Consider the following 115,343-nt stretch of genomic DNA (forward strand, 5'->3'; position numbering starts at 1 on the left):
TTTGCCGGACATCACGGGCACCGCCTCGATCATGGTGCGGCCGATGCTCGACCGCCGCCGCCGTTTGGGAGTTTTGCCATTGCCGTAGGCCGGGGTTGACGGTGCGGCTGCCGCAGACTTCTGCGCCAGCACCTTGAACCCGTTGCCCGGCGCCGGCGCGGCGGCCTCGATCATTTGAAACACGAAATCAAATTTTCCGGCAAAGGTAATGACGTGCAAGCGCCCCAGCTTCTCCCGGCTGGTCACCCGCCGGCCATCGAGCTGGGTGCCGTTGCGGCTGCCCAGGTCTTCCAGCATGTAACAATGCTGCGTCTCCTCCCAAAAAATGCGCGCATGCCGGTCGGAAATCACCGGTGGCTCCAGCACGATGTGATTGTCACCGCTTTTGCCAATCACCGCCTGCTTGCCGATCGTGAAACTGGCGCCGGCGAGCATGCCGGTGGTGCAGAACAGTCTGGCTTTCATGGCTGATCTTCCACTGCCGTATGGCACCCACCCCTCACTCCCGCAGGGCAACCCTCGAATGCCAACGCGCGTGCAGCGCCCTGGCCGGTGCCGCGACGCGCTCACAGTTTCCGGGAGGCATGCCTTGTTATCCTGCAGAGCACTTCCGCCAACGGGGTCATCCTGCAGTGATCATTTGCAGACTTTGTGCCGGTGTTTCACCCGATTCGTCTGCTTGGCGGTGCAGGAGCTGATTGCAGTGAATCCGGCTGACAGGCCCTGTCTCAATCCACATACAACAGCATGCTGGCGCGATTGCTTTTGTTCGGATGATAATCGTGGCACGTGATGCAGCGATTCGAGGTCTCCACCGCATTGTGGCAGCCGCGGCAATTGTCGATGCCGGGCACATTTTGAATCGCGGCGTGATCGGCCGGCGGCGCGGCGGCTGCTGCCGGCTCCAACATCGGGATGGCGGTGTGGCATTCCAGGCAGCGCCGCTGCAGAATGTGGGCACGATGATCGAATTCGGCACGCCACAAGATCCGCTGGTCCTTTTGCACGCGCTGAATGGCGGCATTGGCCACCACGTGACAGCGCTGGCATCTGCGGGTGAGATTGTCGACCAGGCCGAGAATGGCCTCTGCCTGCGCCGGCGACACCCGGGGATCGGCTTTCGCAGCAGCCTGGAACAGCCTGGCGTCCTGCACGGCGAAATCCTGGCGGCGTATTTTGTTTTGTGCGACCCGCAGCAGCGAATCCACGCGCGCCAGTTCCCTCTGCATCTCCGGCTCGGGGCGGGCGCGCAGGGCCTCGGCCTGGCGGCGCAGTGTCTGCAATGCCTCTTCATAAACCGGCTGCAACGCCGGTGCGGAAGCGGTTGCCGGGCTGCCGGCCCTGAGCAAATCGGTCAAACCGTTTTCGGGATAGAGCATGCGCCGCAGCGTGCGCAGATTCTCCAGAATCCATGGGTCGGCATGGCGCAGCGGTGATTTCACCACCCGGTTGCCGGGTTTGATTTGAAACTCGGCCGGACTGATATTTTGCAGTGCCGCCCGGGCCGGCCCGCCACGCCGGCGCAGGTCTTCGAGCAACTCGACACCCGGTGCGGTGTCGCCCGGCATGCGAATGGGCAGCGCCGCACTCTCACTGTTGGGCTTGAGATGACAGGCACTGCAATGGGTGTCGAACGCGATCGGCTCGAAGTGCCGGCCGTCCGGCCGGGGATTGTGGCAGTACAAACAGGCGCGCTCACGATCGGTCAACTGTTCCCGTTTCGCCACTTCCGCCACGTGCCGGAGGTGGGTGAAGCGCAGCGTCGAATCATCCGGTGTCTGCTGCGTAATGAAATCGAATTGCGGGTGATGGCGATTGAGCGAGCCGAAGGCGTGGCAGGGCAGGCAACGGGCATCGGACACTTCCGTGAGCCGGGCGGCGCGGCCGTCATGTTCCTGGTGGCAGAGTGCGCATTCCTGGTCCCGTGTCTCCGCGGTGAGGCGGCGCGCATCCGCGGAACGATAGAGAACGTGTGCCGCGAAGGAGTAGACCCCGAGGGTGTCGCCGGTTTTCTCATGGCAGACCGAGCATTTGGCATTGCGGGCGGATTGAAACGGCTCGTGGCAGGCGCGGCAGTCGGTCTCGAATTTGGCATGGCCGGAGGAGACCGGGCCGCTGGCGATGAACTGGTTTTGCAGCAGCAACGCGTCGACTGCGTAGCAGACCAGCACGCCCAAGCCGCCCAGGCCGCCGAGCCCCACCAGCAGGCGGCGCGCCTGCGGCAGGATATAGCGCTGCGCCAGTGAAAGTTTGACCGTGCCGAAAAATCCCTTGTTGCCTTCTGCCTTTGCCACGGTAATCCGCTTTGTCCTTCGCCAGCGAGCCGCGTTCAATAATACCAAACGGCGAATACATGCAGCGCCACCAGCACCAGCAACACCAGCGAGGCCGGGACGTGCAGATAAAGCCACCCGCGCAGCGCCCGCTGCAGGGTGACATGCGCATCAATTTCGAGTTTGGCGCGGTAGCAGGATTCCAGCTCGCGCAGTTTCTGCTGTTCCTCCGCCGGCAACAGGCGGCGGACATACTCGAACTTTTTCACGCGTGCCTGGATGCCGCCGGTGATGTCCAGCCAGTAAATCCAGCGCGGCTGCGGCGCGGCCAGCGTCAGCGCGATTTGTTCGCGATAAAAATCTTTCACCGGCTCGCTGCAGGTTTGCACCAGGGCCGCGGCCCGGGCGCTGATTTCCGCGATCAGTTCGGGGATGCGCTCATACACCACCTCCAGCGCCAGACCCGAGCTGAGCAGGCGCGGCAGCCATTTTTGCAGCAGCACGCCGGCGGCGCCGCTCACCGTCACCCAAAGGCTCAAACCCCACAGCCACCACGCCAGCCGGCCATGCGGCAATTGCAAGCCGGTGTGCATGAACAGCAACACCAGAAACAGCGTTCCGCCATAGAGATGAAATTGCAGCCAGGTCTGCGCCCGGCCCCAGCTTTGCCGCAGCGCCGCGCGGGCAAACCGCCGCCGCATGCTGTACCAAGCTGCGCCCAGCATCAACAGTGCGGCGGCGGTGCCATACGCCATTCCCCAAAGACTCTGCGGTTGAATGTCGCCCGCCACTGCATTCACACCGTAAACCAGCACACAACCGGCAAGCGCCAGCAGAAACAGCCGCGCTTCCTTCGAGCACGCACGCCAGCTCCGCGCCAGCCAGCGACGGGCGGACAATTTCCTGCGGTTCGGTGTGAAAGATGATTCCTCCGGCATCGTTCAGCGGATTGTATTGTGTGACGACAAAAACCTTGTCACGCAGGCTTCCCGCCTGCTTCGTTTGTAGAGAAGAGGGCGGTGTTGGGAGCAGATCCCCAAAACCCTCTCACGAAAATGCAGTCCCACGGCAGAAAGCTTTTTTGTGGGAGGGTATTTTCGTGGGAGCAGAAAGGCGGTGGTTTCTCTGCAATTGGCACGAAAATGTCTGCGCAATGTTGTCATCGTGTTGCATGCGAAAACGCGCATGGCAATTATTTCCCCTCGTGCTTTTGTAGTAGACCCCTCAGGATCAGTGCCTGAAGGCACGACTACAAAAGTTCATTCTGATCGCTGCCGCATGCGGACTCGCTTCCAATACCGCACTCGCCGCGTCCGGACAGCGAAAAATTCCCTCCCGGCGCCGCGTCGGTCTCATTCACGGCTGTAACTGGCCGTTTCGTAATTGAGTTTGTTGCCGGCGGTATGCGAGTCTAACTCATTGAATAACTCGAACGCCTGCTCCTGCAGCGAGCTGATTTTCGCAAAACAGGTGCCAGCAGGAGAGGAAGCCGGCGGCAGGGGTGGCATGTGAAGCGGCAGGCGCATGGCCTGGTATTTGACATGATTGCCCGGCGTGTTGCCCAACGTGGATTTCGCTGGTGGAAAACCGTGAATCGTATATCGCCGGGCATGAGGGAAAAGCAAACAGCCCCGCGGGCAGCGGGGCTGTTGTGCAGCAATCGGTTGTGATGATCCTCGGGTGTTTGCCTGAAATCGCAGACGATTGCAAAATCGTTACCAGCACGGCTGGACGGGTGCGTCAAAAGTCCCGGGGTTCCCACCCTGCGCGCAGGTTGTGGAAACCCCGGCGCAGCCGAAGACGGGGACCGTTTCAAACTGGCTCTGGTCTATCTCACGATGACCAGCTTCTGCGTTGCACGAAAACTGCCTGCCCTCATGTGCAGCAGATAAACACCGGCAGACAACAGCCGGCCGCTGTCATCGCGGCCATCCCAGAAAACTTGATGCCGGCCGGCCGGCTGCTCCGCCTGCAGCAAATGGCGCACGCGCCGGCCCATCACATCATAAATTACCAGTTCCACCACACTGCGGTGCGCGGTGTGAAACATGATGCGACGCGACGAAGCGGCAGCGCGCATGGGATTGGGAAAGACGCGGGCAAGCTGAAACTGCACCGGTGGCGGGTCCTGCGTCTCCGCCACCGTGGTAAGCACCAGGTCGATTTGCCATTCTACCGCAATGCTGTTCACGCCATCACTCACCTCCAGGCGCACCGTGTGCCGGCCCGCGCTGTAGAAAAAAGCCACCCAGGCAAAATTTTGAGCGAAGGAGATGGGGAAATTGTCCGCAAACCAGCTGTAACTCAACGGATCGTTGTCGGGATCGAGGGCGCTGGCGGAGAAGTGCAGCGTGTCCCGGCGGCTGGCGGTCAGTGGCGTTGCGGGCGACGGCGAGACATTCACCCACACCGGCGGATTGTTGCCCGCCAGCGGCACCGTGCGCCGGGGCTCGAGCACAAAACCCTCCAGCGGAAAAACCTCCCGCTCGGTGGGCGCCGTGCTGCCGAGATAATTGTGACTGGCAATGATTTTGGGCGTGTTGCCGGTGCGCTGCAACTGGCTGCCGTTGCCGCTGCCCGTGTTGTCAAAAATATCATTGCCAAAACCGGCCTCACCGCCAATCACCGGCAGAGAGGTGCCGGTGCAGAAAATCGCGCCGCCCTGGAACGCACCCTGTGAGTGGTTGCGCGTAATGCGGCAGCCGCCGAGCCGGACGGCGGCATTTTGCAAATACAACGCCGCGCCCGCTCCCGGCGAGAGATTGTCGCTGAAGGTGCACCCCAGAATTTCGCCGTCGCAGTTTTGCAGGTAAAGCGCCGCGCCGGTGCCGCGATTGTGCGTGAAACGGCACTGGCTGAGATAAAGCGACGTGACCGCTTCACCGGCCAGGCCCGCACCAAAGGCCGGCGTGGTGTGGTCGCGAAAATGCACGCCAATCACACGAATGGCACGGCAGTTTTGCAGCCGCAAACCGGCGCCGTTCTGCAGCCCTTCTGTGGCGCCCGCCGCCAGCGTGAGCTGCCGAATTTCGACACTGTCCGCCTCCACCACTTCCAGCAGACGGCTGGCCGCTCCGCCGTGGATGATCACGCTGTCGGCATGGCTGCCGGCCAGCACCACACGGCCGGGCAGGCGCACCGGCAGGATCTCGCCGGTTGTCTGGCGCGAATAGGTGCCGTTGGCCAGGCTGAGGGTGAAGCGATCACCGGGCAGCGCCACGAACAGCCGCAGCGCGCGGCCGAGCGTGCGCAGCGGATTTTTCGCCGAGGGCGCAGTGTTGTCATCATTGCCGCGGGGCGAAAGATACAGTGTGCGCTCGGCGTTTGGCAGAAGGATGCTGGTGCGGCGAAACTCGGAGACATTGAAGCTGGCGAGGCTGCTCACCTGCGCTTCGTCCGGCCGGGCGCCGAAGAAATTGAACCGCGCCTCATTGGGTGTGCTGCGGCTTGGGCCGGCCAGCGCCCTGCCGTTGCCGGCCGCCTGGTTGCCATAAAGATCGTTGCCGTTTTCCGGCGTGCCGCCGATCACCGCGTTGGCCTCGGCTGCGATGAAGAGAGCACCGCCGCTCAGCGTCGCGCGGTTGTCGATGATGGTATTGCGGAAAAACTGCGCCCTCCCGCTCGCCAGCATCACCGCACCCCCCCGTTCGGCTTGATTGCCGGTCATCGTGTTGGCGTAAACGGAGGCAAGTTTCACCTTGCTGAAATGAACGGCGCCGCCCTCGAGGATTGCCTGGTTGCCGGTCAGCTCGCAATTGCGCAGGGCAATGCTGTCGCCCTCCACGTGCAGCCCGCCACCGCGCAATTGGGCCTGATTGCCGGCAAACTGCGTGAATTGAATCGTCGCCGGGTTGCAGCCGCGCAGCGCCAAACCGCCACCCTGCATTGCTTCATTGCCCTGAAAGTGGCAGCTATCGATCAACACGGTGGCCACCGAATCGAGCCACACGCCGCCGCCGCGCTGCCCGCTTTTGCCGTGGCGCAGCGTCATGTGCCGCAAGACCACCTGCCTCAATTGGCGGCCTTCAAAGAGGCGGTGAATGCCATCGCCGGTGATCACCGTTTGTTCGCGCCCGGCGCCGGTGAGGGTGAGATGGCTTTCCAGCGCTATGGGGAACGTTTCGCTGTTGCTCGCGGGCGCATATTCGCCGGGCAGGAGCTGCAGCGTCATGGGCGCCTCTGCCGTGCCGAAGAAGAGTTTCATCGCCTCGGTGAGGGTGCGCAGCGCCGCCGCCGGTGTGGCGCCATTCGCCTCGTCGTTGCCGGCGGGCGAGACGTAGAGCGTGCGCGTGCCGCGCGGCACGCGAATCGCGAGCGTGCGGTATTCCTGCAGTGAGAATTCGTTTGCGGGAACGGCGGTCGTGGCTCCCGGCACTTCGCCCCAGAAGTTGTATCGGGCATCGACCGTCAAGCCCGGCGAGGTGCGCCACAATTGCGTACCCTGGCCGGCAGTGGTGTTGTCATAGATGTCATTGCCGCGGCTGCGGCTGCCGCCGATCACCGGCTGCGACGCGCCCTCGAGCGCGAGCGCGCCGCCGCCGGCGGTGGCGTGATTCTGCCGGATGCGATTGCCGCTCACCTGCGGCCGCGCTTGCGCAAAATAAAGCGCGCCGCCGCGATCCGCGCGGTTGCCGGTGAAGTCGTTCTGCTCGAATACCGCCGTGCTGCCGGAATCCGCCGCCACCGCGCCACCCCGTGCCGCGCTGTTGTTGAGAAAAACATTCTGTACGACTTCGGTATCCTCTCCCAACAGCGCCAGCGCGCCGCCGTTGCCCGTGCTGTGATTTCCCCGAAACAGACAGTTGGCCACGCGGTTGCCGGAACCGCCGATGATGGTGACACCCGCGCCGCGACTGCCCTGATTGTTCTCCACCAGCAGCGAATCCAGCAACAAACGCTCACACCCGCGCGCCACCAGTGCGCCGCGGCCGGCCTGGCGCAGCGTCACCGCCGTGAGGCGCGCGCCCGCGATATTCACCGCCGAAAACAATTCCGACTGCGGCCAGTTCCCGCCCTCGATGATGGTGGACTCCCGGCCGGCACCCAGCAGGCTGGTGCGGGATTTCAAACGGATCGGGAAATTTTCGCCGGTGCCGGCGGTGCTGTAAATCCCCGGACGCAGGTACAGGCGCATGGTGTCAAGTTCAGTGGCGAAGAACTGGCTCAGCGCGTAGTTGATGGTGCGCCACGGCTGGCCGGCGCTGCCGTTGTTCTCGTCCGAACCGGTGGGCGCGACAAAGAACGTTCTCGTGCCGAACGCCACGTTGATCGCAACGTTGCGGGCATTGCCCAGATTAATCTGGGAGGTGGGGGCCGCCACTTTCTTGTCCGGCAGCACACCCCAGAAATTGAAACGGGCGTCGGCCGTGCTTTGCTTGTCGAGCAAAAAAAGTTGCGAGCCCTGCACCCCGCCGGTGTTTTCGTGAATGTCATTGCCCAGCTCGAAGGCGCCGCCGATCACCGCACCCATGGCATTGCTGAGCACGATGCCGCCGCCACCCTGCTGCTGGCCCGGCTCGGCGACATTCCAGCGAATGCGGCATTTTTGGATGGTGGGTGCGGTGGCGGCAATGTACAGGGCGCCGCCCAGGTTGCCGGCCCGATTGTGCTGCAGCGTCGAGGAGGTGATGAGGGTGGCAGTGGAGCTGTCATGATACATCGCGCCGCCGTTCAACGCGCGATTGTTCTCCAGCAGGCAGTTCTGCACCGTCAAGCCCGAGCCTTTGGAAATGAACAAACCGCCGCCGGCATTGGCCGCGTGGTTGTCGCGAATCAGACAATCGCGCAGGGTGAAGCCGGTAAAATCCTTGAGCCACACCCCGCCGCCCTGCCCGGCGGCAGCCGTGCCCGTGGCCCGGCCATTTTGCAAACACAGCCCCGCCAATGCCGCCTGCTGAATTTGTCGGCCGCTGAACACGTGCAGCGCCTGCCCGGCATCGAGAAAGGTGGCGCTCCGGCCCGCGCCCAGGATGGTCACCCAGCTTTTCAGCACCAGCGGGAAAACTTCGCCGGTGGTCACCGCGCTGAAGGTGCCGCCGGACAGTTTGATGACTTTGGGATTGGCGGCGTTGCCCGCTGTTTTCTGCAGCGCCACCGTCAGGCTGCGATAAGGTTTGGCGGCGGAACCGTCGCCTTGCGCATCGCTGCCGGCGACGGATACATAAACCGTGTCGACGGCGGCGAAGGCACGCGGCACACCGACCGGCACCAGTATACCGGCAAGCAACAAAGCAAGGGCAGGCAGGAACGAATGACGAAAGGAGAGGGTGTGGGCCATGGATGAAATTCCTGAAGATTGTCAAAATCCTTTTTGAAACACCCACCGCGAGAAAGACACGGCCTGAGAGCAACCGGAAACAAAGCGCTCGTGGTGAGAGGGGCTGTGGTCTAATATACCGACTAGGGGGGAGAGTGAGGACGATAACATGTCGGCGGAGCCGGCCTGTCAACTGGAAATGACAAGCGCTGCCGCCTTTTGCCCGGGCGCCCGGTGGGGCCATGCCGGAGACCTGCGAGGCGTGCCCGGCAGCCGGCTCGCGCACGCCAAATGATCAGATTGAAGCACCGGCAGGCCTCTCGTTCGGGCAGTCAAAATCCGCCACCGGTCAAACTCGGCCTTGACTTTCCTGCCCTCGCTGTGTACGTTTGCGCCGGCGTACCTGCTCAAATCTCCAACCTGCAAGACCGATCACGGAGGCGACATGGACATCAACTACATTGCCCTGGCGATTCCGTTTTTTCTGCTGCTCATCGGCGTGGAAGTCTGGTTTGTCCGCCATGAACGCAAAGAATACTACCGCTTCAATGATGCCATCAATGACCTGAGCTGCGGAGTGTTGCAACAGGTGGTGGGGGTGTTCAGCAAAGTCATCATCGTGGGCGGCTATGTCTGGCTCTATGAAAACTTCCGCCTGCTGGAGATTTCCCCCCGCTCGGCGGTGGCCTGGGTGGTGTTGCTGTTCGGCGTGGATTTCTGCTATTACTGGTTTCATCGCGTCAGTCATCGCATGAATGCGCCCTGGGCCGCGCACATCGTGCATCACCAAAGCGAGGAATTCAACCTGGCGGTGGCGCTGCGGCAGGGCACGTTTCAAAGCTGGTTTTCGTGGCTCTTCTACCTGCCGCTCGCGCTCATCGGCTTTCCCCCACTGATGTTTCTCACCATGTCGGCTGTCGACACGCTCTATCAATTTTGGATTCACACCCGCGCCCTCGGCAAACTCGGCCCGCTGGAATGGGTGCTCAACACGCCCTCGCATCACCGCGTGCATCACGGCCGCAATCCCAAATATCTCGACAAAAACTACGCCGGCATCTTCATTATTTGGGATCGTCTGTTCGGCACCTTCGAGCCGGAAACCGAGCCGGTGGTGTATGGCGTCACCGAGCCGCTCAACAGTTGGAATCCGGTTTGGGCCAATCTGCACTATTGGGCGAAACTCAAGAACCTCGCCGGCCAGTTTCCGCGCTGGATTGACCGCATCAAACTCTTCTTCATGCCACCGGAGTGGCGGCCCGCCGGTCTGCCGCCGCTGCCGCCCCATCCCGAAGTCACGCCTGAAACCTATGTCAAGTATGATACCAAATTGCCGTTGGGCCTGAATCTCTATGTCTTGCTGCATTTCAGTCCGGTGGTGGCCGCCACGTTTTTCATGCTGCAAAAAGAAAACACCTGGCCGCTGCATTGGCATCTCCTCGCCGGCAGCATGATTGTGGTGACGCTCTTGACGCTCGGCGGCATTTTGGACAAGCGCGGCTGGGCCTTTCGGCTGGAGCTGGTGCGGCTGGTGTTGCTGGCCCTCCTCACCATGCTGGCTTTTGCAGGCGGTGACTGGTTCAGCCTCCCCCTGGTGCTGGCGGTGCCACTTTTTGCAGGCTTTGCGTTTTGGCTGGCAAGCTACCGCGCGGTGTTCCTGACGCCTGCACTCTCGCCGGCTGCCTGACCTTCTTTTAATTGCAATCCGTCACCGGCACATACCGTTAATCGTGCAGGTCATGAATCGCACCGATCGCCTGATTGCCACCATCTTGCTGCTGCAAAGCAGGCGCGTGGTTCGCGTGCGCGACATTGCCGCCCATTTCGCCATCAGCACGCGCACGGTCTACCGTGATTTGGCCGCGCTGCAGGAGGCCGGTGTGCCGCTGGCCGCGGAAGCCGGCGAAGGCTACAGCCTGGTGGCGGGCTATCACCTGCCGCCGGTGATGTTCACCCATGCCGAAGCCAGCGCCCTGTTCGTCGGCGGTGAATTCGTGCAGCACCTGACCGACGAATCGTTGAAAAAACACATGGCCTCTGCGCTGCTCAAGATCCGCGCCGTGCTTCCCGAAGAGAAACAGGACTATCTTGAACGCCTGCAGCAGGCAACCGCAGTGTTCGCGCGGCCGCTGCACCCGCTGCACGGCTTCCGCGACGATGTGCTGGCGCTCATGCAGGAGGCCGTGGTCAAGCGCCAGGTGTTGAAGATCGAATATGTCGCGACCTCCAATAATGAGATCACCTGCCGCAGCCTCGAGCCGCTCTGCTTGATTTATTACAGCGACCACTGGCACCTCATCGCCTATTGCCGGCTGCGCCAGGATTATCGCGATTTCCGCGCTGATCGCATCAAGAACATTCATCCCACCGGCGAGGTGTTCGCCCCGCATCGCGATTTTTCACCCGCGGTCTATTTCGAAAGGAAAAAGCAGAGCGCAAACCTGCAGGAAGTGCGGGTGAAGTTCCCGCCCAACGTGGCACCGCGCGTGCGTTATCATCACTACCACTGCGTTGCCGAAGAACCTGCCCGCGACGGCGGCCTGATTGTCACGTTTCTGGTTCCCTACCTGCCTTCCCTGGCAGACTGGCTCATGACATTCGGCGACGACCTGGAGATTTTGCATCCACCCGAGCTGCGCCGCCTGCTGCTGGAACGCGCGCAAAAGGCCGTGGCGCATTACAGCAAACCATGTTGAGCGGAACGGCCGCGCACATCCGGCAGCCCGTGCTTCCCTGCCTGCCCGCCGGCAGATACCGTGGCAACTGCCGTGTGCCTGGCAGCCACGCAACCTGCTGCTTCCATGTCATGCAGCAAGACTGCCGGACAAATTTGCGCACCACGGCTGTTTCCCGAATTTTGCAAGCGGGCCCGCCGTTCCCCGGAAGAGATGGTGTGTTCCCAAAACGCCGTCAGGAGTGAACTGTTTATAGACATGGGAAGCTTGCGTGTCTTTAAAGTCCGTCAGGAGGGCAAAGCAGGTCACTCCTGACGGCGTTTCGGGAAATGCGATATGCCGTTTCACTACAAACCGTTCACTCCCACCGGAGTGGACAGCACATTTGCCCGCAAAATTTTTTATGCACCATCCCTTGGGTGGTTGGGCGTCGCAATCAAATCGGCGTTCCCCGCTGATGGGATCAACCGGGGTGCAAAATTCAGGTACAGTGCACTAGCATTATCCCAAGCACTCAAAAAGGGCCCGAGCTCGCGCACTATCTGGAGTGCCGCCTGCATGAAGACTCCTGAGATCAAACTCGCTCTCATTGCCATTTTTCTCTGCTTTTCACTGCAAACGCCAGTCACGGCGCAGAAGCCGCCCGCCGGTTTGGTCAAAAATCTCACCGTCCTCGGCAGGCATTTCAACGGCGCACGTGCACTGGCAACCGTCGCCCTGCTGCAAAACTATTGGCGTCACGCCGGCAACCGTGATTTCAATCGTTGCATGGATTCGCTCGCCGCGGCCTTGCGCGCCGGCGGATATGCGGAGTCGGATGCCCGCTACAAACTGATCGTGCGCGACACATTGCTGGCACAGGAGCGCTCCTGGCAGCCCGACTTTGCCGAGCTGCGGCTGCTCACCCCGCGGGACACCGTGCTACACTCGCTGGCGCAGGCCAAAATGATGCTCTGCCCCAATTCACACGCCACTCCACCGGCGGGTGTGCAAGCGGAACTGGTTGCCATCGACAGTCTGGCAATTGTGCGCGGCAGCCTGCGCGGCAAAGTGGCCTATACGCGCCGGCCCCTGCATGAAGTTTTTCACAAAGCCGTGCGGCAGGGGGCGGCCGCCGGCATCATCTCCTCCCACCTGCCGGACTACAACCGGCCCGCCGAGCATCCCGCTTCCATCGGCATGGAGGCGATTCCTTATGTCGACTCGCTGGCGGTTTTCGCATTCAAAATTTCCCACACCAGCCGGCGCCTGCTCGATTCGCTGCTGCGCCGCGGCCCGGTGCAGGTGCAGGCAAAAGTCCGGGCGCAGTTTGCACCGAAAGTCGTGCGCGAGGTCACCGCCGAAATCATTGGCAGCCGCAATCCCGGCGAAAGGGTGGCATTACTCGCGCATCTCGACGAGCCGGGGGCGAATGACAACGCCTCCGGTTGTGCCACGTTGTTGGAGATGGCGCTGGCGTTGCGGCAGGCGCTGACCGCCGGCGAGCTGGCTGCGCCGGCGCGTACCCTCACACTGCGCTGGGTCGAAGAAATCGCCACGGTGCAGCGCTGGCAGCAGCATGATCCGCAAACCTTTCAGCGCGTATTTGCGGCCCTGGTGCTGGACATGGTGGGGCAGGACATCGCCAAAACCGGCGGCAATTTTCTGGTGGAACGGGCGCCTGATCCTGCCGCGCTTTGGACACGGCCGCCGGATCACCACACGGAGTGGGGCAGCCGTGAAATTGCGGAAGCAGAGCTGCGGGGAACTTACTTGAATGACTTGTTCATCGCCGCCTGCGAAACGCGCAGCCGGCTGCGGCGCAACCAGTGGCGCGTGCACAGCCATCCCTTCGAGGGCGGCAGCGATCATGTGCCGTTTGTGCAGCACGGCGTGCCCGCAGTGCTGGCCTGGCATTTCACCGACGTTTTTTACCACACCAGCGGCGATGACCTCGACAAAGTTTCGCCGCAGGAGATGGCCAACGTCGGCGTGAGCGCCGCTGCGACGGCGCTTTTCCTCGCGCAGGGTGCGCCTGCAGACGCCGGCGCCCTGGTGCCACTGCTGCTGCGGCGTGCGAGACAGCGCCTGGAAAACGAGGCGGCCAACAGCCGCGCGGCACTGCGCCACAGCCTGGAGGCCGATGTCATTGAGGAGGAAAAAATGCTGCGGGTCTGGCAAAGGTGGTATGCCGAAGCGCTGGCGAGCGTGGGCAAAATACCGGTGGCGCCCGACAGCACGGCTCTGGCCGCGGCAATTGCACAGGCGCAACGCCGGCTCGAACGGCTGACGGAGGAGAAGATCAACAGCCTGCGGCGGTGAAATCTATTTTTCCTGCCTCGGTTGTTCCCGCCATCGCATCATCAACTCCACCACTTCCCCGTAATTCTGCCTGCCGCCACGAACGCGGTTCGCGCGCAAATAGGCATCATAAGTGCGCTGCGTGACATGGGAGACCACGCCATGATAGGGCTGCCAGCGCTGCTGCACGGCAAGCAGATCGGCGCGCACCTCCGGCCGCACGCGCTGCCGCAGGGAGTCGGCATCCTTAAACAGCGCCGCGCGCGCCAGAAAATGCTGCAGCAGCGCAAGGTGCCCGGAATATTGCACCGCAGAGTCGGTGCTCGCCAGAGAGGCGAGCACGCCGAGGAAACTGGCTTCGGATTCGCGTGCATAGCCCAGTTGGTGCGCCTTCTCATGCGCCAGCACGAACGGCAACTCCACCGGCAGCAGGCCGGCGTTGAGATGAATTTCGTGCAAAAAGGGGCTGAAAAAGCCGGAGGTCAGGGTGTAGTCGAGCACCGCGGACATGAGCAGGTGTTTCGGCCGGCGGCTGCCCGGCGCGAGCGGCAGTGACAACTCGGGCAAAAGCCGGCGCAGGCTGCACTCGATCAAACTGTCGAGCCCCGTCAAGTTCCAGGCCGGCACCGGCCGCCAGGCGTTGTTGGTGGCGACGATGCTCTCTTCCAGATGGCGCCGATACGCGAGGCTGTCGGGAGCAGTCCCGCCGGCCAATCCCAATTGCTCGTCGATTGGCGCGCGAAAATAATTGCAGCCCCAGGCGAGATAGAACCATGACACGAACAGCGCCGCGCCCAACAGCATGTTGCGCAAGCCGCGTTGCCACTGGCGCCGACGCCAGAGCCGCCCTGCCAACGCAAGCATCGTCAACACGCCGAGGTAAAAACAAATCTCGGAGAGGGAAAAAGGCACAGCGGAGGTGAGGGGCGAAAGCAGGCCGGTGAGTGCGAAATAAAAGCGCCGGCTGTAGAAAGTTTCAATCCAGGCGGGTTGATGTGCCAGCACAGGCAGGGACAGGAGGAGACCTGCGGTCACGGCCGTCGCCAGGGCGAGCACGCGATTGCGGAAGAGATTCATGGCAGGGGCGCATTTTACCCGACAAGGCCACGAACAGCCGCCGGCCGTGGCCACCCCGGCCACGCCGGCGGCACATCGCAACATTTTCAGAGGGCGGCCGTCATGGCACAGCCGGCCTGATGAGGGCCCGGAGGTATTCCCGGTTCATCCTGGCGATGAAGGTCGCCTTGATTTCCTTTGGGCACACGGCTTCACATTCATACTGGTTGGTGCAGTTGCCGAAGCCCTCCGCGTCCATCTGCGCCACCATGTTGCGCACGCGGCGCTCGCGCTCGGGTTGCCCCTGTGGCAACAAAGCGAGATGCGAGACTTTCGCCGCCACGAACAGCATCGCCGAGGCATTTTTGCAGGCTGCCACACATGCCCCGCAGCCGATACAGGCGGCGGCATCCATCGCGGTTTCCGCCACCGCCTTGGGAATCAAAATGGCATTGGCATCCGGCGCGCCGCCGGTGTTCACCGAAATGAAACCGCCGGCCTGCATGATGCGGTCGAAGGCGCTGCGGTCAACCACCAGATCCTTGATCACCGGAAACGCCCGGGCACGCCAGGGCTCCACATGGATGTGATCGCCGTTCTTGAACTGCCGCATGTAGAGCTGGCAGGTGGTTTTGCCGGCACCCGGGCCGTGCGCGATGCCGTTGATCACCAGCGAGCAGGCACCGCAGATGCCCTCGCGACAGTCGTGATCGAAAGCGATGGGATCTTCCCCCTTGCGCGTCAGCTCTTCATTGAGCACATCCAGCATTTCGAGAAAGGACATGTCGGGACTGACTTCCGGCGAGGGATAAGTCACCAGCTTGCCGGGCGTGTTCGCATTCGGCTGACGCCACACATGCAAGGTCACTTTCATTTGTAGCTCCTCTCCGCTAGCTGGACATACTCGAAGTGCAGCGGCTCCTTGTGCAGAACCGGTGCCTGGCTTTCGCCTTGATATTCCCACACGCTCACATGGCAGTATTCTTTGTCGTTGCGCAGGGCCTCGCCCTCGGCGGTTTGATATTCCTCCCGGAAATGACCGCCGCAGGATTCGTTGCGTTCGAGCGCATCGCGGCACATCAGCTCGGCCAGCTCGAAGAAATCCGCCACCCGCAGCGCTTTTTCCAGGGAGAGGTTGTATTCCTCATTGCTGCCGACCACGGTGACCGCGCTCCAATATTGCTCGCGCAGCGCCGGGATCTCCTGCAGGTTTTGCCGCAAACCAGCGGCATTGCGGCTCATGCCGCAGCGTTCCCACATCAGCGCGCCCAACTCGCGGTGGAAGGAATCCACCGTGCGTCTGCTCTTGCTGCCGAGCAGGCGCTTGATGCGGCCGGTGACGTCCTCCTCCGCCTGGCGGAAAGCCGCGTGGTCCGTGCCGGTCATCTTCTTCGGTTTGGCAGTGGCAAAATAATGCCCGATGGTGTAGGGCAAAATGAAGTAGCCGTCGGCCAGCCCCTGCATCAGGGCGCTGGCGCCCAGGCGGTTGGCGCCATGATCGGAGAAGTTGGCCTCGCCGATCACGAACAGGCCGGGGATGGTGCTCATCAGATTGTAATCCACCCACAGACCGCCCATGGTGTAGTGCGGCGCGGGGTAGATGCGCATCGGCACCCGGTAGGGATTCTCGCCGGTGATCTCCTCGTACATGTCGAACAGGTTGCCATAGCGCTCGCGAATGACGTTTTCGCCGAGGCGGCGGATGGCATCGGAGAAATCGAGATAAACGCCGCGCTTGCTTTCGCCGACGCCACGGCCTTCATCGCAGACTTCCTTGGCGGCGCGCGAGGAGATGTCACGCGGCGCAAGATTGCCATAGCTCGGATACTTGCGCTCGAGGTAGTAATCGCGCTCGTCTTCGGGAATATCCTGCGGCGCGCGCGTGTCGCCCCTCTTCTTCGGCACCCAGATGCGGCCGTCGTTGCGCAGCGATTCCGACATCAGCGTGAGCTTGGATTGATGCTCACCGCTCACCGGGATGCAGGTCGGGTGAATCTGGGTGAAGCAGGGATTGGCGAAGGCCGCGCCGCGGCGGTAGGCACGCCAGATCGCCGTGGTGTTGCAGCCCATCGCATTGGTCGACAGGAAATAAACACGGCTGTAGCCACCGGTAGCCAGCACCACCGCATCGGCGACATGGCGCTCGATCCTGCCGTTGACCAGGCTGCGGGTGATGATGCCGCGCGCCACGCCGTCGATCACCACCAAATCGAGCATTTCCGTGCGTGGATACATCTTGACGTTGCCCAGACCGATCTGCCGGCACAGCGCGGAATAGGCGCCCAGCAAAAGCTGCTGGCCGGTCTGGCCGCGGGCATAAAACGTGCGGGACACCTGCGCCCCGCCAAACGAGCGGTTGTCGAGCAGGCCGCCATACTCGCGCGCGAACGGCACGCCCTGCGCCACGCATTGATCGATGATGTTGCCGCTCACCTGCGCCAGCCGGTAGACATTGGCCTCACGCGCGCGGAAATCACCGCCTTTGATCGTGTCATAGAACAACCGATCAACGCTGTCGCCGTCATTTTGATAATTTTTGGCGGCATTGATCCCGCCCTGCGCCGCGATGCTGTGCGCGCGCCGCGGGCTGTCTTGAAAACAGAAGCACGACACCCGGTAGCCCAGTTCCGCCATGCTCGCCGCGGCAGAAGCGCCCGCCAGCCCGCTGCCCACCACGATCACCTCGAACTTGCGCTTGTTCGCCGGGCTGATCAGCTTCATTTCGAACTTGTGCCTGTCCCATTTTTCCGGCAGTGGCCCTGCGGGAATTTTCGCATCGAGTTTCATGATCACATCCCTCCTCCGACAGGTTTGATGAGGCCGGTGAGCACGCCCAGCGGCACCGAGATGAAACCCAGGCAAACGAGCCATGCCACCACCGCGCCCAAACGGGCAATCCGCGCACGGTATCGGGGAGGGTTCCAGCCGAGTGATTGCAAGAAGCTGGCCGTGCCGTGGCTCAAGTGGGAAAACAACAGCACCATCGCCACCACATAGAAACCGGAGATCAGAACATTCTGAAAACCATAAACCACCATGTTGTACACATCGTGCCGGCCCTGGTCATCATGCAGCGCAAAATGTTCGGGGTGGGTCACGCCCAGCGTGAAATGCAGCAGATGATACACAACAAAGGCGAGGATGATCAGCCCGCTGATCACCATCGTGCGCGAAGCGAGCGTGGCCTGCACCGTGTGGTTGAAATGATAACGCACCGGCCGCGCTGCACGGTTTTGCAGCTTCAGCCGCAGGGTCATGAACACATGCACCAGCGCGATGCCCAGCAGACCCAGGCGCACCACCCACAACAACGGGCCGAATTGCCGCAGCGTGACCGCGTAGTTATTCATTGCCTCCCGGCCGATGAACATCTGCAGATTGCCGATCATGTGCACCAGCACGAACAGCACCAGCCCGATGCCGGTGAGCGCCACCACGATCTTGCTGCCGATCGAAGAAGTCAATACCGCAGGCTTTTCATTCATCCAATCCTCCTTCCCTTGAGATGCGCTACCGTCGCGACGTTTGCGCGGGGCGGCGGGGTCCGGTGCCACGGTTCCCTTCGCTGGCCACCGGCAATGCCACGCACCGTGCAAGCGTCAGAAATGAATTCCAGCACGCAACACGGGGGCAAACATATATCCGCGCCCGGAGAGTTGCAAGGGATTTTACCGCACCGTCACACCGCCCAATTTGGACATTGACGGCAAGAGCGAATCTGCCTATATTCCGTGCGTATTCACAACCACCGTCACCGCCCGCGCGGCACGCCGGCCGCGGCGGGTGCAACCCAACAAGGAATGTTTGCTTATGCCCTCTTCCGAATCGACTCCGGTCGCTTCCAACTTCATTCGCGAACTGATCCGGGAAGACCTGCGCACCAACCGCTTCGGCGGCCAAGTGATCACCCGCTTTCCGCCCGAGCCCAACGGCTATCTTCACATCGGCCATGCCAAGGCGATTTGCATCGATTTCGGCATGGCAAAGGAATTCGGCGGCCGCTGCCATCTGCGCTTCGACGATACCAATCCCACCAAGGAGGAGCAGGAATATGTCGATGCCATCACCGCCGATGTGCGCTGGCTTGGCTTCGACTGGGGCGAGCATCTTTATTTCGCTTCCGACTATTTCGAGCAGTTGTATGACTACGCCGTGCAGCTCATCAAGGCCGGCAAGGCTTATGTCGATGATCTCAGCACCGAGGAGATTCGCGCATACCGCGGCACGCTGACCGAGCCGGGCCGCAACAGCCCCTGGCGCGACCGCTCCGTCGAGGAAAACCTCGACTTGTTTGCACGCATGCGTGCCGGCGAATTCCCCGACGGCGCCAAAGTTCTGCGCGCCAAGATCGACATGGCCTCGCCCAATCTCAATCTGCGCGATCCCGTGATGTATCGCATCCGCCATGCCACGCATCATCGCACCGGCGACAAATGGTGCATCTATCCCATGTACGATTGGGCGCACGGCCAGTCCGACTCCATCGAAGGCATCACCCATTCCATCTGCACGCTGGAATACGAGGATCATCGCCCGCTCTACGACTGGTTCCTCGATGCCCTCGGCATTCATCATCCGCAGCAGATCGAGTTTGCGCGCCTCAACCTCACCTACACCGTGATGAGCAAGCGCAAGCTGCTGCAGCTCGTCGAGCAGGGACATGTCAGCGGCTGGGACGATCCCCGCCTGCCCACGCTCGCCGGCTTGCGGCGCCGCGGCTTTCCCCCCGAAGCCATCCGCGATTTTTGCGAACGCATCGGGGTCGCCAAGAGCAACAGCGTGGTCGACGTCGGCCTGCTCGAACATTGCGTGCGCGAGTATCTCAACCGCCATGCCCCGCGTGTCATGGCGGTGTTGCGCCCGCTGCGCGTGGTGATCACCAACTATCCGGAAGGCCGGGTCGAGGAAATGGAGGCGATCAACAACCCCGAAGACCCCGCCGCCGGCACCCGCCGCGTGCCGTTCACGCGCGTGCTTTACATCGAGCGCGACGACTTCCGGGAAGATCCTCCCAGGAAATTCTTCCGCCTGGCGCCCGGTCGGGAAGTGCGCCTGCGTTACGCCTACTTCATCACCTGCACCGAGGTCGTGAAAGATCCGGCCACCGGCGAGATCATCGAGCTGCGCTGCACCTACGATCCCGCCACGCGCGGTGGCGATTCACCCGACGGGCGCAAGGTGAAGGGCACGATTCACTGGGTCTCCGCGGCGCATGCGCGCAAAGTCGAAGTGCGGTTGTATGACCGCCTTTTTCTCAAAGAAAATCCCGACGACAACAAAGACTTCCTGGCACAGCTCAATCCCAACTCGCTCGAAGTGCTGAAAGACTGTCTCGTCGAGCCGGGTCTCGCGCAGGCCGCGCCCGGCAGCCGCTTTCAGTTTGAGCGGCTCGGTTATTTTTGCGTGGACACGGTCGACTCCAGGCCCGGGCAGCCGGTGTTCAATCGCATCGTGCCCTTGAAGGACTCCTGGAGCAAAATCGAAAAAGCCGGCAATGCCGACTGAGGTGCGCTGACCCTGCTGATGATATGCACGACGCAAACATGATTCGCTGCATGCCCCACCTGCCGCGGTCATGTTTCTCCTGCTGCCATTTTTTTCGAACACGGGCAACCACCAGAACTGTCTTCGCTCGTCCAAACCGGGTTCGCGCCGGCCGGCGCACGCGGCAGAATGGCAACGCGGCGGTGGGGCGGGAAGTTTGTGACCGTCCCATGGCTCACCGAGATGGCATTATCTCACCTCATTAGGAGCCTGCGATGAAAGCCATGATCCTCACCCGCCTGGCGGCGCTCACGCAGAACCCCGCGCCGCTGACGCTGACGGATCTTCCCGATCCGGTTCCGCACGACGATGAAATTCTCATCAGAGTTGCCGCGTGCGCGGTGTGCCACACCGAGCTGGATGAAATCGAAGGCCGCACCCCGCCGCCGCGCCTGCCGGTGGTGCCGGGCCATCAGGTGGTGGGCCGGGTCGAATCCGCCGGCGGCCCCTTCAAGCCCGGTGAGCGCGTCGGCGTGGCCTGGATTTTCTCCGCCTGCGGCACGTGCCACTTTTGCCGGCGCGGCGATGAGAATTTGTGTCCGCAATTCCAAGCCACCGGCCGCGATGCCAACGGCGGCTATGCGGAACTCATGACCGTTCCCGCGGCTTTCGCCTTCCCCATCCCCGACATTTTCTCCGATGCGCAAGCGGCACCCCTGTTGTGCGCCGGCGCGATTGGTTATCGCTCATTGCGTCTCACCGGCTTGCAAGACGGTCAAAAGCTCGGACTCACCGGCTTCGGCGCTTCCGGCCATCTCGTCCTCAAGCTGGCACGGCGGCAATTTCCCCGATCGCAAATTTTTGTCTTTGCGCGCAGTGCAACAGAACGGGCCTTTGCGCTGGAGCTGGGTGCGGCCTGGGCGGGCGACACGGAAGAAAAAGCGCCGGAAAAGCTGCATGCCATCATCGACACCACACCGGTGTGGCGCCCGATCGTGGCGGCGCTGGAGAATTTGGAACCCGGCGGCCGGCTGGTGATCAACGCCATTCGCAAAGAGGAGACGGACAAAGCGGCCTTGCTGCGCCTGGATTATCCCGGCCATCTTTGGCTCGAAAAGGAGATCAAAAGCGTGGCCAACGTCAGCCGGCGGGACGTGGCTGAATTTTTGGCGCTCGCCGCGCAAATCCCCCTCAAACCCGAGGTGCAGGAGTTTCCCCTGGAAGAGGCCAACACCGCCCTGCTCGAACTGAAGGCGCGCAACCTCCGCGGGGCCAAGGTGCTGCGGATTGCCTAGCGCAATTCTGCTTTGCAAAGTCTATCCCCGTTGTCATCCCGGCGCAGCCTCCGGGCCTCTTGTGCAACGGTGCCCTGTTCAGAACCGGCTGCCAGGGGCCGGGGTTATGCCCCCATGATGTGAACTGGCGTTCCGGCAGTGCGGGCGCTTTTGGGAGAGGCATCATGAAAAAAATCTCTTCAGCGCTCACTCCCGCCCTCGCCCTTTTTCTCCTCAGCGGCAATCGCTCCGCCTCCCAATGCAAGCAACTGCCGCCGGTGACGGACAAAATTCTCATGCTGCATTTTGCTGACGGCCATGCCGAACATTATGGCCACGGGCAGACTGGCAATGATGATCGTGTCGTCAAATCCGAACCGCTGCTTGTGTGGGCGATGCGCACCGTCTCCTACACCCTGAGCAGCACCGACGATCCCAACTATGCCACGCCGCGCCCGCCGCTCAAAGTGGGCCGCAAGAGCAGGGGCGGGGATTTCGGCTTGAACGCGGCGCAAAGATACCCCGGCGTGCTCGAGCATTTCATCTATCTGGAACTGCCCCATCCCCTGCGGCACGGCAAAACCCAGCGTTGGCAATTTCCCCATTGGGATTGCACCCCCAGCGCGACGCGCAGCAACGGTCTGCGGCGGGCGTGGGTCCGGGGTGGCCTCCGCTTCAGGAGCCAGATTCGGCGCACAGCCACAGGAAGTGCGAAATGAAAATTGCAAAACGCGGCATGCGCTGCAGAGCAGCGGTGGCCGCAAAGAAACCTTTACCGAGGAGGTGGAAAATGATGGAATGCCCCGGGCGTTTTTTACGCGCGGCCGGCATGGCGGCACTCATACTGGCCGGCAGCGCAACGGCCCAGCCTGCGCCGCCACTGGCCGCCCGCCATCCCAAAGTCGACACCCTTCACGGCGAGCAACGCAGGGATGATTATTTCTGGCTGCGGGAAAAGGACAATCCGGCGGTGCGGCAATACCTCGCAGCCGAGAATGCCTACGCCGAAAAACTGCTGGCCTTCACCAAACCGCTGCAGGAAAAGTTGTATCAGGAAATGCTCGGCCGCATCAAGGAAACCGATCTCTCCGTGCCCTATCGCGAAGGCGATTACTTTTACTACAGCCGCACTGAGCAGGGCCGGCAGTATCCCATCTACTGCCGCAAAGCCGGCTCCCTTGCCGCACCCGAGGAAATCACGCTCGATCTCAACCAGCTCGCCCGGGGCAGGGTGTTCCTGGGGCTCGGTGCCTATGCCGTGAGCGATGACGGCAACCTGCTTGCTTATGCCATCGACACCACCGGCTTCCGTGTCTATGATCTGCAGATCAAGGATCTGCGCACCGGCGAATTGCTGCCCGATCGTGCCCATGATGTCGGCTCGGTGTTTTGGGCGGCGGACAACCGCACGCTGTTCTACGTGACCAAGGACGCGGCCAAGCGGCCTTATCGCCTCCATCGCCACGTGCTCGGCAGCCAGCCGGAGCTGTTGTATGAAGAGCAGGACGAACGCTTCAGCCTGTGGGGCGGCCGCACACGCAGCCAGGCTTATTTGATCGTTTATTCCGCCAGCCTGACTTCCACCGAGGCGCGCTTCATTTCCGCCGGCGCGCCGCACAGCGCGTGGCAGATCCTGCTGCCACGCCGGCCCGACCGCCAGTTCGAGATCGAACATCATGGCGACCGGTTCTACATTCGCGTGAATGACGCCGGCCGCAATTTCCGGCTGGTGAGCGCACCGGTGAGCGATCCCGGCGAAAAAAACTGGCAGGAGATCGTGCCGCACCGGCAGGAGGTGATGCTGGAGGGCATCGATTGCTTCGCCCGCCACTACGTGCTCTATGAACGCCACAACGGGCTGGAACAGATCCGCATCACCGACCTGCAAACCGGGGTGAGCCATTATCTCGCATTTCCCGAAGCGGTGTACACCGCCGCTGCAGGCACCAACCGCGTGTGGGACACCCCGACACTGCGCTACCACTACCAGTCGCTGATCACGCCCGGCTCGGTGTATGACTACGACATGACCACGCGCACCAGCACGCTGCTCAAACAAACCGAGGTGCGGGGTGGCTACGACAAAAATCAATATCGCTGCGAACGGCTGTTTGCCACCGCGCGCGACGGCACGCGCATTCCGATTTCGATTGTCTATAAAAAAGGCTTCAAGAAAAACGGCCGCGCGCCGCTGCTGCTCAACGGTTATGGCGCCTATGGTTACGCTTATGACGCCGGCTTCAACTCCAATCGTCTGAGCCTGCTCGACCGCGGCTTTGCGGTGGCGATTGCACACATTCGCGGCGGCGGCGAGCTGGGCAAGGCCTGGCACGACCAGGGTCGCATGCAAAACAAGATGAACACCTTCACTGATTTCATCGCCTGCGCCGAGTTTCTGATCGCACAGAAATTCACAGCGCGGGACAAGTTGATCATCGAAGGCGGCAGCGCCGGCGGCCTGCTGATGGGTGCGGTCACCAATCTGCGTCCGGATCTCTTCAAAGCCGTGGTCAGCCACGTGCCGTTCGTGGACGTGATCAACACCATGCTCGATGAGAGCCTGCCGCTCACCGTGGCGGAGTTCGAGGAGTGGGGCAATCCGCGCAAACCGGAGGAATATGCCTGGCTCAGGCAATATTGCCCCTACACCAATCTGGCCGCCAAAGCCTACCCCGCCATGCTGCTGAAGACGGCATTCAACGACAGCCAGGTGATGTATTGGGAGCCGGCGAAATATGTGGCGAAATTGCGGCGCCTGAAGACGGACCGCAATCCGCTGGTGTTCGTGATCAACATGGGCGCCGGCCACGGCGGCGCTTCGGGGCGCTACGACCGGCTGCGCGAGATCGCGCTGGATTATGCCTTCATGTTGTGGCAGGCGGGCGTGGTGCAGCCGCCGCAGTGAGCGTGCGAGCAGTTGCCCGTGAAGGTTTGCATTTCACACCAATCCGCACGATCCGGAACCAAGGAGGGTAACGGCGCTCGCGAAGACGCCGAGTGCGCGGCGTTTTTTTCATTAGAGCTTTTCCCGGCACTCTCCGCGTCCCGGCGGTGAGTGTTTGTTTTCCTCGTCATCAAAACACGTTCACCGTGAAGACGCACAGGTGCACCAAGAAAAGACTCGAGTCATGATTGGGAAATCCTGGCGAACCTTTGCGGCTTTGCGTGCCGGCGTGAATGCTTTTTGGCCAAACTGGCAGGCGCCGGAGACTTGCAGAATCGTCACGAAACCCGCGTAAACACAGATCGAAAGCGCACGCCGCGCGGGCGTCTTTGCCTTTGCAGCGAGCCGCTCTGGAAGCGACTAACTTGAAACTGCCAGGCGCACTCAAGCCAACCCCATTCTCCATGGGAAAAAAGCCTCTCACGCGGTGCCGTCACGAATCAGCACAGCGTCATCACCGCGGAGCCGGTCCGGCAGAACCGCCGGCCGTTCCTCCCCGCCAGAATCACGCTCGTGACATTTTGCCCAACACCAGCGCAAGGATTGCGTATCATGCGCCAGTCTTTTCGCGGGCGCCCGGCGCAGCACAGCCGGGCTGGCCGCCTTGCGATCGCATCAATCACAGGGATCAAAAATGAGCCAATCGAAACTAAAATTCGTGCCAGAGGGAATTCTCGTCCTGGCGCTGGCGCTGATCAAACTCACGCTGCATTTTTTGACGAACACCAATTACGAGCTGCACCGTGATGTTTATCTTTATCTGGCCCTGGCGGATCATCCCGCGTGGGGCTACGTCTCGGTGCCGCCGCTCACGCCGATGATCGGCAAGGTGGCGCTGTGGCTGCTCGGCCACAACGCCTTTGCCGCGGGTTTCTTTCCCGCCCTGATCGGCGCCGTGTCGATCATCATCATTGCGCTGCTGGTGAAAGAACTCGGCGGTGGCCGGTGGGCGCTGGTGCTGGCGTGCGCGGCATTCCTGCTGTCACCGGCCTTTCTGCGCAGCAACACGTTCTTGATGCCGGTTTCGTTCGACCAGTTTGCCTGGCTGCTCAGCGGCTATCTCATGGTCAAACTCATCAGGACGCAAAATCCGCGGTATTGGATCTGGCTGGGCCTCACCTGGGGCCTGGCCTTTTTGAATAAGTATGCCATCGTGTTCTTCGTGCTCGCCGCATTGCTGGCCTTGCTGCTCACCCCGCAGAGAAATCTCTTCTGGTCCAAACACTTTGTTGCCGGGGTGGTGCTGGGCACGCTGATTATTCTGCCCAACCTGCTCTGGCAGCACAACCACAATTGGCCAGTGATCGGGCATATGGCAGAATTGCGGCGCACGCAGTTGGTGCATGTCGAACCCGCCGGTTTCCTCATGCAGCAGTTGCTCATGAATCTGCATGCCTTGCCGCTGTGGCTCGCGGGATTGTTCCATCTGCTCTTTGCGCCGGCGGCACGGGAGTGGCGCGCCCTGGGCCTGACCTGCGTGTTGGTGATTCTGATCTTGATGGCGCTGAGCGGGAAAGCCTACTACACGCTGGGCGCGTATCCGCTGTTGTTCGCCGCCGGCGGGGTTGCGTTCGAAAGGCTGGAGGCGCTGCGCGGGCGGGTGTTGCGGCCGGCGATGCTGGCGATCATGATTCTGATCGCCCTGCCTGCGCTTCCCTACGGCCTGCCGGTGCTGCCGCTGGAGCGGATGGCGGCTTACGCCCAGGCGAGCCGGGCCTGGGGAATGGAGGGCGCGCTGGCTTGGGAAGACGGTCGCGTGCACGAGCTGCCGCAGGATTATGCGGATATGACCGGCTGGCGCGAGCTGGCAGAGATCGTCATCCGGACGTATGACGGTTTGAGCGCAGCGGAAAAGGCGCATACCACCATTTACGCCGAAAATTACGGTCAAGCCGGCGCGATCAAATTCTATGGAAGAAAACGCGGTTTGCCGGAGCCGGTGAGCTTCAATGAATCGTTCGTGCTCTGGGCGCCCGACAGCGTGGCGCTCGGCACGCTGATCTACCTGAATGATGAGCTGGGCGCGGACCTGCAGCCTCACTTCGGGGAGATCGAGCTGGCCGGCCGGGTGAACAACCGCTATTTCCGCGAGAACGGCGTGCAGGTTTACCTGTGCCGCAATCCGCGCGAGGGCCTGGCGGCGTTCTATCGCAGCCGCGTCGCGAGCCAGAAGAATCACTATCGCTGAGTCGTGTTTGCAGAGCGGGATGACCGGGCTGACAGCCATGCTGCAACGGCGCGGCATTGTGGTGCAAAAAATCCCGTAAATAACCCGGTCATGGGCCGGGTTTGCGCGGGCTCATCGCGGGATGACACCATGAGAAAAAACAGGCAGGGAACGAATGCTCTGCGCGGCTTAATCAAAAAAGCAACCCCACGGCTGGCCCGCTCGGAGCCACCCGTGGGGTTGTCGCAATGCCGCCGCGGCACTCACTCGTAGCGCAGGGACTCGATGGGATCCAGGCGTGCGGCTTTGGCTGCGGGATAAATACCGAAGAAAAATCCCACCAGCGAACAGAAAAACAGTGCGAGGAAGATCGCCCCGACGGGCAGGGTCACCGCCAAACCGAAGACGGCCTTGATCAACTGGCCCACGCCGATGCCGAGCACGATGCCGATCGCCCCGCCGATCTCGCACAGCACGATGGCTTCGATGAGAAACTGCTGCAGAATCGCACGGCGCTTGGCGCCGACGGCCTTGCGGATGCCGATCTCACGGGTGCGTTCGGTGACCGACACCAGCATGATGTTCATGATGCCCACGCCCGCGACGATCAGCGAAATGCCGGCAATCACCAAACCCGCCCAGGCGGCGACGCTGGTGAGTTTGTTGGCGGTTTCGATGAGCGACCCGCTGGAGAAGATTTCGAAGTCATTGTCCTCACCCGGCAGCACCTTGCGCACGGCGCGCAGAATGCCGGTCACCTGCTCGACGGTGGCCTCATATTGCGACGGGCTGGCCGCCTGCACTTGAATCGACAGCGAACGCTTGGCGCCATAAATCTTTTCGAACGTGCTGAGGGGAATGATGACAAGATTGTCCTGGCTGTTGCCGAACACCCGGCCCTTCTCCTCCAGCGTGCCCACCACCAGGAAGCGCTCGGCATCCACGCGGATTTCACTGCCCACCGGATCTTCAAAGGGAAAGAGACGGCTGATGAGATCGCTGCCCAGGATCACAACATGGCTGGCATACTGCTCATCCGTCGGATTGAGGAAGCGGCCGGCGCGCAGCAGGTAGCCGTTGTTGTCGAGGTATTCGCTGGTGGCGCCCACCACGGTGATGGTCGGCGTGGTTTTGCGGTCGCGGTATCGAATCACTGCGCCGAACTGCATGTGCTCGCCACTGACGCTGCGGGCCAGCGAAGCGTGCGTCATGACGGCTTCGAGCTCGGCTTCGCGCAGGTCTTTGCGATTCTGATAGCGCAGCCACTGCTCGCGGCTGGTGATGATGGGGGGAAATTTTTGAACCTGAAAGGTGTTCGCGCCCAGCACCGTGAGCTGGCGTTCCAGATCCCGCTGAAAGCCGCCCACGATCGACTGCATGCCGATGATGGTCATCACCCCGATGATGACACCGAGCAGGGTGAGCGAGGACCGCAGCTTGTTGGCGCGAATGGCACTCAGCGCAATGTCGAGATTTTCCCGGAAGATCATGACTGACACTCCTGCGCGCCGCGTGCCGGGCCGGCGCACGTGCCCGCGTGTTCGAGTTTATTCATGGCGCAGCGTCTCCGTCGGATTCAGCCGCGCCGCCTTGCTGGCCGGATAGATGCCGAAAAACAGACCAATGGTCACCACGAACCCCAAACCGAGCACGATGATCCAGGGCGTGAACACCACGGGAAAGGAAAAGGCCTGTTTGACGGCAAGCGCGACCCCCACCGCGGCCACAATGCCGAGCACGACGCCCAGGCTGCAAATGATCATGGTTTCCACCAGAAACTGCCAGAGAATGTCGCGCCGCTTCGCGCCGATGGCCTTGCGAATGCCGATCTCACGCGTGCGCTCCGTCACCGAGACCAGCATGATGTTCATGATGCCGATGCCGCCCACCAGCAGCGAGATCGAGCCGACCCCGATGGCGAGCGCCCACAGGCCGGAGGTCAGGCTGTCGTAGAGATTGGTGAGCAGGCTTTGGCGGTTGATGGCGAAGTCATCCTCTTTGTGGGGCGGCACTTTGCGCACGCGGCGCAGGATGCCGGTGAGTTCGTCCGCGGCGGCGTCGAGCAGGGCGGGATGATTGACCTTGACCTGAATCTCGATCGAGCGGCGGTGACCGAAGGCGTTCTCGAACGTGCCGAAAGGAATGACCACCAGCACGTTGGGATTGAAGCCGAATATCTTGCCGCGCTGGGCGAGCACGCCGACGATGCGAAAGCGCCGGCCGCCGATGCTGAGGCGCTCGCCCACGGGATCGGCGCGGCCAAACAGCTTCTCGGCCACCTCCGCGCCCAGTACGCAGACATTGCGGCGGTAGGCCACATCCTGCGCGGAGATGAAGCGGCCGCGATCCGGCATGGTGTTGCTGGTCACCATGTAATTGTCGTTGGTGCCGGCGATCAGCACGCTGCTGATGGCAAGGTCGCGGTATTTGACGGTGGCGCGGGTGTAGATGCTGGGCGTGACCGCCTTCACCAACGTGGCATGTCTCGCCACCGCCTCGTATTCGCGCAGGGTGATGTCCCTGCGGTTGCGGAACCGCACCCAGTCTTCCTGGTTGTTGTTGACCCAGGCGTATTTCTGGATGTAGAGGGTGTCGGTGCCGATCGAGGAAATCTCTTCATAGAAGGCCTGATTGATGCCCTGAATCAACGCCACGATCGTGATCACCGTCATCACGCCGATCACGATGCCCAGCGTGGTCAGCAGGAAGCGCAGCTTGTTGGCGCGCAGCGCCTGCAGGGCAATCTTGGTGCCTTCCCACAGGTCGGAGAAAATGGGTAGCATAATTTTGCTGCTTTCACTCACACACACCACGGCGGCGCATCAGCCGCCGGGTGGCACAGCCCGCCATTCGAAGGGATCGGGGCCGCCGTCTCAGTTCGCCCGTGCGATCAGGGCATCGGACTCGATGCGGCCGTCGCGCAACCGCACAATCCGCCGCGCATGCTCGGCGATGTATTCTTCGTGCGTGACCAAAATGATGGTGTTGCCCTGACGGTGCAGCTCGGCAAAGATGTTCATGATCTCGTCGCCGGTGACGGTGTCGAGATTGCCGGTGGGCTCGTCCGCCAGGATGATCGAGGGATTGTTCACCAGGGCGCGGGCGATGGCGACGCGCTGGCGCTGGCCGCCGGACAGCTCGTTGGGTTTGTGATTCATGCGATCGGCGAGGCCGACGCGCTCGAGCGCGGTTTTTGCCTGGGCGCGGCGTTTGGCCGCTGACACACCGGCATAAACCAACGGCAGCTCGACGTTGTGCAACGCGGTGGCGCGCGGCAACAGGTTGAAGGTCTGAAAGACGAAGCCGATGCGGCGGTTGCGAATCTCGGCCAACTGATCATCATCCATCTTGTGAACATCCTCGCCGCCGAAGCGGTAGCGGCCCGCCGTGGGCGTGTCCAGGCACCCGAGAATGTTCATCAGCGTGGACTTGCCCGAGCCGGAGGGCCCCATGATGGCAACATATTCGTTCTCGTCGATCTGCAGATCCACGCCACGCAGGGCATTCACTTCAATCTCGCCGATGGCGTAGGTCTTGACAAGTTGCTGCACGTCGATTAGCATGGTCGTCCTTCCGATTTTTGGCCACCGGCCTGTCGCCCGGCGGGCGCCTGCCGGCGGCGGCCATTACGACTGTTCCTTTTTCCCATCCTTCTTCGGGGCTTCTTCATTTTTGACCTTCACGCGATCACCGTCCTTGAGGACGCGCGACAGGATGCGATAGGGGCCGGTAATGACTTCGTCATTCTCCTGCAGACCACTGGTCACTTCGACGTGGGTTTCATCGCTGATGCCGGTGATCACTGGCACCATCACCGCCTTGCCGTCGCGCACCACGAACGCCACTTCGATCAGGTCCTTTTTGGCGGTGACCGCCGGCTCCTGTTGCGCCTCCTCGTTGGCGGAGATCTCCCGCACCTTGTTCTTTTCTTCGCGCTCCCGGCGCGCGGCACGACTTTCCATGTAGGCCAGCGTGGTGTCCTTCAAATCACTCTTCGGCCGCACGGTGACACACTGCAGCGGTATGTTCAGCACGTTCTCGTGACGGTCGGTTTGAATGTCCACCGTCGCCGACATTCCGGGCCGCAACTTGGGATGGTTCTCCAAAATCTTCACGGTCACGTCGAAATTGGTAATTTCCTCCTGCGTGCCACGGCCGATGGTGGTGGCGGAATTGGCAATCTTGGTGACGGTGCAGGCCAGGGGTTGATCCGGCAGGGCATCAACCTCCAGTTTGGCGGAGTCGCCAACGTCAATCAGGATCACGTCGTTCTCATCGATCTGTGCGATCATCTCCATCTCCGAAAGATCGCCGACGGTCATGATGACATCGGAGGTGAATTGCGAGCCCAGCGCAATCTCACCCACCTCCTTGTTGAGCTGGATGACGGTGCCGTCAATCGGCGAGGTCAGGGTGGTCTTGGCGAGATCATCCTGCGCCTGATTGAACGCGGCGCGCGCCTCCTCCACACTGCTTTCCGCCAGGGTGAGCGAGGCTTTCACCCCCTCCAGCTCGGCCTGCGAATAGAGATTGCGCGCAAAGAGCTCCTGCGCGCGTTGATAGTCGCTGCGCGCCTTGATCAAATTGGCTTCGGCGGATTTGACCGCCGAACGGGCGCGGTCCAGCGCGGCGAGATAACGCGTGCGGTCCAGCTCGACCAGCACCTGCCCCTTCCTGACGGGGTCGCCTTCCTGAACGTGCAGTTTCACGATTTCCCCCGAGACGTTGGCGGAGATCTTGACTTCGATGACCGGCTTCACCTTGCCCGAGCCGGAAACAGTTTGAAGCACGTCGGAGCGTCTCACCTTTTCCGTCTGCACCTCGATCTCATCGCCGCGCCCGCGCCGCAAATTGAAAAACACCACGACCCCCACCAGAATGATTCCGGCGAGGCCAATCAGCATCTTCTTACGTTTCGACATATCGGCTTCCTTCTCCCACGGGGGACTTCTGTGAACAGGGGCTGGCCAGCGGCCTCACCGCTCCGGGCGGACCGGCGACGCCAGACTCACCCACCTGGCCATGTCTGGCTGGCAATTACTCTTCCAGTGTACCCATGCTGTTTTTCAACTGGGCATAGGCAATCATGCTGTCGTACTTGGCACGCACCAGGGTGGCGCGCGCCCGGGTCAGGTTGGCCTGGGCGTTGATGATGTCCAGCAGCGTGCCGGCGCCGACGCGATAGCGCTCCTGCGCCAGGCGCAAATCCTCCTGCGCCGACTTGAGATTGTCCGAATTGATCGCGGTAATTTCCTTCCAGGCCTGCAGGCTGAGCAGCGCTTGTTCGGCCTCCAGCCGGATGGTGCGCAGACGGTCGGTGTAGTTTTCCTCGGCGATGCGGTAGTTCAGACTCTCACGTTCGAGGGTGGCCTTGTCCGAGAAGCCATTGAACAGGTTCAACCGCATGTCGATGCCGGCGGAGGCATTCCAATTTTTGTCGAAGCCGGAATAGACCCGCTCGAATTCGTTGTGACTGCGGCGATAGCCGCCGGAAAGAGAAAAACTCGGCAGAAAGGCGGTGCGCGCCAGGTTTTTGCCGATCTCCGCACTGCGCATTTGAAACTTGTAGCTCTGCAAGTCGGGGTTCTTTTCGACCGCCACCTTGAGCACCTCGTCCAGCGTGTATTCCCGCATCTCGGGGAGGGTTTCCACATCAATGATTTCCAGCTCCGCCTCCGGCGGCCGGCCCATGGCAACATTCAAAAGCGAACGGGCATTGCGCACGGCATTTTGCTGGGTGATGAGATTGATGCGGTCGTTGCCGAGCTGGGTGCGCTGGCGAAAGACGTCACCCTGGGCCACCGAGCCGATCTCGTACATGCTCTCGGTGCGTTTGAGCTGCTCCTCGCTCAGCTTCACGGCCTCTTCGTAAACCGCCAGAAGCTGGCGTTCCTTCAGGTAGCCAAAGTAGCGCTGGTGCACCGTCAGAATCGTGTTCTGCCGGGCGGCGGCATAGGTTTTGGCGCTGGCATCTTCGGCGGCTCCCGCCTGCCGGATGCGGTTCCAGTTCGCGCCGAAATCGAACAGCGGCACGGCCAGCGAGATTTGCGCGGAATGATCGGAGGTGCTGAAACCCGCCTGCGTCAGGGTCCGGCGCTGGAAAATGGCCTGGCCCGTGACGGGATCGATGCCGACCGGCACGTCGCCCAGCCGGGTGCGAGATCCCTGCCGAAAGCGGCCCGAGGACAGCGCAAGATCCAGCGCGGGCAGGATGCCGGCGCGGGCACGCGCCACGTCCGTGCCGGTGATGCGGTAGCGGCGCTCGGCATTCAACAGGCTGGAATTGCCGCGCAACGCAATGCTGATGCACTCCTGCAGCGTCAGGGGTTTGCCATTTTGTGCCAGGCCCGCGGTTGTCAGCGCCAGCAGTGCACCGCAGACCAATGCCACTTGGTGTTTCATCATCACCACAACTCTCCTAGGTTTCGACGTTCAACGGAACATCATTTTGAGACCGAATCCAATGCCCGCGATGGCGGCCCACCACAGGAACAGCACAGTCATGCTCTTGTTGGTGGCGAATTTGTAGGCGGCGGCAAAACCGAAGCCCAGCACAATCACCCACCAGAGGATGAACAAATCGATCTGCGACAGCAGAAAATAGAGCGGGGTTTGATTGTCTTCGGGCGGCAGCAGAAATGCCAGACTGGTCGCACTCTCCAGCACGCCGCGCGCTTTCATCACCGGCGCGTTGATGAGCGTGCTCAAGACCGAGACCATCCCGCTCCAGGAGGTGGTGGCAAAAAGCGTCTTGAATTTGGCCTCGCCGCCCAGCAACACGTTGCCGGTGAACAGCAAGACGCCGCTGATCAGCAGATAGATGAGGGGCGTCATCACCACCGCCATGATGGGGGTGGAAATTTTGGTCATTTTCTCCATCACCGCAAGCTGTTGTTCGGTAATCTCGGGATTGTGCTTGCGCACTTCGGTGCGCTGGCTTTCGAGAATCAAATCCTGGGAAAAAAGGGAAAATCCCAGGGAAACCAGCACCGCGATGATCATGGGCGGGAGCCAGGTGGGGCGTGCGGCGATGTCGCGCATCGTCGCCGCGGGTACGGTGAACACACCGAGCAAACGTTCAAACACCCCCATCGTCTGCGGGGAAACAGGGGCATTCGTGCCGGCTTCTGCAAGATTCATTGCTTTCTCCCTCCTCTGGTGACTTTGATCTTTTGCAATACAGCTTCTTCACAACCTTTTCAAGCCCTAACAAGCGCATTGATGATTGGGCTGAGACGTCCTTGTCCGGCCCGTCGTGCCACCGCCCGTGCCGCGGCAACTCCCCGGCCGCACGAGGGCGGGAATGGCAACCTCTTGCCGCGGCCGGGACATGCGGAAACGCCAATGTTTTTCGGACTTGCCTTGTTGATTTCGTCGCTGCGGTTTCCCCGCCAGGAGCTCAAACACAGGCGACTGAGACGGACGATTCAATGAAAAGTTTCCGGCGGATTGCTCTCGGTGCGATTGTCCTGCGCCAGGATTTGGTCTTTGATCTGCAACAGGTAGGCGCGTGCCGCTTCATGCTCGTTGGGGATCAGGCCATCGAGGATCGCCTCTTCAATGGCAGTTTTCAACCTGCCCACCAACGGCCCGGGGGAGAGGTTGCACAGGGCCATGATCTCCTCCCCACGCACCGGCGATTGAAACGCGCGCATGCGGTCCTTCTCTTCGACTTCCTTCAGGCGCTGGACGACAAAGTCGAAATTCTCCAGATGCTGCCTGCGGCGCTGCGGGTTGCCGGAGGTGATGTCCGAACGGCACAGCATCAGCAGATCTTCCAAATCTTCCCCCGCCTGAAACAGCAGGCGCCGGTAGGCGGAATCGGTGCAGGCCTCCTCGGTCAGCGCGATCGGCCGGAGATGCAGGCGGGTGAGTTTCTGCACATAGGCCGCCCATTCCAGCGGCAACTTCAGGCGGCGAAAGATCGCGGGGATCAGGCGGGCGCCGACATCCTCATGGCCGTGAAAAGTCCAGCCTTTGCCGGGTTTGAATTCTTTGGTGCGCGGCTTGGCAATATCATGAAACAGCGCCGCCAGCCGCAGCGGGATTTTCTCCGAGAGACGGCTGAGATTGTTCAGCACCATCAGGGTGTGATTGAACACGTCCTTGTGCTGGTAGCCGGCGTATTCTTCCACCCCCTTCAATTCAACCAGCTCCGGCAGGACGATCGCGAGCACCCCCGCCTGATCGAGCAGGTTGAAACCCAGGGCGGGCCTGGGGGCGGCCATGATCTTGAGCAGCTCCTCGGTGATGCGCTCCTGCGAAATGATGCGCAGGCGCTCGCGCGTCGCCTGCATCGCGGCAAAGGTATCCGGCGCGATGCGGAACTGCAGTTGCGTCGCGAAGCGAATACCGCGCAGAATACGCAGCGGATCGTCGTTGAAAGTGGCCTGCGGCTGCAGCGGCGTGCGAATCACTTTGTGGGTGAGATCATGGCGGCCGTCGTAGGGATCAATCAAGCGGCCGGCTTCGGCGGCGTGCAGGGCGACGGCCATGGCGTTGATGGTGAAATCGCGGCGGGCAAGATCCGCGGGCAAATCCGCGGGAGCCACGTCCGGCTTGCGGGACTCGCCGCGGTAGCTTTCTTTGCGCGCGCCGACAAATTCCAGCCGGCGTCCCTGCCAGTGCAGCATGGCGGTGCCGAATTTTTGAAAGACGGCGGGCTTGGGCGCGTTCAGGTGGCGCGCCAGCGCCGTGGCGAATTGGATGCCGTTGCCCACCACCACGAAATCCATCTCCTTGCGGTTCTCTTCCTCGTTCAGCCGGCGCAGCAGATAATCGCGCACAAAACCGCCCACCAGATAAACAGCGCAGCCCTGGTGATCGGCAAATTCGCCGATGGTTTTGAGAATGGGAAAGTCGCGCAGAATCGTCATGATTGTTGTGCCAGCATCCTGGCAATCGCATGGAAATCGTCATAGGCGTGACAGGCCGTCCCGTTCTGCCGGCACCATTCCGCCAGGTCGTGTTTGGCAAAAATCACCCCGGCCGCTGCCGCCCCGCAGCGATCGGAATAGCCGTCACCGATGTAAACCACTTCCTCACCCGGCCGGCGCAGGCGGCGCACGGGGTAACCCTTGCAATTGCCGCAGCGGCCGCAACTATACTGCCAGTAGGGGAACTCTGCAGCCACACGATCGGGTGGGAGAAAGCGCAAGTGATTGCACACGAACGGGAGCTCCAAACCATGGCGGGCAAGAATCTGCCGGATGTAGACATCGAAGCCATCGCTCAACACGATCAAGGGCCAGTGACGGGCACGGCAAAACGCGACGAATTCCACAAAGCCGGGGGTCAGAGGCTGCTGTGCGCAAAATTCCGCCCGCGCGGCGGGCGTCACCCGCATCGTGGCCAGTTCCTGCTCCTGGCATTGCCGCGAGCTGATCGCTCCGCGTTTCCAGGCGGCCACGCGGCGTTCACAAACCGCCGGGTCGCCAAAGCTGCGGGCCAGCAAACTGCCCACATCGTTTTGTGCAATGGTGCCATCGAAATCCGCGCAGATGATCATGCGAAAAGATAGGGAAAAATGCGCGGGAAGGCAAGCCGCAAAATGGCTGGGGGGTAAGCCTTGGTACCTGATTTTTTCATGCTGGCCTGCTGTTCCCCGGAATTACTGGCGTGTTCACAAAACAACTTCAGTTATTCCGTTCGAAGTCAAGCCAGACTTTTCTCGAATGTGGCGCAGCGTTGACTGCGAAATTCGCCCGTTTGCCGAGGGCGTCACGGCATGCCGCCCAAGAAAATGAACTCCCACGATTTTTGTTCGTGGGGATTCTGTTTTCGTGGGTGGATTTTTGAGATTTGATCTTGACCTCGAGGGTTGAATCTCTGCCGTGCTATGAACAGGGCGTCTCAAGCGGGCTGCCGGTTGTCCTTTCTCTCATCTCGAGGCAGCGCCAGGAAACAGCTTCAGCGGAGCGAAGTGTCCACAGTTGCGCCCCATCCCCCAAATGCGGGCTCCGGAGTGGCCGGTGGAATTTACCACAAAAACCCCGCCCGCAATCACGCCGGGAAATCCAGGTTGTCAGGCAGCAAACGGACGCTGCCAATCCAAACAGGGAGGGCATATTTCCGGGCAGCAGGCATGCGAGGAGAAATCGCGCTGCCGGCAGCTCATTTGCGGGGCACCAAAACGGCCGCGGTTTTGGCCGGCAACAGCAGGCTGCCGCTGGCGGTGATTTCATTCTGCAGGACGTCCTGCCAGGCAAAGGCGGCGGCCGGCAGGGCAATGGCCTGTTGCTGCTGCCCGAGATTGAAATAGGCGAGCACCGTATCGCCTGCCATGGAGCGCGCGAAGCCCCACAGCGCGCGCTTCTCTTCCGCCAGCAAAGGCTGCCACGCCCCGAAGCGCAAAGCCGGATGTTGCGCACGCAAACGCAGCAGGGTGCGATAATGCCGGTGCAGATCGTGATTGAACTGCACCACCGCCGGCGGTGCCTGGCGGCCGATGGTTTCATAGGTTTCCGGCTCATAGGTGAATTCCGGCCAGAGCATCGGCTTGCGGCAATCGGGATCGTCGGCGCCCCACATGCCGGCTTCGTCGCCATAGAAAATCAACGGCGCGCCGGGATGCGTGGCCTGCAACGCCACGATCATCTTCTGCACTTTGACGGCTTCGGGCCCGGGTTTGGTGGGATCATAATTGGGATTGGAACGCGGCGAGCGCTGCCGGTCGTAATCCAAATCCGGATTGCAGATCATACTGGCGAGGCGGTCGGTGTCGTGCGTGTTGACCAGATTCATCAAACCCAAATTGACGGGCGCGGGATAGAGTTTGAGCAGGCGCGCCAATTCTGCCTGAAACTGCGGCGGCGACAGCGTCGCACGCCGCTGATTGATGAAGAACTTCACTATCGCATAGGCGAAGGGATAATTCATCACGGCGTTGAACAAGTCGTTGCTGATCCAATGCGGGGCCTCCTCCCAAATCTCGGCGCAGAGATAAACTTCGGGATTGAGGCGGCGGGCATAGGCACACCACTCCCGCCAGAAGGCCGGGCTGACGTCCCTGGTGGCGTCCAGGCGCCAGCCGTCCACACCGTCGTCGGGATTGCCATCGCCATTGGGGTCCATCCAGCGGCGGGTGATGGCCCAGACATAGGCCTTCACGCCCGCCGGCAGGCCGTTTTCATCCTCGCGAAATTCCGGCAGCGTCCAAACGTCCCACCAGCAGTCGTATTTCATCTCGTCCGCCGGTGTGGCGGGATCGTCCCAGCGTTCGATGGAGAACCAGTTGGCGTATCGGGATTTGGCCTGGTGCGCGATCACATCTTGAAAAGCCCAGAATTCACGGCCGACATGATTGAAGGCGCCGTCGATCACCACCCGCAGGCCACGGGCATGCGCCTGCTTGATCAATTCGAGAAAGACGCTGTCGGCGCTCGACCAGGCCCAGGCGGTGGTGTCCTTTTTCTCGTGGCGCATCAGTTCGAGATCGGCGTCGCGATTGCGGCCGAAATCCGCCTCAATGTGGTGCCAGGTGCTGGCGTCATATTTGTGCAACGAGGGCGATTCAAAAAGCGGGGTGAAATACAGTGCGGTGACGCCGAGATCGGCGAGGTAATCGAGCTTTTCGATGACGCCGATGAGGTCGCCGCCGTACATGCGGTTGAACACGTTCTCGGCGTAGAAGTCGTTGCTGTGCCGGCGCTCCCACGGCTGCAGCTTGTACCAATTCGCAGTCCACGGCGAGAGTTGCCAGGCCGCGCCCTGGTCGCGGCCGAGCGTGCGCGAGGCCGTGGGGTCATTGCCCGGGTCCCCGTTGCGAAAGCGCTCGGGAAAGATTTGATACCACACCGCGCCTTGCGCCCACTGCGGCACATGCACCGCTGCAGACCCGGCCGGCGGTTGCGCCCGGCAGACATCCGTCCAGCCGGCAAGCAGAAGCAGCAACAGGAGGGTTTGGGTGGATTTCACTTGTCGTCCGTCTCTGGTGCAGGAGGGGAGCAGTTGATTTGATCCGACCTTGATGATCGCGCAGGATGCTGTTGCGTGCGCGACGCCGGCTCTGCACCCTCTGATTTCGCGATTTGCGTGCCAACACTCGATTTGCGTTATTCCCGGCTGCCTCCTTTGCGTTGCAGTGGCTCGACCACCGCGGGCATGGTGTCGGGCCGGCGCAACAGGGAGGCAGCAAAATCGGCAATGGGGGCGTGGCAACTGGGCCGGGCGACCCTGGCGGGTGGTCAGGCACTGTCGGCAAATCCCGGCAGGCCGCGCGAACGCACGGCGCGCGGCGCGGCAATGCGAAACCAGACGGTGTAGTTTTCCGGCGAAGTTTGCAGTTCCTGTGCGAGGGCGGGCAGGCTCAGCCAGCGGTGAGCCATCACTTCGCGGGGATCGGGCTGCAGCGCACCGGAGTGATCACCGATGAACACGTGATCGTATTCATGCTCGATCAGGCCGTGTTCGAGTTCCGCCCGGTAAATGAATTGAAACGCCGGCACGAGCGGGCATTCAAAGCCCATCTCCTCGCGCAGGCGCCGGTGCGCCGCACCGGCAAGCGATTCGCCCGGCCGCGGATGACTGCAGCAGGCATTGGTCCACAAGCCGGCCGAATGATATTTGTTCAGCGCGCGGCGTTGCAGCAGCATCTCGCCGCCGGCATTGAAGATGAAGATCGAAAAGGCGCGATGCAACCAGCCCTCACGGTGGGCGGCCAATTTTTCGGCGACGCCCAGGGGCTGATCGTTTTCATCGACCAGAATGACTTGTTCCTGCATGGTTTTCGTCCCGGTCATGCGGCGGCGGTGCGGCGGCCAGCAGGGCATCCAAACGGGCAAACAGCGCCTGCAACCCGTTCTTGTCGGCTGCGCCGGCAAGGCTCAGGTGAATGTGGCCGGCACCGTCGATCACCACCAGCCGGAAATCATCCCGTTCACGATTGTAGTATTGTGTGACCTGACCTTCCCAATCCAGCAGCACAGGGTGGGCGACGCGCGCCTTGATGATGCCGCTCACCAGGCCGCGCGCGAGCACCGGCACCGCCGACAGCATCGCCACCCCATGAATTTCGATGCGCTCCCGATAGCGCTTGTAAAGCGGCCGCACCCAGCCTTCGATGTGCGCCGTGCCCTTGTGATCGGCGAAGGTCACCACGCGAATCTTGTTCGCGGGAAAGTGGCAACTGCGGGAAATGCCGTATTGATCCTGCAACTCGAACGCCAAGGCCGCAGGCAGGCGCACGAGGGAATCCGGCGCCGGAACAGCAGCCGCGCCGCCGAGGTTGGCGGTGACCATTGGTGGTTTCTCCCTGGACTTTTTGTGACTCCTGGTTTCCTCGCCGGAGGCAGCGCCGGCAGAGCCGGTGTGCAACAGGCTCAGGCTCAGCAGAACCAGACACAAGGACTTGGCAGGGCGGGATTTTCTAACTGACTGCTGCGGTGAGGCTGCCGGCATGTCATTTTCCAAACAAAAAGATGTCGGTGAGCTGCGTGGCCAACTCTTCGACCTCCGGCTCGGCGCGGTTGGTGAGAATGATCACGCTGAATTTGTCGTCGGGATAGCGTTGGATGACGTTGCGAAAACCCGAGGTGCTGCCGGTGTGTTGCAGGCGGCGATGACCGCGATAGTCCTGCACGCGCCAGCCGAAGCCATAATCCAGCGGCCGGCCATCCGCCAGAACGCCGGGCGTGAAGGCCTGCTGCAAGGTGGCGGCACTGACCAGTTTTTCCGTGTAAAGCGCCTGATCCCACTTGAACAGGTCTTCGAGGGAGGAATAGATGCCGCCATCACCGAGCACGGCGCTGGTCAGGCTTTGGTCCTTGAGAACAAACGCGCCGTTTTCCTCGCGGTAGCCCAGGGCACGGTGCGGGACGTGCGAGACGCCGTTTTCAAAAGCCACGGTAGTGTGCATGCCCAGCGGCTGGAAGATGTTGGTGCGGAGAAACTCCGCGAAGCGCATGCCGGAAACCCGCTCGACCACCATCGCCAGCACGGCATAGCCGGAATTGCTGTAACGATACTGCGTGCCCGGCGGAAAATAGGTCGAGTCCTGCGCCTGCATGAGCGCGAGCACATCGCGATCGAGCACCTGCACCGTGGCGGTATCGGGCAGAAGGTCTTCGTAGTCGATCAAGCCGGAGGTGTGCTGCAGCAGATGGCGGAGGGTCACGGTGCGGCCGTAAGCCGGGAACTCCGGAAAGATTTCCGTGAGCGTGCGCTCGTAGGTCAGTTTGCCGTGCTCGACCAGCATCATGATGGCCATCGCGGTGAATTGTTTCGTCAGCGAGGCCAGCCGGAAATTGGTGGCGGGCCGCACCGGTGTTTGGTCGGCGAGATTGGCCAGGCCGTAGGCCCGCACGAAAACCGGTTTGCCGCGGTGAATGATCATGACCGCGGCGCCGGGCACTCCCGGCTGATTATAGGCCCTGAACAGGGCTTCCATTTGTGCGATTCTTTCCATACCACAGCCCGGCAACAGGAGCAAAGCCGGTACGGCACAACACAAGGCAGTTGCAAGCGACAGGGGGTTCACGTTGTCATCCGGTTTGTCAAACAGGGAAATTCTGTGCCGCCCCGGCACGACGCGCCACGTCCCCGGCGGTGCCCGGCACTGTGCCATCTCCTGAAATTTTGCATCCAGATTGCTACCATCCGCGAGGAACGCCGATTTGATCGCGACGCCCAACCACCCCAGGGAGCGGGGCATAAAAAATTTTGCGGGCAAACGTGCTGTAAACTCCGGCAAGAGTGACCTGGTTGGTTCTCATCAAAAAAAACGCGCTATATCATGAGAAATTCCACAGGCCACTCCCAACGGAGTTTATAGACTCGCAAGATTCCCATGTCTACAAACAGTTCACTCCCGACGGAGTTTGCGAACACGTCATTTATGCCGGGAAACAGCGTGCCCGCATGCAAAATTTAGGCACTTGATGACCATCCGGCTGCAGCCGTTCCACACGGTTTTGTCCATCATGCTCGCGGGTAGTGATACGATCAATGACTTTTTCATCCGTCTTGGCGACAACCATGCCCGTGCAACCAATCGCCGCCGGGCGCACTAAGCTGCCGGCAGCAACACATTGTCGATCAGGCGGGTCTTGCCGAAAAACACCGCCAGCGAGAGCAGCGCCGGACCGCTGATGGTCTCGAGCTCTTCCAGCGTCACCGGGTCAGCGACGCTCACATAATCCACCACCGCAAGTTTTTCCTGCGCGATGATTGCGCGCATCTCCTGGCGCAGGCTCTCGGCGCGGCGTTCGCCGGCCCGCCACGCCTGCTGTGCCGCGGTCAGGGCACGATACAGCACCGGGGCGGCGCGGCGTTCTTCCGGCGAGAGATAGGCATTGCGCGAGCTCATGGCCAGGCCGTCCGCTTCGCGCACCGTCGGGCACACGATGACTTCCAGATTGAAATCGAGATCCTGTACCATCCGGCGCACCACCACGGTTTGTTGCGCATCCTTCTGGCCGAAATAGGCGCGCGTGGGCTGCACGATATTGAACAGTTTCGCCACCACCGTGGCCACGCCCTGGAAATGCGTGGGCCGCGAGCTGCCCTCCAATGGTCTGGTGACGTTTTGCACGGTAACCACGGTTTGAAAGCCGGGAGGGTACATTTCCCGTTCGTCCGGCGTGAACACCAGATCCGCCGGCACGGCCGCCAGCATCTCCAGATCGCGTTGCAGCGCGCGCGGATAAGTGCTCAAATCCTCACGCGGGCCGAATTGCAGGGGATTGACGAAAATGCTGACCGCGACTTTGTCATTCTCGGCGCGGGCACGCCGCACCAGGGCGAGATGGCCCTCGTGCAAATAGCCCATGGTGGGCACGAAGCCCCAGCGCAAATGCGGCTCCTGCCAGCGCACCGCGCGCACGCGGGCAATTTCAGAGGTGACGATCATGTTCTCTCAGACGGATCAATTCGGCAATGTCAATTTGTTCTGCACCGTCGCGCATCAGCCGCAGCAGCAGGTTGTTGACCGGTGTGGCCACACCCGCCTGCCCGGCGAGCGCCACGATCCTGCCGGTGATCGCCTCGATCTCCGTGGGCGCGCCGCGCTGCACGTCCTGCAGCATGGAAGAATGATTGCCGGCCGTGGCCCGCGCCACGGCCAGCGCCTGCGCGCCGGCTTCGGCGGGATCGAGCGCCACGCCTTGCGTGCGCGCCACACGCGCCGCCTCGGCCACGGCCTCCAGCATCAGGCCGCGCGCCAGCTCGTTTTCCACCAAATAACCGTTGGGTTGGCGCAACAACGCCGTCAGGGAATTGATGCCGGCGCTGATCACCAGCTTGCGCCACAGCACACGGGTGACCTCCGGCAGGACCTGCACCTCCATCTGCGCGTGTTCAAAGAGCTGCAGCAGCCGGTCGAACGCCGGCGTCCATAGCGCCGGCTGCGCCAGACAAGTCGGGCCCTCGCCGGCATGGCGCACCACGCCGGGCCGCACGAGCGTGGCGCCTTGCGACGTGCTGCCCGCGATCACGCGGTGCGGTGACAGCGCGGCCTGTAAAATTTCCGCGTGCCCCAGCCCATTTTGCAGCGTGACCGCCAGTCCCTCCGGCGCCAGAATCTGCTCTGCCAGCGCAGCGGCCTGCGCGGTTTTGTAACTCTTCACCAGAATGAAGGCCAGCTCGACGCAGCCGACTTCGCGCACGTCATTGGCGATGCGCACCCGATGCACGCTGACACGTTGATGGCGGTCGATCAACCGCAGGCCGTGGTGGCGCACGGCCTGCACCTGTTCCGGCCAGTCGCCGCACATGATCAGCTCGCACAGCGCATGCAGACGCGCGGCGAACAGGCTGCCCAACGCGCCGATGCCGATGATTGCAACCCGCATCGCCGTTACGGCGCTTCCGCGTTTCGGATCATTTCCTCCAGCCGGGCCATTTCCTCCGGTGGCATTTGGTAGGTGTGCTCGGCGCCGGGAAAGCGGCCGGAAATCACCTCGTCACGGTAGGAGGCCAGCGCCGCGCGGATGAAGGTGCCGGCCTGGGCATAACGCTTGACGAAACGCGGCTGCAAGCCCTCGAACAAACCCAGCAGATCGTGATACACCAGCACCTGGCCGTCACAGGCCGCGCCTGCGCCGATGCCAATGACGGGAATCTCCAGCCGCGCCGTGATCAGTGCGGCCAGCGGCGCGGGAATCGCCTCCAGCACCAGGGCGAAACAGCCGGCATCCTGCAGAATGAGCGCATCCTGCAGCAGATCGAAAGCGCTTTCCGCGGTTTTGCCCTGCACACGATAGCCGCCGAGCTTGGACAACGATTGCGGGGTCAGCCCGATATGCCCCATCACTGGAATGCCGGCGGCCACGATGGCCTTGACCGCGGGCGCCATCTCCAACCCGCCTTCGAGCTTGACCGCCTCCATCATGCCCTCCTTCAGGAAGCGCGCGGCATTGCGCACGGCTTCCGCCGGCGAGGTTTCGTAAGAACCAAAGGGCATGTCGCCGATTTTGAAGGCGCGTCGCGCGCCGCGAGCCACCGCCCGGCAATGATGCAGCATCTCGCTCATGGTCACCGCCACGGTGCTGTCGTAGCCCAGCATCACCATGCCGAGCGAATCACCCACCAGAATGACTTCCACGCCGGCTTGCTCGACCAGCATGGCCGAGGAATAATCATAGGCGGTCAGCATCACGATTTTCTCGCCGCGCGCCTTTTTCGCGTGCAGATCGGGAATCGTGATTTTGGTTGGTTGGTTTTGCACGGACATGCGGGGCCTGCTCGGCTGAAAAGAAATCACCTGCCGGGTTTGCGCCTGCCGGTCGCCGGCGCAACTCCCGGGCAAAAAAATCTCCAGCGGAAAAAGCCACCCCCAACCGTCCTGCAATGTCTGCACCCGCCGGCAGCTTGCACTCCGTGGAGACGATGCGCGCCAACGAAGTGTTTGCAAAGTAGAAAGATCGCCCAGTAAAGTCAAGCCTCGGTTTCCACCTCTTCGGTAGCGGCTTCGGCAGTGCCTTCGGCGGCGGCCCGGGTTGGTTCTTGCGCCGGCGACGGTGCCGCCGCCGACTGCACCTGCACACGCAGCGCCCGCAGATCCGGCAAGCCGTCCAGTTCCTCCAGCTCCAACTCTTCCACCGGGCCGGTCACCTCGCCGAGGGTGCGAAGATAGTCGAGATATTCACGATATTCGGCGGCTTCCGCCGGCTGGCGATAGACGATCGCGAGCCGTCCGGGCTGGGTCAGGCGCTCGTGCGTGCCCTTGATCAGGGCTTTGTCAATGCGCTGTTTCATGAAGGCCTCGGGCACAAGACAGGCCCCCTCGAGATCGAATCGCTTTTCGTCATGGCGAAAGCGGATGGTCAGCGGCGTGTTTTGCACCAGAATGAGATGGGTCATCTCCAGTGGCACTTTGAGCTTCGGCTTCTCCGCTTCCGCCAGACGGGCCGCGCCGCACATGAGCAGGAGCTGCCACAGGCGGATGTTCTTGAGATAAAGCGGATTGAAGCCGCCCTGCTCCACCAGCGCGGCCCCCAGGTAGATGACATGCGCGATGCCGTCACTTTGGTATTTTTCGAAGTAATGCGGAAAGATGGCTTGCGCTTTTTCCTGCTGCGCAACGAGCAAGCTGCCGATGATTTGATTGAGCCGGGTGAGGCTGTCTTCGAAATCCCGGCGCTGGCGATACACACAGCCGAGGGCGGGATCGAGCGCGGCACGATAAGCGGCGATGTGCTCCCGCACGGTCGCGGAGAACTCCTGCAAGGGCTCGAAACAGGGCTCGACCTCGTGGCGGAGGAATTCCAGCGTGTCCCGTTCCCCGCCCGGATTGAGCACGCGGGACATCGTCTCCAGGTGCTGATTCAGACGATTTTCCAGTTGTGCGAGAAACGGCAACCGCCGTTCGCCCAGGGCGGCGCGGATGGCCTGGCGGGCAAGCTGCAGTTGTCCGGTCAAATCGGCACGGATAGCCTTCTGCCGCTGCGTGGTCGAGTTGCGCACGTCGGACAGGCCGAAGAGCGGATAAACCTCCCTGAAGACGACAGGCGCCATGTCCGCCGGCAGGCCGGCTTCGCGTGCGCGCAGACACGCGAGCGCCGCCGCGTGAAAACGCCATGCCACCACGGGATGCAGAGCGGTGCAGTGTTCCTGGATGACGGCTTCGACGCGCTCGTTCAGCTCCTCCAGGCTGCGCTTGACGGCGGCGGCAAAGAAGGGCAGCAGTTCGTGCAGCTTGAGGACATTCATGGCATGCAGGTCGCCGGGCAGAGCAGAGCCCAGCTCCAACAAGCCCACGAGTTTGCCTTCATCCTGCAGCGGCGCGACGAAAATATTCCGGATTCCCTGCTGCAGCAGGGCGCGCTCGACACCGGTGGCAGCCGGGGCGGCCTCGAGATTTTCGACGATCACGATTTCATTGCGCTGCAGTGCATGTTCGTAGAGCGAACCGGCAAACGTGTCGCATTGTTGCCGGCAGACGTCGCTCAGAATGAAGCTTCCGCCGAGGCTGCGGCCGTGTTCGAGCAACATTTCCGGGGTGCCGGGAATGGCGGCCAGGCCGAGCTGCACCCCCGGCCGTCGCAGCAGGGCACGCAGCTTTTCCTGCACCGCCTGCCGCTGCGCCGGTTCCCTCAGCGCGTGTTTTGCGAGCAGGTCATGTTTGAGCGAGGACAACAAGTGTTGCCCGGTCACCTCGCGGGCGGTGAAAATCGCGAAGCCGTGAAACTCGAAGCATGACGGCGGGATCAACTCATACCAGGCCGCCAGTGCGGTGGGATGAGCGAGCAGCCGGCGAATCTCCCCCGCCGACAGCGGCACCGGCTCGCCGATTTTTTTGATTTCGACGAAGCGCAAATCGAGATCGATCTGATAGTGGCGCGCCAGCCCGGTTTGGGGATCGGCAGTAGTGACAAGCAGGGGATGCTCGAACTGCGTGTCGACATCATAAAAACGCCGCAGAATGTGGGAATAAGCCATGAGAATGCGGTCGCGTCTGAGCGCTGCCGGTTCGAGGTTCATCCCGCGAAGGCTGCCGCCGTTTTCGCCGAAGAGATTGAGCAGTTTGAACGCCGGCGTCAGGTGGAAGGGCTTTTCCGCGAAGGGCACGGCAGCGGCGGCCAGTGCCGTTTCCCAATCAGCATGTGGAAAGACGACGCTGAAGAGCTGCTCCACCAGCGCCTTGTGGCGGGCTATCGCTTCCGGCTCCACCACGGGCTGAATCAGCGCCGGCGCCTTCAGCAATTCCGCCAGCATTTGCCGCGCCGCCGCAGACTTGGCCGGATTGGCGTCAGCGGCATACTGGCGCCACAAGTCGATGAGCGGTTTGAGACTGAGGAAGGATGGGAAGGGAAAGGCGGGTGCTTCTTCGCCCATCGCCGCGCTCCGGCTGGCGAAGGTGACCTGTCCGTTGTCCTGCAGAGGTTCACGATCCATGTTGTCATCTCCATTTTGACGACCATCCTGTCACGACCCGGCCTGGGCCTGAACATTCGCAGCGTTTCACCACCCCGGTGATTTGCAAACCCCGCTTCGATCGGAGAAGTCTGCGCGACACTTTCATCCCGATGGGAGGCCATACAGGCATGGCAAATTATCACCAAAAGACTACTTTTGTAGCAGGCCCCTCAGGGTCGGTGCCTGAAGGCACTACTACGAAAGCTCATTTTCATTCTGACAGGTGCTGCGTGCGGCATGGCAAATTCCCCTGAAGACACCATTCTGGCCGCGGAGATTTTGGCGGCGCCGCTTTGTCCGGTTTGCCACTGATGAAAAATCAGCGCGAGACGGCGTCGATCAGCGTCCTGGCAATTGGTTCAGGGCTGCGTGCCGCATTACGCCTTGCCCATACAGATCGAAATGGAACCCCCCAAAACTCTCACGCACAGAGTTTTGCTGCAGCACTTGCCAAGCAACAAGCCTCCGCACCACAAAAATCACACAGACCATCAGGTTTTCCCTCGTGCGTTGGGAGGGTTGCGTGGTTGTAAAATCTTCGCGGTGCCAGTTCCGACCCCTTTTTGATCTGCCACAACCTGGCTGTGGCCTTCCTCCTGCAGAGCAGGGCATCTGCAGGATCGCAAGATAAAGCCACGGTCAAACCGTGGCAAACGGTCCTTCTTTGCAAAACCCCTGCGGCTGCGGTCCTTGCGTGTTTTGGCTTTTGGATTTATCGCTTCGAACAAGTCAGCAGCATTGGACATCTTGTCTGCCGGCAGGGAGGTCTGCGCGACTCCACACGCAACGGATTGCGATTCACGATGTGTTTCATGCTGGGATATAGGCGCATGGTGACCGTTGCGCCGAGCGCTGTCAGAATTTTCTCACTTTTTTCGAGGGGTGGCGTCGCGGCCATGCAGCATGATCCTCGCTGCGCGGGCATGCGCACGTGGTGCGCACCGCATGCGCACCGGCTGGTCCGGAGGCGGGCCGGAGAGGTTGTCAGCCAATCTTTGCCTGCGCTAATCCACACTTTGCTCGGGGATTGCGCTCTTCCCCGAACAACAATTATTGTCGTGATCCCGGCACGCGGTCAATTCTTGACATCAGCACGCAGCAGAACGTTCAAGGGTTTGGCCGGGGCTTTAACGCAAAATCGTATTTCAATTACCACCGCGCGGCAGGCCGCCATCACCGGCGGGGTGTTTGACCGGCGAAAATAATGGGTTTCCCCGGCGGGCGGTCGTGGCATCTTTTCTGCTGTCACTTGTACGCGGCACATGCACCTCTCGCATGACCACCTCACCAAGACCCCACTCAGACAAAGCCAGCGTGGGCCACTGGATCACCTCCGGCAACTCGTCTTGCACGAGGCCGCTTACACTCGCACAGCGGGTGCACAGTTTTTCTTGCCAGTCAAACAACTTCAGGACGAAAGGACAAGTCGTGAGAAGAACCATACCGCAAGCAGCATGGGCGCCGGCCTTCGGCCTGCTGCTCCTGCTGCACAACGCCGGCGCTCAGGAACTGGGAGCGCCAGCCAACCTTGCCCCACAATCTGCAGCCGGCCACGCCATGCCGTTGGCAGCCAGCCACCAGGCACTGACAACGCCACCTGCAACGTTGCCGGATGAAATTGCAGCCGGTCAAAATGACACAAGTGCGGTGGACACTTCGGGCCATCGGGCCGCGGTCGCGGATACGCTGCCTCAGCCACCGGCCAGTGCAGAGACCGAATCCCAGCTGCCACTTCCCCCCGCGGCGCTCGTCTCCCCGCCCACTGCTGCAACGCCGGCGCTGCCGCATCTCAAAGCACAGGCACCGGCCGCGCAGGGCATGCAGCCCTGGCGCACGCTGTTGCAGCAAACGGTGATCGCGCTGTTGACGCTCGTGATTCTCTTCACCGGTGCCACGTATTCCAGCACGTTTCGCATGCGCCTGTTTCTCTGGCAGGGGGATTATGCGCGTGCGGCAAAAATCTGCGAGCGCAAACTCAGGCGCCGGCCCGAGGATGCCAAACTTTATCTCACGCTGGCCAGCATCTATTTGGCCCTGGACCGCCAGGACGAACGGGCAATCGAAGTGTATCGCAAAGCGCTGCGCTTTGATCCGGCCACCAGCCAGCACGGCAAGATTGCTGCGATCATCGCCCGCTATTGCCGTCACGAAGGCGAAATGGATTCGGAGTTCTGGAAGGTGCTCGGCGGCGCGCTCAACGCATGAGGCGGCACGGCAAACCCGCAGACGCGGCTGCGCCGTGCCTGCGGGCCTGCCGGGGCAGGCCTTCACTTTTGGCAGTGAGGACAGTAGAACGAGCTGCGTCCGACCTGCACCACCCGTTTGATGGTGGCGCCGCAAGTCAGGCAGGCTTCCCCGGCGCGGCTGTACACTTTTAAATGCTGCTGAAAGTAGCCCATTTCGCCGTTGCTGTTGTAGAAATCACTCAGCGTCGTGCCGCCGTTGGCGATCGCGAGTTCCAGGGTTTCACGCACCGCCGCCACCAGCCGGCGCCAGTCTTCCAGCTTCAACCTGCCGGCGGGCCGCTGCGGCCGCAGGCCGGCGCGAAACAGCGCCTCATTCGCATAAATGTTGCCAACCCCCGCAATCTTGCTCGCATCCATCAAATAGTTTTTGATCGGTCGCGCCAGACCGCGCGTTTGGTCATACAGCCGCTCGGGCTGGAATTGTGGCGAGAGCGGCTCGAGGCCGAGATGCTGCAGGTGCACGCAATCGGCGAGCCGGTGCGGCGCAACCGCTTCCACCAGGCCGAAACGTCGCGAGTCGCGAAAGCGCAACTCACTGCCGTCCTCCAGCGCAAAGCGAACATGATCGTGCTTGTCGAGCGCGCGTCCCGCCTCACACCACAACAAGCGGCCGCTCATGCCGAGATGAATGAGCAAATGCGCTTCATTCTGCATCCGGCAGAGGAGATATTTCGCGCGGCGCGTGACCCCCACCACCCGCTGCCCGGCGATCCAGCGGCGCAGGCGGCCGGCTGACACCGGCACGCGCAGCCGGGTCTCGCGAACGCTCACCGCCGTGATCTTTTTGCCAACCAGCGCCTGCTGCAGACCGCGCCGCACGGTTTCGACTTCAGGAAGCTCGGGCATGAACCGGACTCAAAATTTGACGCCGCACCGGCCGCGCAGGGAAAAATTCGACCGGCGGGTTGCAATTCAAGTGTCCATCCGAAAGCAAAAACTTTTGACGGGATGTTGCCGCCAGGGCGTGGCCGTTGCACAGGAAGCCCGGCTGAGCCGGGGTCGAAATGTTTTCGGGCAGATACCAATGCACGGGAGGTGAAAAGCTTTTCCTGCCTCACTCCCACGATCAGCGAAGATTCGCTGCATGTCTTCTAGTGAGTCGCTGCTGAAGTGGCAAAAATTCATCTTTGAGCAGTCGCCCACCAGGGGCGGGGACGACAGAATTCACGTTTACAGTGCAGTAGGACGACATGAGGACCCAACCCGGCGAAGCCGGGGCCAAAAAGGCACACCCCGGAGCGCAAAGCCCCTGAGATGACGCCAGAGAAAAGCATTCGAGATTTTCTTTGCGGTTCATCTGCGTCCGGGTTTGCAGCGTGAAATTTTTGCCTTTTTCGCAAAAATTTCTGCAACAGTCTAATCCAGCCTGATTCGCATCCGCACATCGACTGCCGCGCATTTTTCCGCCTCCGGGAAGGCCAGGAACGGGTTGATGTCCATCTCCACAATCTCGGGGAAATCGCCGGCGAGTTGGGAGAGTCGCAGCAGCACTTCGGAGAGCAACGCGAAGGCCACGGGCGCTTCGCCGCGCACGCCCTGCAAAATCGCCGCGCCCCGTATGCCCTGTACCATGACCTGCGCATCCTCCACCGTCAACGGCACCGCGCGCAGAACGAGGTCGCGCAACGCCTCCACATAGATGCCACCCAGGCCAAAGGCCAGCACCGTCCCAAAAGTCGGCACCGTGTGCATGCCGAACAGCACCTCGCGGCCCCCGCTCAACATGCGCTGCACCAAAAAACGCGTCTGCTCCCCGGCCAGGCCGAGGGCACTCACCTGCGCCTGCAGATCGAGAAAGGCCGCGGCCAGCTCGTCACGGGTGCGCAAGTTCAGCCGCACGCCCTTGACCTCGGTCTTGTGCAGCACCGCGCTGCTGGAGAGCTTCAAAACCACCGGGTAGCCGAGCTGCGAGGCGGCGTGTTGCACCTCCTCCCAATCACGGCAGGGCGCCACCCCGGCCGCCGGAATGCCATAGGCCTGCAGCACACGAAACGCCTCGCTGTCATGCAGATGCTCGCGCCGTTCCCGGCGCGCCCGCTGCAGAATCTCCTGCACGGTGGTTTGCGCCACCGCGAAATGCGGTGGCGGCGTCACCGGCCGGCGGCGCCAGACCGCGTAGCGCGCCATGGCGGCCAGACAGCGCACCGCCGATTCCGGAAAGGGAAAAGCCGGAATGCGGTTGCGTTTGAGTTCCTCGAAGCCGGTGGCCACGCCGCGCATGCCCATCAAGCAACCCACCACCGGCTTGTTGAAGCTGCCCGCCACCTTCGCGATGCCGCGCGCGACTTCGAACACGCCGGTCACCAGCGGCGGCACAAAGATGACGAGCGCGGCATCGACTTCATCTTCGCGCAACACCTGCTCGAGCACGAAGGTGAATTCCTGCTCGCCGGCCGCCGGCAGCAAATCCACGGGATTACGCACGCTGGCCTGGGGCAGCAGCCGCTCGCGCAGCCGGGCCTGGGTGGCCGCGCTCAAGCTGGCAAGCCGCAAGCCGAGTTGCTCGCAGGCATCGGTGGCCATGATCGCCGGGCCGCCGGCGTTGGTGATGATGGCGATGCGGTTGCCCGCCGGCAGCGGCTGATGGGCCAGCCCCAGAGCAAAGTCGAACATCTCTTCGATGGAATTGGCACGCAGCACACAACACTGGGCAAACAGCGCATCGAAGGCGGCATCGGCGCCGGTGATCGCGCCGGTGTGGGAGCTGACGGCGCGCGCCCCGCTCTCCGTGCGGCCGGACTTCACCACGATGATGGGTTTGCGGCGCGTCACCTCGCGCGCAAGCTGCACAAAGCGGTGCGGCCGGCCAAAGCTTTCCAAATACATCAGGATGACGTTGACAGAGGGATCATCCTTCCAATACTCCAGCAGATCATTGCCACTGATGTCGGCCTTGTTGCCGATGGAGGCGAACATGGACACGCCGAGATTCAGGCTGGCGGCATAATCGAGAATGGTGACGCCCAGCGCGCCGCTCTGCGAGGCAAAGGCGATGTTGCCCCGCCCGGGATAGCTGCCGGCAAAAGTCGCATCCAGGCGAATGTCGGGGTCGGTGCAGATCACGCCCATGCAGTTGGGGCCGATCATGCGCATGCCGTGGCGCCGCACGATCGCGAGCAGTTCCTGCTCCCGGGCGGCGCCCTCCGCTCCGATCTCCTTGAAGCCGGCGGTGATCACAATCAAGCCTTTCACGCCCTGTTCGCCGCATTGGCGGGCAACGGTCAGCACTTCCTCGCGCGGCACCACGATCACCGCCAAATCCACCGGGCCGGGAACTTCGCGCAGGGAGCGATAGGCCTTCACGCCGCCAACGTGCTCCGCCTGCGGATGCACGGGATAAACCGGGCCGTTGAAATCCGCGCGCAGCAATTTGTCGAACAGCGCACGGCCAATGGAACCGGGACGGCGGGAAGCGCCGATCACGGCGACGGAGCGCGGCTTAAAGATCGCATCCAGCGGATGCCGCGAGTCGGGACTCTTGGACATCATTCGCCTCTGACCGAAAACGTTCCATCCCCGGCTGGCCGGGGTTTCCAAAACGCCGGGGTTGTGAAACCCTGAAATCTCCTGCAACGGTCGGGACATTGCAGCAGCATTTTTTCAAAAGTTCGTGATTTCGGGCGCAGACGAATTCGCATGCTGCGCCACCGGCAATCACAAAGCTTTTCACCTGAATTTTGCACCCAGATTGATCCCCTCCGCGGGAGACGCCGCTTTGATTGCGACGCCCAGCCACCCAGGGGGCAGAAAAAATTTTGCCGGCCAACGTGCGGTCAACTCCGAAAAAAGTGACCTTTGGGATTCTCATGGGATTCTCATCAAAACAATGCGCCCAATCATGAGAAATTCGACAGGCCACTCCGGACGGAGTTTTGTGAACAAGTCATTTCTTCCAGGCAAGAGCAAGTCCGCATGCAAAATTCAGGTATGAACAACTCGCTCTGCTTGCGCTGTTCGCTGGCGCGGCCTCGCGATGAGAGGGAGGACAACCGGCAATTCCGCCCGGGACGCCCTGTTCATCGCACGGCAGAGATGCAACCCTCGATGTGAAGATCCAATCCCAAAATCCGCCCACGCAAGCAGAAATTCCACGGAAAAAGCCATTTCGTGGCAGGCCATTTTCGTGGGAGAGAGGCCGTGACGCCTGCGGCAAACAGGCGAATTTCGCAATCAGGGTCGCGCCACCTTCGAAAAAAGTCTGGCGTGACTTCGAACGGAATGGCTGACGGCGCTTTGTGAACACGCCATTTATTCCAGGGAACAGCAAGCCAGCATGCAAAATTCAGGTTTCAACAAGAAGTGTTTTGGCAGCGGCTTGGCCGTTGCCGTCACCATCAAAATTTCAAAAACCTTTTCCGCCGGCCGGAAATCGTTTCTGGAAAGGGACTCCCCACGGTGTGCTCAACTGCCACGGGGATGAAACCTGCACGCGCGACCAGTCATGGCAACCGGCACGCAGTCCCCGCTGCCGGCTCATTCTTCGTCGATCACTTCCACCGGGCAGGGGGCGCGCGCCATCAGGTCCGATACCGCCGAGCCGAAAAGAAAACGCGAGAGGCGGGAACGTTTGCGGCGGGTGACGATGAGCCGGTCGATCTTCTCGCTGTTGAGCAGGGCCAGCGCCTCCTCCACCCAGTTGCCGCGGCGAATGAAGGAGCGCACGCGAATGCCCTTGGCCTGTGCCGCGGCCTCCACTTCGCGGATTTTTTCCTGCGCCTGTTCGACATATTCCTGCTGCAGGGCGGCCAGAAACTGTTCGGAGGGTTTGCCGCCGATCCAGCCCTCTTCGGTGAGCTTGTGAGAGATGAGGGTGGGGATTTCGGCATCGAGCACGAACAGCACCACCAGCTCGGCCTTGTGCGCGGCGGCAATCTCCAGGGCCAGCTCGATGCAGCGCGGGGAACGGCGCAGGAAGGACAACAGCAGCATGATCCTGTACACGGTGGTCATCCCTTGTTTCCGCAGCATCACCTGTTGAGCCGCAACCGGTCTTTTCAACCAACCGGCAAAATCGGGCAGGGAAAGTAGCCCGCCTTGCCATCAAAAGCAAGGGCTTTGCCGCGTCCGGGCAACCCGATATATGATTGCCGGCGAGTTGGCAGGCACCAGCGGGAGGGACGCGGACCCGGATCTCCTGCCCGTCTCCGCGAGAGCGGCATGTGCCAGGCATCACCCTGCCGGCCGTCTTGCGATAAAGGGCTTGCGCCCGAGCGCGCTGATCGGTATATTTCTCCCACTTTTTTCGGACCACCCCACCACGAGGAGCGTATGAGCGAACGAGCCGTTTGACCGAAGGCCGTGGCCTTCTCCCACCCCACGAAGGCCGCTACAACCAAACTGAGAGAGGGAGGTATTGCATGCCCAATGCGAAATGCAAGCACGTCGTTCTGGCTTCACGATTCCCACCGCGGTCTTCATCCTTGATCCTGGCGATCCCAACTTGAACGATATTCCTGGTCGGGCCCATTCTGTCCCGTTGCCGCTTGTTGCCATCCGGGAGGCCAACTGCCACGTTGCATTCATCATGCGCCCACTGCCGCATGCGGCAGTGCCCCCGCGGCATGACAGGGGAGCCCCCGGCCGGGAACGGTCAGCATGATGAGGCGTCCGATTCCCATCTCAACGAAGGAGACAATCATGGCTGAAGTCAAATTCACGGGTGGCGCAGCCCCCAGCTACAAACCCTATGTTGCGCCGGAATCCTCGATGGCGGAATTCACCCTGCGCGCGCTGGTCATCGGCCTGGTGATGTCGGTGGTGCTGGGCGCGGCCAATGCCTATTTGGGCCTGAAGGCCGGCATGACCATCGCCGCGACCTATCCGGCAGCGGTGATCGGCATGGCGTTGCTGCGCATCGTGAAAGGCTCGATTCTGGAGGAAAACTTTGCACGTACCGTCGGTTCCATCGGTGAGTCGGTGGCGGCCGGCGCGATTTTCACGATCCCGGCTTTCTACATCGCCCGCATTTGGTATCCGAATTTCGCCACCACCGGGCATTACCTGGAATCGACCGCGATCATGGCCGCCGGCGGTGTGCTCGGCATCATGTTCGTCGCGCTGCTGCGCCGGGTGATGGTGGAAGACAAGGAGTTGCCGTTCCCGGAGTCGGTGGCGGCCGCTGAGATTCACAAAGCCGGCCGCAGCACCGGCACGGGTGCGAAATTTCTGTTTGGCGCCATGGGCGTGGGGGCGTTGATTCAGGCTTTGGGGCAGTTCAAGTTTTTTGCCACCACGTGGGAAAAGCTGGTGACCTTTGCGCCGACGAAAATCGGCTTGCGCAGCAGCGGGGAAGTCACGGCGCAGGGCGGCATGCTGCTCAGCTCGCCCGGCATCAGCCCGGCTTATATCGGAGTGGGCTACATCATCGGGCCGAAGCTGGCGTCGTTGAACTTCAGCGGCGGTTTGCTGGCGTGGGGACTGTTCGTGCCGATTCTCATGTATTTCATCGGACCGACCCTGCTCGCGGCGGGTGCCATGCCCGACGAGGGAACGTGGACGGCGATGGCCGGCAACATCTGGCGCTTGATCGTGCGGCCGATCGCCATCGGCGGCATGTTGGTGAGCGCGGGCTACACGCTGTTTCGCATGCGCAAGAGTCTGGCCACCGGCCTGGCGCGCTCGATCAGCGATGTGAAGAAGGCGGCCGCCGGCGGTCACGTGACGGTGCGCACCGAGCAGGATTTGAAATTCAACTGGGTGATGATCGGCATTTTGGCGGCCGGGGTGGCGACCTTTTTCATCTACAACTATTTTGCCCAAAGCGTATCCGCCGCGCTGGTGGCGACGCTGGTGATGATCATCGCCGGCTTCTTCTTCGCCGCGGTCTCCGGCTATCTCGTCGGCATCATCGGCTCGAGCAACAATCCCATCAGCGGCCTTACGCTCTCCACTTTGCTGGTGGCCGCTTTGTTGATGGTGGTATTGGGCATGAAGGGCACCGAAGGCGTGGCCGCAGTTTTGGGCGTGGCCGCAGTGGTGTGCGTGGCAGCCGCGGTTGCCGGTGAAATGCTGCAGGATCTCAAGGTCGGTCACATTCTTGGCGGCACGCCCTGGAAGATGCAGGTCGGCGATCTCTTCGGCATTGCGCTCGCCGCCGCCGTGATGTTTCTGCCGCTCGTCATTCTGCATGAGGGCGACATCAAGGCCGGGCAGATGGCCAGTCCACCATATGAGGGTGGCTTCGGCAGCCCGAAGCTCTCCGCGCCGCAGGCCAGCTTGATGGCGCTGCTGTCGCAGGGCATCGTGGGCGGCACCATGCCCTGGCCGCTGATCATCGTGGGCATGTTCATGGGTTTCGGCTTCATTCTCATGCAGGTGCGCAGCCCGATGCTGGTGAGCGTGGGCATGTATCTGCCGCTGGAAACGACCTTTGCCATTTTTGTCGGCGGCTTGATCAAGGGCATCGTGGAAAAGGTCAATGCCAAAAAACAGTTCAATGAGGCGCAAAAGGCGCGCGTGGAAAACACCGGTGTGCTGCTCGCTTCCGGCTTGATCGCCGGCGAGGCGCTCATCGGCCTGCTGTTTGCCGGCCTCGCGTTCGCGGAGGTTCAGCTTTTTGCCATTTTCGAGAAGCCGTCGTTCCTCATCAGCCTGGTGGTGCTCGCGCTCATTGGCTGGATTTTGGTGCAGATTCCGGTGAAGAATGCCGGCCGGGCGGATGAACCCGCACCGCCGAGCGGCGTGTTTTAGTGTGTGGTTGTGGTGAATCATTCGCAGTCCCTGCCCCTGGTGCGCGGCCGTCGCAGCAACGGCACTCGCAATTGCAGCAGCGCCCGGCCAGAGGCATGACCGCGAAATTGACGTGACGCTGTTCACCTGACATTGTCACCCCCCAAGCATTGCCGCTGCGCCGCGGAGTTCGCAAATGAGATTGCCTGTATTCTCTGCGAACTCTGCGTCACCGCGGTTCAAATGTTTGCTTTGTGGTTCAGAATCGTTCAGAATTCCATTCTGATATTGAATGCCTTACGGCATACCCAACCCGCCCGCCATCGGGTTTTTCCCGCCATTCTTGGGACTGGACTTTCACAAAAGCCTTTCGTATTAATGCGCCCGGTTGAACGAATCTTGAATCTTGTCATGTCAAAAAAATCCGGTAAAAAGATGGGACGCAGCATGTTGCTGGCTTTGATCAGCCTCAACATGATTGTCGCGCTGCCGCCGGCAGGCGCGGCGTTGATCTTTTCCTGTGAATACCAGGGCGAGGTCGTGGCCAACCGGGTGATGCAGGCCTGGACCGACGGCGAAGTGCCGGCCGGCTGCCACTTCCTCATCCCCAAAGCCGGCCAGGATGAGATTGTGGTCAGCCTCAAACGCACCATCGAACCGACGTCCCTGGTCAAATGTCGCATCTTGCTGGCAGCGGACTCCCCGCAAATCTCCAGCGGCGACGACTATTTTCAAGCCAACGATCTGCAATTCAATACTCCCCGCCTCGTTTTTCGGCAGCCTGAGAGCGAGCATTCCTCCGAAGGCTGAAAGCTTGCCCAGCTATTTCTCCATTTTTCATCACTCCCATCATTGATTCGGCGTGCGAACCGCGCGTCACCACAATGGTTTCGTCGCGGCATTCGGCGCCTGTTCACGCACAAACGGAATCGCAGGGTGGCAGGGAGGCTTGCGTTTATCACGATGTGCCTGCAGCCAGGAGTATGCGATGTCCAGTTTCACAGAGAACCCGGAGAACTTCACCGTCAGACGGTCCGCGCTGGAGCAAAATACCGCGCGCGACCTGCAAAGCCTCGCCCAACTGATTTCCGCGGAGCAGCGCCAATATTTTGTCCGCAGGTTCTTTGCCGGAAAGGTTCAGTGGTTCGATTCGCTGTGCGCTTTACTGGAGGCCGCGTCGACCTGGAAGGTGGCGTACCGCATCCTGCACCAGCATTACAAGGCGCACGGCATCAATCCCTGGCAGGAGGAAGCGCGGCAGCTCTCCAGCCTGCTTTACAAGCGCTATTTCCCGCAGGATGCCCATGTTCAGGCTCCGGCGGAACTCACCCGGGAACACTGAAGGACCGCATTATGCCACTCAATCAAATCCTCTTGATCATTATCGGCGGCGGCATGGTCGCCGGCATGCTGTATGTGTTTATCCGCGTGCTGCTGCGGCCCACGCCCAAGCCGGTGGAACCCCATCCGGACAAAAAGACCGAAACCGGCGTTGCCGGCAAAGCCTGAGTTCAGCCGCAATGCCCGGCGCCCATTGTCGGCGCCGGACATTGCGCAATTGGGCTTGCATGAGTTAAAATTTATGCTAGGTTGGGGCGAAACTTCATTCCCAGGCTGTTGAGGGCTACAACAATGTCGAAAAACTTCAAAAAGGATTTGTATGTCACCGCGCAATGCCTCACGGCAACTGGATGAAATCAGACGCGCTTTTGCTGCACCTCAGTCGCAAACCGGACTTTACTTCCTGAAACATTTTGCCCTGTGTTTCACTCTGGTGCTCGCCCTGCCTGCTGTTTCGGCTGGGGCGGCACCGCTGCCGGACGCCGCGCCCATCCCCGCCGCGGCGGCCGCCAGCCCAATTGCCGCGCCGGCTGACTCTGCCGCACGGCATGACGCCGCCGGACACGGCAGCCTGGGCGCCCGCCTGCCGTTGTGGAGCGGCTTTCCTTTTGTCGGCATTCTGCTTTCGATCGCGCTTTTCCCCCTGCTGGCGCCGCAGTTTTGGCATCATCATTTTGGCAAGGTCACGGCGGCCTGGGCGCTGCTGTTCGCCGTGCCCTTTGCGCTGCAATTTGGCGGTGTGGCCGTACATGAAATCCTGCATATCTACCTGAGGGACTACCTGCCCTTCATTATCCTGCTTTGGGCACTTTACACCATCTCGGGCGGCATTTTGGTGGAGGGCGCGCCCGCCGGCCGGCCGGCCACCAACACGGCGATGCTGGCCATCGGCACGTTGATCGCCTCCTGGGTCGGCACTACCGGCGCCTCGATGCTGTTGATCCGCCCGATGCTGCGCATGAACCAGGAGCGCAAACACAAGGTGCACGTGGTCATCTTCTTCATCTTTCTGGTGAGCAATTTAGGCGGCTCGCTGACGCCGCTGGGCGATCCGCCGCTCTTCCTCGGCTTTTTGCACGGCGTGCCGTTCTTCTGGACCATGAAGCTGATTCCAGAAATGTTGACGGTGTCCCTGCTCGTGCTCGGGTTGTTCTATCTCATGGACGCCACGCTGGCGCGACGCGAGGGGCTCGCGGCGGGCACCCACAAATCCCGCGGCATCCGGCTGCGCGGCCTGCAGAATTTGATTTTTTTAGCGGGGGTGGTTGCAGGCGTGCTGTTCAGCGGTTTGGTGAAACTGGGATCTTTCAACGTGCTCGGCATCGAGCTGGCCACGCAAGATGTCGTGCGTGACCTGTTTTTGATTCTCATGGGGCTGCTCAGCCTGCGGCTGACCGCACCCGAGGTGCGCCAGGGCAACGACTTCACCTGGTTTCCCATCAAGGAAGTGGCGATTCTGTTTGCCGGCATTTTCATGACCATCATCCCCATGCTGGCAATGCTGCGCGCCGGCACGCAGGGCGCGATGGCGTTCATCATCGGCGCGGTGCATGAGCCCTGGCAGTACTTCTGGGCCACCGGCAGTTTGTCGAGCTTTTTGGACAATGCCCCGACCTATCTCACTTTTCTGAGCACGGCGCTCGGCCAGTTCTACCCCGGCCAGGTCGAGCTGGAGGCGTTGCATCACCTCATCGCCGACCATGAAATCTACTTGAAGGCAATCTCCTGTGGCGCGGTGTTCATGGGCGCCAACACCTACATCGGCAACGCCCCCAACTTCATGGTGAAATCCATTGCGGAGGAAAACAAGGTTGCCATGCCCAGCTTTTTCGGCTATATGCTCTATTCACTGGCGATTTTGCTTCCCGGCTTTGTTCTGGTGACATTCATTTTTTTCAAATAGTAGCCCACTGCGCCGTCGCACTCTGCGGCACAGGCAACCAGCGCCACAGGCGTGCAACGGTGCAGCGAAGGGCAAGACCCAGGCAATCGGCCGGAGAAAACAACGGATCATTAACGTTGCGGCAATGGAAGGGAGGAAAAGGGATGGCGCGGCACACCAAAATCTTCCTCGGGCTGGTCACTGGTGCAGTCGCCGGCGTGTTCTGTAACAAGTTTCTGCACGACGCGGCAGCCGTGGCGTGGATGCAGAAATACCTGAGCGATCCACTCGGCCGGATTTTTCTCAACCTGCTGATCATGGTGGTCATTCCGCTGGTGTTTGCCAGTCTGGCGCTGGGCGTGGCGCAAATCGGCGACCTCAAACAGCTCGGCCGTATCGGCCTGCGCACGATTGGCTATTTTCTGCTGGTGACCGCCATCGCCGTGACCATCGGCCTGGTGCTGGTCAACACCATTCGCCCCGGTGACTATCTGCCCGCCGCGACCAAAGAGAAGCTGATGGCGCAGTACAGCAGGGAAGCCACCGAGAAGATGGGAGCCGCCGAGCAGGCAAGCACCGAGTTCGGCATTCAAACCCTGGTCAACATTGTGCCGCGCAATCCCATTGCCGCGGTGGCACGGCCCAATCCCGACATGCTGGCGTTGATCTTCGTGGCCTTGATGGCGGGCGTGGGCCTCACCCTGATTGCCCAGGACAAGGCGCAGCCCGTCGTCCGTTTGCTGGAGGGCGTGTACGAAATTTCCGTCAAGATCATCAACCTCGCGATGAAGCTGGCACCCTATGGCGTGGCGGCGCTGATCTTCAGCGTCACCTCGCGCTTTGGCTTCGATCTCATCGTCGCGCTCGGCATGTACGTGCTCACCGTCATCCTCGGCCTGGCCCTGCATCTCTTCGGGGCGCTCGCGCTGCTGGTGCGGTTGTTCGCACACTACTCGCCGCTCAAGTTCTTCCGCAAAGTGGAAACGGTGATGCTCACCGCCTTTTCCACCAGCTCGAGCAACGCCACCCTGCCCACCACGCTGACGGTCGCGCAGGAGAATCTCGGCATTCCGCCCAAAATCTGCGGCTTCGTCATTCCGCTGGGCGCGACCATGAACATGAACGGCACAGCGCTGTTTGAAGGCGTGACCGTGCTGTTTCTCGCGCAGGTCTTCGGCGTGCCTCTCGATCTCTCCATGCAGTTGATCGTGGTGATCATGAGCGTGTTGACGGCGGTGGGCGCGGCGGGCGTGCCCTCCGGCTCAATTCCGTTGCTCATTCTGGTGTTGCAGATGGTGCACGTGCCGCCGGAGGGCATCGCCATCATTCTCGGCGTCGACCGGATTCTCGACATGTGCCGCACAGTGCTGAATGTCACCGGCGACATCACCTGCGCCGCCTACGTGGCGCGCAGCGAAGGCGTGGTACTGAAGGAGTAGTCCGCTGTGCCTGAGGACTGGCCAGTTGCCCGCATGTGCAGAATTGGCCTCGCGAGATGTCATGCAGACGAATCTTGGGAAATACTTGCACGGCGCCCACGTTTTGTCAGAGTTCTTGCAAGATGACATTGCAATTGGTTTTGCCCGTCATGGTTTTGACTAAGCTCTTTCCCCGTGCCGTCCGAGGGCTTCAGTTTTCGCTGGCTTGAAAACTGGCGTAGACACTTGGCATGAAAAGACCAATGAACAATCTCCAGCGCGGCTTGCTCGCCGGCGGCCTCATTTTCAATCTGTTGATGACGTGCCCACCGCTGGGCCTGGCGGCCATGCTTTCCTCCGGCCCGGAAGAAAGCGTTGATCTGCCCTCCTGCCCGCTCCTCACCAGAATCAGCGATGCCGAGATTGCCGCCGGTGTTCCGAGCTTCATGCCCAAGTCCCCGCAGGAGACCGAATTTCTCCTGGTGAAACGGCTGCGGGCGAGCGCCGTGGCGCTCAGTGGCAGAATAATCTTGTGGCACGAATCCCGGCTGATCGCCGAGCTTCACGAGTATCCGCTCGCCAACGATCTTCATTTCAACCAACCGCGCGTTTCTTTTCGCCAGCCTTCCGGCGAGCATTCTCCCGCCGGTTGACGATTTCCCTTCCTGCCGGCGCCTGCTGCCGTGGAGTTGCCGGCATGCGCCCAATTCTCCACAATAATCACAGACAATTTCGAAAGCGGCACCCTTCCTGGAAAACCGGCGGTTTTCCACGCGCAAGGTTGCAGCGGTGCCCTCTTCACACGACACGTATCCTGCCGTCTCCCCTTGCCGTGATTGCAGGCGGGCCGCGCCGGAGGCCGGTCAGCGCATGATCATTCGAACCGCCTGCGGTGCAACAAAATGAATGGCTGCAAGGGAGTACTTGTGGAACTCGGTCTCACCCTCGGGTGCAGCGTCTTTGCGCTGCTGTTTGCCGGATATCCGGCAAAATGGGTATTGCGGAATGACGAGGGCACGCCGGCGATGCGCGAAATTGCCGACGCCACAGCGAAGGCGCCGAGGCATTTCTCGCGCGCCAATACAAAATCATCGTGCTGCTCACGGTGCCGGTGGCGGCGGTGCTTTACGCTTTCATGCGGCCCGGCACGGAGCATGACCTGGTGCCGGAAGCCTTGCGGGCAGCATATGTTGCCGGCTCGTTTGTTTTGGGCGCCATCTGCTCAGGCATTGCCGGCTACATGGGCATGTACGTCTCGATTCGCGCCAACATTCGCACGGCCGCGGCCGCGCGCACGAGCTTGAATCGCGGCCTGCGCATTGCATTGCGCGGCGGCGCGTTTTCCGGCCTGTTCGTGGTGGCGATGAGCCTGCTGGGTGTGGGCGGTTTGTTCGCCGCGCTCGCGGCCTTGGGCACGCCGCCGGAACACATTCCCTTCTTGATTGCCGGCTATGGCTTCGGGGCGAGTTTCGTGGCGCTGTTCGCGCAGTTCGGCGGCGGCATCTACACCAAAGCCGCGGTGGTCGGCGATACAGTGGGCGATCCCTGCAAAGACACCGCCGGGCCGTGCTTGCACGTCGTCTTCAAACTGCTCAGCACGATCACGCTGGTGCTGGCGCCCCTGTTCATTTCACTCGCAATGCAAAGGAGGAGAGGATGGAAAGAGGAATCAGTGTGCTCGGCATGTTTGCGATGATCGGCCTCGCCTATGCCCTGTCCTATGACCGCCGCCGTTTCCCCTGGCGGGTGGTGTTTTGGGGAACCGCGCTGCAGTTGCTGTTTGCGTTTTTCATACTCTGGACGAGCGCCGGCAAGGTCGTCTTTCAATGGACCGGCGACAAAGTCACCGCCTTTCTCGGCTTCACCCGCTAGGGCACCGAGTTTCTCTTCGGCAATCTGGTCAAGCCGGAGTATCAAAACACCTTCGGCATGCAGTTCGCCTTCGCGGTGTTGCCCACCATCGTTTTTTTCTCGGCGGTGATGTCGATTCTCTATCATCTCGGCCTCATGCAGAAAATCGTCGCGGGCATCGCGGTGGTGATGGCGAAAATCATGGGGACCAGCGGCGCGGAATCGCTGTCCTGCGCCGCCAACATCTTTGTCGGCCAAACCGAAGCGCCGCTGTTGATCCGGCCGTTTGTGCCGCAGGCGACCAACTCCGAGCTGATGGCGGTCATGTGCGGCGGATTCGCCACCATTGCCGGCGGGGTGATGGCGGGCTGCATCCTGATGGGCATCCCCGCGGCCCACATTTTCGCCGCCAGCGTGATGTCGGCGCCCGCCGCGCTGGTGATGGCCAAGATCATCCTGCCGGAAAAGGAGGAGCCGGTGACGCGCGGCCAGGTGAAAGTGCCGCCGGCCAAAGTTGCCAGCGGCGTAATCGAGGCCGCTGCAACGGGCGCGGCCGATGGCATGAAGCTCGCGGTCAACGTCGCCGCGATGCTGCTGGCATTCATTGCCCTGATCGCGGTGATCAACGCCGGCATGGGCATTATTCACAATGCCCTGGCAGGCCTGGGCTCTCCCTAATTTCCCGGGCGAGCTGCGCATTCTGTTCGGCTGGATTTTCGCGCCGCTCGCCTGGCTGATGGGCGTGCCCTGGCAGAATTGCATCGAGTTCGGCAATCTGCTCGGCACCAAGATTTCAATCAATGAATTCGTCGCCTATGTCCAACTGGCGGATTTGATCAAAAGCGGCGGCATGAGCGAGCGCGCCATCATCATCGTCACCCATGCCCTGTGCGGCTTCGCGAATTTTTCCTCCGTCGCGATTCAAATCGGCGGCATTGGTGGCATGGCGCCCGAGCGCCGCGGCGACCTTGCCCGGCTCGGCTTGCGCGCCATGTTCGGCGGCGCGCTGGCAAGCTGGATGACCGCCGCGATTGCCGGCATGCTGGTTTGATCGTCAACCAAGCGCAAACCCTTTCACCCTTGCAAGCGCACAATCTGAAAAAGGAGCGTCGTCCATGTCTCTCGCTGCCTGGATCACCATGTTATCTGCCTGGGGCATCATCACGGTCTACACCGTTTATTTTTTCATCAAAGTGCTGAAGTCACCGCAACGAACAGAGCGTGAAAATTAGTACCACAACGTTAAGTTCTAAAATCCGCTCCGCAACCCAAAACTGTCATCCCGGAGGAATTTGCCATGTCCGCATGGACACCCATCGGAATGAAAAATATGGCGCAGACATCTTGTCTGCAGCAGGCTGAAAGCCTGCGCTACGGCATTTTCGTGGTAATCTTCCCGAGTACCGGGATTGATGCTTATTCTGACATTATCCCACGCACTCAAGAAGATTCTTACAGAATAACAGTGGGGGGAGGTGCCAACGGAACGTTGTGCTATTAGAGCACGGTCTTGCTACGCGGGAGTGGCCTGCACAATGCCATGCAAGCCAGTCTTGTAGAAGACCGGAGGGCGGTTGCAATCCCCGCGGGGTGGGTGGAGGATGACGGGATGGCGGGGCTGCATGCTTAAAACAACCGGGCCCGGCGGTGTGCCGCCAATCTTACCGACATCGCAGCGGAATGGCAAGACGGCCGGGGCAGCCGACCGCCGGACAGGGGCAAATTTTTGCCCGTTCGTGTTTTTTGCTTTGGCAATTTCACGGTGTTGTCTGATATTTCGTCCGCGGGTGTGTGCTGTGCCTGCCTTCATCAACCAGGTGGCACCGGCAGCCAGGATTCTGTCCCGATTCAAAGCGCACGGTTACACACCTCTGGTCCCGACGTTTCGGAGTTAATCTTCTGAAAGACGAAACACCACGCTTATCCCCGGCCACCATCGCGCCCCCTTCCACCAACCTGGCACGGCGCCTCGGTTTGCCCTCCGCAATTCTGATCGTGCTGGGCTTGATCATCGGCTCGGGCATCTTCCTCACACCGCAAAACATCGCGGCGGCGGTGCAAGTGCCGGGCTTGCTGATTTTGGTCTGGGTGGTGAGCGGGCTGCTCACCCTGGCCGGCACGCTCAGCAACGCTGAAATCGCCGCCGCGATCACCGACTCCGGCGGGCAATATGTTTACTTTCGCGTGTTGTACCGCGATTGGGTGGCCTTCCTCTACGGCTGGACCGCCTTCATCGTCTATCAAACCGCTTCGCTGGCCGCGATCGCGGTGGCGTTTGCACGTTATCTCGAGTACTTCCTGCCGCTGCCCCATCTCCCGCCGGAGCTGGAGGCCTGGCGGCTGCCACTGTTCCGCAACATCACTCCCTTTGCTGATTTCGGCGTCAAAGCAGTCGCCATCCTGAGCATTTTGGTGCTGACCGGGGTGAATTATCGCGGCGTGCAATTCGGGGCGGCGGTGCAAAATGTCTTCACGGCACTGAAAGTGTTGGCAATCGGCGGCATCATTGTCATCGCCTTCTCTTCGCCGCAGGGCAGCTTCGCAAACTTCCTGCCGCTCTGGGGCACGCCCGCTTCCGGCAATGTGCTCGCGGCCGTGGGGGTGGCGATGATCGCGGCCCTGTGGTGTTATGATGGCTGGAACAACCTCACCTACATTGCCGGCGAGGTGAAGGAGCCGCAGAAAAACATTCCGCGGGCGCTGGTGCTGGGCACGCTCGCCACCATCGTCATCTACCTGCTCATCAATCTGGCTTTTCTTTACGTCATGCCGATCCACGAGATCGCCGCCTCCCGGCTGGTGGCGGCGGACGCCATGGAAAAAGTCCTGGGGCGGTGGGGTGGCGGTTTCATTGCGCTCACCGTGATGATTTCCACCTTTGGCATCGTGAACACCACCTGCCTGACGGCGGCGCGACTTTATCAGGCGATGGCGCAGGACCGGCTGTTCTTCCCCGCCTATGCCAAAATTCATCCCGACTATCGCACGCCCGGCAGAGCCCTGCTGGCGCAGGGCGTATGGTCCGCGCTGCTGACTTTCTCCGGCACCTATGACCAGCTTTTTCTCTACGCCATTTTTGCCGCGTGGCTTTTCTATGCGCTGGGCGCGGCCGGCGTTTTCATGCTGCGACGAAAATTTCCCCATACGCCGCGCGCCTATGCCACGCCCGCCTATCCGCTCGTGCCCTTGCTTTTCGTGCTGGTGGCGACCTGGTTCGTGATCAATACCCTGCTCGAACAAACCGCCGACGCGCTGGTCGGTCTGTTTTTCGTGCTTGCGGGTTTGCCGTTTTATTTGTATTGGAAAAAGCAGTTGCAATCATCCTCACAAAACGGGAAAGAATCATGACGAACTTTTCCTACCGGCAGTCCGTGGGGCTGCGGCTCTTCATCATTGCCGGTTTGAGCCTGCTGCTGTTGATCCCCGCCGCGTTGATCATTTTTCTGATCGATGAACGCAAAGAACGGCGCGATCACGCCATCTTGGAGGTCAGCGAGAAATGGGGGCAAAGCCAGATCATCGGGGGGCCGATCCTGACCATTCCCTATCAGCGCGTGGTCGGCAGCTCTGACGGCAAGACGGTGACCACGGTCGTCGAGCAGGCCCATTTCCTGCCCGATTTCCTGCAGGTCAGCGGTGAGCTGACGCCGGAGATCCGCCATCGCGGCATCTATGACGTCGTGCTCTATCAATCCGATCTGCAAGTGACCGGCACCTTCCCGGCGCCCGATTTCGACGAGTTGGGCATCGCGCCCAAAGACATTCTCTGGCAGGACGCAGTGTTCGCTCTCGGCATCAGCGACTTGAAGGGCATTCGGGAAACCATCGTGATCAAATGGAACGGGGTGGAGCACATCGCCAATCCCGGCATCGAATCGAAGGATGTATTGCTCTCCGGCATCAGTGTGAAGCCGGCGCTGCAGCCCGGCGCGGCGGCGCATTCTTTCCACGTGGCCCTGAAACTGAACGGCAGCGGGGAGCTGCAGTTTCTCCCGGTGGGCAAGGAAACCAAAGTCAAAATCGCGGCCGCCTGGGGCAATCCCAGCTTCGTGGGCAGCTTTCTGCCGGCGGCGCGCGAGCTCCGGCACGATCGTTTCACCGCGGAGTGGAGCGTGCTGCATCTCAACCGCAATTATCCCCAACAATGGCTCGGCCCGCGCCAGGAGCTGGCGGCCTCGGCCTTCGGCGTCAGGCTGCTGCTGCCGATCGACGAGTATCAAAAGACCACGCGCTCGGCCAAATACGCCATCATGTTCATCGCACTGACCTTCCTGGCGTTTTTCATGACCGAGATTCTGAACAGGAGGATTCTGCATCCGATTCAATATCTGCTGGTCGGCTTTGCCCTGCTGGTGTTTTACACGCTGCTGCTGTCGCTCTCGGAATATCTGCCCTTCAACCGCTCCTACTTGATCGCGAGCGCAGCGGTCGTCATCTTGATCAGCGCCTACACCCGCGGCATGATGCAGAGCAACGCGATCGCGCTTCTCATCGGTGGCATTCTGGTTTTGCTCTACGGCTTTTTGTTCGTGATTCTGCAGTTGCAGGACTACGCCCTGCTGCTCGGCAGCATCGGCCTGTTCGTGATTCTCGCACTGGTGATGTATTTAACCCGCAAGATCGACTGGTTCAACGTCGGCAGGGCGGATTAGGACACCGCTTTCCGGCAAAGCCGGCCGGCGGTGTTCCCGCCGGCCGGGACCGGCGCACCAATTTGCCTTTGAAACACAGCCCATGCCATCACATGATTTTATTCTGATTCTCGATTTCGGCTCACAATACACCCAGCTCATTGCCCGCCGCATTCGCGAGCAAAACGTCTATTCCGAGATCAAGCCGTGCACGCTGAGCGTGGCGGAAATCAGGGCCTTGCAGCCCAGGGGCATCATCCTCTCCGGCGGGCCGAATTCGGTTTATGAAAAAGGGGCGCCCTCCTGCAGCCCGGAAATTTTCGCGCTGGGCATTCCGCTTCTCGGCGTGTGCTACGGCCAGCAGTTGCTGGCCCATCATCTCGGCGGCCGGGTGCAACCGGCGCAGCAGCGGGAATATGGTTTTGCCACGCTGCAGCGGGTGGCGGAAAACGCGCTGCTGCAGGGCGTGCCGCCGGACAGCCAGGTGTGGATGAGCCACGGCGACAGCGTGGTCGAGCTGCCGCCGGGGTTTGTCACACTGGGCCGGACGGAAAATTCCGCCTACGCGGCTTTCGGTGATCCCGCCCGCCGCCTCTACGGCCTGCAGTTTCATCCCGAAGTTGCGCACACCGCCGCCGGAGTCGACATCCTGCGCAACTTTGTCTTTGCCGTCTGCGGCTGCACGCCGGATTGGAATCCCGCGAGTTTTGTGGAGTCGACGGTCGCAGCGATCCGCGCGCAGGTGGGCAGGGAACAGGTGCTTTGCGCGCTCTCCGGCGGCGTGGATTCCGCGGTGGCGGCGGCGCTGGTGCACCGGGCGATCGGGCCGCAACTGCACTGCGTTTTTGTCGATCATGGTTTGCTGCGCTGGCAGGAAGCCGAAGAGGTCTCCGCCGTGTTTGCGCGGCAATTCGGCCCGGCGTTTCGCAAGGTGGAGGCGGCGGAGATTTTTTTGCGCTGCCTGCGCGGCGTGACGGATCCCGAGCAGAAACGCAAGATCATTGGCGAGCAGTTCATCCGCGTGTTCGAAGCCGAAGCGCGCCAACTCGCCGGCATTCGCTTTCTGGTGCAGGGCACCCTCTATCCCGATGTCATCGAAAGCGTGTCGCCCACCGGCGCGCCGTCGGCGACGATCAAGAGCCATCACAACGTCGGCGGCCTGCCCGGCGATTTGCAGCTCGAGCTGGTCGAGCCGTTGCGCGAGCTGTTCAAGGATGAAGTGCGACGTGTCGGCGCACTGCTCGGCCTCGATCCCGCCCTGCTCAACCGCCACCCCTTTCCCGGGCCGGGTCTGGCGGTGCGCATTCTCGGAGAGGTGACGCCGGAACGGTTGGCGCTCTTGCGGCAGGCCGATCACATTTTTATCAGCGAGCTCAAACAGCAGGGCTGGTACGATCGCGTCTGGCAGGCCTTCGCCGTGTTGCTGCCGGTGCACTCCGTGGGGGTGATGGGCGACAACCGCACCTATGAAATGACCATCGCGCTGCGCGCCGTGACCTCCACCGACGGCATGACGGCCGACTGGGCGCGTCTGCCGCACGATCTGCTCATGACCGTTTCCTCCCGCATCACCAATGCGGTGCGCGGCATCAACCGCGTGGTGTACGACATCAGCGCCAAACCGCCGAGTACAATCGAGTGGGAATGAAGCCGGCAAACCGGGCGCAACTGCCGGCCTCCTCGTCCTCAAACTTAACCTGCCTTTCATCATCCGCTAACACGCCTGCGGTATTTTAGCGCAAACATTATTGTGTTCAGCAGGCGTTCCCTCATGCAACTACTGTCCACTGCCATCTTCGCGGCGCTCGCCCTGAGCGGCGCGATTTATTTGCTGCAGGCGTGGTGTGTTTGGTATCAGACGCGGCGGAAACCGAAGCCCGCGGCGGCGCAACCGCCGGTTTCGATTCTGAAACCGCTTTGTGGCAGGGTCGAGGGCCTGGCGGAGAATCTCGAAAGTTTCGCACGCTTGCGTTATCCCGAGTATGAGATCATCTTCGGCTTGAAATCAGCCGGCGACGAGGCGCTGGCGGTGGCACGCGCCTTCCAGACACGCCATCCCGAGCTGGCAGTCAAAATCGTCATCGACGAGCGGCAGTTCGGCTTCAATCCCAAAGTCAACAATCTCGTGCCGATGATGGTGCACGCCCGCCATGATTTGCTGCTGATCAGTGACGACAACGTGCGTGTGCCGCCGGATTACCTGCGCGACACCGTGGCGGAAATGGGCGCGGATACCGGCCTGGTTTACAATCTCATTTGCGGCGTGGGGGGCAAACGGCTGGGCGCACTGCTGGAAAATCTGCATCTCAATTCCTTCATCGTCGGCAGCGTTTGTTTTCTCCACACGCTGCTGCGCCATCCCTGCGTCATCGGCAAGTCGATGCTGCTGCGGCGCTCGACCCTGCAGGAGATCGGCGGCCTGCAGTATGTGCGCAACGCGCTGGCGGAAGATTACCTGCTCGGCCGTTACTACCAACGCCGGGGCTACCGGGTGGCGCTGTGCCGCACACCGGTCTACAACGTCAATCTCTCCTGGCCGGTGCGCAGCTTTTGGCGGCGGCACGTGCGCTGGGCCAGAATGCGTTTTTGGATCGGCACCTATCGCTATGCCGCCGAATGGCTGGGCAACCCCGTGGCACTGGCGCTGTTCGCGGTGCTGCTGCAACCCGGTCCCCACACGCTGGGTGTATGGTTCGCGGTGACGTTCTTTAAAATGCTGATTGACGGCCTGCTGGCGCGCCGGCTTTCCAGCCGGGTGAATCTTTTGCCCTTCCTGCTGACGCCGCTGAAGGATGTGTTGACCGCACTCATTTGGTTTGCGCCCCTGACGGGCAGAACGATTCGCTGGCGGGAGCAGAAGCTGGTCTTGAGCTGGGGCTCCCGGTTGCGGCCTCACCGCAAGAGCACGCCGGCGGCACTCCTGCCTCACTCCTCCCTTCCGGTTCTGGGTTAGTTCGTCTCTCCGTGGCCCCGAGCGACTGACCGGAACTGGAAATCCCCATAAAGCAGAACGCGCGGCAAGGACATTGTCGCGCGTTCTCGCTTTTGAACTCGAACTGAAAAAATCCCTGCCTCCGCTTCAGGCCTGGCGCAGCCATTTGACCACTTCCGGCAAAGTCGGCCGCTTGCCGTACATCAACACCCCGACGCGAAAAATCTTGCCGCTCAACCAGACACAAACGACCAGCATCAGCGCCAGCAAAGCGAGCGACAGCGCGATCTCCCATGGCATCACGGTCTCGAGCGCGATGCGGGTCATCATGGTGATGGGTGCGAAGAAGGGAATGAACGAAAGCACCCGGGAGGCCGGCGCCGTGGGGTTGTTGATGATGTAGATGTTGGCGAGGAAGGCGAACACGAACACCAGTGTGATCGGCATGGCGAGATGCTGGGCCTCCTGATCGGAATTTACCAGCGAGCCGACCCCGGCATAGAGCGAGGCATAGAGGAAGTAGCCCAACACGAAGAACAGGATGAAGAAACCGAGCACCGCAACCGGAATTCGGGTCAGTTCCATGCCCGGTCCGGCTGGGGCGCCGAACATGGCAGCCAGCGACATGCCGTAAAGCGACAACACGCCGGCCACCGTGGCCCAGATCAGGAATTGCAGCAGGCCCATGGCGCCGACACCGAGCAGCTTGCCGGCCAGGAGATGGAAGGGCTTCACCGAGGAAATCACCGCTTCCACCACGCGCGAGGTTTTTTCCTCCAGCACGCTGCGCAGGATAATGGTGCCATAGAGAAGCATCGCCATGTAGAGGAAGAAGCCCAGAATCCAGGCCACCACCAGCTTCATTTCACTTTCCTTCTGTTCCCGGCCTTCCGGGCTGAGCTTGAAGGCCGCCAGCTTCACCGGTTTCATCAGCGCGTGAATGTGTTCACTGTCGAAACCACTGCGCGCCAGCCGCCGGTCGATGACCGCCCGGGTGATGGCATCTTCGATCGCCTCGTGCTTGCGGAAATCGCTGGCCGTCCGGCCGTAGATTTCGGCGTGATTGTTTTCATAGATGCCGGCATCGAGCATGACGTAGTAATCCAGATCTCCGGCGGTGACGCGCTCCGCCAGTATTTTCCTGGTGACTTCCAGATTCGGACGCATCTCGACTTTTTCCAGTTGGAACAGGCGCACGCCCGCGGGGGTGGTGGCATCGAGATATTTTTCCAAACCGGCAAACAGCTCGCCGCTGGCGTCCACCACCCCGATTTTTTTGATTTCCTCCGCGGTGGCGGTGGCCAGCCAGATTTGCACGCCAAACAGGCCGAGAATGAACACCGGCATGAGCACCGTGCCAATGAGGAAGCCCCGGGTCTTGACGCGCGAGAAAAATTCGCGGCGCATGACCGTGAGCATTTTGCCGAAATTGCCGCCAGCAGCGGTGGTGTTCGGGTTTGCAGTCATGGGTTTGCTCCCTTGATGCGTGTTCATCCGAAATCGCGAACTTTTGAGAAGATGTTGCGGCAACGGCCGGGCCGTTGCCGCAACATCTTTCGGAGACGCCGCAACCGCCGGCTTTGAGAAAGCCCGACGCCGCCGGGGTTGAAACGTCCCCGGACAGAGACTAATTCGGTTTCACCACCTTGAGAAAGATTTCGTGCAGGGAAGGCTCGGTGACTTCAAAGCGCGAAATGTCGGCAAATTCGAGCGCGCGCCGCAAAAAGGCCCTGGGCGTCACCTCGGCGGCCAGCGTGACTTCGACGTACTGGCCGTAATCATTATAGCGCTCGACCAGTGACTGATCTCGCAGGTAATCCGCCCGGCCACTGTAGGAGAGAATGATGCTCTTGGGGCCGAAGCTTTTCCGGATGTCGCCGAGCCTGCCTTCCAGCATCTTGCGGCCGCGGTTGATCAGGCAAATCGCGTCGCACAGGCGCTCGGCTTCGTGCATTTGGTGGGTGGAAAAGAGAATCGCAGCGCCCCGTTTTTTCTGCTCGAGCATAACGTCCTTCACCAGTTCCACATTAAGCGGATCCAGCCCCATGAACGGCTCGTCCAGAATGATCAAATCGGGCTGATGCAAAACGGTGGTGAGAAACTGAAGCTTTTGTTGATTGCCCTTGGAAAGTTCCTCGACTTTCTTGTCGCGCACGCCCGTCATCGCGAAGCGTTCCAGCCAGTATTGCATGCCCGTCTGAATTTGCCGGCGCTTCATGCCTTTCAGCTCGCCAAAAAACTCCAGCGCCTCGTGCACCTTCATTTTGCGGTACAGCCCGCGTTCCTCCGGCAAATAGCCCACGCGGTCGCGCGCCCGCAGCGAGTTGGGCTGGCCATTGAGGTAAATGCTGCCGGCATCCGGCAGGATGATCGCCATAATCATGCGCAGGGTCGTGGTCTTGCCGGCGCCGTTGGGCCCGAGAAAGCCGTAAATCGCCCCCGGTGGCACGGAGAAGCTCAACTCCTTTACTGCTTCGACCTTGTCGAAGGTCTTGGAGATGTTTTCGATACGCAGAGTCTCCATGGGAGTGCCTTTGTTGGTGAACGGATCAATTGTCAACCATCGAACGGCAAGCTTATACGGAAGAAATCTCGCCGGTTTGCAACTTGTTTGCTCCCACACACAGGCGGAAGGCGACACCGGCGCAAGGTAAACACCGGACAATCCAGTTGCAACTAAGGCGCTTTAGCTTTAGCTTTAGCTTTAGCTTTAGCTTTAGCTTTAGCTTTAGCTTTAGCTTTAGCTTTGGCTTTGGCTTTGGCTTTGGCTTCGGCTTTCGACACGCCACGCATCATCATCGCACATCAGCAAAGAGGTGACATGCTCTCGCTCAGTCAACCCGGGGCCCCGCGCCGGCCGGCGTGGGTGGAAATCGACATGGCGCAACTGCGCCGCAATCTCGAACACATTCGTGCTGACCTGCCGCCGGGCTTGCGCTGGTGTTCGGTGGTCAAAGACCAGGCTTATGGTCACGGCGCGGTGGAGATTGCACAGGCGACCGTCGCGGCGGGCGCGGCGTGCCTGGCGGTGGCCACGCTCGATGAGGCCCTGGAACTGCAGCATGCCCGCCTGCCGGCACCGATTCTGATCTTTGGCGAGCGGCCGGCTGCCGAATTGGAGATTTGTGTCCGTCATGGATTTCAAATTTTTGTCAATGACACGCAACAAGCAGCGCAGCTCGATCGCCTTTGCCGCAAGCACAACTGCTCCGCCGCCGTGCAGGTGGAAGTGGACACCGGACTCAACCGCTATGGCGTGCGCTGGACCGAGGCGCTGCCGGTCGTCAACGCGATCCGCCAGCATCCCACTCTGCGGCTGGCCGGCTTGATGACGCATTTTGCCATGTCCGACGAATTGGACAAGACGTTCGCGTTCGAACAGTTGCGGCGTTTTGACGAAGCCGTGCAGCAAATTCGCCGGGCGGGCCTGTTGTGGGATGCCTCCCGTGCGGAGGCGCCGCTGCTGCATGCCTGCAACTCCGGCGGCTATCTTGATCTTCCCCGGGCGCATTTTGATCTGGTGCGCATGGGGATTCTGCCGCTCGGGGTGTACCCTTCGCAGGTGTGCCGCCGCGTGCCGGGGTTGGCGCCGGTGATGTCGGTGAAAACGCAGGTGGCGGCGATCAAGGCGATCGCGGCCGGCGACACGGTGGGCTACGGCATGCGCTATCGCGCGGAAACGCCGCGCACCATCGCCGTGCTTCCGCTCGGTTATGGCGACGGTTTCCCGCGCGTGCGCAATCTCGGCCAGGTGTTGCTGCACGGCTGCCGCGCGCCCATCATCGGCGGCAACGCGATGGATGCCATGATGATCGACATCACCGACATTCCACAGGCACGGCCGTGGGACGAAGTTGTCATTCTCGGCCGGCAGGGCACGCAGGAAATTTCCGTGCACGAGCTGGCCGCCTGGGGCGCAACGGTTTCCTACGACATCATGACGCGCTGGAGCGTGCGCCTGCCGCGCGTATACCCTGGGCAGACGCAGAGCTGAAGCCGCGGCAGAGCGCGGCTGGGCTGCTTCCGGCAGTGTCACATTGCAGAAAATTTGAGATCCCTGCAAAAAATTTGAGATCCCTGGGCGGGGCGCCGGCGTGCGCTTCACTGCTTTCGCTTCATCTGCCGCCACCGTGCCGGCGGGGCCTTTGATTGGCAGGTAACGCTTCCCCCCTTTTTATCGACAGCATAAAACCACCGGATCGACGGGATGATGGCGGCATTCCTGCGCGAAGGCATGCGCTGCAAAAATTTGTCGCACCGCAGGGCCAAAGCGCGGGTGGGTCGGTCAAGCTGATTCTGTCGGGCAAAGTCCCACCCGAGGGCGGGTATGGAAAAATGGGCATCGGCCGGCGGCTCACGCAAGTTTCCTGCAGCGACCGGGAATGCCGCACGGCGTCCGCTCCACAAATAAAAAAAGCAACGGCCGGGCCGCTGCTTTTTTATTGGCATCGAAGTTGGAAAATGAATCGAATTCGTGTCCGTCTGCAATCGCGAACTTTTGCGAAAATGTTCCGGCAACGGTCCGGCCGCTGCATCAAGAACCCGGGAGTTTCAACCACGCCCGAATCTTTGCCACCCGGGCACAGCCGAAACCGGAACGTTTGTGGACCGCCGGGAATTACTTCACGCGCTCCAGATACTTGCCCGTGCGCGTGTCGATCTTGATGGTGTCCCCCTCCTTCACGAACAACGGCACCTGCACCTTTGCGCCGGTTTCGATCACCGCGTTTTTCATGACGCCGGTGGCAGTGTCGCCCTTCACGGCCGGTTCGGCTTCGATCACCTTGAACTCGATGAAAAACGGCAGCGCCGCGGAAATGGCCTTGCCTTCATAGAACATGACGTGGCAAAGGTTGCCTTCCTTCAGGAAGCGCTTCTGCTCACCCAGCAAATCCGCGGGAATGAAGGTCTGCTCATAGGTTTCGGTGTCCATGAAATAGAGATTGCCTTCGGACTCATACAGATACTGCATGTCCTTTTCTTCGAGCTGCACCTCCTCGATTTTGTCGGACATGCGGAAGGTGTGATCGATGACGCGGCCGGTTTTGGCGTGCTTCAATTTCGTGCGCACCATGGCGCGCCAGTTGCCCGGATTGAAGTGTTGGAACTCAACAATGATCCAGACATCATTGTTGTGCAGAATGGCCATGCCATTGCGAAAATCGGATGCTGCTGCCATGAAAAAGACTCCTGAGTTTCGGTTATGGAGCAAGACGTTGTTTTCAGTTTTGCCGGTGCACGGAATCCGGTGCGGCCGCGGCATCAAGGCTGTCAGCGCCGGGGTTGGCCGGCGTGACCGGAACGCCGGCACCTTCACCCGCCGCGGCGGAGGCGGCGGGTGAAGGTGCCGCCAGCAGCAATGAATCCGCCGCCCGCAGCATCTGCAGGGCTTCCACCGTGTCGCTTTCAGCGGGTCTCGCAGGCGCCGGCCGGTGACCGCCACCCGGCACCAGGGACACTCCCGCTGCTGCCAAAGCCCGGGCCTGCTCCGGCGTGATCAGGCGATGCAGTTGCAACAGCCAAAGCACCCGCTGCTGCATGCGCTGGCAGGCTTTGGGCCGGCGATAGGGATTGAAGTATTTGGGATTCGGCAGCATGCCCGCCAGCAGGGAGGCCTCCGCCCAATCGAGTGCGGCTGCCGGCTTGCCGAAATAGAAACGCGCCGCCGCCTCCGCGCCATAGATGCCCTCTCCCCACTCGATCACGTTGAGATAGAGCTCGAGGATGCGTTCTTTCGAGAGGGTCTTTTCAAGCCGGCGCGTGACGATGATCTCGCGCAGCTTGCGCCGCAGTGTCTTTTGCCGGTGCAGAAAGGCATTGCGTGCAAGCTGCATGGTGATGGTGCTGGCGCCCCGTACATAGCGGCCCTTTTCGAGATTCTTTGCGAACGATTCCCTCAGCATCTCGAGATTGAAGCCCTGATGCCGGTAAAAAAGATCGTCTTCACTGACGATCACGGCCTGCTTGAGCTTGGATGAAATCCGTGCGGACGGGACCCACAGCCGGATGGGGGAATGAAAGCGCTGCTCCCACTTGATTTGGCCGATTCGCGCCGTGGATTCCGGCTGATAGGCACGAATCCTGTCCTCATCGGGCAGGCCGCTGAAGAGCCACCACCAGCCGCCCGCCAGCACGAGCAGCAGGACGAGCGCCACAAAACAAAAACGCCGCTGGCGCGGGCTGAGTTTGCGCAGCGGCGAAAAGGACAAGCCATTTCGCCCGGCAACGGACGAACAAACGTCATCAGGCATCATTCATCGACGACAGAGATGATTCGTCCGGCCTGGCAGACACGCCGGAGCTCTTATTTCGCTTTCAAATTGATGGTGAAGCTCGCCTTGTTTCTCGTGATCTCAATGTTGTCTTCGCGCGCCAGCCAGCCGAGCGCCAGCCACAACAATTTATCATCCGCGCCGGTCGCCTTCTTCAGATTGGTTGGCGTCATGCCCTGCTTGCCCTGCAGCGCATGCCAAATTTTACCGGCGACTTGACCGATTTCTCCACTCATCAACTCCTCCTTAAGCAAAGGCTTTTCTCATGACCACCGGCGGGAATCCTCAACCTCGGTTCACGATCAGCCAGCCAGATGCCTGCTCGTGGTGGGCACGATCGGCACGATGCTGCAAACACGCGAACAACGCAAAGCGAGAATTCAATGGGCCGCAGGTGTTTTTCAAAACGGCGTATGATATAGTGATTTGTCCCAGGAAAGTCAAGCTTTTTTTCAGATTTGCAAGAGGCGGGACAGCAGTTCACCGGCATCGGCAAAGCGTTTTGCCGGCTGCTTTTGCAGCGCCTGCAGCAGCACCTGTTGCAGTTCGGTCGAAATCGCCGGTGCACTCGCGGCCGGCGCGGCTGGATTTTCGTTCACAATGGCATAAGCCAGCGCATAGAGATTCTCTCCCTGAAACGGCCGGCGGCCGGTGAACAGTTCGTACAACACCACGCCCAGAGAGAAGACGTCGCTGCGCCGATCAACTTCCAAATTGCTGATCTGTTCGGGTGACATATAGGCCGGCGTGCCGAGCATCTGGCCGGCCTGGGTAAGACGCAGAGCCGCCTGCTCGCGCCGTGCAATACCAAAATCCAACAGCTTGACGACTTGCTGGGAATTGACAATGATGTTGCTCGGCTTGAGATCACGATGGATGAGGCCGGCGGCATGCGCGGCGGCCAGCGCCGAGGCGATTTGCCGTGCGACTGCCAGCTTCTGGCTGAAATCGTTATTCGGCTGGCTCGCCCACTCATCCAGCGGCAAGCCTTCCACATATTCCATACACAAACAGGGCGCGCCGTCGATAAACTCCACGGCATAAATGATGGCAATGTTCGGGTGGCTGAGTTGCGAAAGCGCGCGCGCCTCCGCCAGCAAGCGGGCGCGCTGTGCTGGCTCATGCCCAAGCTCCGGTGGCAGCACCTTGATCGCTGCCCGCCGCTGCAGATGTACGTCCTGCGCGCAGTAGACGACGCCCATGCCGCCCCGCCCAATCTCATACAGAATTTCATAAGCGCCGATCCGATCCCCCGGCTGCAGTGGCAAGGTCACCGCGATCGTGCCGGCTGCAGTCGCTGACTCGACTTGGACAAGGGCGCTAGGCAGGGCGGCCAGCCAGTTCTGAAACAATGGCGAACGCAGTTGCACCATCTCGCCGGTCTCGGCAAGCAAGCCGAGGGCGCGCAGGGTTTGCAGCGCGATGCGCTCCACCGCTGTGGTGGCGAGCGTCTCGGCCGGCAAACTCTGGCGGGCGCAGCGCTGCAGCAACGCCTGTTCGACCGGCTGCAGGCTTTGGTAATCGACTTGAAAAAAATTGCGCAGCGTTTCATCGTGCTGCATGCTGGCCAGAGCGGCATCGATTTCACCCAACTCCAGCGTGCGTTTGGCCAGCACTTGCAGCAGAAAGGGATGGCCGCCGGTGCAGGCAAAGAGTTGTGCTTGCACGGCAGCGTCAAAATCAGCCTGCGCGGTGAGGCTGCGGGCTTCCTCTTCTGAGAAAGGAGAAAGGTAAAGCGGCGGCGTGAAGCCGTGCAGAAAGGGCGAGGTTTCAGCGCCCTCGAACGTTTCCAGGCGCGCCAAACGGCGGGTGGCGGTCAACAGGCAGCGGACAGTCTCGCTGCCCTGCAGCACGCGGCGCAAGCGCGCCAGCAGCGGCACATCGTTCTGTGCCAGCGCGAGCAGGGCTTCTCCTTCGTCACACAGCAGCAGCAGTCTTTTGTTGTGCGAGCGCGTTGTGCTTTGCAGCCGCCGCAGGATTTCGGGAGTGGACAACTTCTCCCAGTCGCGGTCGTAGTCGAAACGGTCGCGGGCCTCATCGAGGCCGGCGAGCAAACTCTCGCGCAGGGTGTCGTCATCAACCGCGCCTTCCAAATCCCAATACAGCGGGAGGTAAACGGAATCGACCGAGAGCAGCACGCGACGCTCGAGCTCACGCAGCAGGGAAGTCTTGCCCATGCGGCGCAGGCCTGCGATCCACACCGCTTCGCGCGGGCCGTGCAATAATTCGTCGATCAACGCCGCACGCCCGAAGAATTTCTCGCCGCGCACCCACTGGCCAATTACGAAGGGATGGGATTGCGTCATCATGTTCGGAGCCAATACCATTTTCTGCCGACGCGGCAGCGGCCAATCGCGAAACCCGGGTCGCCGCGTTGCGGCCAGCCTCGAACATCCACGTTCATGAGGCAGTCTCCTCTCTCACTTCCTGCCGCAAGCGCTCGACCTCCGGCAAGCGGATGACACGCCGCCGGGTTTCGATGGCATGATTCACCAACCGCACGCAGAATTTCTGAATGAGAAACGGCCGGCCCTCGGAAAGCTGCCAGATTCTTTCCGCTGCCTCCGGCGTGAATTTGAAAAACCCCCTGACCGGCTCATGAATGAGCTGCAGCGTCTCGGCGCGCGAAAGCGCCGGCATCGTGATTTGCTCGAAAAAATTGTACCACGGACTTGATTCACTCTCCCACTGTTTGCGGATGTTGCTACCGGTCAGCACCGCCACCAGGTTCTCGCTGAATGACTTCATGAAAATCGAACGCAACTGCTGGTTGGTGCGCTCACTGTAGCGATTGAGTTCATCCACCTCATCGAGCAGGAAAACCAGCCGCACGCGCTTGCCCGCCGCCCCGCGGTCATTTTCGCGGGCCTGCAAACACGCCAGGATGGTGCGCAAGTCTTCGGCGAACTCACGGTGGCCGTAGCCGGCACGCGGCTGCGGCTTTGCCACGGCCGCCGCCACCTTCGGGCCGAGCTGGTCGCGCGCTTCTTCGATGAGATGCGTGAAGAACGACTCTTCGGCCACGCCCTGCAAATCCACCAGCACCGGCGCAAAATGATAAACCGGATCCTCCCGCTCCTTGAGCAGTCGCAGCAATTGATACTGCAACGAAGTCTTGCCGATCCGCCGCGCTCCGGAGATCATCAGGCTGTTGTTGGGCAGGGTGCGCAAAATGCGCTCGAGCAATTGTCGCCGGCCGAAGAACATCTGGGCGTCGCGAATCGGCGCGCCGGCGATGTAGGGATTGTAGCGATTCACGAACGAAATGCGGCTGCGGATCAGGCGATTGACGACAAGGGCGCCGAGCACGAACACCAGACCCGCGCCGGTGATCAGCCAGAATTGCGCGGTTTGATACACCGGCGGCAGGCGGCGCAGGCGCAAACGTTCCGTGCTGGTGTGCTGTTGGCGATCGCGATCAGCCGCGGTCACGGTGATTTCGTTTTCGCCCAGGCGCAAGGGAATCGCGGCGGTGAAATGATATTTGCCCTCGGCATCCGGCAGCGGCTGGGCGGCCTCGGCTAGCGCGGCGCCATTCACCACAAAAGTGATCGCGGCGATGCCGGAATCATCTTGCGCATATCCGCGAATGCGCAGCGTCGGCGTGCGCACGCTGGCGGTGGCGGCCTCCGGCTCGCGCAGCACGAGTACCGGCGCGCCGGCCCGCACGTATTCGGTGCGGGTGATGGTCTCGCTGCGCGCGGCAGCGGCGGGCGCCGGCGCACTCAGGCGGGCAATTTCGAATTGCACACGCTCGCGCCAGGCGGCGAGGGTGGCATCATTCGGCGCGAGTGTGGCGAGGCGATCAAAGCGGGCGAGCGCCTCGAAATAGCGGCCTTGCAGGTAGGCGGCCTGCGCAGCTTGCTGTTCTTGTGCGAGGGAATCAAACGCGGCAACCGGTTCCGCGCGCGCCGGGGAACTGCGCGCTGCCGGCGGATGCTCGGCAAACCAGCGCAGCATTTGTTGCCGGCTGGTTTCGTCCAGCGCTGGGTTTGCCGCCAGCAAGGAATCCAGGCGGCGAATCGTGAAGCCCTGACCGAGGCGATAGCTCGCCTCCAACAGCGCCGTCCAGGGCAACACAGCCGGCGCGCGCGCGCTTTTCTGCACGTGCAACAGGGCAGTGGCGGCCTCACGCAGCCGCAGCAAATTGTTGTAATCCGCGGGCAGCTCGCGAATGGTGGCGTATTCCAGTTCGCGATCGAAATGCGCGAGAGCGCCGGCATAATCGGCAAGGAAAAACAGTGCGCGGCCGAGTTGATAGTGCGGCAAATAATTGAAGGGGATCAAGCCCACCTCGCTCACGGCATCGCGGCGCGGCGCGGGCTTGATCGCCAGCGCGGCGCGAAAATCTTGCGCCGCTTCCTGCCACTGGCTCTTCTCGACCTTCTCCAGGCCGTTCAAGTAGTGCGTGGACCATTGCGCCATGATTGCCGGTGCCGACAGCAGCAGCACGCCGGCGAGCAGCATCAGACACGGTCGCGGCCCATTCGATTGCTTCATCATAAGCGCAACACCGCCGAGCCGATCAGGCTGATTTGCCCTCGCTCCGGACTGACATCCAGACTCGTTTCGAAGCGCACCTTGTTGTTAAGCACGACGCCGGCGCCGGACGTGAAATGCAGGAAGCCGGATTTATCCGGAAACTCGCGCTGCACCGCTGCCGCGCGTGAAACAGCCTGCCAGCCGAAGTTGGGTTCGGAGTAAATCCCCAGGCGCAACGGCCAAATGCGGCCCAGTTGGATCAAACGATACTCCACGCCGGCGCGCCAGGAAACGTGATGGTACGCGGCAACGTCTCCCAGACCATCGGGGTCGCGGCCGGCGACGTCGTCTTGCGGCAAGTCATCATGCAGGCCCCGCAACAATCCGCGGCTGCGATAAAGCAGCACGTCCGCGCCCAGCAACAGGCGAACATGCGCCCGCCAACTCAGCCCGAAACCGAGAAAGTCAGGTAGATTGAGCGTGAAGGGCACGCGCTTTTCTTCGGCCGTGAAATGGAGGGAATCATCACGGCCGTCGCCGGGCGTGCGGTCGGGTAAAGTGTAAGCCGGCAGCGTGATGCGATTGACGATTTCATAGGCGGGCAGATGTTCATACACCGCGCCCAGCGTCCAGCGGGGACTTAATTCGAACAGCATGCCCAGGCTGTAGCCCGGCTTGAATTGGCTGCGCTGGGCATGATCGATGCGATAGAGGCCCTCAATGCGCACCGGCACGCTGGGCTCGGACATGCCGGCGAAGCTGGTTTGCTGCCACAGCGCCGGCTCGAAGTACTGGCGTTCGTCGAGCAGCAGCCGCAACTGCGTGGCGCGCAGCGAGAGGCCGAGATGCACGCCGCCGGGCAGCGTGCGCGCCACCACCACGGCATTGTGAATCACTTCACAATAGTGCTCGCTCGCCAGTCCCGGAAAGTTGCCGCCCGCACCCAATTGCTCGGCCAGTGTCAACGGCCGGTTCAGCGCGAGGGTGAGAAATTGCCGGCGGCTGAAACTGAATTCCGAACGAAACGCCGCCTGGCGGAAGGCCGCGAAGGTGAAGCCCCATTGCGGATAGGTGATGTTGACGAGCGTTTGGTCAAAGATCCGTTGATAGTGCCGTGCGCGGCCGCTGGGCCGCTCCTGCCGGCTGACGGCAAAATCCGTGGTGTGCCAGCCGGCGCTGTGGCTCAAGCTGATTTCCGGCGTCGACAAAAAACTGATGCCGGCGGGATTGATAGCCGCGGCCGTGGCATCATCTGCGATGGCGATGAACGCGCCGCCCAGACTCGCGGGCCGGCTCGCGGGTTGAATCGGAACCAGGCGAAATTGCGTAAAGGCGAAATCTGCCAAACGCGGGCGGCTGGTTTGACTGCACGCGGCGCCGGAGAGCATGATCAGCGATAGCCCCACCAGAATGCCGGCGAGGTGATGGCGCCGCAGCGGCGCAGCCCGCAAGCAGACCGGGACAGAATTTTTCAGAGAAATCGCAGCTCTCATCATCGGCTCGACAATGAAATTCACTGCCGGCAAGATAGCGCTTTGCCCTGGAATTTCAAGGGGATTTTTGGCAACCGGCGCTGCCCGCTTGACATTGCAGCGATAAAAGCGTAATGTGATCGGCGCCGGAGCGCGCGTCTGGCCTTTTGGCAAAAGCGTTCCCGCAACGGCTTGGCCGCTGCATCAAAAACCGCTGAGTTCCGACGAGGCTCGCAGTCTTGAAAACCTCGGCTGAGCCGGGGTTGAGGCACTTTCGGACGGACAAGAATACCCCGCGTGTCCGACATGACTGACCCACAGAGTGATGATCTGAAACAAGAACTGCTCGCGCTGCAGGCCCTGCACAGGTTGGCGCAGGCCCTGGTGACCGCGCCAGAAGCGGATACGATTCTCGAACAGACGGTTGCCATTGCCACCGAGCTGACCGCCGCAGCCGGCGCAGCGCTGTTGCTGGTGCAACCGGGCCGGTTTGAAGCGGAAGTCACGTCTGCCGGCTGGTTTCGCACACTCGCGCGCCACGCCGCCGCGCCCGACACCGGCGCAGCAGCACTCCAACAACTCCACCGTCAGTTGGCCGGCTGGATTTTCAAGCATCGCACCGCGCTGCTTTCGCCGTGGCTGCCCGAGGATGAACGCTTTCCGGGTTTGGCGATTTTGGGTCCGCCCGCGCTGGCCGCAGCGGGCGTGCCGATTCAAGCAGGCGAGGACATCATCGGCGCGCTGGTGGTGGTGAAGGAAGAGAGGCTGCGCAGCGGCGAAAATCCGGTGGCGCGGCTGGAGCCGATCGCCGCACTGGCAGCGCCGGCCCTGCAACGCCTGCGCCGGCTGCAGGAATTGGTGGAGGAGAACGATTACTTTCGCCAAACGCTGATCGTGCAGCAGGGCTTCCCCGGTATGCTGGCGAAAAGCGAGGCTATGCAAAAAGTGCTGGCGCTGCTGCAACGGGTGGCGCCCAGCGACGCGCGCGTGTTGATTGAAGGCGAAAGCGGCACGGGCAAAGAACTCGTCGCGCGGCTGCTGCATGAATATGGCCCGCGGCGCGGCCGCAAGTTCCTCGCCGTGGATTGCGGCGCGATTCCCGACAATCTGCTGGAGAGCGAGCTGTTCGGCTATGTCAAGGGCGCGTTCACCGGCGCCACGCAGAATCGCAAAGGCCTGCTGCAAGAGGCGGAAGGCGGCACGCTCTTTCTCGACGAAATCAACAATCTGCCGCTGCCGCTGCAGGCCAAGCTCATGCGGGTGTTGCAGGAGGGCGAGGTGCGGCCGTTGGGCAGCAATGTCACGCAAAAAGTCGATGTGCGCGTGGTCGCGGCCAGCAGCCGCAGCCTGGCTGAGCTGGTCAAGAGCGGCGCGTTTCGCGAGGATTTGTATTTTCGTTTGAAAGTAGTGCTGTTGCGCCTGCCCCCGTTGCGGGAGCGCAGCGGCGACGTGCCGCTGCTCGCCGCGCATTTTCTCAAAAAGTACGCGCAACAATATCAAAAGCCGGTCACCGGTTTCGATCCGGCGGCGATGCAGATGCTGCAACGCTATCACTGGCCAGGCAATGTGCGCGAGCTCGAGCATGCGATCGAGCAGGCCGTGGTCCTGGCGCCGCCGCAGGCGCAGTGTCTGACCGTGAATGACTTGCCGGAAGAGGTGTGGCCGGGCGCAGCCGCGACAGCACCACTCGAGGAAATGGCCAACCTGTCCGCGGCCGTGGAGGCACTCGAACGCCGCATGATTCAAAAAGCGATCAACGCAACCAGCGGCAACAAATCACAAGCAGCCGCGCGCTTGGGACTGAGCCGCCGCGGTTTGTTGAACAAGCTGAAACGGTATCAAATCCTGACGGAGTGAGCAGCCGGTTTCGAGTTCGCCCCAAAACACCACCGCCCGGGCGCTTCATCATGAACGCCTGCACGCCTTGTTCGAGTGGTGCATACTTCAGGAGCAAGCGCCCGGGCGGTTTCTTCCTTACTCTGGACAGACACTATTTCTGCCAGCGGGGGATGCGTTCGCGAATCCTGCCGAAGCCCAGCCGGTCGAACAGCGCCTCCACTTTGCCGCGATCGGCGCCGGTATATTTCAGCATGCGCCAGTTGACCCGCAGCGGTGCCTGAGTGGCGATGGTGGCGAGCTGGCGCGACAACATCGCGCGGGCGCGGTCCTGCTCCAGCCTGGCACGAATGGCCGCTGCGCCCCGCAGCTTCATGGTCGCAACTGCCTCCAGCCGGGCGTACAATTCGTCCAGGTCGTGGAATTTTGCCAGCAACGCGGCGGCGGTTTTCGCACCTATGCCGCGCACGCCCGGAATGTTGTCAACGGCGTCGCCCATCAGCGCCAGCCAATCCACCATCTGGCGGGGCGGCACGCCGAAATGCTGTTTCACACCTTTTTCATTCCAGCGCCGATTTTTCGCGAAATCCCACAGCGTCACCCGCGGCCCGACGAGCTGCGCCAAATCCTTGTCGCCCGAGACGATCACGAATTCACCGCTGGCGCGGCGCAGTTTGTGGATGATCGTGCCGATCAGATCATCTGCTTCAAAGCGATCGTCGAGGAAGGTGCGCATGCCCAGGGCGGCGGTGATTTCGCGGCAGGCTTCCAACTGCGCCTCCAGGTCCGGCGGCGGCAAGGCGCGCTGGGCCTTGTAGGCCGGGTAGATGTCGTTGCGAAAGGAGGTGGTCAAGCTGCCGTCAAAGGCGACAGCGAGATGGGATGGCTGCGCCCGTTTGAGCAGATCGAGCAGAAAAGCGGTGTAACCGTAAACGGCATTGCAGGCCGCGCCTGCGGGCGTGCGCAGGGTGGCGGGGATGGCAAAATAGGCGCGAAAGATGTAGGGACTGGCATCGATGAGATGAAGCGTGGGCATGGTGATCGACTCCGGGAATGGTTCACGGCCGGTTTGGTGCCTGCAATATAAGCGCCGACCGTTGCGAAGCCAGAACAAAATGGCGGGAGCGGTAGTCCCTCGGCAACAGGCGGAACAGCGCAGGCATACCTGCCCGATGCTGCCAATTTTTCCCTGAAGTTTGCACCCGGATTGCTCCTCTCCGCGAGAAAAGCCGCTTTGATCGCGGCACCCAGCCACCCAAGCGGTGGTGCATAAAAAAATTTTGCAGGCCAACGTGCGGTCAACTCCGAAAAAAGTGACCTTTGGGGTTCTCATCAAAAAAATGCGCCCAATCATGAGAAATTCGACTGGCCACTCCTGACGGAGTTTTGTGAACAAGACATTTCTTCCAGACAACGGCAAGTCCGCATGCACAATTCAGGTCATAGCACGGCAGAGATTCGATACTCGCTGTGAAGATCCAATCCCAAAATCCGCCCACGAAAGCGAAATCCCACGAAAAAAGCATTTTCGTGGGATTTCATTTTCGTGGGAGAGAAGACGTGACACCTTCGGCAAACAGGCGTATTTCGCAGTCAGCGTCGCTCCACATTCGAAAAGAGTCTTGCTTGACTTCGAACAGAATACCTGGCGTTTTTTTGAACACATCATTTTCTCCGGGCAACAGCAGGCCGGCAGGCAAAATTCAGGTGGCGACATACGATCGATGCCATATCTGACTGGGCAAGCGCGGGACAAAATTGCCTTGACATTCGCAGACACGTTTTATATTGTTGCCTCGCCTCAGGCGAGAAATCGTCTTCCATTTGCAAATCCGGCCTTCTTGTTGGCCGGCGTCGCTCTCGCCTGCCAAACAATATCCACTCGGTTGTATTCTTTTACATGAACCCCATTCCCAAGGGAGGTGTGCCGATGCGAGTTGTACATTTGTGGCTTTTGCTGGCAGCGACAACTGTTCTCGGTTTGGCGTTTACGGGAGCAGAAAACAGCAAATCCCCCGGCCGTTTTGCCGTGAAGATCGAAGCGGCGCCACCGATGGCAGTGCCGGCCAACGGTTCGATCACGGGAACGGTGAAATACGCCGGCAAGGCGCCGGCCAAAACCAAGTTGCCCGTCACCAAGGACACGGAAGTGTGCGGCAAGCAGGAGCATTACGATGAATCGCTTCTGGTGGATGCCAACGGCGGCATCAAAGATGTGGTGGTGTCGATCACGGGTGTCACGGGCGGCAAGTCGTTGACGGCGCTGGGCAGCGATTTTGTCATCGACCAGAAAGGCTGCATGTACAGCCCGCATGTTTCGGTGGTGCCGGTGAAAACGCCGATCCGGGTGCTCAATCCCGACGGCATCCTGCACAACGTCCACAGCTACAGCACCAAAAACAAAGAATTCAACATGTCGCAGCCCAAATTCATGAAGGAGAAGAAAATCACCTACGACTTTGCCGAATTGGTGACGTTGAAATGTGATGTGCACGGCTGGATGAATGCCAAAGTCATGGTGGTGGATCACCCCTACCACGCGGTGACTGACGCCAACGGCAATTTCACCATCACCGATGTGCCGCCGGGAACCTACACGGTGGAATACTGGCAGGAAAAGCTGGGCAAGCAAACCGCCAAGGTGACGGTCACAGCGGGCGCTGCGGCCAAAGCCGATTTCACCTACCCGGCAGCGGCGAAGTGAAGAAGGAATGAATTCCCGACCGCTGGTTGAAATCGAGAACCTGACCCACTCTTACAACGGCCGTCCGGCGCTGCGGGGAGTGGGTTTTTCTGTTTCTGCCGGGGAGATTTTCGGCATTCTCGGGCCGAATGGCGGCGGCAAAACCACGCTGTTTCGCATTCTCGCCACCCTGTTGCAAGCCGATGGCGGCCATGCCCGGGTGGGCGGCTGCGACGTCGCGCAACAGCCGCAGCAAGTCCGCCGCCTGCTGGGTGTCGTTTTTCAGTCGCCGAGCGTCGATGGCAAACTCACCGTGGCGGAGAATCTCCAGCATCAGGGCCGGCTCCACGGCCTGCATCGCGCGTTGCTGGAGCAGCGCCTGACTGCCTTGTTGCAGCGCTTCGGCCTGCAGGAACGCCGCCGGGAATTGGTGGAGAATCTCTCCGGCGGGCTGCGCCGCCGTGTCGAGCTGGCGAAAAGTTTGTTGCATCAGCCGGCACTTCTCCTGCTCGATGAGCCGAGCACCGGGCTTGATCCCGGCGCGCGCCGGGAGCTGTGGGATCTGTTGCGCCATCTGCAAATCAGTGAGGGCGTCACCGTCCTGCTCACCACCCATCTGCTGGAGGAAGCGGAAAAGTGTGATCGCCTCGCCATTCTCGATGCCGGCCGCCTCGTCGCGCTGGGCACGCCGGAAGAATTGAAAGCCCGCATCGGCGGGGACGTCATCATGCTCGACTCACCCCAGCCCGAGCTGCTGCGCATGCGCTGCCGCGAGCTGTTTCAAATCGAAGCGACGGTGGTGGACGGCCGGCTGCGCCTGGAGCGCGACCGCGGCCATGAGTTCGTACCCAAGCTCATCGAAGCCTTTCCCGGCAGGATCACTTCCCTCACCATCGGCAAACCGACTTTGGAGGATGTGTTCATCAAGGAAACCGGCCACCAGTTTTGGCGGGATAAAGCGGCAGAGAGAGGGTGAAAGCATGCCAGCAGCCCCGGATCTCGAACAATCGCAAGAAACGCGGGCAGCGGACGTCACGCCGCCGCAGCCTGCCTTTTGGCTGCCGGTGTTGACGCTGTGGCAGCGCGAGCTGGTGCGCTTCCTGCGGCAGCGCAGCCGCCTGTTTGGCGCGCTGGGACAGCCGCTGCTGTTCTGGTTGTTGCTGGGCGCCGGCTTGAGCCCGTCCTTTCAACCCGCCGGGGCACCGCAGCAGGTGAATTATTTGGAATACTTCTTCCCCGGCACCCTTCTGCTCATCCTGCTGTTCAGTGCGATCTTCACCAACATTTCGATTATCGAAGACCGCATCTCAGGGTTTTTGCAATCGGTGCTGGTGGCGCCGGTTCATCCCGCGGTGCTGGTGCTCGGCAAAGTGGGCGGCGGCGCCACGCTGGCGCTGGTGCAGGCTGTCCTCTTCCTTTTACTCGCACCGCTGCTCGGAATCGCGCTGACCTGGCGCATGCTGCTGCATGCCACGCTGGTGCTGGCGCTCAGCGCCTGCGCCCTGACCGCCCTGGGTTTTGCCATTGCCTGGCGCATGGACTCGACGCAGGGCTTTCACGTCATCATGAATGTGTTTCTCATTCCGCTGTGGCTGCTGTCGGGCGCATTTTTTCCGGCGGTCGGCACGCCCGCGCCGCTGCAGTGGATCATCACGATCAATCCCGTTACCTACTGTCTGGCGGCGTTGCGGCAGTCGTTGTATGCGCCGGAGACGATCCGGGCCATGGCCCTGCCGCCTGCCGGCCTCTCGCTGGCGCTCACGGTTGCCTTCGCGCTGGCGATGTTCGGCCTGGCACTCTGGTCGCGTCACCGGGCCTATCGCCTGCCTTGATCCATTCCCAACCGGCGAACGGCCATGAAATTTCTCTGCACACTTTTGCTGGCGCTGCTGCCCGCCATCGCGGCGACTTCGCAAACTCCCGAGCAGGCCCTCTGTGCGGTCTGCCGCGTGTTGGAAGGCACCACCACACCCGAAAAAGTGGCGGCCTCCACCATTTACCAAGGCCAAACCTACTACTTCTGCGCCAAACGCTGTCAGGAAAGATTCGCACAGGATCCTGAAGCCTATGTGCCGCCGGTGTTGCCGCGGCCGGCACCGTCATTCACCGTCAAAACACTGACCGGCGAGGCGGTGACGCTGGCGAGTTTTCACGGCCGGGTTGTTTTGCTCGATTTCTGGGCAACCTGGTGCAAACCGTGTGTGCGCACCGTGCCCAAGCTGCAAAAAGTGCATGCGCAGTTCGCCGACAGCGGCTTTTCCGTCGTGGGAATTGCCGTCAACGAAAAAGGCGTCAAGCCGGTGCAATCCTTCCAGCAGAAGCACAAGCTCACTTATCCGATTTTCATGGATGACGCGGACAAACCGGCATGGGAAACATATCGCGTGAAAGTGATTCCGGCGATGTTTCTCATCGACCGGCAGAGGAAAATCGTGCAACAATGGGTGAATGAGCCGGATTTCAACGAGGTGACCGCGGCGATTCACCGGCTGGTTGCGCAGCCCGCGCCGCGTAATTAGTGGTTGGGAGGATTGCTGCAATCCGTTTTTGTTGCCGTATTACCCATCCAGGAGAGACCAATGCTGGAACGAAAAAACATCGCCAGCGGCACACAGTGGGAGCCGGTGGTGGGCTATTCGCGCGCGGTGCGGCTCGGCAACATGATTTATGTTTCCGGCACGACGGCGACCAACCCCGACGGCGGGATCGTCGGCCTCGGTGATCCGTACGCGCAAACCGTGCAGACGATCCGCAACATTCAGTCGGCGCTGCAGCAAGCCGGTGCCCGCCTGCAGGATGTCGTGCGCACGCGCATCTATGTCATCAACATCGACGATTGGGAGCAGATCGGCCGCGCCCATGGCGAATTTTTCGGGGCCATCCGGCCCGCGACCAGCATGGTACAGGTGAGCCGCTTGATCCTGCCGGAAATGCTGGTCGAGATCGAGGCTGATGCCATCGTTTCCTCATAACCCGAGCGGGACGGGACTGCAAACGGCAAAGTCCACGCAAAGCTGCCGGGAGGCTCAAAGCCAGACTTGACTGCAGCCTTCGATAATCAGTGGCAACGGGTGATCAAGCGATCATGGCGAACCTCTGCGGCGAGGCCTCTCCGCGTGAGTTCCTTTCTCAACCTCGGAGGCACTGAAGATCTGCAGAATTGGTATTGGCATTTCTGCCGGGTTTTCTTACCTTCCGCGCAACACCTCCCACAATTCTCCTTCACCCCGAACCAAAAGCGTGAGGAAGGTCATGCGACTCGAAGAGCTCGAGCTCGTCCCCATCGAAAAGCCCGAAGCCATGAATTTCATTCTCGGGCAAAGCCATTTTATCAAAACGGTTGAAGATCTGCACGAAACGCTGGTAGGCGCCGTGCCCGGCATCAAGTTTGGCCTGGCCTTTTGCGAAGCCAGCGGCCCGCGGCTGATCCGCTGGAGCGGCACGGACGAGGAGTGCCTGGCGCTGGCGAAGAAAAATGCGCAGGCGATCGGCGCCGGCCACAGTTTCATCGTTTTCCTCGGCAATGTTTTCCCGATCAATGTGCTCGGTCTCATCCGCAATGTGCCGGAAGTGTGCCGGATCTTCTGCGCCACGGCCAACCCGACGCAAGTGATCGTGGCGGCCAGCGCCCAAGGCCGCGGGATTCTCGGCGTCATTGACGGCGAATCGCCGCTGGGCGTGGAAGGCGAAAAGGAAATCGCGGAACGCAAGAGCTTGTTGCGCCGGTTCGGCTACAAGCTTTGATTCAGCCGTGCGGCTCGCGGGAGGAGTCTGCCGGCGGCCGGGGTGAAAACAACTTTTCCTGCATCGTCGAAGTGGGGTGCGGCGGGACAACCGGGGTGTGGCGGTTGCGGCGGAAAAGCCGGAACCACAGGGCGAAAAAAACACCGGCAGTCAGCAGGCTGGCCAGCGCCAGGACAAGCAACGCTTGCGGCGTCATACAGGTGTTACCCTGAAAATACCGCAGGGCAGGTTTTCAGTCTGCCTCTGCATTGTCATCGCGATGAAGAGCTGTCACGCTTGCGAGGATTTTGCAGCGCAACGTTGCCAGCCGGCCTTCGTTTGCGGGCTGGCAACCTGCGCCGGGGAAGGTCTCAATTCAAGTTTGCCCGCAGGCGTTCCACCGCATGGCGCGCGACTTCGTAATCCGGCCGGATGGTGAGTGCGGCCTGATAATATTCGAGGGCGCGCGGCCACAGCAACTTCCGCTCGAAGATCAAGCCAAGATTGGCATGGGGAAATTCACGGTTTTCGTAGCGCGGGGCGGACATGGCCCGCCGCAGCCAGGGGATCGCCTCATCAAGTTTTCCCATCTCCATCAAATAGACGCCGATATCGTTGTAGGGATTGCCGAAATCCGGATCGAGCTGGATGGCGCGCCGGCATTCGGCGATCGCCTCCTCCAGACGTCCCATCATGCTGTAGGTCCAGCCCAAAAACGTGTGCGCTTCCGCGGTCGGCGCGATTTCCAAAGACTTTTTGTAATGTGCCGCCGCCTGTTCCAGATCCCCGCGCATTTGCATTTCATAGGCCATGCGCAAGAAACGCAAGGCCTCGTCCCTCAATCTTTCCATGGTGGTGTAACGGACGGATTCGCGGTTCCAAGTCAGCCGGGCTCAGCGCAACAGCAGGAGTTTTTTGCGCGCCGTGGCCTGCGGCGTGCTGATGACATAGAAGTAAACGCCGCTGGCGAGCAGGCGGCCGCTGCTGTCCCGGCCATCCCAGCTTATTTCCGAACGGCCGGCTTCGCGCGGCGCGGACAGCAGGGTGCGCACCTCCTGGCCCAGCGTGTTGTAGATGCGGAGCTGCACCGGTGCCGCGGCGCTGAGCGTGAAGCCGATTACGGTCGTGCTGCCGGCCGCGACCCGGAAGGGATTGGGCCGGTTTTGTTCCAGCACGAAACTCTCGGGCGGGTGCGACGGCCTGTCACCGACTTCCAGAGTCCCGTCACCCCGCACGAGAAAATCACCCTGCGGTGATTTGCGTGGATAGGTCACCTGGCCAAAACCGCTGTCCTCCGCGGTAAAATGAATTTGAAAGTGCGCCGTGTCGGAGGCCGGTTTGGGAATCAGGCCAGTGAAGGCGGTGGAATCCAGCGGCGTGAGCGTCACGCTGCGATAGTCCGTGCGGCCGCGCCCGGCATACCAAACCCGCACGCTGCCCGGCACCAGGCCGTCGCGCGAAAGGATGCGAATGGTGACACGCAGCTCGCCGTTGGTGGCATTGATTTCGGGAAGATTGCTGAACGCCGGGCCGAATGCCGTGATGGCGGCGCGGGCATTCACAATGCCATAGCCATAATCATTGTCGGGGGTGGCGGCGCGACTCGCCGTGTTGTGCAGCACACGCATCATTTGCTGCGGCGTGATCTCCGGATGTGCCGAAAGAATTTGTGCCACCACGCCCGCCGTCAGCGGGCAGGAGAAGGAGGTGCCGCTGACAAAGCCGTAGCTGTTGGGCGCGCCGACCAAGGCGGATTGCACGCCAATACCCATCGCCATCACATCGGGCTTGAGGCGGCCATCCGCGCTTGGGCCCCGGCTCGAAAAACCGACCACCGTACCCCCGGCATCGACCGCGCCCACCGCAATCACGTTCGGGCCGTCCGCCGGCGCGGTGATGATGCGCCAACTGCTGTTGCCCTCATTGCCCGCACTATTGACCACGATAACACCCTTGCTGGCCGCAATCTCCGCAGCTTTGGTGATGATGGTTGTCCTGCCGTCCATGTCTGCGGGGGAATAGCTGGTCTGACCCGCATCGAAAGTGCTGTAGCCCAGGGAAGTCGAGGTCACCTCAACGCCCAATTGCTCCATCCACTCTATGGCCGCGACCCAGAAATCCTCTTCAGCATGGGTTTCCGAGGCAATGTTTTCGGTCTTGGCAAAAAGAAATTCGGCATCGAATGCCGGCCCGATGAGCTGGCCTTCCTTGAAGCCGGCCAGTACCGACAAGGTCTCCGTGCCGTGACTGTCCTGGCCGGGGGGATCACCCGTTTGGTTGCGCGTAACACCGTCATTGCGGATGAAATCGCGCTCGCCGAGCACACGGTGCTTCAAATGCTGAAAGGCTTCATGCTCCTGCCAGCGAAAGCCGGTGTCGAGCATGCCCACCAGCACACCGCGGCCGGTGATGCCGGCGTCATGCAAGTCCGTGGCGCGAATTTGTTCCATTTGCGTCAGCGAGGTGCCATAAGCGTAGCGATGCGGCGTGGCGGGCTTGTGCCGGCTTTGCGGTGGCGGCGCCGCAGTTTGAACCGGCGGCGTGCGCAGGCGGGCCACCGGTTGCACAGCGGCCACGCTGGCGAGCTGCCGGACTGCCGCCATTTGCGCCGGCGTGGCAACCACACTCACGGCATTCAACCAGCGCGAAACCGTGACGGGTGTCAACCCCAGGGCCGCCAGCTCCCGGAGATAAGGCTCATAGACGTCGACGTCAGTCGCATCGACCAACTGCTGCGGCGCAACCTTGGCCCGGCGTTGCAACGCCCGCGCGGAAAGCCGCGACTTCGCCTGTTCCAGTGCCGCCGCACCTTTGGCCAGCGCGGCCGGGCCCTTGTCTTTGAAAAAGATCCAATATTTCACGGAGGGCTGCGTCTGATCTTCACCGGAAGCAGGTGGTGTGCCGGAAGAAAACGTGTCCCGCAGGAAAAACAGCACGAGTAAAGCGGCGAGTAAAGTGAAAAAGAAGGGACGCACAGACAAGCGATGGTTCATAACACGGGCGGTTTACAGGTTCAAATGATGCGCGGTACGCTGTTGGAACCCACCCAGTGCCACCGGCCTCCGTTGCGCACATTGCTTTTCGCGCGTTTTTCCAACAGCACCACAGGGGAATCGGGAGATCCCACCGAGACGGCAACCGTTGATTGTGCGTCAAAATAGAAAACCAGCCCTGCAAAAGCAAGGGGCAAAACCGTGCGTGAGGACCTGACTTTTGCATGCTGGCTTGTTGTTGCGCGGAAGAAATGGCGTATTCACCAATACACCGCCGGTTATTCCGATCGCAGTCAAACAAAACTTTTTTCGAATGTGGAGCGGCCTGATTGCGAAATGCGCCCGTTTGCCGAGGGCGTCACGTCTTCTCTCCCACGAAAATGCTTTTTTCGTGGGATTTCGCTTTCGTGGGCGGATTTTGGGATTGGATCTTCACATCAAGGGTTGCATCTCTGCCGTGCGATGAACAGGGCGTCCCACGCGGAATTGCCGGTTGTCCTCCCTCTCATCGCGAGGCCGCGCCAGCAAACAGCGCGAGTAGAGCGCGTTGTTCATACCTGAATTTTGCATGCGGACTTGCTCCTGCCTGGAAGAAATGTCTTGCTCACAAAACTCCGTCAGGAGTGAACTGTTTGTAGACATGGGGAGCTTGCGCGTCTTTAAACTCCGTCGGGAGTGGCCTGTCGAATTGCTCATGATTGGGCGCATTTTTTTGATGAGAATCCCAAAGGTCACTTTTTTCGGAGTTGACCGCACGTTGGCCTGCAAAATTTTTTATGCACTCGCGCACTGTTACGTTAATTTTTTACAGCCCCGTCACCTTTGGGGGCGCTGTTGAAGTAGCAAAAATTCATCTTTGAACAGCCGCTCACGAGGGGCGGGGGCTAAAGAATTCCGTTGACAGTGCTAGCCCTTGGGTGGCTGGGTGTCGCGATCAAATCGGCTTTTCTCGCGGAGGGATCAAGCCGGGTGCAAAATTCAGTGAAGGGAGACAGGACCGAAACAGGAGAGAGCGCGTGCGGGAGACGGGCAGCACACAGGCGCTGATGCGAGTGATGACGGCCGACAAAAGCAAAAACCGGATTCCACCCCGCAGTGCAATCCGGTTGAAGGAGAGGAAGTGACGGTCGCGGCGGGGACGCACACACAACTGCGAGTTTCGTCACTCGGAGCTGGCAACACTCGCAGTTTTGGTCCGGCATCCGCGCGCGTGACAGACCGTTGCCGGCTGGCGGGCTGTTTGAACAATTTCGTGGCTTGCACAAAAACTTCGCGCGCAGGGGAGAAGCCGCCTTTGCGCAAACGCCGGCCGAACGGGTGCCGTCCCATTTTTTTACAGGGCGGTGATGGTGGATGATGGCCACTCAAAACAATTCGTTTGAGCTCAAAGCAGCGCGGCTTTCCGACTCGTCGAGGCCGACGGCGTCCAGGGTGAAGGGGGTTGGCAGGGCGAGCAGGCGATGGACGCGGGCCAGCAGCTCTTCCGCGCCGATGTGCCGGTCCACCCAGCCATCCGCGCCGCATTCCTGCAGGGCGCAGCCCAGGCGTTCGTCGCCGGCGACAATGGCGAGCACGCGCACACGGCGGTGTTTGTGTTTGATCTTTTGGATCAGTTTGCAGGCGGTTTTGCCGTCCTGGTTGAAACTGCTGTAATGCGCATCTAGCAGCAGCAAATCCGGCCGCTTCCGCCGCAACAACCGCATCAAGGTTACCTCATTTTCGGCAATGTCGATGCGATAAGCCGCACACAGCACCAGATACATGCGCATCTGAGATTCGAGGTCGTCGTTGAGAATGATGATTCGGTTCATGGTTGCAGCCCAGACTCTCGTTCGGCGAACTCTCTTCCCGGCAATCTGTCGCAACTGTGCCGGGCGTGAAACCTGCGCACAGATTGGCTGTGGTCAAGAGAAGGCAATCGTTTGGCTAAACAGTAGTATCAAGCCGGGGGGAATGCGGAAAGCGCGGGCCGGCTCAGCGTGAGGACAGTGGCGTGTTCAACAGCGTGGGAATTGGGGTCTCTTCCTCGCAATAGCGGAAGAACAGGCGCAAGCCCGCCCCCAGCACCAGCACGGCCGCGAGCAGCAGCAAAGGAGGCACATGGCCGTGCCATTGTCGCAGCGGGTTGGTGGCGTCCTGGGTGAGATTGTTGAGCAGCAAAGCGGTGAGGTTGTTCTGCGCATGCACAATCGCGCCGGGGATGATGGAGTCACTCTTCCACGCCAGGATGCCGAGAAAGAAGGCGATGAAGATGAATTGCAAAAACCACCAGGGATTCAGGTGCACGGCGCCGAAGAGAATCGCAGTGATGAAAATCGCGTAGGCCGGCGGGTGCCGTTGTTCAAAGGCATTTTGCACAAACCCGCGAAACAACATTTCTTCGAACACGCCGGCAAACAGCACCGCCGCCAGCAGCATGATGACCCAATCCATCGCGCTGTCGGCCTGCAGCGTGCGTTGCAGGATCGCCTCCCATTGCTCGGGAAAAGGCAGCACCACACTCACCAGGCAGTCCACTTCGAAGGCCAGCACCGTGATCGCCAGCCCGAGCGCCAGAGTCACCGCCACCACCCGCGCACTCACCGGACGGAGGCGAAACACCGTGCGCGCCGCGAGTTTTTGGTGGCGCAGGTGGAGATAAGCCGGCAGCAGCAGGGTCAGTTCGCCGAACAGCAGCGGCCATTTGGTGAGCGTGCGCTCGCTCAAGAATCCGGCAATAATGAGGGGAATGGAGGAAAACAAAAGCACGCCGGCAACGCCGCGCAGCGAGGGATACAGGGCGGCGGGGGAGGAGACCCGGTTTTCTGCAGTCGTGCGGTTCATCGACACATTTCGGCCAGCAAAATCGCCGCGGCAATCGCAACATTCAGGGAGTCACCGCCACCGCGTTTGGGAATGGAGACGCGATGCTGGATGATCTCCTTGATTTGCGGGGAAAGCCCTTCGATTTCATCGCCCAGCACCAGCACCTTCCTGGCCGAAAAGCGCAGGGTGGTGTAGGGAAAGTCGCCGGACTGGTCCGCGCCGTAGAGCACACAGCCGAACATCTGAAATTTGCGCAGCAAACCGACGACATCCTCCACTTCGTGAATCGCCAGGCGAAAGAGCGCGCCCATGCTGGCGCGCACAACCTTGGGATTGTACACTTCGACACAGGTGCTGCCCACGATGATGCCGTCCACGCCCAGCCAGTCCGCGGTGCGCAAGATCGTGCCGAGATTGCCGGGGTCGTGCAGTTTTTCGATCGCCACCCACAAACAGCGGGGGACCTGCTTCATCTGCTCCAGCGGGTCGCGGGCGGGCGGCCGCTTGCGCACCACCGCGACGATGCCCTGCGAGTTTTTCGTGTCGGAGAGATTGGCAAAAGTCTCGACGTTCACCTCTTCGACCGGCAGGCCGCGTTGCAGCGCCAGCTTCAGGGCCTGATGCGAGCGCAGTGAGTTGAGCAGCGAGGGGCAGTAGATGATGTGTTCAATTTCCCAGCCTGATTGGATGGCTTCTTCGCACAGGCGGCCGCCTTCCACCAGGAAACAATTTGTCTCCTCGCGGTACTTCTTCTGCAGCAAGCGGGAGATGGATTTCAGGTCGGCTTTGGAAAGCATAGTGAGGACAGACAGGCTAGCTGCGGAGCAGGTGAGCAGGCGGTGGGGAGGTTACGGCCGCCGCCGCGCAGATCCGCGACGATCAGGATTCATGGAAGCTTTCTTCCTCGTTGCTGATGGTGCCAAAGGCTTCTGCCGGCGTGGCGGCAGCCAGCAGGCGCTCGCGAAAATCACGCTTGTGCACCAGGCGTGAAATCCGGCTGAGTGCTTTCAAGTGCGGACCGGTTTGATGCGGCGGGCCGACCAGCAGCCACACCAGCCGCACCGGTTGATCATCGATCGCGTCGAATTCCACCGGGGTATGGGCAATGCCGAGCGCCGCCACAATTTCCGGCGCGGCTTCGGCCTTGCCGTGCGGGATGGCCACGCCTTCCCCCACCCCGGTGCTCATCACCGCCTCGCGGTCGAGAATGGCTTTGAGCACCTGGTTGCGATCCTTGATCCGGCGCGCCGCCGCCAGCATATCCACCATCTCTTCGATCACTTTGGTCTTGTCACGGTTGGCGAGCGGGACTTTGATCAAATCTTTTGATAAAATATCCTGCAACTTCATGAACAATGTCTCCTTCAAGCAGACCGGCGGCCGGCATACCCTTCCCGCCCCTCCCTCGGCCGGCGCTGGCCGCTGTTTCGGTTCGCGTGCGGCATGACCCTTGGGGGAAAGTCACAAACTGCATGCGTGATCACGACTCACAGCCCGCCAGGCAGGAACGCGCGGGGATGAGACCACTCAATCTCTCCGGTCAAATCAGGACGGCAAATTTATAGCAGCGCCGACTCAATTGCAATCCTTATTTTCGCACGCATCCTGCCGCCGCACAGCACGCTCTTCCCGCCGGCAACGGATCGCGCAGAGCCCGGCACACAAAACGACGCAGTGCGGCGCCTCCTGTGCGGCTGGCGCGCACCCGCTTCAAACATGCCGGCGACCGGCAAATATGAAGCCCGCACACAACACCAACGCACCCAGGCTCAGCCACACGCCGGTGGTGAAGGCCCGTGAAGCATAGCGAAATTCGATGCGATGCTGACCGGCAGGCACGGCAACGCCGCGAAAACAATAATTGGCCACCTGGGTTTTCACCGGCTTGCCGTCGAGATAGGCGTGCCATCCAGGGGGGTAATAATTATCACTCAACACCAAAATCTGCGGAAACGCCGCGCTCGTCTCAATGGTGAGATGATGAAGCTGATATTCCGTGACGATGGCGCGCGCCGTGGTGTCGGGCTGCGGTTCCAGCGCGGGTGGTTGTTCGAGCAGGACGGTGGTGTGCGGATCAAAGGTGCTGGCAGCCAGCCGCTGCAATGCCGCCAGATTTTGCGTTTGCACTTCATAGCGTCCCACCAGAAAGGCGCGCGGCAGGGCCGTGGTGTTTTCCAAGATGTGCAACGGATAGGCGCCGCCTTGATAGTTCACCGTCACGGTGGCACGGCTGACCCAGTTTTCCTCCGGCAGGGGAAAGAAGGCGAGAATGTATTTCACATTCAGCAGGTCGAGCAGATTTTTGATGACCGTGCGGCGCTCCGCCGGAATCGCCTCCACCGGTTTGGGCTGCAGACCCTGCCGGCCGTTTTCTACAACCACGGTGAAATAGTCATGCAGCAAGCCGCTCTGCAGATCTGTGGCCTCGAGGAAATCCTGGTAGCGCCGCGGCTTGGCGGCATGATAGCCGCCCACGCTGTGAATGTCCTGCGCCGCCCAGTGTGTTTCACGGAAGAGATCGAGCGTGGGATAGATGCGGTAAAGACTCTTGTCCTGCTGCAGGAACAGGGCGACGGCATCGGGTTGGAGAACGGCCTGGGCGTTGCGTTCAGGCGCGGGTGGATTACCGATTTTCTTGTCGACGATCCAGAGATCGATGAGCGTCAGGACGACGATGACCGCCGCAGCGGTGCGCGGGGCGATCCTGCCGGCAAAGGCCAGCGCCAGCATCACCAGACCCGTGCCTGCCAGCAGCGTGAGCTTCCACCAATCTCCAAACAGCATGTCGAAACGCATTTCATCCAGGCGCGCCTGGGTGGCGGGATCATATTGATCGGGATAGAGGCCGGCCATGAACTGCTGCAGGCTGCTCTGGAACACTGTTATCAGCAGCGCCAACAGCAGGAGCACGCCTGCCATCCGCCAGAGATTTTTCGCGATCCCCGCGTGGCGGCTGGCGCGCTGTGCGGCGGGCGTGGCCAGCGGCTGCAGCAGTGCCTGCAAGCCCAGGCCCGCCAAAATCGCAACGCAACCCTGCACCAGCACCAGGATCATCACCGGCACACGAAATTTGTTGAAATGCGGGAAATAGTCGTAGAACAGCCGGTAGAAGGATTCAAAATGATGGCCGAAGGAGATCAGCAGCGCCAGCAGGATGCTCGCGCCGAGAAAGCCGGCATGCGGCACGCGTTTGATCAGTGCAAAGATGGCGAGCGCGAGCACCAGAATGCCCATGTAGTTGGGATAATCGGTGAAGGGCATCGTCCCCCAATAGGTCATGCCGCCGAAGCCGTAAAACGAAGGCAGCAGAAAGGTCATCATCTCTCCGGGCGAGAACGACCATTGCGTGGCATAATCGAAGCCGACTCCGGCCTCCGCCTGCGTGGTTTGCAACACCGAGGCGGACCCGCGAATGGAGTGGGGCGTGTATTCCTGCACCGGCAGAAACAGAATGGCAGCCAGGGCCAGCGCCAGGGCCACGGCCGCGGCAAAACCGCCCAGCATCGGCAGCACGCGTGCGGCCTGTTTGCGCAGGAGCACGGTTGCCAGCTCATAGAGCACGAAAAATCCCACCAGCATCAAACCATAGTAGGCGATCTGGATGTGGCCGCGCTGCAGCATGGAGCCGAGCGTCAGGCCGGCGAGGCCGATATTCCGCAGCGAGACTTTTTCGAGCAGGCGATCCACCGCCCACAGCGCGAGCGGCAGGTAGGCGGCTGTCATCATCTGCGAGCCGTGGCCGAAAATGATCATGGTGATCAAATAAGGCGTGAGCATGAACGCCAAACCGCCCAGCAGCGCCGGCAGATAGTCCGCACCCTTGCGGCGCAGAAACAGAAAAACCCCCAAGCCGGCCAGCACATAGTGCAGGGCGATAAGCAACATGCCGCGCACCGGCACCACGCGGCTGATCACCTCGACAAGGGCGTGAGGAAAATAGGCAAGGGGATTGTACGTCAGGCTCGCGAAGCTCGGCATGCCGCCAAAAATGTGGGGCAGCCACTGGGGATACACGCCTTCCTCCCACAATGCTTTCTTCAACGGTGCCGAAAGGGCGAGCGGCGCCTGGGCATCGGGCGAGAGATAGGTCTTGCCCAGGAAGATGGTCTCAAAGAAAAACACCAGCATGAGCAGGAGATAAACGCCGCTTGCAGACAGCACGGGATGCTTTGTGAACCAGGTGAAGGTGGGCGAAGTCGCGGCCGTGCGACCGGGCCCGCCGGCCGCCGCGGCACGCCGGTGCGAAGAGGTTTTCTTGGACATGGAGAAGCGGGGATCCTTGGCGAAATTGGTGTATTGTTCCGCAGAAACTATCACGCCCGCAAAGTTTTTTGAAGCGTGAAACCGTCCGCAACGCAAAAATACCGACCGGACGGTTTTCGCGGTTCAAAATTTTGGTTGCGGCATGAACACCGCGTTCTGGTACTGCCCTGAGAGCGTTGTCGCGCAGGCTGCCGGCATTGGTCCGCAGGCAGGAGGACTGCGTCACGTGGTTGCGGCTCAGAATGAGGCGCTATATAGGATGATTTTCCACGAATCGCAAGATTTTTTCTGTGGAAAATTCCCGCCGGGTATTTATATTGCCCGCCGGCTTGCAAATTGGCAGGCCGGTTTCCTCTGAAAATAAATTTTGTCGTGGCGCCTTCGAGACCGGGGTCTGAAGGCGCGGCGGCGAGAACGCTGAAAACCTTCGCGAGTGTGATCTGCTGCAAACCCAGGCAGACTGAAAGCCGGCGTCACGAAAATGCTGCGCTCCCAAGGAGCTTTCCAGAATGATGCGGTAACGGACTGGCAGATAAACATGAAAACAGGAATACCGCCTGCCCGCCGCGGGAATTCGCCGATCGAGGCCTGGCGCGGCGAATTCGGCAGAGCCTGCACCGATCGCAACGCCTGGACGCTGGCGGAGATGGAGGAAAAATACCGGCACACCTACGGCCTGAGCCGCACCGAAATGAACCGCCACCAGCTCGAGGCGCTCGATCGCAACCTGCGCATCCTGGAGGTGGGGGCCAATATCGGCAACCAGTTGCTCTGCCTGCAGCAAATGGGCTTCACCTCGCTCTACGGCATCGAGCTGCAGGAATATGCCGTGGAGCTGGCCAGGCAACGCATCCGCCACATCAATTTGCTCACCGGTGTCGCCCACGATCTGCCGTTCAAAGACGGTTTCTTCGATCTGGTCTTCACTTCCGGCGTGCTGATTCACATCGCGCCCGCCGAGATCACGGCGGTGCTGCGGGAGATTCACCGTTGCACCAGACGCTACATTTGGGGCTTCGAGTATTTTGCGGAGCGTTACACCGAGGTCAACTACCGCGGCCATGACGGTTTGCTGTGGAAAACGGATTTTGCCCGGCTTTATCTCGACACCTTTCCCGATTTGCGTCTGCCGCGGGAAGATCGTTATCGTTACCTGGGGCAGGACCTGACGGACACCATGTTCCTGCTGGAGCGGATCGCGGCGCCGGCCAGCCACCAATGAAATACCTGGATTGTGCATGCCGGCTCGCTGTTGCCAGGAGGAAATGCCGTGTTCACAAAACGCCGCGAGGAGGGAATTGTTGGTAGACTTGGGAATCCTGCATCTCTTTAAACTCCCTTGGGAGTGGCCTGGAGAATTTCTCATGATCTGGCGCGTTCTCTCTTTTGAGAGGGGCCAAGCCGGTCACTCCTGACAGAGTTTTGGGAAATGCGGCATGCAACCTCGCTAAAACAGTGCCCCCCCTGCCGGAGTTGACAGCACGTTTGCCTGCATTTTTTTATGCCCCCTGGGGTGGCCGGGCGTCGCGATCAAATCGGCGTTCCCCGCTGATGGCTTCAACCTGGGTGCAAAATTCAGGTGCCACCAAAAACTTGTGGAGTATACCCTTCAAGGTCGGTGCCGGAAGGCACGACGACGAAAGTTTTTCCTCGTGAGGGATGCGCAAACCTACAGGCAATTCCACTGTGAGAGGCGTCATGAACTGGAGTGACAAGACCGTTTTGCTCACCGGCGGTACCGGCTCGTTTGGCAGGAAATTCGTCGAGATTGCGCTGCAAAAATACCGGCCGAAAAAATTGATCGTCTTCAGCCGCGACGAGCTCAAGCAATACGAAATGCAGCAGCAGTTCCGCGATCCGATTCTGCGCTACTTTCTCGGTGACGTGCGGGACAAGGAGCGGCTGCACCGCGCGCTGCACGGCGTCGACATCGTGGTGCATGCCGCGGCGCTCAAACAAATCCCCGCCTGCGAATACAATCCCATCGAAGCGGTGAAGACCAACGTGCTGGGCGCCCAGAACATCATCGAAGCCGCCATCGACAACGGCGTGCAGCGCGTGATTGCCCTGAGCACGGACAAAGCCGCCAATCCCGTCAATCTCTATGGCGCCACCAAACTGGTTTCGGACAAGCTCTTTGTCGCGGGCAATTCCTATTCCGGCGCGCACGGGCCCCGTTTCAGCGCGGTGCGCTACGGCAACGTGATCGGCAGCCGCGGCAGCGTGATCCCCTTTTTCAAGGAGCGGCGCGCCACCGGCGAACTGCCCATCACTGATTTGCGCATGACCCGCTTTTTCATCACCCTCGAACAGGGGGTGGAATTCGTGTTCCGCTGCTTCGATTTGATGCAGGGGGGTGAGATTTTCGTGCCGAAGATTCCCAGCATGCGCATCACCGATCTCGCCAAGGCGCTGGCGCCGGAGTGCCGGCTGAAGGTGGTGGGCATCCGGCCCGGCGAGAAAATTCACGAAACCATGGTGCCGCGCGACGAGGCGCATCACACCCTGGAGTTCGACACCTATTTCATCGTCGAGCCGGCGTTCCCCTGGTGGGGGCCGGCCAATCACGGCGCGGGCAGGCGTGTGCCGGATGACTTCAGCTACAGCAGCGACAACAACACCTGGTGGTTGAGCGCGGAGGAACTGAAAAAACTGGTGGGCGAATGAGTCGCGATTGGCTGCCTTATGGCCGGCACTGGCTGGACGAGGAGGACATCGCCGCCGTGGTCGAGGTGCTGCGCCATCACCATCTCACCCAGGGCGAAAAAGTCGCGGAATTTGAACAGGCGCTGGCGCAGTATTGCGGCGCGAAGTATGCCGTGGCGGTGGCCAACGGCACGGCGGCATTGCATTGCGCCGCACTGGCGGCCGGCTTCGCGCCCGGCGAGGAGGTGATCACTTCACCGCTCACCTTTGCCGCCTCGGCCAACTGCATCGTCTATCTCGGCGGCCGGCCGGTGTTCGCGGATATCGATGCCGGCACGCGCAATCTCGATCCCGCCGAGGTCGCCCGCCGGCTAACACCCAAAACCCGCGGCCTGATCCCGGTGCATTTTGCCGGCCGCAGTTGTGACATGCCGGTGTTCGCCGAACTGGCGCGCCGCCACAATCTGGTGGTGATCGAAGATGCCGCGCACGCCCTCGGCAGTGAATATGAAGCCGGCGGCACCTGCCTGCGCGTCGGCGCCTGCGCGCATTCCGACATGACGATTTTCAGCTTCCATCCGGTCAAGCATGTCACCACCGGCGAAGGCGGCGCCATTCTCACCAACCGCGAAGACTTGTATCAGCGTCTGCTGCTGTTGCGCAGCCACGGCATCACCAAAAATCCGCAACTGCTCGAGCGCAATGAGGGGCCGTGGTATTATGAAATGCAGGCGCTCGGTTTCAACTACCGCCTGAGCGACATCCAGTGCGCGCTGGGGCTGAGCCAGTTGCGCAAGCTGCCGCAGTTCATCGCGCGCCGCGCCGCGATCGTCGCGCGCTACAATGCCGCGTTCGGCACGCACCCCGCGCTGATTCCACCGCAAGTGCCGCGCGCGCTCACCGCCTGGCATCTCTATGTGTTGGAATTCGACCTCGCCCGGCTTGATTGCGACCGGCGCACGATCTTCCTCGAGCTGCAGCAGGCCGGTCTCGGCGTGCAGGTGCATTACATTCCCGTGCCCCTGCTGCCCTATTACCGCAGGCAGTTCGGCACCCGGCCCGGCGATTATCCCCGCGCGGAACGCTACTACAGCCGCGCACTTTCACTGCCGCTTTATCCCAAACTCACGGACGCCGAGGTGGAGCGGGTGATCGAAACGGTTTTCACAGTCGTCAACCGCCATTGCCGATGAGCATGCTCTCCGACAAGACGGCATGGTCGGCCGCCGTCATCCTGCAGGCACGCATGGGCTCGACACGCCTGCCCGGCAAGGTGTTGCGCCCGGTCGCGGGCCGGCCGCTGCTCCAATGGTGCCTGCTGCGGCTGGCGGAATCCCGGCTGTGCCGCCGGGTGATCGTGGCCACCACCACCCTGCCCCAGGATGATGCCATTGCCGCGTTTTGTGAACAGCAGCAGGTGCCCTGCTTTCGCGGCAGCGAAAACGATGTGCTGCACCGCTACCACGAGGCGGCGCGGCAGTTTTGCGTCGATCCCGTGATTCGCGTCACCGCCGATTGTCCGCTCATCGACGCGCGGGTGCTCGATGCCATGCTGGAGGCCTATTTCGCCCGGCCGGTGGATTACCTGAGCAACACGCTGAAGCGCAGCTTCCCGCGCGGTTATGATCTCGAAATCTTTTCGTTCGCCGCGCTGCACCGCGCGCAGCAACAGGCGCAACAGGCCCATGAACGCGAGCATGTCACACCTTTCCTCTACCAGCATCCGCAGATGTTCAAACTGGCCGGTTTTGAAAATGACTGCGAGGCCTCGGCGCTGCGCGTGACGGTGGACACGCCCGAGGACCTGCAGGTGGTGGAAGGCATTTATCAATATTTTCTGCAAACGGGCCGCGGCCATCATTTCACGCTGGCGGAGTTGCTGCAACTCTGGCGCAGCCGGCCCGAACTGGCGGCGCGCAATCAACATGTTCGGCAAAAGCAACTCGGTGAGTAAGGCAATCATTTTTCGGACCGACGGCAGCCACACCCTGGGCGTTGGCCATGTGTATCGCTGCCTGGCGCTGGCGGAGGCGCTGCACCGTCGTGGCTGTCAGGCGTGCTTTGCGGTCACGGTGACGCCGGCGGCGATTCAGGCGCTGATTCGGCAACACGGCCATCAGGTGGAGGTGCTCGCCGGCGGGGCGCCGGAACTCACGCAGCTTGCCGCGCTCTCAGAGCGGCTGGGCACGCGGCTGATCTGTGTCGATAGCTACGCCGCCGATGCCGCATATTTTCGCGCCCTGCAGGCGGCGGGCTGGCGCACGGTGTGCATCGATGACTTTGCCGGCTTCCCGATTGCAGCCGGGATGGTGATCAATCACAATGCCTATGCCGCGGAGTTGCGCTATGACGTTCCCGCCGGGGCGCGCCTGCGGCTCGGTCCGCGTTATGCACTGTTGCGCCGGCAATTTCGCGAAACGCGCCTTGCCGCCCTGCCGCCGGCGACGCCGCCCTACGTTCTGGTGTTGATCGGCGGGTCGGATCCGCAGCAATGGAGTCTGCGTCTCGCCCGCAGTCTGCTGGCGGCACTGCCGGCAGCGGTCCATCTCGTCGTCGTCGCCGGCCCGGCAACCACCAGCCTGCCGGAGTTGCAGCACTGGTCGCGGGCGCATCCCCGTTTGCGCGTGCTGCACCGGCCGCCGGATCTGCCGGCCGTGATGGCGGGCGCCAGCCTCGCCATCAGCGGCGCCGGCGTGACGACTTACGAACTCGCCTGTCTCGGGGTGCCGAGTTTGCTGTTGATCGTTGCCGACAATCAACGGCAAAATGCCGCGGCACTCGGCCGCCTGGGCATCGCACAGGTGCTGGGCTGGCACGAGGATTTGCAGGCGGAGGAGATTGCCGCGCGCGCGGCTGTGCTTTTGGAAAATGGCAGTGAACGGCAAGAGCTGGCGGCGCGTGGCCGGCGCCTGGTGGATGGTGCAGGCGCGGAACGTGTTGCCGGGGAGATTGTGCATGAAATCGATTCCTCTTACTGAATCCCGCCGCATTGGCGAAGGCGAACCCTGCTTCGTGATTGCCGAGGCGGGTTCCAATCACAATCGTGATTTTGCGCTGGCACAGAAGCTGATCGAGGTCGCCGCCCAAGCCGGCGCCGATTGCGTCAAGTTTCAAGTCTTCACCGCCGATAAAATCTATTCCAAAAAAACGCCGAAGATGAGCTACTTGAAGGAGAAGCAGCTCACGCAGGAAAGCGAGACGGTGTATGATTTGATCAAGAAGCTCGAGCTGCCGCGCGAGTGGCTGCCGGACTTGCAGGCCTACAGCCGGGAACAGGGCATCATTTTCTCCGCCACGCCCTTTGATCTGGAAGCGGTCGATCTGCTCGCCAAACTCGACGTACCCTTCTACAAAGTCGCCTCCTTTGAGATCACCCACCTGCCGCTGCTGCGCCACATCAGCTGCACCGGCAAGCCCATCATTCTTTCCACCGGCATGGCCAGCCTGGCGGACATCGAGCGCGCGCTGGAGGCGATTGCGCAGGCCGGCAGCAGCGAGGTGATTTTGCTGCATTGCGCCATCAACTATCCGCCGGCTTATGAGGACATTCATTTGCGCGCCCTCGACACCCTGCGCCGCGCCTTCGAGGTGCCGGTGGGATTTTCCGACCACACGCTCGACAGCGTGTGCCCGATCGCCGCGGTGGCCCTGGGCGCCTGCGTCATCGAGAAACATTACACCGTCGACCGCTCGCTGCCGGGTCCCGATCATCCCTTCGCGATGGAGCCGGCGCAATTGCGCGAGATGATCGACAGCATCCGCAAAACTGAAAAGGCGCTCGGCCGCGGGCTGAAGCGGCATACCGCCGCCGAAACCGAGCTGCACCGTCTGGCACGGCGCAGCCTGGTGGCCGCCTGCGACATTCCCGCGGGCACCACCATCACGGCGGCGATGCTGGAGGTGAAACGGCCGGGGTTCGGCATTCCCACCCATTTGATGGACCTGGTCATCGGCCGCACCGCGCGCGTCAACATTGCAGCCGATGATATTCTGTCCTGGGATATGATTGGCTGACCGCGCCACGCCATGACCACCCGCATCCATCTGCGCCCGGCCGGCGAGCACGACAGCGAGGATGTGCTGCGCTGGCGCAATGATCCCGTCACCCGCGCCAACTCCTTTCACAGTGATCCCATTTCGCCGGCGGAACACCGGCGCTGGTTCAGCCGGACACTGGCGCGCCGCGACCGCCTGCTGCTCATCGGCATGGCGGGCAGCGAGAGGATCGGCGTGGTGCGCTTCGACCTGGCGGGCGACAGCGCGGAAATCAACATCAACCTGGCACCGGAGGCGCGCGGCCGCGGGCTGGGCACGGCCTTGATCGCGGCCGGCAGCGGGTATGTGTTCGAGCACCATCCGGCCATCACGAAAATTTATGCGAAAATCAAACCGCAGAACACGGCCTCGCTGCGCGCCTTCGAGAAGGCCGGCTATTGTTTGCTGAGCCGCGCGGAGCACGAGACCTACGTGCTGACCCGCCAGCACAGCGCCGCGGCCGGCATTTACCCCAACCGCCGTTTGATTGTGCGGCAGGTGATGCAGTTGTCGGGCGCCAATGTCATCGTGCAGGCAGCACGCTTCGTCAAGAATTTCCTGCTGGCGCGCCTGCTCGGCCCGCAGTTGTTCGGTCTGTGGAACGGCCTGCAGATTTTGCTGGTGTACGGTGTGAATGCCCATCTCGGCGTGCTCAATGCCATGAATCGCGAGGTGCCGCTCTGTCGCGGCCGCGGTGCGAGCGCGGCGATTCCGGCGCTGGCGCGCGTCAGCCTGACGTTCACCATGCTCGCCACGCTGGTGCTGGCGGCAGGGCTGGTGTTGATCAGCATGACCCCGCTGGTCGCCGGTTTGGAAGCCGTGGCGTTGCGTCTGCTCGCCGCGGTGCTGCTGGCGCAGCAGCTTTATCAATTCTTCCAGTTTTGGCTGCGCGCCGATGATCGCTTCGACCTGCTCAGCCGCACGCTGGTGGTTTCGGCGCTGATCGAGCTGGTGGTGACCGTGGCGTGGGTTTATCACGCCGGTTTCACCGGCATCTTCCACGGTTTTCTCGCCGGGGCGCTGGTGGCGGTCGCGCTCTGCCTGCGCGCCGTTGACCCCGTGATTTGGCGCCTGAATTTTGATTTCCGTCTCATCCCGCCATTGCTGCGACTGGGCTTTCCGATGATGATCGTCGGCCTGAGCTACAGTTTGATGACGACGCTGGACCGCGTGTTGATCATCCATTTTCTCGGCAGCGAACAACTCGGCTATTATGCACTCGGGCCGCTGGTGCTGGCGGCGCTGACCTATGTGCCGGCCACCATCAATCAGGTGATTTATCCCAAGCTGGGCGAGCGCTATGGCGCAACGGGCGACCCACGCAGCGTGGCCGGCTATGTCATCCGGCCGACGGTGATCACCGCCTACCTCATGGCATTGGTGCTGGGCGGCGCGTATCTCGGCCTGCCGCTGCTGCTCGAGTGGCTGCCGAAATACCGCGCCGGTCTGCCCGCCGCCCGCATACTCTTTGCGGGATTTTATTTCCTCAGCCTGGTCGGCGCCAGTGCCAATCTGCTGGTCACCATCAACCGCCAGATACAATACCTGATCAGCTTGTTCGCGGCGATTGCGCTGGGCTTGCTGCTCAATTTCGCCGCGATTTTCGCGGGCTGGGGCATTGCCGGAATTGCCGCCACCACCAGCGTCACCTATTTTCTTTATGCCGCCGGCGTCATTGGTTTCACCGCGCGGCGCCATCTCGGCTTCCACCACATGCTGCTCCGGCGTCTGGCCGGACGTCTCATGCTGCCCTACCTCCTGGCCGCCGTCAGCCTCGCCGCCGCGCTGCAAATTGATACTGGACATCCCGCGCTCACCCCGCTGCTGCAAGTCGGTGTGTTCGTCCTGGCCTTCGGCCTGCTCGCCTATGTACCCGGCCGCCGGGAGTGGTCATCGTGAAAACCCTGATTGTGCCGGACCGCGACGCGCCTCTGCCCGCGCCCCCGGCAGCAGAGACGGGGGACTGCGTCTACTTCACCGATGATCCCCGCCTGCAACAGCATCTGCAAACCGCCGCACAAACCTGGCTCGCGACGCCGCATCTGCTCTCCAATGAAGAGTTGCAGGAAGTGACTGCTCTCGCGGCACAGCGCCATGCCGATTGGCTGCAGAGTTTTCCGGGTTCCCGGCATGCGGGTTTGCCGGTCGCCACGGCCCTGGTGCAGTTTTATGAACCCTGGGCAACCGCGCTGCGCAAGCTGGCGGCTTACCGCCGTTTGCTTGCCACCGTCCGGCCACGGCGCGTGATCGCGCCCGCGAGTGAAATCCCCTGGCTCGAGGCGCTGCTCGCTTCGCAACCGGAGGTGAAACTTCTGACCGCCGCGGCACCGCGCGGCGTGCTGTGGCAGTTGCGGCAACGCTTCAGGAACAGTTGGCTGAGCAATCGCGTGCGCTATCGCGGTGGCTGGCGGCCGGCGCTGCACTTTTACTTCGATTACTGGTGGAGTGAAACGCCCTGGCTGAAAGCCCGCGGCAGGCCGGCCAGCCTGGCCGGTGATTATGTGCTGTTCTCCGCCGGCTATATCAACCACGCCCGCACCTTTCTGCCGATCCTGCGCCGGCTGCCGTGGCCCAGTCTCGTCATTGTCAGCACGCCCGAAGCCTGCCGCTATTTTCGCGAACGCGGCGTACCCTATCGCCGCTTCGGCCATTTCATTACCGCGGGGGCCTGGCGGCATTATCGCGCCTGGAAGGCCGCGCCGCTCCGGCAGGGGGACTTGTTCGGTGACGAAGCGATTTTCCATTTTGCGGGCGTCGATCTGCGGCCGTTTCTGCGGGCGAGTTTGCTGCGCCTCCTGCGCCAGCAGCTTGGCCGCCTGCGATTGTATGCCGAAGTCTATCTCGACTTGCTCGAGCGGGCCCGGCCGCGGCATGTCGTGGTGGCGGATGACACCACGACGCACGGCCGAATCATCGTGCTGGCAGCGCAGGCCCTCGGCATTCCCACGCTCAACATTCAACATGGCGCCATCGCCGACGTGCAGCACTATCGCCAGGCGGTGACCGACAAACTGGCGGTGTGGGGCGAACATGATCGCGCCCTGCTCATGCGTCACGGCGTCGCCGCGGAGAAGATCGTGGTCACCGGCCAGCCGCGCTTTGCGGCCACGGCAATCGCGCCGGCGGAAGCCGCCGGTCTGCGTCGTCGTTATCGCCTGCCGGCCGGGGTGAAAGTGTTGTTGTGGGCCACCACGCCTTTTGTGCCGCGCCTGTCCTACGATGTGCCGGAACGCAATTCGCGCTATCTCCGCGCGCTGCTCGAGATTCTGGCCGCTGAGCCGCAGTGGTTTCTGCTGATCAAATTGCATCCGCGTGATCAGCGTGAAGCTTATGAAAAGGGCCTGTCCGGAAACAACCGCGGGCTGCGGCACCGCGTGCGCCTGCTGCAAAACGAGGACATGCAGGAGCTGTTGCCGCTCGCCGATGTGCTGCTGGCCTGGAACACCAGCGTGATTCAGGAAGCGGTGCTGGCGGGCAAAGCCATCATCGGCATCAACTTTTTTGGCATGCCGGAGGCCATTCCCTCGGTCTCCGAGGGGGTGGCAGTGCCGGCGCGGGATGCGGCGGAGCTGCAGGCGGCCTTGCAGCGCATTTTGGCGGGCGATCAGACAACCCTCGCCGCGCTGGCAGCGGCCCGGCCGCGCTACGCCGCCCGCTATTTGAATGCGGGCGAACGCTCCGCAGTGGACCGCATCCTCGAGCTGCTGGCCGGAACGTGATTGGCGGTGTTTTACCACCGCTGCATTGACGGGCCTTTGCGTCCTGAGGGCTGCTGCAACACTCCGCATGGCCCCCGCTGCCGACTTTTCGCTTGACTCTCTAGCCTTTTTTTTATATCATGCCCGCGACTCAAAACGTTGTTCCTGATCAAAAACCCTGCGGAGAGAGGAAAACGACTCACAATTCGTCACCCGGTGAGACGCGGCGTTTCTCTTTCTGCTCGTCCCTGTGCGACGGGACACATCATCACAGGCAGCTCGTGTTGCACTCGTGAGCGAGGGAAGGAAGGGAAATGTTATTTGATTTTGGAACGGCACTCGTCTTCTTCATTACCGGCGCTGCCTTCATCGCCATCAATCTTCTCATCTCCCGCCTGCTGCAACCCCGGAACCCCACGGCCGCCAAGATGTCCACCTACGAATGCGGCGAACAGCCCGTCGGCGAATCCTGGATTCAATTCAACAACCGTTTCTACGTCATCGCGCTCATCTTCCTGATCTTCGACGTCGAAATCGCCGTGCTTTTCCCCTGGGCCGCCGTGTTCAAACAGCTCAATCAATACGGCGCCTTCGCCTTTGTCGAAATGGCAGTGTTTGTGTTGATTCTGCTGTTCGGCCTCGCCTATGTTTGGCGCAAGGGGGATTTGGAGTGGGACAAACCCGAGACCGGCAAATACGCGCGTGCCCGCTCGCCCGAGCTTTATGAAGAACTGCCGCCGCCCGGCATTGTCCCGGCCGGCGCAAAAGAATCCGTGGGCGAACCGGCTTGATCGCGCACCCCCGGCACCTGCCGGCGAAGCAGTTCACCCCGCCGGGAAAACGTGCCGCACCACCCCGCACAGGTGGTTTTCCGGCGGAGCGCGGTGCAGGAGCAGCCGCAACCACGGCGATGATCCAGCTCAAGAGAGGAATCCATGCATGAATTGATCGCCTATTTGCAGGCGCAGTTGGGCTTTCAAGAGATCCTGGTGGCTGTTCTGGTGATGGCGGTGTTCGGCCTGGTGATTTGCATTTATATGGCGGTCAACGCCCTGTTTCTGGTCTGGCTCGAACGCAAGGTCTCCGCCTGGATGCAGGATCGCCTGGGGCCGATGGAAGTGGGGCCGTTTCAGGGCGTGCTGCAAACGCTCGCCGACGCGGTCAAACTCCTGCTCAAGGAGGACATCGTTCCCAAAGCCGCCGACAAACACCTGCACCTGCTCGCCCCCCTAATCGTCTTTGCCGCACCCTGCGCCGCCTTTGCCGCCTTCTCCTACACCCGCGCTTTCCAGTTTGCCGACTTCAACATCGGGGTGTTCTTCGTCGCGGCGATCACCTCGCTCTCGGTGATCGGCTTGTTGCTGGCCGGCTGGGCCTCCAACAACAAGTGGTCGCTGCTCGGCGGCATGCGCGCCGCCGCGCAAATCGTGAGCTATGAAATCCCCGCCGGTTTGGCCATTTTGGTGGTGGTGATGCAAGTGGGCTCGCTGAGCTTCCGCGAGATCACCCTGGCGCAGGACGGCGGTTTCTGGAAGTGGGTGATCTTCCAGTATCCCCCCTTCAATTTCATCGCCTTCATCATCTTCTTCACCGCGACGCTCGCCGAATGCAACCGCACGCCCTTCGATCTGCCGGAGGCGGAATCGGAGCTGGTCGGTGGCTTTCACACCGAGTACAGCGGGTTCAAGTGGGCGGTGTTCATGCTCTCAGAGTACGGCGAGATGGTGGTGGTTTCGCTGGTGGTCGCGACATTGTTCCTGGGCGGCTGGTCGAGCCCGCTCGGCAATCTGCTCAACGGCGGCGCCTGGGGGGTGTTTTGGCTGCTGGGTAAAACCTATGCGCTGGTGTTCGTGCAAATGTGGCTGCGCTGGACGCTGCCGCGCCTGCGCGTCGATCAGCTCATGCACACCTCCTGGAAGGTGCTGACGCCCTTTGCCTTTGTCTGTATTTTTGCGGTGGGATTGTGGATGGCGTTGTGACCGCCGGCGCGGACGGCACCTGCGCCTCCCCCTCTTTCAGGATTCTCGCATGACGACTTTTGACCTGATGTTTTATGTCATCGCCGCAGCCATGCTGGCATCCGCGGCGGTGATGGTGTTCGGCCGCAACATCATCTACAACGCCGTCGGTCTGCTCTTCACCTTCATCGGCGTGGCCGGTCTCTACGTCCTGCTGGGCGCGGATTTTCTGGCCGCCGTGCAGATGCTGATTTATGTGGGCGGCATTTTGGTGCTGCTGCTTTTCGGCGTCATGCTGTCGCAAAAAATCACCGGGCTGGTGATGCGCACCGGCACGCTGCAGGTGCTGCCGGCGGTGATCGTGTGCGCCGGCGTGGCCGCCATTCTCATCCGGCTGATCCTGAGCAACGACTGGATGATCACCAAACCGCCGGAGTTGCCCGCCACCACCGCCACGCTCGGCAACTTGCTGCTGGGCGATTACCTCATCCCGTTCGAAATCGTTTCGATCCTTTTACTCGCCGCGCTGGTCGGCGCGGCTTATCTTGCCCGCAGGGAGTCACGCTGATGCAGGTCGGACTTTCGCACTTTCTCCTCCTGGCGGCGCTCCTGTTCGCCCTGGGTCTGGTCGCCGTGATCACCAAACGCAATGCCGTGACCGTGTTGATGGGCGTCGAGTTGATCCTCAATGCCGCCAACCTCAATTTCATCGCGTTCGCGCGCTATCGCGATCACGATCTGGACGGCCAGGTGATTGGTATTTTCGTCATCATCATTGCCGCCGCCAATGTCGCCGTGGCGCTGGCAATTGTGCTGAACATCTACCAGCGCCTGCGCTCGGTCAATCTCGATGAGGCGGATTCGCTTGCCGGTTGAGCCGCAGCGGCGCCAGCCGCGCGAGTCGAAAACGGGCGCCAGGCGGCACCGCTCTCCTCACAAATGCCGGGCCGCAGGCAGTCGTGCGGGAAATTGACGGAATATCACGGCGCACCAGTTCTGTAAAGGGCACAACTAATCTCGGGAACTTTCCGTGGATACGATTCTCCTCCAGGCAGTCCTCCTCCTGCTGCTGCCGCTCGCCGCGTTCACCATTCTCATCTTCTTTGGCAAGCGCCTGCCGCGCCAGGGCGACTGGCTCGCCACCGGCGCCATCACCCTCAGTCTGTTGCTGGCCCTGGTCATTTTGGGCCGGGTCTTCGGCGCCTACGATCCCAACTTCCGCGTGGCCGCCACCGTCAACTGGGTTGACCTTGGCCCGGTGCGCCTCCAACTTGGGCTGGCCGTTGACAATCTCACCGCGGTCATGCTGTTTGTCGTCACCCTGATCAGCGCCCTGGTGCATCTCTTCTCCATCGGCTATATGCACGGCGACGTGCGCTACAGTCGCTTCTTTGCCTATCTCGGCCTGTTCTCTTTTTCGATGCTCGGCCTGGTGCTGGTGGACAATTTCTTCGGCATCTATATGTTCTGGGAGCTGGTGGGGGTCTGCTCCTATTTTCTCATCGGCCACTGGTTCGAGCGGGATTCCGCCGCAAATGCCGCGAAGAAGGCCTTCATCGTCAACCGCGTCGGCGATATCGGCATGTTCACCGGCATCATGATCCTGCTCGCGCAGCTCGGCACCCTGAACTTCCGCGAGGTGTTCGACGGGATTGCCCAGGGCCGTCTGCTCGATCCCTGGCTCACCGCCGCCGGCGTGCTGATCTTTCTGGGCGCAGTGGGCAAATCGGCGCAGTTTCCCCTGCAC

At 61.3% G+C, this 115,343-nt stretch carries 91 protein-coding genes and 1 pseudogene (2 of these 92 running past the window's edge); 45 read left to right on the forward strand and 47 right to left on the reverse strand.

What is annotated here, in order from left to right:
• The 5 genes from ONB52_11580 to ONB52_11600 all read right to left on the reverse strand — a co-directional run.
• Positions 1-465 carry the 5' portion of an FHA domain-containing protein gene (locus ONB52_11580; GenBank protein MDZ7416779.1) on the reverse strand. It extends 399 nt beyond the left edge of the window, so only the first 465 of its 864 coding nucleotides appear in the window; its start codon is at positions 463-465; its stop codon lies beyond the left edge, outside the window.
• 263 nt (positions 466-728) lie between these two features.
• Entirely contained in the window at positions 729-2,294 is a 1,566-nt protein-coding gene (locus ONB52_11585; GenBank protein MDZ7416780.1) for a cytochrome c family protein, read from the reverse strand.
• 35 nt (positions 2,295-2,329) lie between these two features.
• Positions 2,330-3,172 (reverse strand): hypothetical protein, encoded by an 843-nt coding sequence (locus tag ONB52_11590; protein ID MDZ7416781.1) that lies wholly within the window; start codon positions 3,170-3,172, stop codon positions 2,330-2,332.
• Positions 3,173-3,625: 453 nt separating this feature from the next.
• Positions 3,626-3,838: a hypothetical protein gene (locus ONB52_11595; protein MDZ7416782.1), complete on the reverse strand. Its 213-nt coding sequence runs from the start codon at positions 3,836-3,838 to the stop codon at positions 3,626-3,628.
• A 263-nt stretch (positions 3,839-4,101) separates the two neighbouring features.
• Positions 4,102-8,550 carry a DUF1565 domain-containing protein gene (locus tag ONB52_11600; protein ID MDZ7416783.1) on the reverse strand — a complete coding sequence of 1,483 codons (4,449 nt, stop codon included), beginning with the start codon at positions 8,548-8,550 and terminating at the stop codon, positions 4,102-4,104.
• A gap of 424 nt (positions 8,551-8,974) precedes the next feature.
• Between ONB52_11600 and ONB52_11605 the strand changes: the two genes are divergently transcribed.
• The 3 genes from ONB52_11605 to ONB52_11615 all read left to right on the forward strand — a co-directional run bounded on the left by ONB52_11605 (position 8,975) and on the right by ONB52_11615 (position 13,505).
• On the forward strand, positions 8,975-10,216 hold the full coding sequence (locus ONB52_11605) for a sterol desaturase family protein (GenBank protein ID MDZ7416784.1): 1,242 nt from the start codon (positions 8,975-8,977) through the stop codon (positions 10,214-10,216).
• 52 nt (positions 10,217-10,268) lie between these two features.
• Positions 10,269-11,225 (forward strand): YafY family transcriptional regulator, encoded by a 957-nt coding sequence (locus ONB52_11610; GenBank protein ID MDZ7416785.1) that lies wholly within the window; start codon positions 10,269-10,271, stop codon positions 11,223-11,225.
• Positions 11,226-11,762: 537 nt separating this feature from the next.
• Positions 11,763-13,505, forward strand: coding sequence for a M28 family peptidase (locus tag ONB52_11615; GenBank protein ID MDZ7416786.1), 1,743 nt, complete (start codon positions 11,763-11,765; stop codon positions 13,503-13,505).
• A 3-nt stretch (positions 13,506-13,508) separates the two neighbouring features.
• On the opposite strand, the gene ONB52_11620 is transcribed toward ONB52_11615, so the two are convergent.
• The 4 genes from ONB52_11620 to ONB52_11635 form a co-directional block, all read right to left on the reverse strand.
• Positions 13,509-14,561, reverse strand: a complete 1,053-nt coding sequence (locus ONB52_11620; protein ID MDZ7416787.1) for a DUF3810 domain-containing protein — start codon at positions 14,559-14,561, stop codon at positions 13,509-13,511.
• A gap of 100 nt (positions 14,562-14,661) precedes the next feature.
• Positions 14,662-15,414: a succinate dehydrogenase/fumarate reductase iron-sulfur subunit gene (locus tag ONB52_11625; protein ID MDZ7416788.1), complete on the reverse strand. Its 753-nt coding sequence runs from the start codon at positions 15,412-15,414 to the stop codon at positions 14,662-14,664.
• Entirely contained in the window at positions 15,411-17,327 is a 1,917-nt protein-coding gene (locus ONB52_11630; GenBank protein MDZ7416789.1) for a fumarate reductase/succinate dehydrogenase flavoprotein subunit, read from the reverse strand. The genes ONB52_11625 and ONB52_11630 overlap by 4 nt, the downstream gene beginning before the upstream one ends.
• A 2-nt stretch (positions 17,328-17,329) precedes the next feature.
• Positions 17,330-18,025, reverse strand: a complete 696-nt coding sequence (locus tag ONB52_11635; GenBank protein ID MDZ7416790.1) for a succinate dehydrogenase cytochrome b subunit — start codon at positions 18,023-18,025, stop codon at positions 17,330-17,332.
• 325 nt (positions 18,026-18,350) lie between these two features.
• Between ONB52_11635 and ONB52_11640 the strand changes: the two genes are divergently transcribed.
• The 5 genes from ONB52_11640 (at position 18,351) to ONB52_11660 (ending at position 26,430) form a co-directional block, all read left to right on the forward strand.
• Complete coding sequence (locus ONB52_11640) at positions 18,351-20,045, forward strand: glutamine--tRNA ligase/YqeY domain fusion protein (protein ID MDZ7416791.1); 1,695 nt, start codon at positions 18,351-18,353, stop codon at positions 20,043-20,045.
• A 254-nt stretch (positions 20,046-20,299) separates the two neighbouring features.
• Complete coding sequence (locus tag ONB52_11645; GenBank protein MDZ7416792.1) at positions 20,300-21,319, forward strand: zinc-dependent alcohol dehydrogenase family protein; 1,020 nt, start codon at positions 20,300-20,302, stop codon at positions 21,317-21,319.
• 164 nt (positions 21,320-21,483) lie between these two features.
• Positions 21,484-22,017 (forward strand): hypothetical protein, encoded by a 534-nt coding sequence (locus ONB52_11650; GenBank protein MDZ7416793.1) that lies wholly within the window; start codon positions 21,484-21,486, stop codon positions 22,015-22,017.
• A 71-nt stretch (positions 22,018-22,088) separates the two neighbouring features.
• Positions 22,089-24,203, forward strand: coding sequence for a S9 family peptidase (locus ONB52_11655; protein MDZ7416794.1), 2,115 nt, complete (start codon positions 22,089-22,091; stop codon positions 24,201-24,203).
• Positions 24,204-24,876: 673 nt separating this feature from the next.
• A complete protein-coding gene (locus ONB52_11660; GenBank protein ID MDZ7416795.1) occupies positions 24,877-26,430 on the forward strand; it encodes a glycosyltransferase family 39 protein in 1,554 nt (517 codons plus the stop codon).
• Between the two features lie 242 nt (positions 26,431-26,672).
• Here ONB52_11660 and ONB52_11665 read toward each other — a convergent pair whose 3' ends face one another.
• From ONB52_11665 to ONB52_11740, 16 genes are all read right to left on the reverse strand, one after another.
• Entirely contained in the window at positions 26,673-27,899 is a 1,227-nt protein-coding gene (locus tag ONB52_11665; GenBank protein ID MDZ7416796.1) for an ABC transporter permease, read from the reverse strand.
• 57 nt (positions 27,900-27,956) lie between these two features.
• Positions 27,957-29,192, reverse strand: coding sequence for an ABC transporter permease (locus tag ONB52_11670; GenBank protein MDZ7416797.1), 1,236 nt, complete (start codon positions 29,190-29,192; stop codon positions 27,957-27,959).
• A gap of 90 nt (positions 29,193-29,282) precedes the next feature.
• A complete protein-coding gene (locus tag ONB52_11675) occupies positions 29,283-29,972 on the reverse strand; it encodes an ABC transporter ATP-binding protein (GenBank protein ID MDZ7416798.1) in 690 nt (229 codons plus the stop codon).
• Between the two features lie 63 nt (positions 29,973-30,035).
• Positions 30,036-31,331: an efflux RND transporter periplasmic adaptor subunit gene (locus tag ONB52_11680; protein MDZ7416799.1), complete on the reverse strand. Its 1,296-nt coding sequence runs from the start codon at positions 31,329-31,331 to the stop codon at positions 30,036-30,038.
• Between the two features lie 115 nt (positions 31,332-31,446).
• Positions 31,447-32,814 (reverse strand): TolC family protein, encoded by a 1,368-nt coding sequence (locus ONB52_11685; protein ID MDZ7416800.1) that lies wholly within the window; start codon positions 32,812-32,814, stop codon positions 31,447-31,449.
• 27 nt (positions 32,815-32,841) lie between these two features.
• Complete coding sequence (locus ONB52_11690; GenBank protein ID MDZ7416801.1) at positions 32,842-33,549, reverse strand: YIP1 family protein; 708 nt, start codon at positions 33,547-33,549, stop codon at positions 32,842-32,844.
• A gap of 287 nt (positions 33,550-33,836) precedes the next feature.
• Positions 33,837-35,285 carry a CCA tRNA nucleotidyltransferase gene (locus tag ONB52_11695; protein MDZ7416802.1) on the reverse strand — a complete coding sequence of 483 codons (1,449 nt, stop codon included), beginning with the start codon at positions 35,283-35,285 and terminating at the stop codon, positions 33,837-33,839.
• Positions 35,282-35,917, reverse strand: a complete 636-nt coding sequence (locus ONB52_11700; protein MDZ7416803.1) for an MtnX-like HAD-IB family phosphatase — start codon at positions 35,915-35,917, stop codon at positions 35,282-35,284. Before ONB52_11700 ends, ONB52_11695 begins: the two co-directional genes overlap by 4 nt.
• Before the next feature lie 605 nt (positions 35,918-36,522).
• Positions 36,523-38,325, reverse strand: coding sequence for a glycoside hydrolase family 13 protein (locus ONB52_11705; protein ID MDZ7416804.1), 1,803 nt, complete (start codon positions 38,323-38,325; stop codon positions 36,523-36,525).
• Between the two features lie 269 nt (positions 38,326-38,594).
• Positions 38,595-39,131, reverse strand: coding sequence for an isopentenyl-diphosphate Delta-isomerase (gene idi, locus ONB52_11710; protein MDZ7416805.1), 537 nt, complete (start codon positions 39,129-39,131; stop codon positions 38,595-38,597).
• Positions 39,103-39,648, reverse strand: coding sequence for a hypothetical protein (locus tag ONB52_11715; protein MDZ7416806.1), 546 nt, complete (start codon positions 39,646-39,648; stop codon positions 39,103-39,105). Before ONB52_11715 ends, idi begins: the two co-directional genes overlap by 29 nt.
• A 160-nt stretch (positions 39,649-39,808) precedes the next feature.
• Positions 39,809-40,795: a beta-lactamase family protein gene (locus ONB52_11720; GenBank protein MDZ7416807.1), complete on the reverse strand. Its 987-nt coding sequence runs from the start codon at positions 40,793-40,795 to the stop codon at positions 39,809-39,811.
• Between the two features lie 618 nt (positions 40,796-41,413).
• On the reverse strand, positions 41,414-42,256 hold the full coding sequence (panC, locus tag ONB52_11725) for a pantoate--beta-alanine ligase (GenBank protein ID MDZ7416808.1): 843 nt from the start codon (positions 42,254-42,256) through the stop codon (positions 41,414-41,416).
• The gene (locus ONB52_11730; protein ID MDZ7416809.1) at positions 42,240-43,196 is read right to left on the reverse strand and encodes a 2-dehydropantoate 2-reductase; all 957 of its coding nucleotides are present in this window, start codon (positions 43,194-43,196) and stop codon (positions 42,240-42,242) included. Before ONB52_11730 ends, panC begins: the two co-directional genes overlap by 17 nt.
• Before the next feature lie 5 nt (positions 43,197-43,201).
• Positions 43,202-44,077 carry a 3-methyl-2-oxobutanoate hydroxymethyltransferase gene (panB, locus tag ONB52_11735; GenBank protein MDZ7416810.1) on the reverse strand — a complete coding sequence of 292 codons (876 nt, stop codon included), beginning with the start codon at positions 44,075-44,077 and terminating at the stop codon, positions 43,202-43,204.
• 203 nt (positions 44,078-44,280) lie between these two features.
• A complete protein-coding gene (locus ONB52_11740; protein ID MDZ7416811.1) occupies positions 44,281-46,740 on the reverse strand; it encodes a GAF domain-containing protein in 2,460 nt (819 codons plus the stop codon).
• A 1,449-nt stretch (positions 46,741-48,189) separates the two neighbouring features.
• Here ONB52_11740 and ONB52_11745 point away from each other — a divergent pair.
• On the forward strand, positions 48,190-48,966 hold the full coding sequence (locus ONB52_11745) for a tetratricopeptide repeat protein (GenBank protein ID MDZ7416812.1): 777 nt from the start codon (positions 48,190-48,192) through the stop codon (positions 48,964-48,966).
• Between the two features lie 62 nt (positions 48,967-49,028).
• Here the strand turns inward: ONB52_11745 and mutM are convergent, their stop codons facing one another.
• From mutM to ONB52_11760, 3 genes are all read right to left on the reverse strand, one after another.
• Complete coding sequence (gene mutM, locus ONB52_11750) at positions 49,029-49,853, reverse strand: bifunctional DNA-formamidopyrimidine glycosylase/DNA-(apurinic or apyrimidinic site) lyase (protein ID MDZ7416813.1); 825 nt, start codon at positions 49,851-49,853, stop codon at positions 49,029-49,031.
• 510 nt (positions 49,854-50,363) lie between these two features.
• Positions 50,364-52,496: an acetate--CoA ligase family protein gene (locus tag ONB52_11755; GenBank protein MDZ7416814.1), complete on the reverse strand. Its 2,133-nt coding sequence runs from the start codon at positions 52,494-52,496 to the stop codon at positions 50,364-50,366.
• A 984-nt stretch (positions 52,497-53,480) separates the two neighbouring features.
• Entirely contained in the window at positions 53,481-53,957 is a 477-nt protein-coding gene (locus ONB52_11760) for a universal stress protein (GenBank protein MDZ7416815.1), read from the reverse strand.
• A 687-nt stretch (positions 53,958-54,644) separates the two neighbouring features.
• Here ONB52_11760 and ONB52_11765 point away from each other — a divergent pair.
• The 13 genes and pseudogenes from ONB52_11765 to ONB52_11825 all read left to right on the forward strand — a co-directional run bounded on the left by ONB52_11765 (position 54,645) and on the right by ONB52_11825 (position 70,751).
• The gene (locus ONB52_11765; GenBank protein MDZ7416816.1) at positions 54,645-56,696 is read left to right on the forward strand and encodes an oligopeptide transporter, OPT family; all 2,052 of its coding nucleotides are present in this window, start codon (positions 54,645-54,647) and stop codon (positions 56,694-56,696) included.
• A gap of 390 nt (positions 56,697-57,086) precedes the next feature.
• Positions 57,087-57,485: a hypothetical protein gene (locus ONB52_11770; protein MDZ7416817.1), complete on the forward strand. Its 399-nt coding sequence runs from the start codon at positions 57,087-57,089 to the stop codon at positions 57,483-57,485.
• Positions 57,486-57,663: 178 nt separating this feature from the next.
• Positions 57,664-58,017, forward strand: coding sequence for a hypothetical protein (locus tag ONB52_11775; GenBank protein MDZ7416818.1), 354 nt, complete (start codon positions 57,664-57,666; stop codon positions 58,015-58,017).
• 11 nt (positions 58,018-58,028) lie between these two features.
• On the forward strand, positions 58,029-58,184 hold the full coding sequence (locus tag ONB52_11780) for a hypothetical protein (protein MDZ7416819.1): 156 nt from the start codon (positions 58,029-58,031) through the stop codon (positions 58,182-58,184).
• Positions 58,185-58,335: 151 nt separating this feature from the next.
• Complete coding sequence (locus ONB52_11785; protein ID MDZ7416820.1) at positions 58,336-59,919, forward strand: sodium:proton antiporter; 1,584 nt, start codon at positions 58,336-58,338, stop codon at positions 59,917-59,919.
• 143 nt (positions 59,920-60,062) lie between these two features.
• Complete coding sequence (locus tag ONB52_11790; GenBank protein MDZ7416821.1) at positions 60,063-61,337, forward strand: dicarboxylate/amino acid:cation symporter; 1,275 nt, start codon at positions 60,063-60,065, stop codon at positions 61,335-61,337.
• A gap of 242 nt (positions 61,338-61,579) precedes the next feature.
• Entirely contained in the window at positions 61,580-61,969 is a 390-nt protein-coding gene (locus tag ONB52_11795) for a hypothetical protein (GenBank protein ID MDZ7416822.1), read from the forward strand.
• A gap of 440 nt (positions 61,970-62,409) precedes the next feature.
• On the forward strand, positions 62,410-63,012 hold the full coding sequence (locus tag ONB52_11800; protein ID MDZ7416823.1) for a sodium/proton-translocating pyrophosphatase: 603 nt from the start codon (positions 62,410-62,412) through the stop codon (positions 63,010-63,012).
• Positions 62,973-64,218 (forward strand): annotated as a pseudogene (locus ONB52_11805) (NupC/NupG family nucleoside CNT transporter). Before ONB52_11800 ends, ONB52_11805 begins: the two are co-directional and overlap by 40 nt.
• Positions 64,219-65,141: 923 nt before the next feature.
• Entirely contained in the window at positions 65,142-66,515 is a 1,374-nt protein-coding gene (locus tag ONB52_11810) for an amino acid permease (GenBank protein ID MDZ7416824.1), read from the forward strand.
• On the forward strand, positions 66,512-67,819 hold the full coding sequence (creD, locus tag ONB52_11815) for a cell envelope integrity protein CreD (protein ID MDZ7416825.1): 1,308 nt from the start codon (positions 66,512-66,514) through the stop codon (positions 67,817-67,819). The genes ONB52_11810 and creD overlap by 4 nt, the downstream gene beginning before the upstream one ends.
• 82 nt (positions 67,820-67,901) lie before the next feature.
• Positions 67,902-69,446 (forward strand): glutamine-hydrolyzing GMP synthase, encoded by a 1,545-nt coding sequence (gene guaA, locus ONB52_11820; GenBank protein MDZ7416826.1) that lies wholly within the window; start codon positions 67,902-67,904, stop codon positions 69,444-69,446.
• A 123-nt stretch (positions 69,447-69,569) separates the two neighbouring features.
• Entirely contained in the window at positions 69,570-70,751 is a 1,182-nt protein-coding gene (locus ONB52_11825; protein ID MDZ7416827.1) for a glycosyltransferase, read from the forward strand.
• A 126-nt stretch (positions 70,752-70,877) separates the two neighbouring features.
• On the opposite strand, the gene ONB52_11830 is transcribed toward ONB52_11825, so the two are convergent.
• The 3 genes from ONB52_11830 to ONB52_11840 form a co-directional block, all read right to left on the reverse strand.
• Positions 70,878-72,197, reverse strand: coding sequence for an ABC transporter permease (locus tag ONB52_11830; GenBank protein MDZ7416828.1), 1,320 nt, complete (start codon positions 72,195-72,197; stop codon positions 70,878-70,880).
• 160 nt (positions 72,198-72,357) lie between these two features.
• Positions 72,358-73,254 carry an ATP-binding cassette domain-containing protein gene (locus tag ONB52_11835; protein ID MDZ7416829.1) on the reverse strand — a complete coding sequence of 299 codons (897 nt, stop codon included), beginning with the start codon at positions 73,252-73,254 and terminating at the stop codon, positions 72,358-72,360.
• Positions 73,255-73,406: 152 nt separating this feature from the next.
• Positions 73,407-73,529 carry a hypothetical protein gene (locus ONB52_11840; protein MDZ7416830.1) on the reverse strand — a complete coding sequence of 41 codons (123 nt, stop codon included), beginning with the start codon at positions 73,527-73,529 and terminating at the stop codon, positions 73,407-73,409.
• Positions 73,530-73,551: 22 nt separating this feature from the next.
• Between ONB52_11840 and alr the strand changes: the two genes are divergently transcribed.
• Positions 73,552-74,724 (forward strand): alanine racemase, encoded by a 1,173-nt coding sequence (gene alr, locus ONB52_11845; protein MDZ7416831.1) that lies wholly within the window; start codon positions 73,552-73,554, stop codon positions 74,722-74,724.
• 624 nt (positions 74,725-75,348) lie between these two features.
• On the opposite strand, the gene efp is transcribed toward alr, so the two are convergent.
• The 6 genes from efp to ONB52_11875 all read right to left on the reverse strand — a co-directional run bounded on the left by efp (position 75,349) and on the right by ONB52_11875 (position 83,001).
• On the reverse strand, positions 75,349-75,909 hold the full coding sequence (gene efp, locus ONB52_11850; GenBank protein MDZ7416832.1) for an elongation factor P: 561 nt from the start codon (positions 75,907-75,909) through the stop codon (positions 75,349-75,351).
• 43 nt (positions 75,910-75,952) lie between these two features.
• Complete coding sequence (gene mtgA, locus ONB52_11855) at positions 75,953-76,939, reverse strand: monofunctional biosynthetic peptidoglycan transglycosylase (protein ID MDZ7416833.1); 987 nt, start codon at positions 76,937-76,939, stop codon at positions 75,953-75,955.
• 95 nt (positions 76,940-77,034) lie between these two features.
• Complete coding sequence (locus ONB52_11860; GenBank protein ID MDZ7416834.1) at positions 77,035-77,241, reverse strand: winged helix-turn-helix domain-containing protein; 207 nt, start codon at positions 77,239-77,241, stop codon at positions 77,035-77,037.
• A gap of 213 nt (positions 77,242-77,454) precedes the next feature.
• Positions 77,455-79,311 (reverse strand): protein kinase, encoded by a 1,857-nt coding sequence (locus ONB52_11865; GenBank protein ID MDZ7416835.1) that lies wholly within the window; start codon positions 79,309-79,311, stop codon positions 77,455-77,457.
• A 91-nt stretch (positions 79,312-79,402) separates the two neighbouring features.
• Complete coding sequence (locus ONB52_11870) at positions 79,403-81,505, reverse strand: hypothetical protein (protein ID MDZ7416836.1); 2,103 nt, start codon at positions 81,503-81,505, stop codon at positions 79,403-79,405.
• Positions 81,502-83,001, reverse strand: coding sequence for a UPF0164 family protein (locus ONB52_11875; protein MDZ7416837.1), 1,500 nt, complete (start codon positions 82,999-83,001; stop codon positions 81,502-81,504). The genes ONB52_11870 and ONB52_11875 overlap by 4 nt, the downstream gene beginning before the upstream one ends.
• A 261-nt stretch (positions 83,002-83,262) precedes the next feature.
• Between ONB52_11875 and ONB52_11880 the strand changes: the two genes are divergently transcribed.
• Positions 83,263-84,813, forward strand: coding sequence for a sigma-54 dependent transcriptional regulator (locus ONB52_11880; GenBank protein ID MDZ7416838.1), 1,551 nt, complete (start codon positions 83,263-83,265; stop codon positions 84,811-84,813).
• 133 nt (positions 84,814-84,946) lie between these two features.
• Here ONB52_11880 and ONB52_11885 read toward each other — a convergent pair whose 3' ends face one another.
• Positions 84,947-85,828, reverse strand: coding sequence for an exodeoxyribonuclease IX (locus tag ONB52_11885; GenBank protein ID MDZ7416839.1), 882 nt, complete (start codon positions 85,826-85,828; stop codon positions 84,947-84,949).
• A 352-nt stretch (positions 85,829-86,180) separates the two neighbouring features.
• On the opposite strand from ONB52_11885, the gene ONB52_11890 reads away from it, so the two are divergent.
• The 7 genes from ONB52_11890 to ONB52_11920 all read left to right on the forward strand — a co-directional run bounded on the left by ONB52_11890 (position 86,181) and on the right by ONB52_11920 (position 91,219).
• Positions 86,181-86,696, forward strand: a complete 516-nt coding sequence (locus ONB52_11890; protein MDZ7416840.1) for a hypothetical protein — start codon at positions 86,181-86,183, stop codon at positions 86,694-86,696.
• A 26-nt stretch (positions 86,697-86,722) separates the two neighbouring features.
• Entirely contained in the window at positions 86,723-87,496 is a 774-nt protein-coding gene (locus ONB52_11895) for a carboxypeptidase regulatory-like domain-containing protein (protein MDZ7416841.1), read from the forward strand.
• 7 nt (positions 87,497-87,503) lie between these two features.
• Positions 87,504-88,451, forward strand: a complete 948-nt coding sequence (locus tag ONB52_11900; GenBank protein MDZ7416842.1) for an ATP-binding cassette domain-containing protein — start codon at positions 87,504-87,506, stop codon at positions 88,449-88,451.
• Between the two features lie 4 nt (positions 88,452-88,455).
• Positions 88,456-89,307 carry an ABC transporter permease gene (locus tag ONB52_11905; GenBank protein ID MDZ7416843.1) on the forward strand — a complete coding sequence of 284 codons (852 nt, stop codon included), beginning with the start codon at positions 88,456-88,458 and terminating at the stop codon, positions 89,305-89,307.
• 24 nt (positions 89,308-89,331) lie between these two features.
• Positions 89,332-89,994: a redoxin domain-containing protein gene (locus ONB52_11910; GenBank protein ID MDZ7416844.1), complete on the forward strand. Its 663-nt coding sequence runs from the start codon at positions 89,332-89,334 to the stop codon at positions 89,992-89,994.
• Positions 89,995-90,057: 63 nt separating this feature from the next.
• Positions 90,058-90,447, forward strand: coding sequence for a RidA family protein (locus ONB52_11915; GenBank protein MDZ7416845.1), 390 nt, complete (start codon positions 90,058-90,060; stop codon positions 90,445-90,447).
• A 280-nt stretch (positions 90,448-90,727) separates the two neighbouring features.
• Positions 90,728-91,219 carry an adenosine-specific kinase gene (locus ONB52_11920; protein MDZ7416846.1) on the forward strand — a complete coding sequence of 164 codons (492 nt, stop codon included), beginning with the start codon at positions 90,728-90,730 and terminating at the stop codon, positions 91,217-91,219.
• Between the two features lies 1 nt (position 91,220).
• Here the strand turns inward: ONB52_11920 and ONB52_11925 are convergent, their stop codons facing one another.
• From ONB52_11925 to ONB52_11965, 9 genes are all read right to left on the reverse strand, one after another.
• Positions 91,221-91,415 carry a hypothetical protein gene (locus tag ONB52_11925; GenBank protein MDZ7416847.1) on the reverse strand — a complete coding sequence of 65 codons (195 nt, stop codon included), beginning with the start codon at positions 91,413-91,415 and terminating at the stop codon, positions 91,221-91,223.
• A gap of 154 nt (positions 91,416-91,569) precedes the next feature.
• The gene (locus ONB52_11930; protein MDZ7416848.1) at positions 91,570-92,049 is read right to left on the reverse strand and encodes a tetratricopeptide repeat protein; all 480 of its coding nucleotides are present in this window, start codon (positions 92,047-92,049) and stop codon (positions 91,570-91,572) included.
• Between the two features lie 42 nt (positions 92,050-92,091).
• On the reverse strand, positions 92,092-94,059 hold the full coding sequence (locus ONB52_11935) for a S8 family serine peptidase (GenBank protein MDZ7416849.1): 1,968 nt from the start codon (positions 94,057-94,059) through the stop codon (positions 92,092-92,094).
• Between the two features lie 564 nt (positions 94,060-94,623).
• Positions 94,624-94,761 (reverse strand): hypothetical protein, encoded by a 138-nt coding sequence (locus tag ONB52_11940; protein ID MDZ7416850.1) that lies wholly within the window; start codon positions 94,759-94,761, stop codon positions 94,624-94,626.
• 794 nt (positions 94,762-95,555) lie between these two features.
• Positions 95,556-96,002: a hypothetical protein gene (locus ONB52_11945; GenBank protein MDZ7416851.1), complete on the reverse strand. Its 447-nt coding sequence runs from the start codon at positions 96,000-96,002 to the stop codon at positions 95,556-95,558.
• Between the two features lie 163 nt (positions 96,003-96,165).
• The gene (locus ONB52_11950; GenBank protein ID MDZ7416852.1) at positions 96,166-97,014 is read right to left on the reverse strand and encodes a CPBP family intramembrane metalloprotease; all 849 of its coding nucleotides are present in this window, start codon (positions 97,012-97,014) and stop codon (positions 96,166-96,168) included.
• Positions 97,011-97,793, reverse strand: coding sequence for an RNA methyltransferase (locus ONB52_11955; protein ID MDZ7416853.1), 783 nt, complete (start codon positions 97,791-97,793; stop codon positions 97,011-97,013). The genes ONB52_11950 and ONB52_11955 overlap by 4 nt, the downstream gene beginning before the upstream one ends.
• An 82-nt stretch (positions 97,794-97,875) precedes the next feature.
• Positions 97,876-98,346 (reverse strand): PTS sugar transporter subunit IIA, encoded by a 471-nt coding sequence (locus tag ONB52_11960; GenBank protein MDZ7416854.1) that lies wholly within the window; start codon positions 98,344-98,346, stop codon positions 97,876-97,878.
• Between the two features lie 360 nt (positions 98,347-98,706).
• Positions 98,707-101,259 (reverse strand): YfhO family protein, encoded by a 2,553-nt coding sequence (locus tag ONB52_11965; protein ID MDZ7416855.1) that lies wholly within the window; start codon positions 101,257-101,259, stop codon positions 98,707-98,709.
• 142 nt (positions 101,260-101,401) lie between these two features.
• Here ONB52_11965 and ONB52_11970 point away from each other — a divergent pair, with 142 nt between their 5' ends.
• The 14 genes from ONB52_11970 to nuoL form a co-directional block, all read left to right on the forward strand.
• Positions 101,402-101,617, forward strand: coding sequence for a hypothetical protein (locus ONB52_11970; protein MDZ7416856.1), 216 nt, complete (start codon positions 101,402-101,404; stop codon positions 101,615-101,617).
• Positions 101,618-101,797: 180 nt separating this feature from the next.
• Positions 101,798-102,481, forward strand: coding sequence for a methyltransferase domain-containing protein (locus ONB52_11975; GenBank protein MDZ7416857.1), 684 nt, complete (start codon positions 101,798-101,800; stop codon positions 102,479-102,481).
• A 476-nt stretch (positions 102,482-102,957) separates the two neighbouring features.
• Positions 102,958-103,926, forward strand: coding sequence for a UDP-N-acetylglucosamine 4,6-dehydratase (inverting) (gene pseB, locus ONB52_11980; GenBank protein MDZ7416858.1), 969 nt, complete (start codon positions 102,958-102,960; stop codon positions 103,924-103,926).
• Positions 103,923-105,098: a UDP-4-amino-4,6-dideoxy-N-acetyl-beta-L-altrosamine transaminase gene (pseC, locus tag ONB52_11985; GenBank protein ID MDZ7416859.1), complete on the forward strand. Its 1,176-nt coding sequence runs from the start codon at positions 103,923-103,925 to the stop codon at positions 105,096-105,098. The genes pseB and pseC overlap by 4 nt, the downstream gene beginning before the upstream one ends.
• Positions 105,095-105,859 (forward strand): glycosyltransferase family protein, encoded by a 765-nt coding sequence (locus ONB52_11990; protein ID MDZ7416860.1) that lies wholly within the window; start codon positions 105,095-105,097, stop codon positions 105,857-105,859. The genes pseC and ONB52_11990 overlap by 4 nt, the downstream gene beginning before the upstream one ends.
• Complete coding sequence (pseG, locus tag ONB52_11995) at positions 105,852-106,883, forward strand: UDP-2,4-diacetamido-2,4,6-trideoxy-beta-L-altropyranose hydrolase (GenBank protein ID MDZ7416861.1); 1,032 nt, start codon at positions 105,852-105,854, stop codon at positions 106,881-106,883. The genes ONB52_11990 and pseG overlap by 8 nt, the downstream gene beginning before the upstream one ends.
• Positions 106,861-107,919: an N-acetylneuraminate synthase family protein gene (locus ONB52_12000; protein ID MDZ7416862.1), complete on the forward strand. Its 1,059-nt coding sequence runs from the start codon at positions 106,861-106,863 to the stop codon at positions 107,917-107,919. The genes pseG and ONB52_12000 overlap by 23 nt, the downstream gene beginning before the upstream one ends.
• A 12-nt stretch (positions 107,920-107,931) precedes the next feature.
• Positions 107,932-109,839: a GNAT family N-acetyltransferase gene (locus ONB52_12005; protein MDZ7416863.1), complete on the forward strand. Its 1,908-nt coding sequence runs from the start codon at positions 107,932-107,934 to the stop codon at positions 109,837-109,839.
• Positions 109,836-111,659, forward strand: coding sequence for a UDP-N-acetylglucosamine 2-epimerase (locus tag ONB52_12010; GenBank protein ID MDZ7416864.1), 1,824 nt, complete (start codon positions 109,836-109,838; stop codon positions 111,657-111,659). Before ONB52_12005 ends, ONB52_12010 begins: the two co-directional genes overlap by 4 nt.
• 293 nt (positions 111,660-111,952) lie before the next feature.
• Complete coding sequence (locus ONB52_12015; protein ID MDZ7416865.1) at positions 111,953-112,429, forward strand: NADH-quinone oxidoreductase subunit A; 477 nt, start codon at positions 111,953-111,955, stop codon at positions 112,427-112,429.
• A 144-nt stretch (positions 112,430-112,573) separates the two neighbouring features.
• Positions 112,574-113,617, forward strand: coding sequence for an NADH-quinone oxidoreductase subunit NuoH (gene nuoH, locus ONB52_12020; protein ID MDZ7416866.1), 1,044 nt, complete (start codon positions 112,574-112,576; stop codon positions 113,615-113,617).
• A gap of 49 nt (positions 113,618-113,666) precedes the next feature.
• Positions 113,667-114,164 (forward strand): NADH-quinone oxidoreductase subunit J, encoded by a 498-nt coding sequence (locus ONB52_12025; GenBank protein MDZ7416867.1) that lies wholly within the window; start codon positions 113,667-113,669, stop codon positions 114,162-114,164.
• Positions 114,164-114,472 (forward strand): NADH-quinone oxidoreductase subunit NuoK, encoded by a 309-nt coding sequence (nuoK, locus tag ONB52_12030; GenBank protein ID MDZ7416868.1) that lies wholly within the window; start codon positions 114,164-114,166, stop codon positions 114,470-114,472. The genes ONB52_12025 and nuoK overlap by 1 nt, the downstream gene beginning before the upstream one ends.
• A gap of 154 nt (positions 114,473-114,626) precedes the next feature.
• Positions 114,627-115,343, forward strand: the start of a protein-coding gene (nuoL, locus tag ONB52_12035; protein MDZ7416869.1) for an NADH-quinone oxidoreductase subunit L. The gene runs 1,314 nt beyond the window's last position; only the first 717 of its 2,031 coding nucleotides appear in the window; the start codon lies at positions 114,627-114,629; its stop codon lies off the right edge, out of view.

The organism is candidate division KSB1 bacterium, assembly GCA_034506255.1.
GTDB lineage: Bacteria > Zhuqueibacterota > Zhuqueibacteria > Zhuqueibacterales > Zhuqueibacteraceae > Coneutiohabitans > Coneutiohabitans thermophilus.

Coding starts and splice junctions, on each gene's coding strand:
- pseC (MDZ7416859.1), top strand. CDS start 103,923: ATGAGTCGCGATTGGCTGCCTTATGGCCGGCACTGGCTGGACGAGGAG.
- alr (MDZ7416831.1), top strand. CDS start 73,552: ATGCTCTCGCTCAGTCAACCCGGGGCCCCGCGCCGGCCGGCGTGGGTG.
- ONB52_11955 (MDZ7416853.1), bottom strand. CDS start 97,793: ATGCTTTCCAAAGCCGACCTGAAATCCATCTCCCGCTTGCTGCAGAAG.
- ONB52_11600 (MDZ7416783.1), bottom strand. CDS start 8,550: ATGGCCCACACCCTCTCCTTTCGTCATTCGTTCCTGCCTGCCCTTGCT.
- ONB52_11755 (MDZ7416814.1), bottom strand. CDS start 52,496: ATGATGTCCAAGAGTCCCGACTCGCGGCATCCGCTGGATGCGATCTTT.
- ONB52_11625 (MDZ7416788.1), bottom strand. CDS start 15,414: ATGAAAGTGACCTTGCATGTGTGGCGTCAGCCGAATGCGAACACGCCC.
- ONB52_11730 (MDZ7416809.1), bottom strand. CDS start 43,196: ATGCGGGTTGCAATCATCGGCATCGGCGCGTTGGGCAGCCTGTTCGCC.
- ONB52_11775 (MDZ7416818.1), top strand. CDS start 57,664: ATGTCCAGTTTCACAGAGAACCCGGAGAACTTCACCGTCAGACGGTCC.
- ONB52_11770 (MDZ7416817.1), top strand. CDS start 57,087: ATGTCAAAAAAATCCGGTAAAAAGATGGGACGCAGCATGTTGCTGGCT.
- ONB52_11670 (MDZ7416797.1), bottom strand. CDS start 29,192: ATGCTACCCATTTTCTCCGACCTGTGGGAAGGCACCAAGATTGCCCTG.
- ONB52_11610 (MDZ7416785.1), top strand. CDS start 10,269: ATGAATCGCACCGATCGCCTGATTGCCACCATCTTGCTGCTGCAAAGC.
- ONB52_11720 (MDZ7416807.1), bottom strand. CDS start 40,795: ATGGAAGCCCTGTTCAGGGCCTATAATCAGCCGGGAGTGCCCGGCGCC.
- panB (MDZ7416810.1), bottom strand. CDS start 44,077: ATGTCCGTGCAAAACCAACCAACCAAAATCACGATTCCCGATCTGCAC.
- ONB52_11910 (MDZ7416844.1), top strand. CDS start 89,332: ATGAAATTTCTCTGCACACTTTTGCTGGCGCTGCTGCCCGCCATCGCG.
- ONB52_11940 (MDZ7416850.1), bottom strand. CDS start 94,761: ATGCAAAATTCAGGTATGAACAACGCGCTCTACTCGCGCTGTTTGCTG.
- nuoK (MDZ7416868.1), top strand. CDS start 114,164: ATGCAGGTCGGACTTTCGCACTTTCTCCTCCTGGCGGCGCTCCTGTTC.
- ONB52_11895 (MDZ7416841.1), top strand. CDS start 86,723: ATGCGAGTTGTACATTTGTGGCTTTTGCTGGCAGCGACAACTGTTCTC.
- ONB52_11825 (MDZ7416827.1), top strand. CDS start 69,570: ATGCAACTACTGTCCACTGCCATCTTCGCGGCGCTCGCCCTGAGCGGC.
- ONB52_11715 (MDZ7416806.1), bottom strand. CDS start 39,648: ATGGTCACCGCCAACCTCGGCGGCGCGGCTGCTGTTCCGGCGCCGGAT.
- ONB52_11975 (MDZ7416857.1), top strand. CDS start 101,798: ATGAAAACAGGAATACCGCCTGCCCGCCGCGGGAATTCGCCGATCGAG.
- ONB52_11655 (MDZ7416794.1), top strand. CDS start 22,089: ATGATGGAATGCCCCGGGCGTTTTTTACGCGCGGCCGGCATGGCGGCA.
- panC (MDZ7416808.1), bottom strand. CDS start 42,256: ATGATCGTCACCTCTGAAATTGCCCGCGTGCGCGCGGTGCGCTGGCAG.
- ONB52_12015 (MDZ7416865.1), top strand. CDS start 111,953: ATGTTATTTGATTTTGGAACGGCACTCGTCTTCTTCATTACCGGCGCT.
- ONB52_11880 (MDZ7416838.1), top strand. CDS start 83,263: ATGACTGACCCACAGAGTGATGATCTGAAACAAGAACTGCTCGCGCTG.
- ONB52_11695 (MDZ7416802.1), bottom strand. CDS start 35,285: ATGACGATTCTGCGCGACTTTCCCATTCTCAAAACCATCGGCGAATTT.
- ONB52_11960 (MDZ7416854.1), bottom strand. CDS start 98,346: ATGAAGTTGCAGGATATTTTATCAAAAGATTTGATCAAAGTCCCGCTC.
- ONB52_11990 (MDZ7416860.1), top strand. CDS start 105,095: ATGAGCATGCTCTCCGACAAGACGGCATGGTCGGCCGCCGTCATCCTG.
- ONB52_11925 (MDZ7416847.1), bottom strand. CDS start 91,415: ATGACGCCGCAAGCGTTGCTTGTCCTGGCGCTGGCCAGCCTGCTGACT.
- ONB52_11760 (MDZ7416815.1), bottom strand. CDS start 53,957: ATGACCACCGTGTACAGGATCATGCTGCTGTTGTCCTTCCTGCGCCGT.
- creD (MDZ7416825.1), top strand. CDS start 66,512: ATGACGAACTTTTCCTACCGGCAGTCCGTGGGGCTGCGGCTCTTCATC.
- ONB52_11650 (MDZ7416793.1), top strand. CDS start 21,484: ATGAAAAAAATCTCTTCAGCGCTCACTCCCGCCCTCGCCCTTTTTCTC.
- ONB52_12025 (MDZ7416867.1), top strand. CDS start 113,667: ATGACGACTTTTGACCTGATGTTTTATGTCATCGCCGCAGCCATGCTG.
- mutM (MDZ7416813.1), bottom strand. CDS start 49,853: ATGCCCGAGCTTCCTGAAGTCGAAACCGTGCGGCGCGGTCTGCAGCAG.
- ONB52_11970 (MDZ7416856.1), top strand. CDS start 101,402: ATGAACACCGCGTTCTGGTACTGCCCTGAGAGCGTTGTCGCGCAGGCT.
- ONB52_11795 (MDZ7416822.1), top strand. CDS start 61,580: ATGAACAATCTCCAGCGCGGCTTGCTCGCCGGCGGCCTCATTTTCAAT.
- ONB52_11635 (MDZ7416790.1), bottom strand. CDS start 18,025: ATGAATGAAAAGCCTGCGGTATTGACTTCTTCGATCGGCAGCAAGATC.
- ONB52_11630 (MDZ7416789.1), bottom strand. CDS start 17,327: ATGAAACTCGATGCGAAAATTCCCGCAGGGCCACTGCCGGAAAAATGG.
- ONB52_11690 (MDZ7416801.1), bottom strand. CDS start 33,549: ATGAATCTTGCAGAAGCCGGCACGAATGCCCCTGTTTCCCCGCAGACG.
- ONB52_11945 (MDZ7416851.1), bottom strand. CDS start 96,002: ATGAACCGAATCATCATTCTCAACGACGACCTCGAATCTCAGATGCGC.
- ONB52_11835 (MDZ7416829.1), bottom strand. CDS start 73,254: ATGGAGACTCTGCGTATCGAAAACATCTCCAAGACCTTCGACAAGGTC.
- ONB52_11740 (MDZ7416811.1), bottom strand. CDS start 46,740: ATGGATCGTGAACCTCTGCAGGACAACGGACAGGTCACCTTCGCCAGC.
- efp (MDZ7416832.1), bottom strand. CDS start 75,909: ATGGCAGCAGCATCCGATTTTCGCAATGGCATGGCCATTCTGCACAAC.
- ONB52_11950 (MDZ7416852.1), bottom strand. CDS start 97,014: ATGAACCGCACGACTGCAGAAAACCGGGTCTCCTCCCCCGCCGCCCTG.
- ONB52_11865 (MDZ7416835.1), bottom strand. CDS start 79,311: ATGATGACGCAATCCCATCCCTTCGTAATTGGCCAGTGGGTGCGCGGC.
- ONB52_11870 (MDZ7416836.1), bottom strand. CDS start 81,505: ATGATGAAGCAATCGAATGGGCCGCGACCGTGTCTGATGCTGCTCGCC.
- ONB52_11700 (MDZ7416803.1), bottom strand. CDS start 35,917: ATGATCATCTGCGCGGATTTCGATGGCACCATTGCACAAAACGATGTG.
- ONB52_12005 (MDZ7416863.1), top strand. CDS start 107,932: ATGACCACCCGCATCCATCTGCGCCCGGCCGGCGAGCACGACAGCGAG.
- ONB52_11675 (MDZ7416798.1), bottom strand. CDS start 29,972: ATGCTAATCGACGTGCAGCAACTTGTCAAGACCTACGCCATCGGCGAG.
- nuoH (MDZ7416866.1), top strand. CDS start 112,574: ATGCATGAATTGATCGCCTATTTGCAGGCGCAGTTGGGCTTTCAAGAG.
- ONB52_11900 (MDZ7416842.1), top strand. CDS start 87,504: ATGAATTCCCGACCGCTGGTTGAAATCGAGAACCTGACCCACTCTTAC.
- ONB52_11680 (MDZ7416799.1), bottom strand. CDS start 31,331: ATGTCGAAACGTAAGAAGATGCTGATTGGCCTCGCCGGAATCATTCTG.
- ONB52_11640 (MDZ7416791.1), top strand. CDS start 18,351: ATGCCCTCTTCCGAATCGACTCCGGTCGCTTCCAACTTCATTCGCGAA.
- ONB52_11930 (MDZ7416848.1), bottom strand. CDS start 92,049: ATGGAAAGATTGAGGGACGAGGCCTTGCGTTTCTTGCGCATGGCCTAT.
- guaA (MDZ7416826.1), top strand. CDS start 67,902: ATGCCATCACATGATTTTATTCTGATTCTCGATTTCGGCTCACAATAC.
- ONB52_11660 (MDZ7416795.1), top strand. CDS start 24,877: ATGAGCCAATCGAAACTAAAATTCGTGCCAGAGGGAATTCTCGTCCTG.
- ONB52_11840 (MDZ7416830.1), bottom strand. CDS start 73,529: ATGATGATGCGTGGCGTGTCGAAAGCCGAAGCCAAAGCCAAAGCCAAA.
- ONB52_11790 (MDZ7416821.1), top strand. CDS start 60,063: ATGGCGCGGCACACCAAAATCTTCCTCGGGCTGGTCACTGGTGCAGTC.
- ONB52_11920 (MDZ7416846.1), top strand. CDS start 90,728: ATGCGACTCGAAGAGCTCGAGCTCGTCCCCATCGAAAAGCCCGAAGCC.
- ONB52_11620 (MDZ7416787.1), bottom strand. CDS start 14,561: ATGAATCTCTTCCGCAATCGCGTGCTCGCCCTGGCGACGGCCGTGACC.
- ONB52_12000 (MDZ7416862.1), top strand. CDS start 106,861: ATGAAATCGATTCCTCTTACTGAATCCCGCCGCATTGGCGAAGGCGAA.
- ONB52_11685 (MDZ7416800.1), bottom strand. CDS start 32,814: ATGATGAAACACCAAGTGGCATTGGTCTGCGGTGCACTGCTGGCGCTG.
- ONB52_11765 (MDZ7416816.1), top strand. CDS start 54,645: ATGGCTGAAGTCAAATTCACGGGTGGCGCAGCCCCCAGCTACAAACCC.
- ONB52_11785 (MDZ7416820.1), top strand. CDS start 58,336: ATGTCACCGCGCAATGCCTCACGGCAACTGGATGAAATCAGACGCGCT.
- ONB52_11615 (MDZ7416786.1), top strand. CDS start 11,763: ATGAAGACTCCTGAGATCAAACTCGCTCTCATTGCCATTTTTCTCTGC.
- ONB52_11605 (MDZ7416784.1), top strand. CDS start 8,975: ATGGACATCAACTACATTGCCCTGGCGATTCCGTTTTTTCTGCTGCTC.
- ONB52_11965 (MDZ7416855.1), bottom strand. CDS start 101,259: ATGTCCAAGAAAACCTCTTCGCACCGGCGTGCCGCGGCGGCCGGCGGG.
- ONB52_11665 (MDZ7416796.1), bottom strand. CDS start 27,899: ATGATCTTCCGGGAAAATCTCGACATTGCGCTGAGTGCCATTCGCGCC.
- pseB (MDZ7416858.1), top strand. CDS start 102,958: ATGAACTGGAGTGACAAGACCGTTTTGCTCACCGGCGGTACCGGCTCG.
- ONB52_11885 (MDZ7416839.1), bottom strand. CDS start 85,828: ATGCCCACGCTTCATCTCATCGATGCCAGTCCCTACATCTTTCGCGCC.
- idi (MDZ7416805.1), bottom strand. CDS start 39,131: ATGCAGGAACAAGTCATTCTGGTCGATGAAAACGATCAGCCCCTGGGC.
- ONB52_11780 (MDZ7416819.1), top strand. CDS start 58,029: ATGCCACTCAATCAAATCCTCTTGATCATTATCGGCGGCGGCATGGTC.
- ONB52_11905 (MDZ7416843.1), top strand. CDS start 88,456: ATGCCAGCAGCCCCGGATCTCGAACAATCGCAAGAAACGCGGGCAGCG.
- ONB52_11645 (MDZ7416792.1), top strand. CDS start 20,300: ATGAAAGCCATGATCCTCACCCGCCTGGCGGCGCTCACGCAGAACCCC.
- ONB52_11830 (MDZ7416828.1), bottom strand. CDS start 72,197: ATGACTGCAAACCCGAACACCACCGCTGCTGGCGGCAATTTCGGCAAA.